This is a genomic window from Metabacillus lacus (assembly GCF_009674805.1).
GTDB lineage: Bacteria > Bacillota > Bacilli > Bacillales > Bacillaceae > Metabacillus_C > Metabacillus_C lacus.
This window is the reverse complement of sequence record NZ_WKKI01000001.1, coordinates 171,156-252,701: the sequence shown is the minus strand read 5'-3', so window position 1 is coordinate 252,701 and position 81,546 is coordinate 171,156. Positions and strand designations below refer to the sequence as shown.

At 40.2% G+C, this 81,546-nt stretch carries 77 protein-coding genes, 3 pseudogenes and 2 riboswitches (1 of these 82 cut by a window edge); of the genes and pseudogenes, 61 read left to right on the top strand and 19 right to left on the bottom strand.

The features are described from left to right. Nucleotides 1–427: 427 nt before the first annotated feature. Nucleotides 428–571, bottom strand: a complete 144-nt coding sequence (locus GJU40_RS01295) for a YjcZ family sporulation protein (RefSeq protein ID WP_154305915.1) — start codon at nt 569–571, stop codon at nt 428–430. Nucleotides 572–774: 203 nt separating this feature from the next. Here GJU40_RS01295 and GJU40_RS01290 point away from each other — a divergent pair, with 203 nt between their 5' ends. The 3 genes from GJU40_RS01290 (at nt 775) to GJU40_RS01280 (ending at nt 3,319) form a co-directional block, all read left to right on the top strand. Further along, nucleotides 775–1,680, top strand: a complete 906-nt coding sequence (locus tag GJU40_RS01290; RefSeq protein WP_154305914.1) for an ABC transporter ATP-binding protein — start codon at nt 775–777, stop codon at nt 1,678–1,680. Further along, on the top strand, nt 1,677–2,441 hold the full coding sequence (locus GJU40_RS01285; protein WP_154305913.1) for an ABC transporter permease: 765 nt from the start codon (nt 1,677–1,679) through the stop codon (nt 2,439–2,441). The genes GJU40_RS01290 and GJU40_RS01285 overlap by 4 nt, the downstream gene beginning before the upstream one ends. 92 nt (nt 2,442–2,533) lie before the next feature. Next, nucleotides 2,534–3,319: a pyrroline-5-carboxylate reductase family protein gene (locus tag GJU40_RS01280; RefSeq protein ID WP_154305937.1), complete on the top strand. Its 786-nt coding sequence runs from the start codon at nt 2,534–2,536 to the stop codon at nt 3,317–3,319. Between the two features lie 129 nt (nt 3,320–3,448). Here the strand turns inward: GJU40_RS01280 and GJU40_RS01275 are convergent, their stop codons facing one another. Continuing rightward, nucleotides 3,449–4,264 (bottom strand): LCP family protein, encoded by an 816-nt coding sequence (locus GJU40_RS01275; protein WP_425481182.1) that lies wholly within the window; start codon nt 4,262–4,264, stop codon nt 3,449–3,451. Between the two features lie 301 nt (nt 4,265–4,565). Next, entirely contained in the window at nt 4,566–5,210 is a 645-nt protein-coding gene (locus GJU40_RS01270) for an adenine nucleotide alpha hydrolase family protein (RefSeq protein ID WP_154305911.1), read from the bottom strand. A gap of 132 nt (nt 5,211–5,342) precedes the next feature. Here GJU40_RS01270 and recQ point away from each other — a divergent pair, with 132 nt between their 5' ends. After that, nucleotides 5,343–7,469: a DNA helicase RecQ gene (gene recQ, locus GJU40_RS01265; RefSeq protein ID WP_154305910.1), complete on the top strand. Its 2,127-nt coding sequence runs from the start codon at nt 5,343–5,345 to the stop codon at nt 7,467–7,469. A gap of 91 nt (nt 7,470–7,560) precedes the next feature. Here the strand turns inward: recQ and GJU40_RS01260 are convergent, their stop codons facing one another. Both GJU40_RS01260 and GJU40_RS01255 read right to left on the bottom strand, forming a co-directional pair. Next, nucleotides 7,561–7,764, bottom strand: coding sequence for a cold-inducible protein YdjO-related protein (locus tag GJU40_RS01260; RefSeq protein WP_154305909.1), 204 nt, complete (start codon nt 7,762–7,764; stop codon nt 7,561–7,563). A 105-nt stretch (nt 7,765–7,869) separates the two neighbouring features. Continuing rightward, on the bottom strand, nt 7,870–8,193 hold the full coding sequence (locus GJU40_RS01255; RefSeq protein ID WP_154305908.1) for a CHY zinc finger protein: 324 nt from the start codon (nt 8,191–8,193) through the stop codon (nt 7,870–7,872). Between the two features lie 140 nt (nt 8,194–8,333). Here GJU40_RS01255 and GJU40_RS01250 point away from each other — a divergent pair, with 140 nt between their 5' ends. The 7 genes from GJU40_RS01250 to GJU40_RS01220 all read left to right on the top strand — a co-directional run bounded on the left by GJU40_RS01250 (nt 8,334) and on the right by GJU40_RS01220 (nt 16,818). Next, nucleotides 8,334–9,746 carry a hypothetical protein gene (locus GJU40_RS01250; RefSeq protein ID WP_154305907.1) on the top strand — a complete coding sequence of 471 codons (1,413 nt, stop codon included), beginning with the start codon at nt 8,334–8,336 and terminating at the stop codon, nt 9,744–9,746. A gap of 48 nt (nt 9,747–9,794) precedes the next feature. Then, the gene (locus GJU40_RS20800; RefSeq protein ID WP_212029770.1) at nt 9,795–10,562 is read left to right on the top strand and encodes a hypothetical protein; all 768 of its coding nucleotides are present in this window, start codon (nt 9,795–9,797) and stop codon (nt 10,560–10,562) included. A 146-nt stretch (nt 10,563–10,708) separates the two neighbouring features. Continuing rightward, on the top strand, nt 10,709–11,563 hold the full coding sequence (locus GJU40_RS01240; protein WP_154305906.1) for a Cof-type HAD-IIB family hydrolase: 855 nt from the start codon (nt 10,709–10,711) through the stop codon (nt 11,561–11,563). A gap of 175 nt (nt 11,564–11,738) precedes the next feature. Further along, on the top strand, nt 11,739–12,071 hold the full coding sequence (locus GJU40_RS01235; protein ID WP_154305905.1) for a DUF3243 domain-containing protein: 333 nt from the start codon (nt 11,739–11,741) through the stop codon (nt 12,069–12,071). A 17-nt stretch (nt 12,072–12,088) separates the two neighbouring features. Continuing rightward, nucleotides 12,089–12,838, top strand: coding sequence for an SDR family NAD(P)-dependent oxidoreductase (locus tag GJU40_RS01230; RefSeq protein ID WP_170289290.1), 750 nt, complete (start codon nt 12,089–12,091; stop codon nt 12,836–12,838). 312 nt (nt 12,839–13,150) lie between these two features. Next, nucleotides 13,151–15,919 (top strand): response regulator, encoded by a 2,769-nt coding sequence (locus tag GJU40_RS01225; RefSeq protein WP_154305903.1) that lies wholly within the window; start codon nt 13,151–13,153, stop codon nt 15,917–15,919. 56 nt (nt 15,920–15,975) lie between these two features. After that, nucleotides 15,976–16,818 carry a CheR family methyltransferase gene (locus GJU40_RS01220; RefSeq protein ID WP_246188236.1) on the top strand — a complete coding sequence of 281 codons (843 nt, stop codon included), beginning with the start codon at nt 15,976–15,978 and terminating at the stop codon, nt 16,816–16,818. Between the two features lie 77 nt (nt 16,819–16,895). On the opposite strand, the gene GJU40_RS01215 is transcribed toward GJU40_RS01220, so the two are convergent. Then, complete coding sequence (locus GJU40_RS01215; RefSeq protein WP_154305902.1) at nt 16,896–18,035, bottom strand: PP2C family protein-serine/threonine phosphatase; 1,140 nt, start codon at nt 18,033–18,035, stop codon at nt 16,896–16,898. Nucleotides 18,036–18,197: 162 nt separating this feature from the next. On the opposite strand from GJU40_RS01215, the gene GJU40_RS01210 reads away from it, so the two are divergent. The 4 genes from GJU40_RS01210 to GJU40_RS01195 all read left to right on the top strand — a co-directional run bounded on the left by GJU40_RS01210 (nt 18,198) and on the right by GJU40_RS01195 (nt 21,649). Beyond that, nucleotides 18,198–19,091: a DMT family transporter gene (locus tag GJU40_RS01210; protein WP_154305901.1), complete on the top strand. Its 894-nt coding sequence runs from the start codon at nt 18,198–18,200 to the stop codon at nt 19,089–19,091. Between the two features lie 222 nt (nt 19,092–19,313). Further along, the gene (locus tag GJU40_RS01205; protein WP_154305900.1) at nt 19,314–20,228 is read left to right on the top strand and encodes a VanW family protein; all 915 of its coding nucleotides are present in this window, start codon (nt 19,314–19,316) and stop codon (nt 20,226–20,228) included. Nucleotides 20,229–20,461: 233 nt separating this feature from the next. After that, nucleotides 20,462–21,040 (top strand): class I SAM-dependent methyltransferase, encoded by a 579-nt coding sequence (locus GJU40_RS01200; RefSeq protein ID WP_154305899.1) that lies wholly within the window; start codon nt 20,462–20,464, stop codon nt 21,038–21,040. A gap of 12 nt (nt 21,041–21,052) precedes the next feature. Continuing rightward, entirely contained in the window at nt 21,053–21,649 is a 597-nt protein-coding gene (locus GJU40_RS01195) for a DedA family protein (RefSeq protein WP_154305898.1), read from the top strand. A 150-nt stretch (nt 21,650–21,799) separates the two neighbouring features. Here the strand turns inward: GJU40_RS01195 and GJU40_RS01190 are convergent, their stop codons facing one another. Next, nucleotides 21,800–22,096, bottom strand: a complete 297-nt coding sequence (locus GJU40_RS01190) for a DUF3817 domain-containing protein (RefSeq protein WP_154305897.1) — start codon at nt 22,094–22,096, stop codon at nt 21,800–21,802. A gap of 309 nt (nt 22,097–22,405) precedes the next feature. Between GJU40_RS01190 and GJU40_RS01185 the strand changes: the two genes are divergently transcribed. Next, nucleotides 22,406–22,747, top strand: a complete 342-nt coding sequence (locus GJU40_RS01185) for a hypothetical protein (RefSeq protein WP_154305896.1) — start codon at nt 22,406–22,408, stop codon at nt 22,745–22,747. Between the two features lie 117 nt (nt 22,748–22,864). On the opposite strand, the gene GJU40_RS01180 is transcribed toward GJU40_RS01185, so the two are convergent. The 5 genes from GJU40_RS01180 to GJU40_RS01160 form a co-directional block, all read right to left on the bottom strand. Next, complete coding sequence (locus tag GJU40_RS01180) at nt 22,865–23,155, bottom strand: hypothetical protein (RefSeq protein ID WP_154305895.1); 291 nt, start codon at nt 23,153–23,155, stop codon at nt 22,865–22,867. 142 nt (nt 23,156–23,297) lie between these two features. Continuing rightward, nucleotides 23,298–24,107, bottom strand: coding sequence for a carbohydrate ABC transporter permease (locus GJU40_RS01175; RefSeq protein ID WP_154305894.1), 810 nt, complete (start codon nt 24,105–24,107; stop codon nt 23,298–23,300). Between the two features lie 11 nt (nt 24,108–24,118). After that, nucleotides 24,119–25,000: a carbohydrate ABC transporter permease gene (locus GJU40_RS01170; RefSeq protein ID WP_212029768.1), complete on the bottom strand. Its 882-nt coding sequence runs from the start codon at nt 24,998–25,000 to the stop codon at nt 24,119–24,121. A 92-nt stretch (nt 25,001–25,092) separates the two neighbouring features. After that, entirely contained in the window at nt 25,093–26,331 is a 1,239-nt protein-coding gene (locus tag GJU40_RS01165) for an ABC transporter substrate-binding protein (RefSeq protein ID WP_154305893.1), read from the bottom strand. Nucleotides 26,332–26,844: 513 nt separating this feature from the next. Then, complete coding sequence (locus tag GJU40_RS01160; RefSeq protein ID WP_154305892.1) at nt 26,845–27,690, bottom strand: dimethylarginine dimethylaminohydrolase family protein; 846 nt, start codon at nt 27,688–27,690, stop codon at nt 26,845–26,847. A 140-nt stretch (nt 27,691–27,830) separates the two neighbouring features. On the opposite strand from GJU40_RS01160, the gene GJU40_RS01155 reads away from it, so the two are divergent. The 7 genes from GJU40_RS01155 to GJU40_RS01125 all read left to right on the top strand — a co-directional run bounded on the left by GJU40_RS01155 (nt 27,831) and on the right by GJU40_RS01125 (nt 35,250). Next, nucleotides 27,831–28,118, top strand: coding sequence for a hypothetical protein (locus tag GJU40_RS01155; protein WP_154305891.1), 288 nt, complete (start codon nt 27,831–27,833; stop codon nt 28,116–28,118). A 72-nt stretch (nt 28,119–28,190) separates the two neighbouring features. Further along, complete coding sequence (locus GJU40_RS01150) at nt 28,191–29,471, top strand: glycosyl hydrolase family 18 protein (RefSeq protein WP_154305890.1); 1,281 nt, start codon at nt 28,191–28,193, stop codon at nt 29,469–29,471. Nucleotides 29,472–29,645: 174 nt separating this feature from the next. Continuing rightward, nucleotides 29,646–30,227, top strand: coding sequence for a TetR/AcrR family transcriptional regulator (locus GJU40_RS01145; RefSeq protein ID WP_154305889.1), 582 nt, complete (start codon nt 29,646–29,648; stop codon nt 30,225–30,227). A 34-nt stretch (nt 30,228–30,261) separates the two neighbouring features. Continuing rightward, nucleotides 30,262–33,435, top strand: a complete 3,174-nt coding sequence (locus GJU40_RS01140; RefSeq protein ID WP_154305888.1) for a bifunctional cytochrome P450/NADPH--P450 reductase — start codon at nt 30,262–30,264, stop codon at nt 33,433–33,435. 82 nt (nt 33,436–33,517) lie between these two features. Then, nucleotides 33,518–34,189: an SOS response-associated peptidase gene (locus GJU40_RS01135; protein ID WP_343031325.1), complete on the top strand. Its 672-nt coding sequence runs from the start codon at nt 33,518–33,520 to the stop codon at nt 34,187–34,189. A 64-nt stretch (nt 34,190–34,253) separates the two neighbouring features. Then, entirely contained in the window at nt 34,254–34,778 is a 525-nt protein-coding gene (locus GJU40_RS01130; protein WP_154305886.1) for a type 1 glutamine amidotransferase domain-containing protein, read from the top strand. 124 nt (nt 34,779–34,902) lie between these two features. Then, a complete protein-coding gene (locus GJU40_RS01125) occupies nt 34,903–35,250 on the top strand; it encodes a general stress protein (protein ID WP_170289289.1) in 348 nt (115 codons plus the stop codon). A 507-nt stretch (nt 35,251–35,757) separates the two neighbouring features. Here GJU40_RS01125 and GJU40_RS01120 read toward each other — a convergent pair. Next, nucleotides 35,758–36,990, bottom strand: coding sequence for an MFS transporter (locus GJU40_RS01120; protein WP_154305884.1), 1,233 nt, complete (start codon nt 36,988–36,990; stop codon nt 35,758–35,760). 734 nt (nt 36,991–37,724) lie between these two features. Between GJU40_RS01120 and GJU40_RS01115 the strand changes: the two genes are divergently transcribed. The 19 genes and pseudogenes from GJU40_RS01115 to thiE all read left to right on the top strand — a co-directional run bounded on the left by GJU40_RS01115 (nt 37,725) and on the right by thiE (nt 57,889). Further along, on the top strand, nt 37,725–39,467 hold the full coding sequence (locus GJU40_RS01115; protein ID WP_154305883.1) for an ABC transporter ATP-binding protein: 1,743 nt from the start codon (nt 37,725–37,727) through the stop codon (nt 39,465–39,467). A gap of 114 nt (nt 39,468–39,581) precedes the next feature. Next, the gene (locus tag GJU40_RS01110) at nt 39,582–41,777 is read left to right on the top strand and encodes a DEAD/DEAH box helicase (protein WP_154305882.1); all 2,196 of its coding nucleotides are present in this window, start codon (nt 39,582–39,584) and stop codon (nt 41,775–41,777) included. Between the two features lie 256 nt (nt 41,778–42,033). Then, a complete protein-coding gene (locus tag GJU40_RS01105; protein ID WP_170289288.1) occupies nt 42,034–42,900 on the top strand; it encodes a deoxyribonuclease IV in 867 nt (288 codons plus the stop codon). A gap of 12 nt (nt 42,901–42,912) precedes the next feature. Continuing rightward, a complete protein-coding gene (locus tag GJU40_RS01100) occupies nt 42,913–43,722 on the top strand; it encodes an Fpg/Nei family DNA glycosylase (protein ID WP_154305881.1) in 810 nt (269 codons plus the stop codon). 213 nt (nt 43,723–43,935) lie between these two features. Next, nucleotides 43,936–45,411 carry an aldehyde dehydrogenase family protein gene (locus tag GJU40_RS01095; protein WP_170289291.1) on the top strand — a complete coding sequence of 492 codons (1,476 nt, stop codon included), beginning with the start codon at nt 43,936–43,938 and terminating at the stop codon, nt 45,409–45,411. Between the two features lie 229 nt (nt 45,412–45,640). Continuing rightward, nucleotides 45,641–46,453: an adenosylmethionine decarboxylase gene (gene speD, locus GJU40_RS01090; RefSeq protein WP_154305879.1), complete on the top strand. Its 813-nt coding sequence runs from the start codon at nt 45,641–45,643 to the stop codon at nt 46,451–46,453. Nucleotides 46,454–47,164: 711 nt separating this feature from the next. Continuing rightward, nucleotides 47,165–47,263 (top strand): annotated as a pseudogene (locus tag GJU40_RS01085) (transposase); the annotation flags it as partial. A gap of 9 nt (nt 47,264–47,272) precedes the next feature. Continuing rightward, nucleotides 47,273–48,361, top strand: a complete 1,089-nt coding sequence (gene tnpB, locus GJU40_RS01080) for an IS200/IS605 family element RNA-guided endonuclease TnpB (protein WP_154305878.1) — start codon at nt 47,273–47,275, stop codon at nt 48,359–48,361. Nucleotides 48,362–48,670: 309 nt separating this feature from the next. Further along, the gene (locus GJU40_RS01075) at nt 48,671–49,633 is read left to right on the top strand and encodes a helix-turn-helix transcriptional regulator (protein WP_154305877.1); all 963 of its coding nucleotides are present in this window, start codon (nt 48,671–48,673) and stop codon (nt 49,631–49,633) included. 75 nt (nt 49,634–49,708) lie between these two features. Then, nucleotides 49,709–50,341: a type 1 glutamine amidotransferase family protein gene (locus GJU40_RS01070; RefSeq protein WP_154305876.1), complete on the top strand. Its 633-nt coding sequence runs from the start codon at nt 49,709–49,711 to the stop codon at nt 50,339–50,341. Nucleotides 50,342–50,598: 257 nt separating this feature from the next. Continuing rightward, nucleotides 50,599–51,582: an LLM class flavin-dependent oxidoreductase gene (locus GJU40_RS01065; RefSeq protein WP_154305934.1), complete on the top strand. Its 984-nt coding sequence runs from the start codon at nt 50,599–50,601 to the stop codon at nt 51,580–51,582. A gap of 76 nt (nt 51,583–51,658) precedes the next feature. Continuing rightward, nucleotides 51,659–52,660 carry an LLM class flavin-dependent oxidoreductase gene (locus GJU40_RS01060; protein WP_154305875.1) on the top strand — a complete coding sequence of 334 codons (1,002 nt, stop codon included), beginning with the start codon at nt 51,659–51,661 and terminating at the stop codon, nt 52,658–52,660. A 132-nt stretch (nt 52,661–52,792) separates the two neighbouring features. After that, nucleotides 52,793–53,365 (top strand): branched-chain amino acid aminotransferase, encoded by a 573-nt coding sequence (locus tag GJU40_RS01055; RefSeq protein WP_154305874.1) that lies wholly within the window; start codon nt 52,793–52,795, stop codon nt 53,363–53,365. A gap of 384 nt (nt 53,366–53,749) precedes the next feature. Further along, nucleotides 53,750–54,049, top strand: coding sequence for a hypothetical protein (locus tag GJU40_RS01050; protein WP_154305873.1), 300 nt, complete (start codon nt 53,750–53,752; stop codon nt 54,047–54,049). 91 nt (nt 54,050–54,140) lie between these two features. Next, a complete protein-coding gene (locus GJU40_RS01045) occupies nt 54,141–54,401 on the top strand; it encodes a DUF2188 domain-containing protein (protein WP_154305872.1) in 261 nt (86 codons plus the stop codon). 158 nt (nt 54,402–54,559) lie between these two features. Beyond that, nucleotides 54,560–54,668, top strand: a riboswitch (TPP riboswitch). Nucleotides 54,669–54,851: 183 nt separating this feature from the next. Then, a complete protein-coding gene (locus GJU40_RS01040; protein ID WP_154305871.1) occupies nt 54,852–55,613 on the top strand; it encodes a 3-oxoacyl-ACP reductase in 762 nt (253 codons plus the stop codon). A gap of 18 nt (nt 55,614–55,631) precedes the next feature. Beyond that, complete coding sequence (gene thiM, locus GJU40_RS01035) at nt 55,632–56,447, top strand: hydroxyethylthiazole kinase (protein ID WP_154305870.1); 816 nt, start codon at nt 55,632–55,634, stop codon at nt 56,445–56,447. Then, nucleotides 56,437–57,252 carry a bifunctional hydroxymethylpyrimidine kinase/phosphomethylpyrimidine kinase gene (thiD, locus tag GJU40_RS01030; RefSeq protein WP_154305869.1) on the top strand — a complete coding sequence of 272 codons (816 nt, stop codon included), beginning with the start codon at nt 56,437–56,439 and terminating at the stop codon, nt 57,250–57,252. Before thiM ends, thiD begins: the two co-directional genes overlap by 11 nt. Next, nucleotides 57,194–57,889 carry a thiamine phosphate synthase gene (gene thiE / locus GJU40_RS01025; RefSeq protein WP_154305868.1) on the top strand — a complete coding sequence of 232 codons (696 nt, stop codon included), beginning with the start codon at nt 57,194–57,196 and terminating at the stop codon, nt 57,887–57,889. The genes thiD and thiE overlap by 59 nt, the downstream gene beginning before the upstream one ends. A gap of 275 nt (nt 57,890–58,164) precedes the next feature. Here the strand turns inward: thiE and GJU40_RS01020 are convergent, their stop codons facing one another. Next, nucleotides 58,165–58,470, bottom strand: coding sequence for a hypothetical protein (locus tag GJU40_RS01020; RefSeq protein ID WP_154305867.1), 306 nt, complete (start codon nt 58,468–58,470; stop codon nt 58,165–58,167). A gap of 327 nt (nt 58,471–58,797) precedes the next feature. Here GJU40_RS01020 and GJU40_RS20910 point away from each other — a divergent pair, with 327 nt between their 5' ends. The 3 genes from GJU40_RS20910 to GJU40_RS01010 all read left to right on the top strand — a co-directional run bounded on the left by GJU40_RS20910 (nt 58,798) and on the right by GJU40_RS01010 (nt 61,779). Beyond that, entirely contained in the window at nt 58,798–59,208 is a 411-nt protein-coding gene (locus GJU40_RS20910) for an alpha/beta hydrolase family protein (protein WP_246188235.1), read from the top strand. A gap of 44 nt (nt 59,209–59,252) precedes the next feature. After that, on the top strand, nt 59,253–60,815 hold the full coding sequence (locus GJU40_RS01015) for a hypothetical protein (protein WP_246188234.1): 1,563 nt from the start codon (nt 59,253–59,255) through the stop codon (nt 60,813–60,815). 202 nt (nt 60,816–61,017) lie between these two features. After that, nucleotides 61,018–61,779: an exodeoxyribonuclease III gene (locus GJU40_RS01010; protein ID WP_343031324.1), complete on the top strand. Its 762-nt coding sequence runs from the start codon at nt 61,018–61,020 to the stop codon at nt 61,777–61,779. Between the two features lie 56 nt (nt 61,780–61,835). Here the strand turns inward: GJU40_RS01010 and GJU40_RS01005 are convergent, their stop codons facing one another. After that, nucleotides 61,836–64,208 (bottom strand): M14 family zinc carboxypeptidase, encoded by a 2,373-nt coding sequence (locus tag GJU40_RS01005; protein ID WP_246188233.1) that lies wholly within the window; start codon nt 64,206–64,208, stop codon nt 61,836–61,838. A gap of 117 nt (nt 64,209–64,325) precedes the next feature. Next, a riboswitch (SAM riboswitch) is annotated at nt 64,326–64,428 on the bottom strand. Between the two features lie 229 nt (nt 64,429–64,657). Here GJU40_RS01005 and GJU40_RS01000 point away from each other — a divergent pair. The 13 genes and pseudogenes from GJU40_RS01000 to GJU40_RS00940 all read left to right on the top strand — a co-directional run bounded on the left by GJU40_RS01000 (nt 64,658) and on the right by GJU40_RS00940 (nt 72,166). Continuing rightward, nucleotides 64,658–65,002 carry an ArsR/SmtB family transcription factor gene (locus GJU40_RS01000; RefSeq protein WP_154305865.1) on the top strand — a complete coding sequence of 115 codons (345 nt, stop codon included), beginning with the start codon at nt 64,658–64,660 and terminating at the stop codon, nt 65,000–65,002. A 14-nt stretch (nt 65,003–65,016) separates the two neighbouring features. After that, nucleotides 65,017–66,318 carry an arsenic transporter gene (locus tag GJU40_RS00995; RefSeq protein ID WP_154305864.1) on the top strand — a complete coding sequence of 434 codons (1,302 nt, stop codon included), beginning with the start codon at nt 65,017–65,019 and terminating at the stop codon, nt 66,316–66,318. Between the two features lie 30 nt (nt 66,319–66,348). Next, nucleotides 66,349–66,768 (top strand): arsenate reductase (thioredoxin), encoded by a 420-nt coding sequence (gene arsC, locus GJU40_RS00990; RefSeq protein WP_154305863.1) that lies wholly within the window; start codon nt 66,349–66,351, stop codon nt 66,766–66,768. 115 nt (nt 66,769–66,883) lie between these two features. Next, on the top strand, nt 66,884–67,834 hold the full coding sequence (gene trxB / locus GJU40_RS00985; protein ID WP_154305862.1) for a thioredoxin-disulfide reductase: 951 nt from the start codon (nt 66,884–66,886) through the stop codon (nt 67,832–67,834). 336 nt (nt 67,835–68,170) lie between these two features. Next, a pseudogene (locus GJU40_RS00980) lies at nt 68,171–68,329 on the top strand (Tn3 family transposase); the annotation flags it as partial. A 184-nt stretch (nt 68,330–68,513) separates the two neighbouring features. Continuing rightward, the gene (locus tag GJU40_RS00975) at nt 68,514–68,717 is read left to right on the top strand and encodes a hypothetical protein (RefSeq protein WP_154305861.1); all 204 of its coding nucleotides are present in this window, start codon (nt 68,514–68,516) and stop codon (nt 68,715–68,717) included. 17 nt (nt 68,718–68,734) lie between these two features. Further along, the gene (locus tag GJU40_RS00970; protein WP_154305860.1) at nt 68,735–69,037 is read left to right on the top strand and encodes a spore coat protein; all 303 of its coding nucleotides are present in this window, start codon (nt 68,735–68,737) and stop codon (nt 69,035–69,037) included. Nucleotides 69,038–69,122: 85 nt separating this feature from the next. Beyond that, nucleotides 69,123–69,548 carry an OsmC family protein gene (locus GJU40_RS00965; protein WP_154305859.1) on the top strand — a complete coding sequence of 142 codons (426 nt, stop codon included), beginning with the start codon at nt 69,123–69,125 and terminating at the stop codon, nt 69,546–69,548. 54 nt (nt 69,549–69,602) lie between these two features. Beyond that, on the top strand, nt 69,603–69,866 hold the full coding sequence (locus GJU40_RS00960) for a hypothetical protein (protein ID WP_154305858.1): 264 nt from the start codon (nt 69,603–69,605) through the stop codon (nt 69,864–69,866). A gap of 415 nt (nt 69,867–70,281) precedes the next feature. Then, nucleotides 70,282–70,724, top strand: a pseudogene (locus tag GJU40_RS00955) (YaiI/YqxD family protein). Nucleotides 70,725–70,760: 36 nt separating this feature from the next. Then, entirely contained in the window at nt 70,761–70,952 is a 192-nt protein-coding gene (locus GJU40_RS00950; protein ID WP_154305857.1) for a hypothetical protein, read from the top strand. A gap of 99 nt (nt 70,953–71,051) precedes the next feature. Beyond that, nucleotides 71,052–71,375 (top strand): hypothetical protein, encoded by a 324-nt coding sequence (locus GJU40_RS00945; RefSeq protein ID WP_154305856.1) that lies wholly within the window; start codon nt 71,052–71,054, stop codon nt 71,373–71,375. Nucleotides 71,376–71,626: 251 nt separating this feature from the next. Further along, nucleotides 71,627–72,166, top strand: coding sequence for a hypothetical protein (locus GJU40_RS00940; protein ID WP_170289287.1), 540 nt, complete (start codon nt 71,627–71,629; stop codon nt 72,164–72,166). Nucleotides 72,167–72,991: 825 nt separating this feature from the next. On the opposite strand, the gene GJU40_RS00935 is transcribed toward GJU40_RS00940, so the two are convergent. Further along, nucleotides 72,992–74,404 (bottom strand): alanine/glycine:cation symporter family protein, encoded by a 1,413-nt coding sequence (locus tag GJU40_RS00935; RefSeq protein ID WP_154305854.1) that lies wholly within the window; start codon nt 74,402–74,404, stop codon nt 72,992–72,994. Nucleotides 74,405–74,567: 163 nt separating this feature from the next. Between GJU40_RS00935 and GJU40_RS00930 the strand changes: the two genes are divergently transcribed. Further along, a complete protein-coding gene (locus GJU40_RS00930) occupies nt 74,568–74,897 on the top strand; it encodes a hypothetical protein (RefSeq protein WP_154305853.1) in 330 nt (109 codons plus the stop codon). A gap of 211 nt (nt 74,898–75,108) precedes the next feature. Here GJU40_RS00930 and parC read toward each other — a convergent pair whose 3' ends face one another. The 3 genes from parC to GJU40_RS00915 all read right to left on the bottom strand — a co-directional run bounded on the left by parC (nt 75,109) and on the right by GJU40_RS00915 (nt 80,390). Then, the gene (gene parC / locus GJU40_RS00925) at nt 75,109–77,544 is read right to left on the bottom strand and encodes a DNA topoisomerase IV subunit A (protein ID WP_154305852.1); all 2,436 of its coding nucleotides are present in this window, start codon (nt 77,542–77,544) and stop codon (nt 75,109–75,111) included. Then, entirely contained in the window at nt 77,544–79,514 is a 1,971-nt protein-coding gene (parE, locus tag GJU40_RS00920) for a DNA topoisomerase IV subunit B (protein ID WP_246188232.1), read from the bottom strand. Before parE ends, parC begins: the two co-directional genes overlap by 1 nt. Before the next feature lie 462 nt (nt 79,515–79,976). Beyond that, the gene (locus GJU40_RS00915; RefSeq protein WP_154305850.1) at nt 79,977–80,390 is read right to left on the bottom strand and encodes a CoA-binding protein; all 414 of its coding nucleotides are present in this window, start codon (nt 80,388–80,390) and stop codon (nt 79,977–79,979) included. 188 nt (nt 80,391–80,578) lie between these two features. On the opposite strand from GJU40_RS00915, the gene plsY reads away from it, so the two are divergent. Both plsY and GJU40_RS00905 read left to right on the top strand, forming a co-directional pair. Next, nucleotides 80,579–81,160 (top strand): glycerol-3-phosphate 1-O-acyltransferase PlsY, encoded by a 582-nt coding sequence (gene plsY / locus GJU40_RS00910; RefSeq protein WP_154305849.1) that lies wholly within the window; start codon nt 80,579–80,581, stop codon nt 81,158–81,160. A 98-nt stretch (nt 81,161–81,258) separates the two neighbouring features. Continuing rightward, a protein-coding gene (locus tag GJU40_RS00905) for a CapA family protein (protein ID WP_170289286.1) crosses the window boundary here: on the top strand, nt 81,259–81,546 show its 5' end (the start). 825 nt of this gene lie beyond the right edge of the window; the window shows 288 of its 1,113 coding nt (coding positions 1–288); it begins with the start codon at nt 81,259–81,261; its stop codon lies off the right edge, out of view.

Genomic DNA, 81,546 nt, shown 5'->3' with positions numbered 1-81,546 from the left:
ATGAAGGACAAAACTAGGTGGAATAACATGAGAAATGTCCTTCATAAGGCCGATGAAGGACAAAACTCAGTAAAAAAGCATGGGAAATGTCCTTCATAAGGGGTATGAAGGACAAAACTCGGTAAAAAGCATGAGAAATGTCCTTCATTGTCATAGTAGTGGAAGGATTTCTTGTTTTTATGGCTTGGACAAGTTGTCCCTCTTAGTTTCATAAAACGTATACGTCTAAATTGACATGTCTTTTCAATACTGCTGCTGATCATTCCTGCCTCATCTAAATGTATATGAAAAAAGCAGGCATCTGCATGATTTGAATGCTGTGAGACACGTAGAAGCTTCATTCAAATAACTAAAAAGTTATGTAACAGAATCAATCTAAAAAATAAGAAAAACAGGCTTAGAAAAGCCTGCTTCCTTCTTTTAAGAATTAATAACCGTAACCGCCGTAGCCGCCTCCAACATAAGCTGCACCGATAATTACCAAAAGGATAAATAGTACAACTAGAAGCGCAAAGCCTGAACCGTAGCCAAATCCTGTTCCGCCACAACCTGCTCCACCTGGATTGCTCATTATCTTCACTCCTTTAATTAAGAGATAATGTATACTATGGCACTCTGCCCTAAAAAGTTATCATCTAAGGTAAACTTTTTAAAAACGGGCTTATCCTATCATTTAAGCAGAGCATGATACCCCTGCCGCAGAGCAATTATCATGATTCAAGAGCTTTCTGTGTTAGAATAAACATGGTGAAATAACGAAAACGGGGTTGAAAAATGGATCAGCAGATATTGCTTAAAATTAGCGGCCTTTCTAAGAAAATAAATACGTCCAGCGTTCTGAATGACATCTTCCTCACTGTTAAAGAAGGAGAAATATTTGGGCTTCTTGGACCTAACGGGTCTGGTAAAACCACTTTAATCAAATGTATCGTAGGCTTAATCAGACCAGATTCCGGCAGTATCCAATTGAATGGATTGCATATCAGCACATCTTTTGAAAAAGCAATTTCTTCAATAGGTGCCATTGTGGAAAATCCTGAGTTTTATGAATATATGACAGGAAGAGATCATTTAAAGATGGCAGCTGCTTTTTATCCTGCTGCAGACTCTGATAGGATGAAAGAAGTCATTGAGCTTGTGAATCTTGGGAAAGCCATTGACGACAGGGTATCTACCTATTCGCTCGGTATGAAGCAGAGGCTGGGAATTGCTGGGGCTGTTCTTCATAAACCCAAGCTGTTGATTCTGGATGAACCCCAAAATGGGCTGGATCCGGCAGGGATGATTGAGCTGAGGACTTATATTAAATTGCTGCAGAAAAATGAAGGAACAACGATCATCTGTACAAGTCATTTACTGAATGAAATGGAAGACTTGTGCGACAGGGTAGCAATCCTTAAGAGCGGCTCTGTTATTCATATACATCAATTAAAACAGGAAGGCAGCAGCCGCATTTTTATAAAAGCCGAGCCTTTCAATAAAGCAAGAAAGCTTCTTTCAACCCACTTTTCAACCATTCAAAAAGAAAACGGACTTTACATTGCAGCAAATGCCGAAAGAATACCAGAGATAACAAGGCTGCTGGTTGCGAATTCACTCGAAGTTTACAGTATTTACCCCGTGAAAAAATCCCTCGAAGAAGCTTTTCTTGAAGTAACAGAGGGGAGAGTCGGGGAATGATCTCGTTGATAATAAATGAGCATCGAAAGATACTGGCTCATTTTAGCACAAAGTGGATTTTTATATCATTGATTTTATTAAACTTACTTAATGCCATATTGCTGAAACGGCTTCTAACAGGTGCTGGAATCGGGGATAATGCGATCGGTTTCACTGCTTTCAGCGGGCAGGTTTTGCTGGCTGTCCAGCTTTTTGCCATTGTGATTGCAGGTTCAATGGTTTCAAAGGAATATGGCTGGGATACAATGAAGTCACTGCTGCTTTTGCCAAAAAGCAGGAGCAAAATTCTGTCAGCGAAATTTTTAACAACGATGCTTTTCACCCTGTATCTTTATTTGTTTTACTTTATTTCTTCAATAGTAACTGGTGTTCTTTTTTTTGGAATAAAGTATACTGCAGTATCATCAAGAAGCATGAATTACATAGGAGCAGATTACCTCACAAGCATGGCCGAAGCCTTTTTACTTGGAGCGTTCGCCTTTGCTCTTTCTTCACTTTCGAAAAACAGTTCTATGGCAATAGGCCTTGCTTTCATCTTAGCTCTAACAGGAAGGACGACTGCTGATATACTCAGTCACTTTGAGGTGCTGTATGGAAAATACTTTTTATTTTCCATCACGAATGTCCGGCAGTATACAGAGGGAGGGCAGATCATGTTTGAAGGTATGACACCGCTGTTTTCTGCTGCCATGGGAATATCATATCTGATCTTATTTTTGCTGCCAGCCTGGTGGTTTTTCGTTAAAAGAGATGTAACATAATATTGCGGAGGCTCATCGAAGTATGCTCATGGAACCATAAAAAATAACAAATTGAAAGCGGGGGATACACCTTGAATAAGCCGAGGATATTAATGATTGGTGCTGGAAGAATGGCAGAGGCCGTTATTTCGGGCTTACTTGTAAATAATAACGAAAGCATTGAAGAAATCATTGTTTCAAATTCAACAGATCATCAGAAACTTCTTCGTTTGCAGAATAAATATGGCATTACACCACAGCCAAACTGGCTTGATGATGTCAGCAGGTCAGACATGATTGTGCTTGCCATGCCTCCAGACGCTCACCCTGACATTTTAAACATTCTTTCCAAACAGGGTCCGCTTCCTTTTATCGTTACAATTGCAGCGGGGATTGACCCGGAATACCTGGAAAACCGTTTGCCTGAAGGGACACCTGCTGCCTGGATTATGCCAAACACCGCCGCAGAAGTGTCCCGATCCGTGTCATTATTCTCCTGCGGACAATATGTTGAACGAACGCACCGCAGCCTGCTGACAATATTACTTTCCTCAATCGGCACCTATGAAGAATGTACCCCTGAAGATATTCATAACCTGACGGCAGTTACAGGAAGTGCACCAGCCTTTTTATATCTTTTTGCCGAGGGACTGATAGAAGCAGCACTGCCTCATACAGGAGATAGAAAAACAGCTGAAAAGCTTGTAATAGAAATGATTGCCGGTTCTGCTGCCATGCTCAGCAAGCACGGCAGCCCAGCACAGTTGAGAGAGCAGGTAGCCACTCCAGGCGGCGCAACAGAAGCAGGTTTGCTGGAGCTGAGATCTGCTAAGTTTGAAGAGCTTATACTATCAGCTGTTACTGCTGTGAACGAAAAAGCTAAAGCAAACGCTAACTGAAATCAGGTGATTTTAAAAGTGCCAGTCATATCTTTGCTCCACAGATATAAACACAGCAACAGTAAGTGAAAAAAGGGCTCCCTTCGTCATACCAATGACATTGGGAAGCCCTTTTTCAATTCAACAGTATTAATTTTCATTTAAAAATTCTTTCAGCGCCTGTTTATTTTTCTCTGTATTTATGTCGAGTACAGCTCCCGCACCGCTGTATCTCTTATTTTCAAAGCTTCCATCAACAGGGATGCGCAGGCTGTCTATATTTCCTGCCCCTCCTGTCAATGCATCAGTACCCATAAAAACGATATCTGTTGTTTTTAGATTCGTGTTCACATAGGGGGTAATGACACCAGCCATTTTAGGGATTTTTGTAACGCCTTGAACACTGATTAACTGGTCAGCAAGAGCCTTCATCACTTCCTGCTGGCGGTCAACTCGGCCAAAATCTCCAACAGCATCTCCTCTAAATCTCACATAGCCAAGAAGATGGGCTCCATCGAGTTTTTGTTTACCAGGCTCCAATGTAACACCAATATTCTTACTCATTCTCTTTTCAACGTTCACTTCAACGCCGTCAGGGAATGCCGTATCAATTGCCTTTTGAAAGCCTACAAAATCGACAATGGTATAATATTGAAGATCAACATCAAAATTTTGCTTGATTGTTTTTCTTAACAGCTCTGGTCCTCCATAAGCATAGGCAGCGTTAATCTTGTTTTTTCCGTGACCTGGTATATCAACATAAGTATCCCTCATAATGGATACAATTTTCTGAGTATTATTTTTGGAATTAAATTGTGCAATCATGATTGTGTCTGTTCTGGCCTTTTCTTCACCCCGGGAATCGCTCCCAAGCAGCAGAATATTGGTACTGCCATTTTTGTCTTTTTTTCCATCGAATTCATAGGTTTCTGCAGGCAGCTCGGTTTCGCTGGCAGACTGCACCATTCCATCTCTAAACTGCAGCACAATAAACGTACCGATTCCAAAGATAAATAATGTAAAAAGAGATAGTAATAATCGGATACGTTTGGCGGTTTTTTTCTTTTTTTGAACCCTGCGATCTACTCTCATAATTCTCCCTTTCTTAAAAACTCTTTTTGGAGCGGTTTACATATTAGACAGAAAATAATACAAATTGTTTCAAAGTTAAACAACTTTTATCATAATTCTTATGATCGCATTTCTCAAGCGTTATTTTTGTAAAATATAAGAAAATGTAGAAAGGGAGACTGATTTTTCCAGGTTTTCAGATATTTCTATTTAGTTTTTCACTCTCCTCTTTATCTACAGTCCCTTCTTTTACCTTAAGAAATACAGGTTTCTTTTCAACCTCCACTTGTAAAAACCCTGTGTTGAAATCTGTAGAGTTTTCTTTGTAAAATATTCCTTTTTTTAAATAGGAAAGTGGTCTATCAAGCGTTAATGTAAACTCTTCTCCATCTTTTTCCAGGTAAGCAGGAATACCTCTTTGATAAGGAATCTCTTCATCTGCTTTATCCGAGGTAATTTCTACTATATGCAAATCGACTCCTTCTAAAACCGAGAAGAGATCACTCACTATTGATCCTTTTGTAAGAAAGTCCCATTTGGAAAGAATTGGCTGGCCAATCACAATCTGTTTGATACGTTCTTTTGCTGCTGTTTCGGCTATCACTGCTGCAAGCTTCCTGTGTTTGGCAGGTACACACTGCAGAGATAGATTGAATTTGGCTGCAGTATGTAATAGAATGTCCAACAGATATTCGTGCTGATAATCCTTCTCTTCTTCTTCATATAAATCAACATGCAGAAGTACGCACTTACCTTTAAAAGCAGAAGCTAGCTGCTTTCCTCTGTTAATCAACAGCTCTGCATGTTTCTGATTTTTAATGCAAACTAGAATATTTTCCATCGAAGATTTCCTCCCATCCTGTTATCACTTAAATTCTACCACTATTTAGCATTTTCAATCTCACAAACTTGTGTTTCTTAATAAAAAAGGGCAGCTGGATTCTGATATAATAGGGGAAAGAATGAAAAAAGGATGAATGCTGTGTTAAAGCAAGCAACAGAAACATTAAAACAATATTTTGGATATGAGCAATTCAGACAGGGCCAAGAATGGATCATTTCAAATGTTCTCGATGGAAAGCCTACACTTGGAGTTATGCCGACAGGCGGAGGAAAATCAATTTGCTATCAAATTCCAGCATTGCTCCTGCCAGGAATTACAATTGTTATCTCGCCATTGATTTCACTTATGAAAGATCAGGTAGATGCCTTGGAGACTGCGGGAATTCCCGCAGCCTATATCAATAGCTCCCTTACTTACAGAGAGGCTGAAAAGCGGATGGAAGCTGCTGCAAACGGTGCATATAAGCTATTGTATCTCGCACCTGAAAGGCTTGATTCACCTGAATTTTTCCATACATTAAAGAAGCTCAACATTTCTCTTTTTGCAGTAGATGAAGCCCATTGTATTTCACAGTGGGGACATGACTTTCGGCCAAGCTATCTTAGAATCGCTAGGTTAATCAATGAACTTCCTTCCAGGCCGGTCACGCTGGCCCTGACTGCAACTGCCACTCCTTCGGTTCGAGATGATATTAGACAATCGCTATCTATCTTTCAGGAAAATGAGTATGTGGCAGGGTTTCAGCGCAGCAATCTATCTTTTCAAGTGGTTAGAGGAGCTGATAAGCTTCAGTACTTGCAGCATTATATTGGAACACATAAATCAGAATCAGGAATCATTTATGCTGCAACAAGAAAAGAAGTTGATCAGCTTCACGCTTCATTGATAAAAAAAGGAGTCAGAGCAGGAAAGTATCATGGAGGGTTAAGTGATGGGGAGAGGGCTGATCAGCAGGACGGCTTTATCAAGGACAACCTTTCCGTCATGGTTGCCACTAACGCTTTTGGAATGGGTATAGATAAATCAAATGTAAGATTCGTGCTCCATTATCAGCTTCCAAAAAATATGGAAGGCTATTATCAGGAAGCAGGCAGGGCAGGCAGGGACGGGTTGGAAAGCGAGTGCATTCTTCTTTACAGCCCATATGACTTGCAGGTTCAGCGTTTTCTCATCGAGAAGTCCATATCAGATACTCAGAGAATACGGCAGGAAACAGAGAAGCTTCAAAGTATGAAAGATTATTGCTTTGTAGAAAACTGTCTACAGCAGTATATTCAGCAGTATTTTGGCGAGAGTGGTGCAGCTCCCTGCGGAAAATGCAGCAACTGCCACGACACCAGGGAAAAAGTCAATATTACCAGGGAAGCACAAATGATTCTATCCTGTATGGTGAGGATGGAAAGAAAATTTGGCAAAACAGTCATCAGCCAGGTTCTTGCCGGTTCAGCAAATAAAAAAATCAGCAGCTTTGGATTTCATAAACTGTCGACCTACGGCATTATGAAAGACAAGCCTGCAAAGCAAATAGGTCATTTAATAGATTATTTAACGTCTGAACAATTTATCGGCATTACCGGAACACAGTATCCAGTTTTATATGTTACTGAGAAAGGGAAGGACGTACTTCAAGGCAGGCAGGAAATTTATAAGAAAGCAGAAAAGCTTTCAGCTGCTAAAAAGAATGATACGAAAAATTCAGCATTATTTGAGGAACTTAGAAAACTTAGAAAAGAAATCGCAGATACCGCTAAAGTTCCGCCCTTTGTTATATTTTCAGACAGCACGCTTCTCGATATGTGTACCGCCCTTCCTTCGAATGCAGAGGAATTTTTAACTATTAAAGGTGTTGGACAAAAGAAGCAAAAAGACTACGGAGAAGCGTTTATTTCAGTGATTCAAAACTATATTCAATCAGAAGACTCTCAAGACTATCAAGATACAAATAACGGCAAGGGGTCGCATCTGAAGACCTATGAGTTGTTGAGTGACGGGTACAGTCTTGAAGAAATTGCAAAAAAGCGGCAGCTGTCTGCCGTTACAGTTGAAAATCACGTTCTCAGGTGTGCAAAAGAAGGGATGACGGTTGAATGGGAGAAGTTTGTTTCTGAGGAGAATGAATTACAGATTAAAGAATGTATTCAAAGAGAAAAAACAATTTTTCTAAAGCCATTGAAAGAACAACTGCCTGAAAGCATCAGTTATTTTATGATCAAAGCAGTGCTGACAAAAATGGAGATCCAGAGAGTTTCTGTATAAAAGATAAAAGAAGGAGTGCTCTTTGAGAGTACTCCTTTTTCAGTCACATTATACATAAGGCCAAGTTAAGGATTATTATCAGGAAGCAACGTTATTTCTTTGCACTAACAGGAAAATTTTCCAGAATGGGAAGAGTTCTTTCGCTTACCACCATGGCATGTCCGCACAAAGGACAATCAGGTTCTTCTGAGTGCTTGAAATTATCTCTCATCCAGCCATTGCATGTTTCGGATCCGCAGCTCCAGACTTTCACAACGCTTTCAGGCGGCTTTTCTTTTTGACCATTGTTCCACATAAATTTACACATCCTTAACGTATAAAAATTTCGTACATATACATTATACACTTAAACTCAGCTAATATGCCTTCCTAAGCAAAAATTGTCATGGCAAAAAGACGATCAGATATCAAAGTAAAGGTGATAATGAAGGCTGCAACCCGGATTAAAGGCAGACTGACAATTAGGGCACTCTGATTCTGAAAACAAATATTCTTCTATTGATATTTCACACTTGCAAACTCCGCACAAGACAGCCAGTTCATTAAACTGTTCCTTTGGCCATACTTTGGCTGAATGCCCTGCTTCTGCCTGATGGCATTGATAACAAGGAAAATATTCACCACAACAATAAAACTTGATGGATATGATGTCTTTTAAACTATGATAGTGTATGCATCTTGATTGAGAATCTACCAATAAACCTCTTACTCCCGAATCCTTCATGAATTTCCTCCCCAGGAAACATTGCCTTTTTTGACGTCCCTCCGCATATGGCGTGAACTTTTTTACTAATAACATAATAAACTATCTTAGCTATGAATGAAATCATAGACTTTCAAGGTAATCAGAAAGCGAGGTTCTATATGGCCAGACTAACTACAGGCCCAATTGAGAATAGTCCGGTTAATGGCAGCAGACTGACCAGAACGGTAACCATCAAGATCGATAACCAAGATGCATCTGAAGCTTCTTCCATTCTTATACAGGGATTTTACTTGAATGGAACGAGAACGCAATATGTTAGTGAATTATTACTCCTTAATCCCAATGAAGTTATAACCAGAAACTACTTTGCAGATTTTGATGCATATGAATTTGTTTTTATTACAGGAGGGCCAGCAGAAGAATTAACAGAAGTATCTGTATGGGGAAGAAACAGTGAAGGGCAGCTGAATACTGCTCACAGGCTCGTTTCCGCAGAACTAGAGGGAGAATCCCCTACAGGGCCAACGGGTCCTACTGGGCCTTCGGGCGGCACAACTGGAGCAACGGGTCCTACTGGAGCAACGGGTCCTACTGGAGCAGCAGGAGCAACTGGACCAACTGGAACCACTGGAGCAGCAGGAGCAACTGGACCAACTGGAGCTACTGGAGCGGCAGGAGCAACAGGTCCTACTGGGGCAACTGGAACCACTGGAGCGGCAGGAGCAACAGGTCCTACTGGAGCAGCAGGAGCAACTGGAGCAACAGGTCCTACTGGAGCAGCAGGAGCAACAGGTCCTACTGGTGCTGCAGGAGCAACAGGTCCTACTGGAGCAACTGGACCAACTGGAGCAGCAGGAGCAACTGGGGCAACTGGAGCAACAGGTCCTACTGGAGCAGCAGGAGAAACAGGTCCTACTGGAGCAGCAGGAGCAACCGGAGCAACAGGTCCTACTGGAGCAGCAGGAGCAACTGGAGCAACAGGTCCTACTGGTGCAGCAGGAGCAACTGGAGCAACTGGACCAACTGGAGCAGCAGGAGCAACTGGGGCAACTGGAGCTACTGGAGCAACAGGTCCTACTGGAGCAGCAGGAGCAACTGGAGCAACAGGTCCTACTGGTGCAGCAGGAATAGGTGTTACAGGGCCTACTGGACCTACTGGACCAGGGGGAGGAGCTCCATCAGTATTGGCATTTCAAAATGCTTTTGGAAGCATTCAAATATTCCCGCCGCTAGGAACAGAAGTTGTTGTAGCTCAGGTTGTAGCACCCGTCACTGCAGGACAAAGAATTAAGGTGGATTTCGCCTTAGCTGTGGAAGAAAATGCTGATGCCAACAATACTTTCACTGTGAGCTTTAATCTTTATAGAGATAACCAGTTGTTAACCACGAGAGTTTTAAACAGGACTTTGGTCAATGCAGGAATACAGCGGTTTGATATATCCAATACTTTTGTGGATGTACCGGCAACATCCAATCCTGCAGCTGTTTATCAAGTCAGAACAAATGTAACCTCTGGAATCAATGTTGTCAGTGCTTCAGCTGTAAACCGGAACTTAAATTTAACTGTTTAATTTAAGAAAGGATCTTTCATGGAATAACAAATACAGGAGGGATTAAAGATGGCCGTATTTAAAACCGGGCCAATAGATAATAACACCACTGACGGAAATCGACCTACACAGTCTGTCACTGCGGTAATTATAAATACAAGCCAGACGAATGCTGCATCTATTCTTATTCAAGGTTACTTCTTAAATGGAAATAGAACTCAATACGTCAGTGAGTTATTTAGAATAGAACCAAATCAAGTAATTAATAGAGAGTTTTTTGCGGATTTTGATGGCTTCGAATATATATTTACAACAGGAGGCAGCGGTGAAGAAGGGGTAGAATTGTCAATATGGGGCAAAAATGAAGCAGGAGAGATAGTTGCCGCGCACAGGTTAGTTTACGATGAACTAGTGAGGGACGAAACCTCACAGATTAAGCTCGTTAACAGTCAGGCTATTGCCGGAATCTTCTTGCCTCTAAACAACTCGGTAACTGTACTCACAGCTCCTGCCATTTCTACTGTAGATGGGGAAAGACTGATAATTACTGCATTTTCTCAAGTAGATATCACGACTTCTGCTTCCTCAACCACTCCATCTTACAATATTTCTTTTGAGCTATTCAGGGATCACGTGCCTATTTCATTTGTATCCATCACATCACAAGACGAATTTGTCACTCCTATCACAAGGTCCTTTACAGAAATACCATCTCTCACTTGGGTGGATAATCCGCCTCAAGGTGATCACGTATACAACGTTAGAATTACTGTGACAGGAACGGGCTTAGAATCTGCAATCGTAGAAACTCGTTCGCTGATTGTCACGCGGCCTTAAATAAATTTTTATGATAAAAGGCTTCCATGCATATCATATGGGAGCTTTTTTCTTATATAAGAATGAAACTAACAAAACCTTCCTGCTTTGTTTTCACAAAAAATTAAGTGTATAGTGGTATTGAAAATACATAAGGAGATGACACAATGAAACTCATAGCCATTGACTTGGACGGGACCCTTCTTTCTACATCCCTGACTATATCTGAACGCAACAAGGCGGCAATCCAAAAGGCACAGGAACAGGGCCATATCGTGATGATTTGTTCAGGAAGAGCACCGGAAGATATTATAGGAATTCTTAAGGAAGCAAAACTGGACTGCCATGTTGCAGGCAGCAATGGAACGGCCGTATATGCAGCCGGAAAGCTACTAAAAGTCATTTCCATTGAAAAAGAAGATATTAACACAATAGGCTCATTATTAGATGAAGAAGAAGTGCCTTACCGTATATACAGCAATCAGGGCATATTTACGCCAGACAGCTGGGTGGACTCAATATCCAAAGTGCTGGAAAGCGGAAGGGCAAACGTAGTGGATTTAACAGAAGAGCAGAGGAAAAAGATTACGGAACAGCCCAAAAAGGAGAATATTCAGCTTTTTACTCATATTAGGGATGTAGCAGACAGAGAAGATATCACTGTTCAAAAATTCTTTATCCTTACCCTTGATCTTGATCAAAAAGAAAAGCTGAGCGAAATATTTAAAAACATAGATGGAATTAATGTCACTTCATCTGGAACTTTTAACTTGGAAGTGATGAATAAGGAAGGACATAAAGGAAACGGCTTAAAAACAGCTGCTGCTCATTTCGGGGTTTCTATGAAAGATACAGTGGCAATCGGAGATAATTTCAATGACCTTCCAATGCTGAAAGCTGCAGGTATATCAATTGCGATGGACAACGGTGATCCACACATTAAAGAAATATGTGATTACATAACTGCATCAAATGATGAGGATGGTGTGGGGCAGGCGATTGAAAAACATGTGTTAACTTGATGATACAGACAGATTCCACTCCGGATTCTGTCTTTTTTCTTTTGCAGAACACACAGGCTGCATCAATAGTTAGCAAAGCCAGGCTCGGAGTTCTATAAGGAAGAGCATATTTAGCCGTTTATCCCTTTATACAGTCGGGAATGGAATGAGTAAATCTAGTGGGGAGGTGCTTTTGATGAATTATCAAGATAAAGATACGTCTATTCAAAGAGAGAAAGTAGAATCAAAACTAGATGCTCTTAGCAAGCAAGAAAAAGATGAAATTCTGGAGAATTTTCAAACGTTCAGAAACTACTTGGGAGATAAAGTAAATGCAGGAGAGAAATTAGGGCTTAGTGAGGAAGCATTAGCCAAAAGTGCGAAAATTACAGCTGAATACCTGGCGAATAATGTTGATCCGCGGAACAGGGAAGAAATGCTTTTAAAAGAACTGTGGGAAGCGGCTACAGAGGAAGAACAGAATCATTTTTCCCGCTTGCTTGTAGAATTTGCCAAACAGTCTCATTAAAGAGAGGGATGCTGATCTTGGAAAATAAAGTAGTGATTGTTACAGGTGCAACTTCAGGGATAGGGAAAGCAACTGCTAAGCTTTTTTGTGAAAAAGGATATTCAGTGATAGCACTGGGCAGGTCCGAAGAAGAGGGCAGGAAGCTTGAAGCTGTTGGAGAAGAAGGCAGCGGATCTATTACCTTTAAAAGCGTGGAGCTGACAGAAAAAGAATCTGTCGAAGCGTTTTTTCAATGGTTCAGCGAAGAATATGAAAAGCTGCATGTATTGTTCAACAATGCCGGCAGTGCTGAGCTTGGCCTCGGCTCTTTATTAAAGGTTGAAGAAGAAGATTGGGACAGGCTGTTTGAGGTGAATCTCAGATCTCAGTACCTTATGCTGAAAAACGGCGAAAAATACTTTTCAACTGACGAACCGGTCAGCATCATTAATAATGCAGCATCGGTAGGATCTGAAACATATTCACCTGCATTGCCTGCATACAGTGCGACAAAGGCGGGTGTAGTAGGTTTAACAAAATCACTTGCTTCCCGTTTTGCCAAAACCAATATTAGAGTTAACTCGGTTTCACCCGGTCCGGTAGATACTGATCTGGCCAAAAGTGTGTATCCTTCCTCTGAAATGTATGAAGAGGCAAAGTCAGAGCATCCGCGAGGCAGTTTTGGAAAACCTGAAGAAATTGCCAAAGCCGTTTACTTTTTAGCCAGCGAAGATTCAAGTTATATAAACGGGCATAATCTGGTTGTGGACGGAGGCTATTCCTTATAAACAGCAAAAAATGTAGTTGATTAAGAATATACCTCTTCTTTAGAGGTATATTCTTTTGATGTACATGTATTTACAAATAAAAAAACCTTCTATCCAAAGGAAGAAGGAAGCCGAAAGGGCTTAAAAGTATATCATAGGGGGTCTACAACCAATATTTACCCATTACAAACCTTCCCAAAACCACATTCTGAAAACTTTTCTCAAATTAATTTAATGTCTAATTTTCGTTCATCTTGAAGAATTATGATAAAATTACTTTTGGACAATTAATTTAATGCTTCATAAATAAAACTAAATAGAGGGAGAGAGCGTATGACATTTAAGAGGAAGCAGATGGTCGGTTTTGGCACCATACTGATTTTTATGCTGCTTTTGCTTTCTGTACTGTTATTCATGGTCAGTAATATTAGAAGCACAATGACTGAAATTACAGATGACCGTTATCAAAAAGTAAAGCAGTCGATCAGCATTCAGGATCTATATACATCTACAGAGCGAGATGTGCTTATACTCCTGAATGATGAACAGGAAGCAAATGTAAGTGCCGGTATTCAGGCCATACAGGAAAAGCAAAGTGAAATTGAAGGTGCGATGTCGAGGCTTGAGCCTACCCTGAACAGGGAGGAAGGCAGACAAATGATGGCGGAGATATGGGACCGCTACCGAAGCTTTGCACAAACAGAATCGGCCATCGCTGCACAAATTGCAGAGGGAAATACAAACATAAACAGTTCTTCAGCAATATTTAATGATTATCAGCAGGAAAGACAAGCTCTAGGGGAAAAGATTTCTGAGTTTCAGTTCTTTCAGGAAAACTTAATGGATGAAGCACAGGCCCATGCAGCAGAGATTTATAACCAGGCTGTTATATTTGTCGTTGTGTCACTGGCAATATGCCTGCTGATGATATTCCTCATCTCAGCCTGGGTGATAAAAAGCACCTCAGCCAGTATTAAAAGCATTACCGGTGTGATGAATAATGTGGATTACACGAACCTGACTTCCCTGCCAAGAGTTCCAGTCAAGACTAAGGATGAAATTGGACAAATAGCCGTGTCTTTTAATGAAATGGCAGCTTCTCTTGAGGAGTATGGAAGAAAAGAAAAGGATTTTACAGCTAAAATTACTGAACAAAACTGGCTGCAGACAAATGTCGCAGAAATTGCCACAATGTATCAGGGAATTACCGAAGTAGAAGACTTAGCGAAACAGTTTATGAATAGTATTGCGGAAAAATTGGATGCATCACTTGGCGCTCTTTATATTCGAAAAGGGGAAGGCGAGGAAACAGCATTTCATAAAATTTCGTCTTTTGCTGACTCCCATGATGCAGGGAGAAATTCCTTCCGTCTTGGCGAAGGACTGATCGGACAGGCTGCATTAGAACAAAAAACGATTATTATGCAGGACATTCCTGAAGATTTCCGGTATATTACTACCGGCCTTGGTGAGGTTAAGCCCAAAACCCTTGCTGTAATGCCGGTTCTTTTTGAGAAAAAAATTGTAGCCATGCTGGAATTTGCCAGTTTGCATGAAATTTCTCCATTACAATTTAACCTGCTCACAAATGTTCTAGATACATTGGGAATTACGATAAACAGTGTATTAGGCAGGGCAGAAATAGAAAGACTTCTGAAAGAATCACAGGAAATGACAGAAGAGCTTCAAACACAGTCAGAAGAGCTTCAGGCGCAATCTGAGGAAATGCAGGCGCAATCTGAAGAGCTTCAGGCTCAGTCTGAAGAACTTCGAATGACAAATGAACAGCTTGAAGAACGGTCGAAGGATGCAGAAACAAAATCTTCTGAACTTGAAAGGGCTAAAAAATCACTGGAAGAAAAAGCTCGGGAACTAATGGTGAGCTCACGCTACAAATCTGAATTTCTTGCAAATATGTCCCATGAACTGAGAACACCTTTAAACAGTATTTTGATTCTTTCAGAAATGCTTTCAGAGGACAGCAGCGGGGAATTAACAGACGAGCATAAAGAATTTGCCGGTGTGATTCATTCATCAGGACAGGAGCTTCTATCTTTAATTAATGACATTTTGGATCTTTCTAAGATTGAAGCTGGAAAGGCTGAAGTCCATTTTTCTGAAATGAACATCAGCGAGCTGCCTGATCATATTGAAAGAAACTTCAGCCACATTGCCCAAAACCGAGGATTGCAGCTTGAGGTTAAAAAGGGAGAACGTGTTCCTGCTATACTGTGGACAGATGAGCAAAGGCTGCAGCAGGTATTAAAGAATTTGCTGTCAAATGCTCTGAAGTTTACGGAACAGGGAGCTGTCACAGTTTCAATTGATCTAGCACCCAAAGCTTCAGTAAGCCATATAGATTCTTTAGAGAATGCAGAGTACTGGCTTCAAATTGCTGTAAGAGATACAGGAATCGGAATACCGGCAGATAAACAAAAGCTGATATTTGAAGCCTTTCAGCAGGCCGATGGTGCTGCAATGCGCAAATTCGGGGGAACAGGTCTTGGTTTGTCTATCAGCAGGGAATTCACAAGGTTACTTGGAGGATTTATTGAGCTGGAAAGTATAGAAGGGGAAGGAAGCACTTTTTCAATCTATATTCCAAGCCTGCCCCTTACTGGGAAGGCAGAAGGGACTATGAGTGCCGAAGAAGAAGTACAGGAAGCAACAAAACAAGTGGCTGCAGCCGTTACAGTGAAGAAGCCTGAAATAGCTGATGCAAAAGCCGTCTTTAAGAATAAACGCGTTTTAATTGTGGATGATGATAATAGAAACATTTATTCTTTGAAAAGTGCTCTTCAGCAGGAAGGCATGGACGTCATGACTGCACAAAACGGAATTGAATGCCTGAATATGCTGGAGGGAAGAGGCGATATTGATATTATTTTAATGGATATTATGATGCCGTACATGGACGGATATGAAACAATGAGAAATATACGTTCCAACGGGCTTCACCCTGATATTCCGATTATTGCCCTGACTGCCAAGGCAATGAAGGGAGACCGGGAAAAATGCCTGGAAGCAGGCGCATCTGATTATGTCAGCAAGCCATTAAAATTGGATCAGCTGCTTTCAGTTATGAGGGTATGGCTGTCATAGAGAGAAGACTGTTTCATTAAACAACTTAATTGCAAGAGAAAGCGGAGGAAACATTTTTGGGTAAGATTCTAAATGATGATGAGCGCCAGCAGCTGGAAATAGATCTGCTGCTGCAGGGCGTTTACCTTTCTACTGGTTATGATTTTCGGAAATATATGAGATCTTCCATTGAAAGAAGGCTTGAAAACAGGATGCGGCTGGAACAAATCTCAAGCATAACTGGAGTGTTGGAGAAAGTTCTTCATGAACCTGGATTTGTTGATAAGCTTCTTAGCGACTTTTCTATAAACGTAACAGAAATGTTCAGAGACCCTTCTTTTTTCTATGCATTTCGAAGAGATGTTATCCCAATGCTTCGCCAGCATTCAGAAATCAGGATCTGGCATGCAGGATGTGCAACAGGAGAAGAAGCCTATTCGATGGCAATTATGCTCCATGAAGAAGGTTTGCTTGGCCGCACCAGAATTTATGCAACAGATATGAATGAGCAAGTCGTGAAACTGGCTGAACGGGGAGCTTTTTCCCTGAACAGGATGCAAACTTATACAAAAAATTATTTGCAATCTGGAGGAAGCAGTGCTTTTTCTGAGTATTACAGTACTGATGAACAGAACGCCAGCTTTCACAGATATTTAGCAGATTCTATCATTTTTGCACAGCATAATCTGGTAACAGATGGTTCGTTTAATGAATTTCATGCGATTATATGCCGTAATGTATTAATCTATTTTTCCGGGGGATTACAAACTGACGTGACTAAGCTTTTTTACGACAGCCTGGCGAGCAACGGTTTCCTGTGTCTTGGAAGCAAGGAAGCTCTGCGTCCAGATGCCCGTTACAATTACAGAACCTTTAATAGCAAAGAAAAAATCTACCGCAAAGAAAATTATATTACATGAAAAAAGAAGCTTGGAAATTAGATTTCCAAGCTTCTTTTTTTATGCTCTTATATTATTTTAGCTTTCTGTGCTCAATCCTAAGAAGCTTTAATTACCACTACACACATATCATCAGGATGATTTTTCTGCAGTTCTTCTGTCAAAATGAAATCCAGCGGGTTTGTCATTAATTGCGGATCATCAATGTGTTCACTTGCCGCTTTCAAAAAATGCAGTCCATCAATCCCTTCATTTTCTATCGCCTCCAAAACTCCGTCTGTATACATCAGAATTTGAATGGATTCACGATAAGAGAGGGAATGCTTTTTCATATCAATTTCTTCAAAAAAGCCAACTGCACAGCAGCTTCTCTTTAAAAGTTCGGTTTGTGAACCATCTATCAGTGCAAAACCTGGCGGATGGCCTGCATTTATGTAATCGACTGTTTTCTTTTTTGTATCGATAACCAAATAAATCGCAGTGAAATAATAATTCATTTCGTTTTCTTCATTGTAGAGCTGATGCATCCAGTTGTTTAGTTCCCTAATTACCTCTTCAGGTTCTGTGTAATGCTTCATCGCATCTCTGAGTACAGAAGAGATGTACATGCATACCAAGGAAGAAGAAATACCGTGCCCCATCATGTCCAGGATCATGACGCCGTATCTTTCGTTATCCAGTTTTTGCCAGTAATACATATCTCCTGCCAGCTGAAAAGCAGGAAGGTAAGAGGATGCGATTTGAAGATTCGGTGTAGAGATGGGGCTGCTTAATAAATTTCTTTGAACTTCTGTTGCAAGGCGGAGCTCATCTCTTATTTTTTTCTCTTGCTGCGTATGCCAGTCTTTTTCATATTTTAGCCGAAGTGCCACTCTTAAACGTGCAAGCAGTTCAACTTTTTTTATAGGTTTTGTTATATAATCAATGGCTCCCACATCCAAAGCCTCTGCTACTTTTTCGGAATCTTCCAGTGCCGTAACAAATATGACAGGAATATCTCTTAAATGAGGTGTCTCTTGAAGTATCTTGCAGGCCTGTATTCCGTCTATTCCGGGCATCATGATATCCATAAGAATAACATCCGCATCAATCTGTGAGGAAGGGGAATCCAGTTTTAAATACTGAAAAAGTTCCGTTGCTGATGTAAATGAAATAAAATCTGTGTACCCTTCGTTTTTTAAGATCTTTTCAATAACGAAAAGATTTACCTTATTGTCGTCAACAATCAATATGGACATCTTGTTTCTCCTTTGAACTGTGTTTAACGGATCTAATTATAAATAACCTCTATTCTTTTCCCTTTTTTAATTAATAGTAAACCTGTTTGTCCAGTATTCATATCTTCTATGTTTTCAGCATAATGTGATAGAAACAAGCTATTTTAACTGGGCGGGGAAAAATTGAAAAATCAACTAAAATTAATGAGTTCCCTATATGCTTTTCTTGCAGTGGCTTTTTGGGGCATTTCCTTTGTTTCGGCAAAATCGGTCCTAGATGAATTGGATTTGTTCTCTTTGATTACAGCCAGATTTGCAATAGGAGCAGTATTTCTGTTAGTTTTGCTAGTCATCACCAGGAAAAAAATATTCGTTTCGCCTCAATATTGGCCGCACCTGTTTATCCTTTCAATTATAGGTGTGTTTGTTCATCAACTGCTGCAGGCGGCTGCGCTTACATCTATTGATGCCTCAGAAGCAGGATGGCTGATTGCATTTTCACCAGTTTTCACCGTAATCCTGGCAGTCATCTTTTTGCGGGAATCGTTTTCCTTTTATATGCTTCTGGGGATGCTGACTGCCATCCTGGGTGTTTTATTTATTACTGCCTTTGGTTCCGGGAACTTTGTGTTTCCAAGGGAAGCAGGGTATTTTTTTATGCTGGCCAGCACATTGAACTGGGCTGTTTATTCTATATTACTTAAGAAACTTGATATTCCATACCCAAGCTTAACTATTACTTTTTATATTAGCTGTATTGGCTGTGCAGTTACTATGCCGATCTTTTTGAGTAATGGGGGGCTCATGCAGCTGCAGCTGTTAAGCTCCTCAAATGTATGGCATTTGCTGTTTCTGGGTGTATTTGTTACAGCTATAGCCTATTGGTTTTGGGGTAAAGCACTTGAAATCATGGAGGCCAGCATTGTTTCAAACTTTATGTACCTGGAGCCTCCAGTTGCATGTTTAGCTGCAATGCTGCTTTTAAAAGAAGAATTTTATATGTCATCTGCATTGGGCGGAATCTTGATTATTGCGGGTGTAATGGCTATACAAGCTTCTAAAAATAATAGCGGTTAATTTTATTGTCATCATTATCATTTTACTTTAGGATAAGAGTTTCTTCAGTACAAACCAGCAGAAAGCCACTTGAACTGTTACCACCAAACATGTAAAATATGTTGAGGTAAATTTGATAATTTTTCTATTTCATGAAACATTTGCAGGGTATCATTCGTCTTATATACAGAACGATCTTAGAAATAAAAGGGGTCTAACAAAAAGTTAAATGGGAGAGAATACATGAAAAAATTGATTTATGTCGCTTTATTCAGCTTAGTTTTAACTGGTTGCAGCAGTTTAAGCGGTGGACAGGAAACTGAGGAAAAAGTACTAAAGAGAAATGAACAAAAACTCAGCAGCCTTGTTACGAAAGATTACGAGCTTGAAGTAAAGCTCATTGATAACAGAAACAGTAATGTTCTTCATACCTATATGCCCTCTAAAGAGAACAGAGAAGATGTACAAAAGGTTGTGAAAGAGCTGGCAAGGAATATCGACCGGCCAATGATTCCTGTTAAACTGAATTCAAACGGCGAGTTGACAGGCGGACAAAGCAGGGTAATACTTGACGAAAAAAAGGCTTTGGAACTTTTAAATAATATGACTGCTTTTGATAAAGAAATTGAGCTGCCTATCGAAGAGACTCCGCCAAATGTTTCAAAAGATACTTTCTCACCGGAGCAAACAATCCTGCTTGGGAGTTACAAAACTTCTTTCAATCCAACGATAGCCGGGAGAACACAAAACATTTCAATATCCTCTAACGTAATTAACCAAACTGTTCTTGGTCCCGGAGACCGCTTTTACTTCAATTTAGTTGTAGGCGACAGAACTATAGAAAATGGCTACCAAAAGGCACTTGAAATTGTAAACAAGGAATTTGTGGAAGGTATCGGCGGTGGAGTCTGCCAAACCTCCAGTACTTTATATAATGCAGTTGAAAAGGCAGGTTTGGAAATTTTAGAACTTCATCATCACTCCAAGTCAGTTGGATACGTACCAGAAGGCAAGGATGCTACTGTGGCATACGGATACAAGGATTTCAAATTCATGAATAACAAAGATTATCCAGTCATGATCAGGTCGATTGTTGATAGTAAAAGCGGAACACTTGAAGTACAGGTTGTTGCTTCTTCTGATGCTGTCAGTCAGTAACTTTAAAGAAATCCCTTTGAATTGGGCAGCCTCGGGAAAGCCTCCTTTAAGGCGAAACGGTGCCAGTCCCCTTAATACTGGACTGTGCCGTTTTTGCTTCTCAGCCCGGCAGCATAACAAAAGGGTGAAAAAGGGGAAATTACCATTGTTGTTTTCAAAGTGGTATTATAAAATAAGAAAAGCCAGTTAAAGGTCCTATTGGTAAAACCAAGCAGCTAGAGAAGAGGTTTAACATGCCATATAAACTAAAACGTAACAATAGAGCATTATTTTTCTATAAATTTTGGACTGATCCAAAGCAAATTGGAAGCATTACACCCAGCTCCCGTTTTTTGGCAAAAAAGATTGTGGATCAAGTGAATTGGGAACAAGCAGAAACAATTGTTGAATTAGGTGCCGGAACAGGCGTTTTTACCAAATATATTTCTCAGAATGCCAAAAATGGCTCTTCTGTCCTTATTATAGAACAGGATTTCTACATGAGAGAAAAGCTGAAGAAGGAGTATCCATCTTTTTATTTTGCATCTAATGCTGAAGAGCTTACAGTCATAATGGACAAAATGAATTTAAAAAAGGCTGATGCGGTTATTTCCGGTCTCCCTTTTGCTAATTTTTCAGATGAAAGCAGAACTAGTATCATGAATGAAGTTAAAAACTCTCTTCAAGAGGACGGAGCTTTTGTCGGCTTTCAGTACTCTTTTCAAATGAAAGAGATGCTAAAGGCGTATTATAATTCTGTTTCTTTTAAATTTGTACCTCTAAATATTCCGCCTGCTTTTGTGTATACTTGTAAACATGCAAAAATGATATAAGGGAGACCTGGCATGGAGCTGGAGCATTTTATTGATTTGATTGGCAGCTATGGATATGTGGCCTTGTTTTTCAGTTTATGGCTGGGTATCTTTGGGCTTCCAATTCCTGATGAAGCCATTGTCATGTGCGGGGGTTTTGCATCTTCCCTGGGTATATTGCAGCCTTATGGCGCCTTTTTTGTTACTTATTTTGGCGTCATTTCAGGCCTTTCCATTGGCTACGCTGGCGGCAGACTGCTTGGAGCACCAGTGCTCGCATATTTTGGCAGGAAGAATAAATGGAAAAAGCATATTGAAAGGGCAGAACTGCTCACTGCAAGGTATGGAGCATTTTCAATTATTCTCAGCTATTTTTTACCTGTCATCCGTCATCTTGTGCCATATATTGTGGGAGCTAATCAAATGGCCTATAGAAAGTATGCACTATACTCTTACTCCATAGGCTTTATATGGACAGCAGTCTTTTTTGCGGCCGGTCATTACCTGGGTTTTAATATTGAAGCTTTCAGCCAAGTCATTCATAAGGCAGCTTTGCTACTGTTTGTCATCATTGTCCTGGCAATTTGCTCCAGAATCCTTTATAAACGAAAGATTATCTTTTCAAGATAAACTACCCATGTACTGATGAAAAATTAAAGCATCTGTGGGAAGACAGTAGTATTGACTAAAAGATAGTGAGAAACTTAACCTTCTCAATATCTTTTTTTTTATAAAAAAAAGCTGCAGGAGTAACCCGGCAGCTGGATTGTATATAGTAGCTTACATATATGAAGACTGTTTTAGTTTAGCATCTAACACAATGTTTCCAAAAGGAATAAAGGCGACTGCAATTGCACTCACTACCCACTTTAGAGACCAGCGTATTTTAAACGTTGTATATGCAAGGATAAAAAGGTAGAGGATAAACAGAAAACCATGCAAAGAGCCGACCACTGTAACAGCCAATGGGATGTCAGCGAGATATTTTAAAGGCATTGCGATAAATAGAAGTATGAGGAGTGACCCTCCTTCTAAAAATCCCATTAAGCGAAACGTTCCAACTGTTGTATTTGTCATTGTAACCTCCGTTTAAGTTTCTCTTATTATACTTGTATTATAACTCACCTGTATTTAGAAGTGTTAAATACCCTTATTAGTTCAGAAAGTCTTCATTTTTATTAACTTTTGCCCCAGCGTCTTTACTTCCCATTATAAGCTTTGTTTATACGTGAAATTATCACAGTTTTTTTTCAGAAAAAAGCATTGGATTGTCATTGGTTTCATATAGATTATAATAATCTCTCAACAATGTGATGCAGATTACATGACCTCTGATTGTGGTACAAGTATAATATAGAGAGATGATTATATTACAGGAGGGGACCAATGAAAGCAAAATCCATTATCCTATCTTCACTCATTGTCGTTTTGGTTACCTTATTGGCGGTTAACTTCTTTCCGGAAGAAAAACCTGAAGCTTTAAACAAACAGATAGAAGACCAGCAGTACAGGGTTTATAAATATAAAATCACCGAGGTTACCGGCGATGATTATCACGGCGTTTCCATTGAAGGATCTGGAGGTATACACTTTACTTCCAGTAAAATTCCTGACACTTCCAATATAAAAATTCAGGAGGGCGACCTGATAAGGGCCTATTTTGATTTGGACAATACCATTCAAGGGCTTGTTAAAGTAGAAAAAATGGCTAAGGGTGAAGAGAGTTAGAGGGACGCAGGGACAGGTCCCTCGTCCCAAGGAGAAGTAAATTTGCTTCTCCTTTTTTTAGTACCTTTTTTTACCGCCTGTTCTTAGTATTTCTGTGGGAAGTTATCTCCGATTATCCTATAAAGGATCATTATCGGTTGATTCATAGGAGTGCATGGCCTGGTCAACTGCTCTGTGTGCTTCTGCAAAAGCATTGGTGGCAGAAGCATCTCCTGTTCTGATCAGCTGCTGTTTTGCATGTTTGGCATGCTGAACTGCATGGATGATACCTTGAAACATTTCCTGTTTGTCCCCGGCACTTTTCTTTGCCTCTTGCAATTCTGATATGCAATGGTCTAAATCATGCCCCTCAGGATTGTCAAATGATTGTTCTAATTCAAGCTTCACATGCTGTAGAATTTCTTTCATAGAAATCTGCCTTCCTTCCTGCTTATACTGTTTTACCCAAATTTAGTATAAGCAAATATAGAGGGAATATCCCTGTAGCCGCAGCACTTGCTGGACTAATTCATAAAAAAATCCACCTCTGAAAACTCAGAGGTGGATTTCTTCAGCCTTTTACAGAACCGGCTGTCATGCCTGCTATAAAGTAACGCTGAAGAAACAGATAAGCAATAACCATTGGTGCAGATGCTAAAATGACCCCGGTAAACAGCATAGGATAATTGGTCATATATTCTCCCTGAAAATCCAGGAGAGCGAGCGGAAGCGTTTTGTATTGATCGTCTGTAATCAGCAAAAGAGGGTACAGTAAATCATTCCAATGCATAACAAACAGGAAAATTGCAGTTGCTGCCAAGGATGGCAGTGATAAAGGAATCGCAATTTTAGTGTACATCTTCCAGTTAGAAGCGCCATCTATACTGCTGGCTTCAAAAAGGGAAGAGGGGAGCGATTTCATAAACCCTGTTAAAATAAAAACACCAACGGGCATTGTTACAGCAGTATTAACAATGATCAGTCCTGCAAGACTGTTCGTGAGCCCTAATTCAACCATCAGCTGATAAAGAGGGATCATATTCACCTGTGCAGGAACCATCATACCCAGCAAAAATAGAATAAAAAAACCATTTCCAATTGTTTTCCCTAATCTTGTGATGCTGAACGCAATGAGACTTGAAAGGAAAAGAGTGAGAATAACGGAACAGATCGTCACAGTCACACTGTTTGTAAAATATGTACCCATTGATTCATTAGCTACAAGGGAAGTATAATTTTCCGGACTAATATTTTCAGGTATACCAAGAACATTTTTGTACATTTCTGCAGGTGTTTTAAAGGTTGTAAAAAAGATAGACAGCACTGGTATGATGATCAGCAGTGCGTATAATATGAGCAATCCGCCTTTAGTAGATTTCATTCTGTCCCTCCTTACGTATTTACTCTATTTGCTCTTAAAATTCTGAATTGCACAATGGTGATCACTGCAATGACAATCATAAAAATAACAGATTGTGCAGAAGCGTAGCCAAACTTAAAGTTTCTAAAAGCAGATGAATAGATTAATGTTGCCAGGATTTCTGTAGCATAGTTTGGACCCCCGCGAGTCATCGCATATATTAAATCGAAGGCCTTAAAGGACTGAAGAGTTGTATAAGCAATTACAATTGTTGCTGCCGGAGCCAAAAGAGGCCATGTAACAAACCGGAATCTCTGCCATCTTGAAGCGCCTTCAATTGTTGCCACTTCATATAAGTCTTCAGGTATGCTCTGCAGTCCGGTGACAAAAATAATCAGCATTTGTCCAGTATGAAACCATACTTGCACAACTGCGATGGAGAAAATAGCCAGCCCTTCGTTTCCAAGCCAGTTTTGTGCTAAAAAGTCCAAATTTATACTTCTTAGGACTGTGTTCAATACACCCATTTCAGGATCGTAAATAAAAGACCAGATAAAAGCTACTGATACTGAAGAAAGTATCGTTGGAAAGAAGTAAAGTGCTCTTAGAAACGTATTAGTTTTAGTATTTTTCACAACAAAAATTGCAAAAATTAATGACAATAGTGTTTGAAAAACAACCACAAACAGCATAAATTTCAGGTTATTTCCAAATGCCTTCATAAAAATTGAATCATTTGTCAGGATATTAGTATAGTTATTCAGACCGACAAAATCATAGTCTGGAGTAAGGCCATCCCAGTTTGTAAAAGAGTAGAAGAGGGCACTGAAAGTGGGATATACAAAGAAAACGGAATAAATAAGCAGCCCTGGCAAAATAAACAGATACAAAGCTTTATTTCTTTTAAGTTTCATAGAACCCCCGCCTGACAAAGTTATAGTGTAAAAAAGGGAACTCCGGAAAGTTCCCCTTCTAGATGTATGGTATTTTTGGAGCTGAACTATATTTATTGTGAGATATTTTGGTTTACAATTTTCTGAGCTTCCTCAGCAGCTTTTTCAGGGCTTTCTCCCCCAATTACGGATTGAATAGAACCTAGAACAGCTTTTTCTACATCAAGATTCGGAATCATGTAGCGCGGCTGAAATCTTGTTTTCTTTTCCATCCAATCAATTGAGTTTTTAAGCTCATCTGACTCATACTCTATATCGCTGATAGTAAGGAACTGACCAGTTTCGTTAGCGTATATTTCAGCATTCTCTTTTTGAGCAAGGAATTCAATAAACTTTTTCCCTTCCTCTTTTCTTTCTGAATTCGTGTTCAGGCCAAGCATAAAGGTTGTTGTGTGAACGCCTTCATACGCTGCCTCACTTTCTGATACGGTGATAGGAGCAAGCATTTTAAGGTTAATATCTGGATTTAAGTTTTTAATGTTTGCCATTGCATAAGAGCCTGTAGCCAGCATGGCTGCGCGTTCCTGAGCAACTTGAGCAATTGCTCCATCATGTTTTGTGCCAAGGGCATCTTTAGAAATATAGCCATTTTTGTAGAGCTCTTGGAATTGAGACAGCGTTTTAATCCACCATTCTTCAGTGAGTTGAGCTTCGCCGTTCATCAACTTTGTGAAAATCTCTTCATCTTGAGCATTGTTCATTACCATACTATTCATAAACTGGCCTGGACCAATATCGGCACCAGGGAAAGCAATTGGTATGTATCCGTTTTCTTTTAAGGTCTCACATAGCGCTAGAAAACCTTCCCAATCCTTAGCAGGCTCTAGTCCCAATTCTTCAAAAATATCAGCATTGTAAACAGGCTGGTTATATACAAGCTGATAAGGAAGGGCTAGCTGCTGATTCTCCACATTGCCAACCTCTATCAGTTTTTCATTAAAAAGGTCTACAAAGGATTCCCCAGTAAGATCTTCATAAAAACCTGCTTTTTTCAACATTTCAAATTGTGAGCCTGGAGTAGAAGCAAAAACATCAGTGCTGCTTTCTCTTAAAAGTGTCTGAACAGGATATTGCTCAGAAGGATAGATATTCATCTTTACTTTTAAACCCGGATTCTCTTCTTCAAACTTAGAAATCAGCTGCTTAAAAACTTCTGCATCCTCTCCGCGCCAGTGAATAAATGTAATCGTCTTTTCTTCTCCGCCTTCACCGGCATTGGTGTTTTGAGATGAGCATGCACCAAGCATAGTTCCTACTAACAGAATAAGTGCGAATAATAACCCTTTTTTCATATGTTTTCCCCCTTGTTTTTTGCTCTGCCTCTGATGTGGTAAAGCAACTTATCAAAACATATATACCCTTTTTGAATACCTATAAACTTATTTTTGCAAAAATTAATACTATATTCTACTTTTTATGAGAATTTTATCGAAATATTTGGAAAACCCGGAGAATGACCTAGGACTTTATAATGGAATGCAGGGAAGTATAGGTACATTAGAGGAGAACTTTAGTAAAGGAGATTTCATGCGGCTTCCTTTTTACTGGCTCTGCTGCATCACTCTGTCGATTGGAGTATAGGTGTCATACCGTCATGTGCTATACAATAAGATGCTGCGCTTATCTTCTTTCGCTGATTATCCAATTCATGCTGATATCATACTAAAAAATCAACACAATCAGTTATCATCTCCTCTTAAAAATGAGCAGCGTAAAAAAAACCATTATCCTCGAGAGAAGATAATGGCTTTTTGCTCTGTTGCGACTTCTTTCATTCAGAAGTTAAGTCCCTTACATTATGATTTTCAAGAGTTCTTTCTAAGCACAGGCATTGAACAACAGCGGAAAGAACCTCCGGATTTGATAATTTCAGTAATATCAACTTCAATGACTTCATATCCTCTGGTTCTCAGCTTTTCGTTTACATTTTTATTAACAGGAAGACTTAGAATTTTCTTGTTCCCGAGAGACAGCATATTTGTTCCAAGGGTAAATTGCTCTTCTTCACTGACTTCAATGAGGTCAAATCGTTCATGAAGAACCCTCGAAGCTGAATCTTCAATAACTCCGGGAAATATAAGTGCTTCACTTGGTGATATAATATTAAAGACACAATCAAGATGCAGATATTTTTCTGTAAAGGGTACAGTGACTACCTCATATTCAGGCAGCAGGCTTTGCAGGTGATGAATGGCTTCTCTGTTAGTCCTGTTACTGACTCCTACATAAACGGAATTTCTGTCAACAATGACATCTCCACCTTCAATGATATCTTTCTTTAAGTCAAAGTGTGAAATCCCATGTTCATCAAGCCATTTTTTTAAATATCCTTCTTCACCCTGCCGGAGCTCATTTGCCATTTCTGCCACAAATACGGTACTGCCGATTGTAAAGCCAATGTCTCTGGTAAATACCTGTTCAGGAAACTGTCTGTGGGAAGGAAGCAGAACCACCTCAACTTGATGTTCCCTGAGAACCTTCACAAACTGCTCATGCTGCTCCAGAGCTTTTTCTATATGAATTCCTTCATCTTTAAACTTTTTCTGAGTTTCGTTGATGACCTCGCGTATTGTCATATGATCAGGCTGGCATAATATAACAGTTTTCAGCACATCATACTCTGTATCGCACCTTGCTTCATGCTGCTGCATAAATATCCTCCTTTAACTGCTTATAAAAATACTATCTCCTCTCAATAGAATGTTTATGACAATTTCTTTTTGTGTTCGTGTGAACTTAAAAACAATTTATGTTAGGATGGTTTTAAATCAAATTTACAGGAGGTAATGTGATGATTGCCTCGCAGTCATATATTAAAGTAATCAGAAAAATGGAATGGAACAGGCAGCTGTTTGAAGAGGTGGAGCTCAGGATAGAACTTTATGAAGATAAAATAGTGACTGGCGCCAACAGTTTCCGGCTTCAAGATGTGTTTGATGTGTCTTTCAAATATTCTGATGCAAGCTATGGATTTCTATATCTTCATACAAATCAGGGCGTGTTTCCATACACAGTAAAAAATGTTCCGCATGACTTTATTTTTCATTATCAGGAAACCCGAAAGCTTTGGAAATGTTAAAAAGGGAAGTATTGGGCTGCTTCTCCTCATAGAATATCGTATCAATGTTTTTATGAGGCGGTGATATGCAGCATGTTCATTCATGTAGTGCAAAAAGGAGATACATTATGGCAGCTTTCATCTATGTATGGAGCGGATGTTTCTGAAATTGCAGCCCTAAACGGGTTAACCTCCGACAGGCTGGTGCCTGGTCTTTCGCTTATATTTCCTGCTGCATCACTTCCTATCAGGCTGCACAAAGTCAGCTCCGGTGATACTCTATGGCAGCTTTCCATGTTGTATCAAACATCAGTGGAATCAATCACAGCAGCCAACCCGGGAGTTGAGCCATTTCAATTGCTGATTGGCAGTGTCCTTAGAATTCCGTCACCGATAAAACGGCTGACGAGACTGCTTGGTTTTACATTCCCTTATAATCAGGAAATGGTGATCAATGTATTGGAGAATTTGGGGAGGTACCTTACCTACCTTGCTGTTGTTGGCTATTCTTTTACAGAAGAAGGATATGCTTATGAAGAGTCACCAGTTACCGGAATAATCGAAAGAAGCAGGCAGTTGAACGTCATTCCATTGCTAATGATACGCAATATAGGCAGAGACGGAGATTTCAGTGCTGAATTAGCCGGCAGTGTTTTGAGAGATCCTGTTTACAGGCGCAATTTGGTAAGGAGTATATCCAACCTCATGGTTTCAAGGGGATATGGAGGAGTCAGTATTGACTTTGAATTTATTCCTCCTCCCCAAAGAGAGGCGTTCAGTGAATTTTTGAGAGAACTGAAAGCAGAGATTGGAAATTCAATTCTTCACGTAAATGTTCATGCGAAAACAGAAGATATACCAACAAACAGAATTATTGGAGCATATGATTATAAAGCAATAGCAGAAGCAAGTGACATTGTCGCAGTGATGACGATTGATTACGGTTATCCGACCGGTCCACCAAATCCTGTTTCGCCTTATAACTGGATGGAGGAGGTCATACAGTACTCGCTCACAGAAATTCCTGCAGGAAAGCTGCAAATTGCTCTTCCTTTATACGGATACGATTGGGAATTACCATCATACTCAACGACAGCGAGATCTTCGTTGGACAGCCAGAATCTTGCAATTGCCAACTGGTCTCCCATTTTTTATGTTCCTGCTGCAAGAACGCCCGGCTATGGTTATATAAACAATGGGATGCGGCATCTTGTATGGTTTGACGATGGAAGAAGCTATCAGGAAAAATACGGTTTGATAGATTTATACAAGCTGCATGGTGCAACAGTTTGGCAGCTAAGTCTTCAGGCTCCACAGCACTGGATCATAGTCGACAGAAACTTAACAATTATCAAAGACTCTTTCCCTGATTAAATCAGCGCTCATTGGGCGTTTTTTTTTATGAATTTTTGTGGATCTTGCTGAGAACATCCGCTTTCAGTTTTGTATCTTACATAAAAATCCTTTTGAAAATCGTCAAAAAGTTTCAGTTTTACTATAGTGCAGAGTGGAATAAAGGTTAATAGAAGCTTGGAGGTGATTCAGAACATGCCGGGTGATAAACGTAAACAAATCTTAACTGCTGCTCTTACGCTGTTTTCAGAAAGAGGATATAATGCAACGACGATTCCAGTAATATCTGAGTATGCAGAAGTAGGAATAGGAACAATATACCGCTATTTTAAAAATAAAGAAGCATTGCTGAATGATTTGTTCCAAGAAAGCATCCAGAATTTCCAGGAGGCTGTTGGAGCAGAACAAAGTGTTTGTGATGAAAAAACAGTTTACGAAGAGTTTCAAGAATTGTTTCAGGGCCTGCTTTTCTTTTCACGCAGAAACATAACAGCAATTTACTTTATTGATGCTCATAAAAATTCACCTCTTTTAACGCAAGTAAGCAGGGATGCTTATCAAGAGCTTCTTGCAATCTTTGAAGTGTTTCTAAAAAAAGGACAAAAACAGGGACTTATAAAAAAACTTCCCATTTATGGTCAGATTGTGCTGCTGTACGGTGCTTTTACGAGTTTTTACAGCTATATTCAACAGGGCAAGTTAGAAGAGACAGATGAACTGCTGAATGGTCTGCGGCAAAGCTGCTGGGATGCAATTGCTTTGCAACAAACGGAATGAATATTCATTCCGGACTTAAAAAGGAGGAGAAGCAATGCTAAAACAACCTATAGATTCTATTCCTCAGCCTAAAACTTACGGACCCTTGAAAAACCTTCCTGTGATAGATAAGGAAGCTCCTACTCAGTCATTTACTAAGCTTGCAAATGAGCATGGTCCAATTTTCAGAATGGAGCTTCCCGGGAGAGATACACTTTATGTATCAGGTCATAAACTTGTTGAAGAAGTATGCGATGAAAAAAGATTTGCAAAAAATGTGTGGCTGCCGCTTCAAAATGTAAGAGAGTTTGCCGGTGACGGGTTATTTACAAGCTGGACCCATGAAGACAACTGGAAGAAAGCCCACCAGATTCTCCTGCCAAGTTTTAGTCAGAGGGCTATGCAGGATTATCACGAGAAAATGGTGGATATCGCTTTGCAGCTGATTCAAAAATGGAGCAGATTAAATGAAGATGAAGAGATTGAAGTGCCTGATGATATGACGCGGCTTACTCTTGATACAATCGGGCTATGCGGCTTCAATTACCGGTTTAACAGCTTTTATTCCAAAGAACACCATCCTTTTGTCGGAAGCATGGTGTCTGCATTGGATGAAGCCATGAACCGGCTTCAAAGGCTTGAAATACACAACAAACTAAGCCTTGGAAAGCAAAAACAATATCAACAAGATATAAAAGTGATGTACGAACTCGTTGATACCTTGATACAACAGAGGAAACGTTCAGATGAACAAAATCAAGGAGATCTTCTTTCCAGAATGCTAGAGGGAGAGGACCCCAAAACAGGCGATAAATTAAGTGATGAAAATATTAGGTATCAGATGATTACTTTTTTAATTGCAGGCCATGAAACAACTAGCGGACTTTTGTCTTTTGCACTTTATTACTTGTTGAAGCATCCAGAAAAACTAAAAAAAGCACAGGATGAATCAGATGCAGTCCTTAGGGATGAACTTCCTTCCTATGAACAGGTGAAACAGCTGAAATATGTCAGAATGGTTTTGAATGAAGCACTTCGCTTGTGGCCTACAGCGCCGGCTTTTTCACTATATGCTCTTGAGGATACAAAGCTTGCCGGAAAGTATGATATGAAGAAAGGAGACAGCGTAAATGTCCTAATTCCTGTTCTGCACCGGGATAAGGAAGCATGGGGAGAAGATGCAGAAGACTTCAGACCCGAGCGATTTGAGGATCCTGCCAAAGTTCCCCAATCAGCATACAAGCCGTTTGGTAACGGTCAGCGTGCATGCATAGGTCAGCAGTTTGCACTTCATGAAGCAACCCTGGTGCTTGGAATGATACTTAGGGAGTTTGATCTTATAGATCATAGTGATTACCAACTTGAAGTAAAGGAAACACTTACGCTGAAGCCCCACGAGTTTAAAATGAAAGCAAAAGTCAGAGAAAAACGAAATGTACTGCTTTCGGGCAGTTTCCTGACAAAGAGGCCGCCATCTAAAGAAGAGGATAAGTCAGAAGCTGAAACGGCGGCGAAGCATGGTACTCCGCTGATGGTTTTATATGGCTCATCAATGGGGACGGCAGAAGGTGTTGCCCGTGAACTAGCTGAAACGGGAAAAAAACAAGGATATCAAGCGCAGGTTTTCCCGCTGGATGAAATGAAAGGAAATCTGCCAGAAAAAGGTCTGCTGCTTCTCATCAGTTCCTCCTATAACGGCCAGCCTCCTGAAAATGCGGCTGATTTTCTCAGCTGGCTTCAGTCTCTGGATCAGTCGTTGAGCGATGTTACTTATGCAGTATTCGGCTGCGGTGATAGTAACTGGTCTAACACTTATCAAAAAGTACCGGCTGATATTGATGGTTTGCTGCAGGAAAGGGGAGCCCAAAGATTAATAGAAAGAGGAGAAGGCGATGCAAGCGGCGATTTTGAAATGGACTATCATGAGTGGACAGAAAAACTGTGGCAGGAAGCTTCAAAGGAATTTGGCGTTGAACTAAAAGGGGGAACAAGTGGAAACAAAGGAAACATCACACTCTCGTATGTCAGCGGAATTGCTGAGAAATCAGTCGCACGCAATCATTTGGCAATTGAGAGCACAGTAACGCTAAACAAGGAACTTCAAAGCGAAAATAGCAGACGGAGTACAAGGCACATTGAGATTGCAGTGCCAAAAGGAATTTCTTACAGTGAAGGAGATCACCTCGGCATTATTCCGAAAAATAACGAAAAACTGGTAAAACGGGTTTTGAACAGGTTTCAACTAAGCGGAAATGAAAAAGTAATCATTGAAGCTTCAGGAAGAAGCTCCGCTCATCTTCCAGCAGGCAAAAGTGTCAGCCTGCATGATATCTTATCATATCATGTTGAACTTCAGGAGCCTGCTTCACGGGCACAAATTCAAGAGCTTGCTAAAACAACTGTGTGTCCTCCTCACAGAATAGAACTGGAAGAAATGCTGAAGGACGACAACTACTCTACCCAAATAGCTGCTAAAAGAATATCAATGCTGGACCTTCTTGAGCAATATGAAGCCTGCATGCTTCCTTTTGAAGACTTTTTAGGCTTGCTGCCTGCTTTGAAACCGCGTTACTATTCCATTTCAAGCTCACCTTCACTGAACAAAGAACATGTTAGCATTACGGTCAGTGTGGTGAAAGGCTCTGCATGGAGCGGCAAGGGTGATTATGAAGGCACAGCATCCAATTATCTGAAGAATGTAAAAGAAGGTGATGACATATCTATATTTTTCAGAACTCAAAGAGCTTTCCGGCTGCCTGAAAATCATGCAGCACCGATCGTCATGGTTGGACCGGGTACAGGTATTGCTCCTTTCAGAGGCTTTCTTCAAGCAAGGGAAGCATTAAAAAGGAAAGGAGCACAAATAGGGGAAGCGCATCTTTATTTCGGCTGCAGAAACGAAGAGCATGATTACCTCTATCGGGAAGAATTGGAGAAATACCGTGCTCAAAATCTTGTCAAGCTGCACACAGCCTTCAGCAGAGCTGAAGGATCACCCAAAACCTATGTACAGCATTTGATGGAAGCCGATAAAGGATCCATAATTGACCTGCTAACAAAACATCAGGGCCATTTATATATTTGCGGAGACGGAAAGAAGATGGCGCCTGATGTTGAAAATATGCTGTTAAACAGCTACAGCGAGATTAAAAAAACAACGGTAAAAGAAGCAGAAAACTGGCTGATAGGCCTTCAAACAGAAGGCAGGTATGCTAAAGATGTATGGTAAACAGCAGCAGGGAAAGGTATTCAAATCATCCTATTAAGAATTTTTGAGACGGGGTTATTTAATCATAAAGGAGAGATTACAGGTGTGCGGACGATATTCACTATTTGATAATCTGGAGACGCTGCAAAATGAATTTCATTTTCAAATGAATGAGAACTCTTCCTTGGAACCGAAGTACAATATTGCCCCGTCTCAGCATGTTCTTGCCATTGCATCGAGAAACGGGGCAAGAATAGGGAATTTTCTAAAGTGGGGGCTGATTCCATCCTGGAGCAAGGATAGTAAAATAGGCTACAAGCTTATCAATGCCAGAGCAGAAACAGCTCACCAGAAACCCAGCTTTATGAATTCATTTCATTCAAAAAGGTGTATCATTCCTTGTTCCGGTTATTTTGAATGGGCAAGGAGTGAAAGTGGAAAACAGCCTTACCGGTTTCATATGAGAAATAATAAACCTTTTGCTCTTGCCGGGCTTTATGAAACTTGGAGCAGCAGCAGCGATGTTATTCATTCCTGCACAATTCTGACTACAGAAGCCAATGATCTTCAGGCTGAAATTCATGAAAGAATGCCAGTCATTTTAAACAGTGAAGCTGTATCTGTCTGGCTGAGGGAGGAGAGCACGTTACCTGATCTGCAGTCCTTACTGGTTCTCTATTCCTCGTCTGAAATGACGATGACTGCCCTGTCAGACCTGGTAAACTCACCTTCCAACCAAACAGCGGAGGTATTGACACCCTTAAATTCGCTTTAGTTGCAAGTATCAGCAAGTTACGTCAAAATGTAGATAAATATTTAGTATTAAAGGAGGAACTCTGTTGAGATTAGAGGGAAAAACAATTATTCAAATAGTCAGTGATGATTTTGAAGACCTGGAATTATGGTATCCTGTTCACCGTCTTAGAGAAGAAGGTGCTAAAGTAATTATCGCAGCTGAAGAGGCAGGTAAAAAATATATAGGGAAATATGGTGTTCCTGTTGAATCGGAGCTTTCTTTTCGAGACATGGACGCAGAACAGTATCATGCCTTGTTAGTGCCTGGCGGCTGGTCTCCTGATAAGCTGAGGCGATATGAAGAAGTACTTTCGCTTGTTAAGAAAATGAATGAAGATAAAAAAGTGATCGGACAGATTTGCCATGCAGGATGGGTATTAATATCAGCCAACATTCTTCATGGTGTGAAAGTTACAAGCACACCCGGCATAAAGGACGACATGATAAATGCGGGAGCAGAATGGGTGAATGAAGCTGTTGTTGTGGATGGACATATTGTCTCAAGCCGGCGTCCGCCTGATCTCCCGGATTATATGAGAGAGTTCATAAAAGTACTGGAAAATAAGTAAACCAAAGGACCCGTCTACACGGGTCCTTTTTTTGTATATAGAAAACCTGATGATCCCATGTGTTAACTGGATGTAAAACAGGGTAAATAAACAACAGAACACTATGGAAGGGGAAAATAGGTTAATGGCTAAAAAAATAGTAGGTGTTTACCAATCTCAAGTAGATGTAGAAAAAAAGTTTGAAGAGCTCCTAGCTAACGGGGCCAGCGAGGAAGATATCTATATTATTATAGACGGCCAAGAAAACAATGCGCCGGAATCGGATCTTCCAATCATGGATCTTTCGACCAAAAATAAAGATAAATCTTTATGGGGAGGAATACGAAAGCTGTTCATTCTCTATCCCGACAAAGATCTGCTTGAAGAAAAAATGATTGGACATGGATTGTCTGCAAATGATGCTTCCAGCTATGCAAATGATGTTTTGAACGGCAGCTATTTGCTTACAGTAGAAGAGCACGCTGTTCAATGATGTCTAAAGTAATTTATACAGAAAAAACAGGGTATGCTGAAAGATATCAGTATGCCCTGTTTTGTTATGTTGTCTTGAAACTCTAAAGGAAGAACTTTTTTTAAATGGTTGCTATAAGGGTATGAACTCCGGTTACATTCAATTTGAACTCTTTTTTGGAGAAAATTAGAGGAGACATTCCGGTTAAGCTGCTTAAAATCATCCAAATTGAAGCTTTTTAGTGAATTAGCCGGAAATCCTCCGTCTATTCCTTCCTAATTTTGCTGCATTTCTCGAATAGGCGGAAACCCTCCGTTTATAAAGGAACCAGGTGGTCTAAAGAATGATTAAAGCGAAGCGCCAGTAACCGGAAATCAACAGCCCTTATTTTTTCACTAAATAAAAATAGACTGTAGACACGCTGAATTTCCAATCCATTTTGTCTACAGTCCTAATATTTGTTTATTTTTCTGTTAAAAGTGCTTATCTCTCAGATAGACGAAATCACCATTTGCAGCAAGCAAAGTCTCACTCTGCGTTCCACTTCTCCAAAAGTGAATCTGAAGGCAGCAGTGCAGCCAGAATGCCCAGTATGGGAAGAAAAGCTGCAGCAATCATTGTCTCAGAAAGGCCGAATACATCAATAAAAAACCCGAGCGCTACTGATCCTATCGCTCCCATTCCAAATGCGAGGCCCACAGTCAGTCCTGACATCGTACCAATTTTGCCTGGAACCAGCTCTTGCGCATATACAACGGTAACAGAAAAGCTGGACATCAAGATGAGGCCGATTAAGCTAAGTATGATGTAAGAGAAGAAAGCATTCACAAACGGCAAGAGCAGTGACAGTGGAGCCGAAAGCAATAGTGAGTATAGAATGACATTTTTTTTACCGAACTTGTCGGCAAGAGGCCCCCCGCCAAATGTACCCACAGCTCCCATTACAAGAAAAACAAAGATGTAGACCTGTGCCTGAGAGATGGATAAACCGTATTTTTCCATTGCATAAAAGGTATAAAAGTTACCTATGGCGCTTCCATACCATGATCTTGCAAAGACAAGAAATACGATAATCAGCAAAGCATTCCGAACAGGCTTTGAAATTCCTTTTTTTACAGCTGCCTTGGCATTTTTGGCTGCGCTCTCCTTCATAAATGCTAGCCTTGTAGAATACCAGCCTGCGATATAAATTAAAAATGCGACTGCGATGGCTGCAATAATCGTAAACCAGATTGCTCCGAATTGGCCGAGCGGGACGAGGATAAAAGCTGTAATCAAGGGAGCAGAAGCAGAGCCTGTGTTTCCGCCTACCTGATAAATGGATTGAGCCAGCCCCCTTTTTGAACCGGCAGCCAGATAAGCTACCCTTGAGCCCTCCGGATGGAAAATAGCTGAGCCCAGTCCAATAAAAATGACGCTTAGTAGTATCGTTGTAAACGAAGGAGAGAGAGCAAGTCCTATAATGCCCAGCAGGCTGCTGGTTAGACCGATTGGGAGAGCATACGGCATTGGTTTTTTGTCAGTGTACAACCCTACAACAGGCTGCATAACGGAAGAAACCATGTTAAGAGCAAAAGCAATCAAGCCCAGCTGTGTAAATGAAAGACCCATGGATGCCTCTAAAATAGGGAACATCGCAGGTATGATTGATTGAATGCTATCATTGAGCAAATGGCACAAACCAATGATAAATAAAATATTATAAACCGGCTTGTTTTCGTCCTTACTTTCTTTCAACTCCATCTTTTTGGCAACAGCCATGTTACTGCATCCCTTCTTCTTGCATTTTTGATTTGGCAGCTGAATATCTCCCGAACTACCAGAAGTAGGGGAGAAGTTCGGCAAAAATAGATCCACTGCCATAAAGATATAAAGCATTAAGCCTGTTTCTACTCCTTCAAAGCCGGCAGTCACTGATTATAAGTCATTTCCCAGGTCAAAAGACAGTATGGCAGGTTTCAACAGCTTTCCTGCCTGACGGTGCCTGATTAACAGTAATTGTCTGAAAGCTTGGAAAGAGAGCTTCCCGGCTCAGTCCCAACAATTCAGCAGAAATGAAACACATCATGGCACTGTTTCTCATACTTAACGTCAGCATTCCTGCTAAAAAAATGTTAATGGGAGAGAACGCGCATACAGTGGCGGCTTAGGTATACAACCATTTTTCAAAAGGACCTTGTTAGCAATCTTTTAACAGCATATACCAGAAAGAAAAGCGTTGCAGGAGAACAAAGATAACCGACCATTGAGCGCTGAAAAGACCATATAATTTCAATACTTTGTAAGCTTTCTTGAAAGCTGGTAAATGTGATGGTACAAACGAAGAGTACTCAAGAATTACTATGAAAGATAGTAACCTAGGCAACTATAGCACTGTTGACAAAAAATCGTCAATTTTACTTTGAAAAAAATGGATGTAATAGCACAGAAGTTTGCTGATCACCTTCATCAAGGTTAGTATATAGTTAGAAGTTTAGACAGAAAGAGGTATTTTCATGGAAACAAATCAACAGGGACAGTGGCGCCAGTTTCTTCAACTTTTAAGAATTGGAAAACCTGCCAAAGCGCTAATCATCCTTGCGCTTCTTTTGAGTTTGTTTGAGACTGCAGCAAGCCTTGCCATTCCTTTGTTTACTGGGGATATTGTCGATCAGCTTGCTAATCAGGGAATTGAGCCCCGTATTGCTGTCTTCCTGCTGGCTGTTTTTGTTATTCAAATTATTTCCGGAGGTTTTTCCTATTACTTAATGACAAAAATAGGTGAAACGTTTGTGGCAAGAATACGCGAAAAACTTTGGGGTGTTGTTCTTGCTCTTCCGATACCTTACTTTGATAAACATCAGTCAGGAGAGACGATGAGCAGGATCACTCAGGATACCAACACTGTTAAGACGCTTGTAACAAATCATCTGGTTACATTTGTATCAGGAATAATCACGATTCTTGGAAGTATCATCATCCTGATAATTATTGATTGGCGGATGACTATGATCATGCTGCTTGCCATTCCAGTTTCCATGCTGATTATTATGCCGCTTGGTAAAAAGATCCATAAAATTTCCAAGCAGACACAGGACGAGATGGCGAGATTCAGCGGAGAGCTGGGAAGGGTGTTAAGTGACATCAGGCTGGTTAAATCTTATAACGGCCAGCCAATTGAATTTGCAAAGGGAAGAGAAGGCATTAGAAAATTATTTTACTTTGGATTAAAGGAAGCAAAAATCCAGGCTATTGTCTCGCCTTTAATGACAACGGTGATGATGCTGATACTGGTAGTCATCATCGGGTATGGAGGGGCAAGGGTTGCTTCAGGACTGCTGTCGGCAGGTTCATTGGTGGCAATTATCATTTATATGTTTCAAATTATCGTTCCTTTCAGCCAGTTGGCCATGTTTTTTACTGCTTTTCAAAAAGCGATGGGTGCTACTGAAAGAATTCAGACGCTGCTTAACACACAACAGGAAAAAAGCAATGATGTTTTGCCCGTAAAGTCACACCGGACTTTTTCATTTCAAGACATTTTCTTCTCATATGGAGAAAAGCAAATTCTGAAGGGAATTACCTTTGAGGCACACGAAGGTGAGACCGTGGCGTTTGTCGGGCCAAGCGGTGGAGGTAAAACAACCATCTTCTCTTTAATAGAAAGGTTTTATTCTCCAACCTCTGGAACCATTACACTAGATAATACGAACATCCAAGACTTTTCCCTGAGTGACTGGAGAGGCCAGATTGGCTACGTTTCGCAAGAAAGCCCGATCATGTCAGGAAGTATTAAGGATAATATCAGCTATGGCATTCAGCGGGAAGTCAGTGATGATGAAATACAGAATGCTGCAAAACTCGCTAATGCAGCAGAATTTATTCAGCAGCTTCCAGATGGCTATGATACGGAGGTAGGGGAACGCGGAATCAAACTGTCCGGCGGGCAAAGACAGAGAATTGCAGTTGCAAGAGCATTGATTCGAAATCCTAAAATACTGCTGCTGGATGAGGCAACTTCCAACTTAGACAGCGAGTCAGAGGTGCTTGTCCAGGAGGCACTAAAGTTTTTAATGGAAGGAAGGACGACTTTTATTATTGCCCACCGTCTTTCAACTGTTATACATTCTGACCAGATTCTGGTAGTAGAAGCTGGTGAAATTACTGGAAGAGGGACGCATTCAGAACTACTGAACAACCATTCCTTATACACAAAGCTTGTCAAACAGCAGCTAAAAGGAGGAACAAGAATTTCCTGATATTTTATCTTGTCAGGCTGACTGACAAAAGGTATTGTTTTAAATATGGCTAAAAGGCTCAATCAGTTGATTGGGTTTTTTTTGCCTCTACTACATCCCTTAAGGAAGAAAAGTATGTTAACAACCAAAATGTATATAAAAGAATGGCAGGAAGCATTGCAGGCAGAAATTCAGCATCTCAAAAAATACGGCGGTAAAAGCTTTTCCTTAAAAAACGGCAGGCTTCTATCTTCGGACAAGCTTTTTGTCTATTACTTTGAAAGTTCATCTTCTCTTCATCTTCCCCCGGGATCAGCAGGGAAAATTACCTGGAATACCCAGCACATTCCGGTCAGAATATTATCTTCCGGAGGCAAAAGTGCCATCTTGGAAACAGAACGCTCTCTTGGAAATGCTGTTGGCGAAGTCCTTCTTCATCAAGATCCTTGGGAGTTGCTTGATCAATTAATACAACGCCTTGAAGAAATGAAAAATAGCAAAAAAAAGCGTGGAAGATTAAAAGCTTTATTGCATCCTGACATGCCTGCCAAGCATCCTGATACATCAAAGAATTCGCTACACGAGGTGATTCTCAGAAGTAAATACAATCCAGTTACATATATCTGGGGACCGCCCGGCACAGGTAAAACGTACACTCTTGCACGGGTGGCGGCCAACAAACATTTAAAAGGAAAAAGGGTACTGATCCTCTCACACAGTAATCATGCCGTAAATGTTTTAATGGATGAAACAGCAGCTTTTCTAATAAAAAGAAACAAATTTTCAGAAGGAAAAATAATCCGGTACGGATCAGAGCACAGCGGCAGCAGCCTGCAGCATACCCAATTGATGGGCAGCAGTCTCCTGGCGGTAGAAGAACCAACGTTATCAAAGGAACTTCAACAATATCAGGAGGAAAAAAAGGGGTTAAAAGTTGACCTCTCGTCCTCTTTCAGCAGCAGAGACACCCAAAAGCTGCTTCATTTAGAAAAAAGGGCTGCCCAAGTAATAGAGAAACTCAGAAAAAAAGAGATTCAGCTGCTGCAGGAAGCTTCTATTATAGGAACAACTCTTGCTAAGTCAGCATCTGATCCGGCCATTTATGAGGGGGAATACGATCTGGTCATTCTGGATGAAGCGAGCATGGCTTATGTTCCTCAAGCAGGGTTTGCTGCCAGTTTGGCTAAAAGAACTATCATCTGCGGTGATTTTAAGCAGCTGCCTCCCATTGCGGTTTCCCGAAGCCAGCTCTCATACAAATGGCTTCAGGAGGATATTTTTCATGCAAGCGGCGTTTCTCAGCTGGTAGAGAAGGGAAGCATACATCCTCATCTGTTTCTTCTAAAGGAGCAAAGAAGGATGCATCCTGACATTTCTTCCTTTACGAACCGCCACATTTATCATTCCCTTGTAGGAGATCATGACTCAGTTGCAAGCAGCAGGAAGCCCCTGGCACAGAGCAGCCCTTTCCCTGGATATGCTTCCATTTTGCTGGATACAAACGATACCGGACAGTACTGCTTGACAGAGATCAGTTCTGGTTCCAGGTACAATATATGGCATCTTCTGTTATCTCTGCAATTAATCATGGAAGCTCTCAGACATGGAAGAGAGTCAATAGGCTACCTGTCACCATACCGTATTCAGGCTGAATTGATGAATCTTCTTCTGGATGAATTTTTTTCTCAGAATACGATAAGAGAAAAAGTACTTGCGGCAACTGTTCATAAATTTCAGGGAAGTGAAAGGGACATCATTTTGTTTGATTCAGTTGACGGAGATCCTCAGCAAAGAGCAGGGATGCTGCTGACAGGGAAAAACAGCGAGAGGCTTGTAAATGTTGCGGTGACAAGATCGAGAGGGAAGTTCATCCATCTGGCAAACTCCGGTTTCTTTCACAAAACTGCAAGGAATCATACAGCTATTCGTAAGCTAGTAGAACATCAAATGCAGCACGGCCATCAAGCAGGTCATGATAAAATTGGAAGCTGGATTCAGCATCAGCATCCTAAACTGAAATGGTTTCATGCAAAGAATATTGAACCAGTTTTACAGGATTTACGCGGATCTTCATCTTCTGCAGTTATTCATCTTCCATCCGGTGAGGATCTTCATAGCACATGGAAAAATTGCTGCCCGCATTTATCCATCATGAAAGAAACAAAGGTACCCTTTCCATTCATTATAATTGATGAGTCTATTTTATGGCTTGGTGTACCATTTCAGGAGGTAAAAGGCAGCCGTCCTCCATATGCAGCGCTCAGGGTGAACTCGCCTGGTTTAGCAGAGTTTCTTTTAAAACAAGCTTCTGACAGCAATGAAGATGTGTGATCCTGCTGAGGAGATGACGATCATCAGTATACGCTGTTAATTCTTTAAAAGCATGAAATAGAGTGATTCATTCACCAAGGATACTTACAAGGGGTTTTCGACCAGCGGAAATCCCTTTTTCTTATTCTATCAATTTGTAGAAATCTACAAATTTATAAATGGAGCTACTGCACTACAGGGAGAGCAGCAGAAAAATTAAAATTGAAAAATGTTGTTACACGAGTATTTAAAATGAATAAAACAGCAGATAATTCTCATGCTAAAACAAAAAGAGAACGGTGGTTCTAACATGATCTTTGGATGTCATGTCAGCATTCGCAATGGATATCTTGGTGCTGCAAAATATGCTCAAAGTATCAAAGCTAAAGCTTTTCAATACTTTCCTAAAAATCCGCGCAGCTTGATTGTAAAGGACTTTGATAAGCTGGATGCCGGGCATTGTAAAGAGCTCTGCAGAGAGCACAATCTGCTATCTATCGCACATACTCCGTATCCTACCAGCTTAACGCCGGCAGATGATAAACGTGAAGCTGTTATCGACTCACTAATAAATGATCTTCAAATTGCTGAAGCATGTGGTTCTGTTGGAGTTGTAGTTCATTACGGAAGTCATACTATCGGGCAGGACCCTCTTTCCGGCTATCGAGTCATGATTGAGATGCTCGATGAAGTATTGAAAGACTGGGATGGAAGCTCGCTGCTGCTTCTTGAAAACAATGCAGGTAAGCCTGGTTCAATGGGAACTACACTTGAAGAGCTTGTATCAGTGAGAAGCTTATCAAATTATAGTGAAAAAATAGGCTTTTGCCTGGATACCTGTCATGCTTACGCGAGCGGCTTGTGGAATGGAGATAACTGGCATGAGGTTGTAGAAACAGGAGAAAAACTAGATTATTTCTCACATCTAAAGGCTATACATTTTAACAATTCCATATATCCATCGGGAGAAGGAAAGGACAGACATGCAAATATCTTTAAAGGCGGATGCATTAGTGAGACTTCGTTCCAATCTTTAATGGATACGGAATTTCTTAAGCAAGTACCGTTTATCTTGGAAACTCCTTCTGAGTACGGCATATCGCATGAAGAAGAACTACAGCAGCTTTATGACAAATGGAACTAGGAGGAAAATTTCATGCCAGAGTTGCCAGAAATGGAAAATTACAGAATTTTGCTGGAGCAGCGCCTTGCAGGACAACAAATACTTTCTGCTAACATAAACCGCGAAAAATCTCTAAATACAGCTGCACATACGTTCCTAGAACAAGTTGTAAATCAAAGAATTGTTGTTATTGAACGAAAAGCGAAACACCTGCTGTTTCATTTGGACAACAATCAGTTTCTTCTTCTTCATTTAATGCTTGGAGGCTGGCTCTATTTCGGTAATGACGAAGATAAGCCGGAAAGAACGATTCAGATAGAAATTTCATTCGGCCATTTCTCTCTGTACTTTATTGGTCTCAGGCTTGGCTATCTACACTTGCATTCAATCAATTCTGCTTCCGAAGTACTGAGAAAACTTGGTCCTGAACCACTGAATCCGTCTTTTACAGAAAGTATATTTCTAAAATCCATACATGGGAGCAAAAGTCAGTTGAAAACAAAGTTGGTCAATCAGGAGTTTATTTCAGGAATTGGCAATTGCTATTCAGATGAAATCTGCTTTCATGCCAGGCTGAAGCCCTCAAGGAGGTTAAACGAACTAACTGTTGAAGAAGCAAAGCAGCTTTACACTTCAATAAAATATGTCCTGAAAGATGCTCTAAACCACGGCGGATATATGGAGCATCCTTTGTATAAAGGTGATCAGCTGACAGGCGGCTATGATTCTATATGCAAGGTGTATGATAGGGAAGGAGAGCCTTGCTTCAGGTGCAATACGACTATTACAAAAGAAATTCTTTCATCTAAAAAAACTTTTTACTGCAGTTTTTGCCAAAAATAAAGTGCTTAGCAGAGTTACATGCTGTTTATACAGACTTATTGCCTAATGCTCTTCCTCGAAACTTGTCCTAATTTAGCAAGAACAGAGAGCATGTTTAAGTCTTTTATATTATTGTAAGCGCTACCATTTCGATATATAATGTACTTGTTCAGAAAATTCAGCAATTGAAACCTACATAAACTATTTTATGGGGAGGGTATCACGTTGAGTCAAATGATAGCACAGCAAAATGAAAAAGTAGCCAAGTTTTTGGAAGGCACTAAAAAACTTTATATTAATGGAGATTTCGTTGAAAGCAGCTCCGGAAAAACATTTGAAACACCTAATCCAGCTACAGGAGAGACGCTCGCCCATGTGTTTGAGGGTGGAAAAGAAGATATAGCAAAAGCAGTTGATGCTGCACGGAAGGCATTTGATGAAGGTCCATGGCAAAAAATGAGCGCAGCCAGCAGAAGCAGGCTGATGTATAAACTTGCTGATGTAATGGAGGAGCATAAAGAAGAGCTTGCACAGCTGGAAACTATGGATAATGGGAAACCAATTCGGGAAACAAGGAATGCAGATATTCCCCTCGCGATTGAGCACTTTAGATATTATGCAGGATGGGCGACGAAAATAACCGGTCAGACGATTCCTGTCAGCGGCAAATACTTCAATTATACAAAGCATGAGGCAGTGGGCGTGGTAGGCCAAATTATACCATGGAACTTTCCGCTCCTTATGGCAGCATGGAAGCTTGGTGCTGCATTGGCAACGGGGTGTACGGTGGTGCTCAAGCCAGCTGAACAGACACCTCTTTCCGTATTGTACCTTGCTGAACTGATTGAAGAAGCAGGATTTCCAAAAGGGGTCATCAATATTGTGCCTGGATTTGGAGAAACTGCCGGCCAGGCGCTGGTAGAGCATCCTAAAGTTGATAAAATTGCGTTTACAGGTTCTACTGAAGTCGGAAAATTAATTATGCGCCAGTCAGCTGATACTCTTAAAAGAATTACCTTAGAACTTGGTGGAAAATCACCAAACATTCTTCTGCCGGATGCTGATCTTTCCATGGCTATCCCCGGCGCTCTTAACGGCGTCATGTTTAATCAGGGGCAGGTGTGCTGTGCGGGTTCAAGAGTGTTCATCCAAAAAAAGCAATATGACCGGGTTCTCTCAGATATGGCTGATCATGCGAAATCGATCCGCCAGGGTGCAGGCCTCCATCCTGAAACAGAAATTGGGCCGCTCATTTCTCAAGAACAGCAGAGCCGTGTGTTGAACTATATCGAAAAAGGAAAAGAAGAAGGCGCAGAAATCGTGGCAGGCGGATCCAATCCTTATGAAGAAGGGTATTTTGTTGCACCGACAATTTTTGCAGCTGTTGAAGACTCTATGGCTATTGCGAAGGAAGAAATATTCGGCCCTGTTATCGCTGCAATGCCATATGAAGATCTGGATGAAGTCATTGGGCGTGCAAATGACTCAGAATACGGGCTGGCAGCAGGCCTATGGACAAGGGACATCGCTAATGCTCATTATGTTGCAGGAAAACTGCGTGCAGGAACAGTCTGGGTGAATTGTTATAATGTTTTTGATGCTGCTTCTCCGTTTGGAGGCTATAAACAATCCGGGATTGGCAGGGAAATGGGTTCTTATGCACTTGATAATTATACAGAGGTGAAAAGCGTCTGGGTCAGCCTCAGCTGATAAAGGAGATTCATACACTGCCAACAGCAGCCAAGCCGGCTGCTGTTTTTTTACTTTTCATACAGTAATACAGCTTTCTCATACTTCACGGGCAAAAGGGAAAGCATATGAATGCCGGCTCTAAGAAAGCATTCGTTTATGATTGTGTGCAATGGGTAATTTAACACTATATATTTTGATATATTTTGCATAAATTCATCCTGGACATACTGTAAAGGGGGACAAATTCATGGAAATCAGGCCTGACCGCCGTATTACACTTCATGGTTTTAATAATCTAACGAAATCGCTCAGCTTTAATATGTACGATGTTTGTTATACCAAAACGAAAGAAGAGCGCGAAGCTTATATTGACTATATTGATGAACAATATAATGCAGATCGATTAACTAAAATACTTTCTAATGTAGCAGAGCTGATTGGTGCACATGTGTTGAATGTTGCTAAGCAGGATTATGTGCCGCAGGGAGCGAGTGTTACAATTCTTGTCTCAGAAGGACCTGTAGTTGAAGTGCCTGATGAAGCATATGAAGAAACTCCGGGTCCGCTGCCTGACTCAGTGGTTTGCCAGCTGGACAAAAGCCATATTACTGTCCATACATACCCGGAATATCACCCTGTTGAAGGGATCAGCACGTTCAGGGCTGATATTGATGTATCAACCTGCGGAGAAATTTCTCCTTTAAAAGCACTTCATTATCTGATTCACTCTTTTGAAACAGATATCATGACAATGGATTACAGAGTCCGCGGTTTTACCCGTGATATAGAAGGAAAGAAACTGTTCATCGATCATGATATCAATTCCATACAAAATTATATACCGGAAGAAATTAAAAACACCTATGATATGATTGATGTAAACATTTATCAGGAAAATATATTTCATACAAAATGTAAATTGAAAGAATTTGATTTAAACAACTATTTGTTTGGCTATACAATGGATAAGCTTCCTGCAGGGGAAGCGGAGGAAATTGCAGACAAACTGACTACAGAAATGGATGAAATTTTTTATGGTAAAAATATTCATTTAAGCTAAATGTAGTTATCCCAGCGGCTTAAGCGGTTCTCTTTAGGAGTATCCATAACTAATACACAGGTAAAAAAGCAATGCATTTCGCATAAGAAATCGCATTGCTTTTTTTGGTAAGAGCATGAATACTTTAAAAGGCTAAGAATCCTCAATCGTTCAAGAGAAGGATTTAGATGTTTATGCTACAATAAAAGGGAATAATATACAGTTCCTCGTGAAGTTATCTACATAAAAAAACGGAGATAGTTCAGCCAGCCCTAGAGCTCCTCATTAAAAAAACCTTTTTTCTGCATCCTTATTCTATTCAGGAAAGATCCATAAAGCAGCTCTTGCCCATGAAGCGTCTATAAACGGAGGAATTCCGCCTATTTAGAAAAAACATTAAAAATGGACCGAAATAGACGGAGGGTTTCCGCCTATGCACCTAAAAAACCTTTTAATGAAGCATTTTGATCAGCTTAAGGGGAGTTGATTCCCTTATAATCACTAAAAAACGGCTTAATTTGGATTTAACCGGAATACTTACGCTTATTTTTCTTTTGTCAGGTTGGAAGGCACCTAGTGCCTGCTGTTCCACTCATTTTTATCCATACTTCCCGCGAATAAAGGAGTGATTTTAACAGGTTTCCGAAAAGAATTCTCCCACCTCAAGGAGCGTGAAGAGCGAATCTCAGCGAGCAGGTGGTGAGATGAATTTTCGGTTGGCGTTATCCAAAGAAGGAAATGTTTTGGTCAAGGAGTTTCTGCTTGATTACAACAGGTGGCGCTCCAATAGAGATCATAAAGCAATACATTGAAAAACAAGGAAAAAAGTAGGTGTAAGCAATGTTGAAAGCATATAAATATCGCATTTATCCAAATGAAGAACAACGTATATTTTTCGCAAAAACATTCGGATGTGTGCGCTTTGTGTACAATAAAATTCTTGCAGATAGAATACGCTTTTACAAAGAATCTCAACAAAGCGTTGATAAGTCTATCAAATATCCTACCCCTGCACAATATAAAGCTGAGTTTCCTTTTTTGAAAGAAGTCGATAGTCTTGCCTTAGCTAACGCTCAAATGAATTTAGACAAGGCTTACGCTAATTTCTTTCGTGATAAATCAGTAGGATTCCCAAAATTCAAATCCAAAAAGGACAATCACCGCAGCTACAAAACGAATAACCAAAAAGGAACTGTATACATTGAGAATGGTTATATCAAACTACCAAAACTAAAGACATTAGTGCGAATCAAACAACATAGACAATTTTCGGGCTTGATTAAGTCCGTTACAATTTCTCAAGCACCAACAGGCAAATATTTTGCTTCAGTTTTGGTGGAAGAAAATGAACAGCTATTCCCTAAAATTGATACTAAGGTCGGTATTGATGTTGGCTTGAAAGACTTTGCGATATTATCCAACGGCAAGAAATATGAAAATCCTAAGTGGTTGCGTAAGGCGGAAAAAAGATTAGCTTTTTTGCAGCGTTCTTTGTCACGTAAAAAGAAAGGTTCAAGCAATCGAAACAAAGCTAGAATACAAGTAGCTAAACTTCACGAAAAGATCGCTAATCAGCGAAATGACTTTCTTCACAAAATAAGTAATGAGATCACAAACGAAAACCAAGTCATTGTGATTGAGGACTTAAAAGTGAAGAATATGCAAAAGAACCGTAAGCTAGCAAAAGCCATTAGTGAAGTCTCTTGGTCTAAATTCAGAGAATATCTTGACTATAAAGCAGTTTGGAAAGGTCGTGATTTGATAATCGCACCTAAGAATTATGCTTCTAGTCAGCTGTGTTCTTGTTGCGGGTATAAGAACAAAGAAGTAAAAAACCTAAACCTTCGTGAATGGGATTGTCCAGAGTGCACCAGCCATCATGACAGGGACATAAATGCAAGTATCAATTTGCTAAAACTAGCCATGTAAATGGTATCTTCCATAGGGGTAGGGACTACCCTCATAGCTTGGTAAATATAGATAGCTAACAAAAGTATCTAGTTCCCAAGAAGCTCCCACTTCAATCAGCTCGTGAGAGCGATAAGTGGTGAGTAGTTCACTATGGGAATTATAGCTGGGGGACCATCAGGGAGAGGTTAGAGTTAGGAATGAGAAAAGTCAGAATCATTTGTGATTAAATGAAAGCGAGACTAGAAAGCTCTCAGGAACGATTAAAAAATTATACCAAAATTCGGAAACAAGTAATAGCAATTAACTTTTATATAGAGGTGGAATCACATGCCTAAAATTGATAATATGTTAGCGATTCTATGGATGCTTCGTTCAGGTGAAAAAATTACTGCTAAACAAATTTCTGAAAAGTTAGAGATGAATATTAGGACTGTATATCGTTATATTGATACAATTTCAACAAGTGGTGTACCTATCATTTCAGAACCAGGCCATAACGGTGGATATACTTTAATGAGCAATTTTATTAAGGCTCCGCTTTTTATTGATTTTGAGGAGCAAACATCTCTTTATCATGCTGCAGTATTTGCAGAAGAAGCTGGATATTATGGTGGTGAAGCACTTGATAGGGCTCTTTCAAAGCTAAGCAAATATTCAAATTCAGAGCAGGAAACAATGATAAACCAACATGTGACCAGCCTTGAAGTAATTAGGAGAATCAGTTCACTCTCTATAATACCTTTCTTAAAGGAGCTGGGGCAGGCCGTAGTCGACAAATACTCAGTAAAAATTCTTTACCATAAAAGCGGGGGAGATCAATCAGAGTATAGATTGTTCAATCCGTACAGAACTATTTATTGGAATAATAAGTGGTATATAATTGGATTTTGTCATCTTAGGAATGATATTCGTAGTTTTAAAGTAGATTCCATTCTAAGTATAGAGCTAACAGAAAATAGGTTTAACAGGCCGGAAAATTTTTCAGCACGTGACTACTTTATGAAAAACCTCCTTCCAACTTTAGAAGATAAAAAAGGAATGATATCTTTCATTATAAATGCAAATACAAGAACGTTGAATGATATTTCTCATCATTGGTTTTTAGGACATTATCTACAAGAGCGGACTTCAAATTCAGCAGTTTTTCTTCTTGAAAAAGATATGTTACATACATATGTACCATTTTTACTTTTACCCTACAATAAATCTATTACAGTGATTGAGCCAATAAGTCTCAAAAATAGACTGGTTGAAGTTCTGTCGGAATTAATAAAATTTCATCAAGTATGATAACATCCCTGACGTTAACTGTCAGGGATGTTATTTTATAATTGGCTATATCAAGTGTGATTGGGGTGTTATTGGATGCAGACGGAAAAAGTTTATCTTTATGTTTTAAATACGATGTCAGACTGGGAATATGGATATGTAATTGCTGAACTGAACACAGGAAGATATTTCAAAAATAATATACCAGCTTTAAAAGTAATTACAGTAGGCGCTAATAAGGAAAGTATTATGACGATGGGAGGTCTGAGCATAAAACCGGATATCTCCGCTGATGAATGTACACTTGAAAATAACGATCTTTTAATTTTACCTGGAGGGACTACATGGAGAGAAGATATGCATCAACCTATCTTGAAAAAAATAGGAGAAGCTTTAAATCTTGGTACTAAGATTGCTGCCATTTGTGGTGCAGCTGATGCCCTCGCGAATATGGGATACTTAGATAACAGAAGGCATACAAGTAATAACTTAGAATACACTAAAATGGTATGTCCTAACTATAATGGAGAAAAGTTCTATAAAGTGGGATCTGCTGTATCCCATGAAAATTTAGTTACTGCATCAGGAATAGCTCCTCTGGAATTTGCGCTGGAAGTAGTGAGAATGTTAGATGTATTTGCACCCGACACTTTAGATGCATGGTATCACCTAAATAAGACTCATAAACCCCAATACTTCCTTCAGTTAATGAATTCAATAAACAGCTAAGCACTTAGCAGTTTTATACATGTTCAAAAAAATATGAAGTAACTAAAAAGCTCACTTTTTTAAGAGAAGTTGGGCTCTTTTAGTTTGGAATTTCCTACTCGTCATGTAAAACCTTTTTCATATTAACATGTAGAGCAAATATCCATTCTAAATGGTTTGCTTAAAGAACAATTCATTTCAATCAGAATGCATAACTTTAGAAATTAAAAAACCATTGGGATAGACTAAGATTATAAACCAAACGCCAAGGAGGGATGATGGTGCGGCTCAGTATATTGGAACAATCCGCGATTTCGGCAGGGGAGACTGCTGAAATGGCCCTTCAACATACGTTATCACTTGTAATGGAAGCTGAGCAGCTCGGCTTTCATAGATTTTGGGTGGCAGAGCATCATAACACTGCAGGGCTTGCTGGCTCCTCCCCGGAAGTGATAATGTCTCATCTTGCAGCTGTTACGAAGACGATTAAGGTAGGGTCGGGCGCGTTGCTGCTGCCTCAATACAGCCCTTTAAAAATAGCTGAAAACTTTTTAACGCTCGAGGCCATGTTTCCAGGCAGAGTAGACCTAGGAATTGGACGTTCTCCTGGCGGAGACGCTGCAACAAGACTTGCATTGACAGACGGACTAAGGAAAAGCCTCTCTGAGTTTCCAAGGCAGGTTGACGAGCTCAAACGCTATTTGGGAAATGATCCTGTTCATAAAGTTACTGCATTTCCGTCTATTGACAGACAGCCTCAGGTTTGGCTGCTGGGTACGTCTGTAAAAGGCGCGAAACTGGCAGCTGAAAAAGGACTTGCATTTACTTTCGGCCATTTTCTCTACCCCGCGGCCGGGAAGCAGGCAATCTCGACATACAAAGCAGAGTTTAGAGCAACCCCTTATCAGAAGAAGCCTCAGCATATGGTTTGTGTTTTTGTGGTTTGTGCGAAAACAGAGGAGCAAGCTGAAAAGCTTGCATTAAGTCAGGATATTTGGCTGCTGAGGGTGGAAAAAGGAGAGAATTCCCGTATACCATCTTACTCAGAAGCTGTACAGTACCCTCTTTCTGTTCGTGACAGGGAGAAAATCAGCCACAACCGAAGCAGGATGATTATTGGAACGCCGAAAAAGGTGAAGGCGGAACTAAACGCGCTTTCTCAAAGATATGAATGTAATGAATTCCTTATCCTTACAAATCTGCATAGATTTGAAGATAAACTGCAGTCTTTTCAGCTTTTGGCAAAGGAATTGATTTCTTAAAAACTGTGAGCCTTTTTATTTGTTTCGGCAATCGAAATGTATATAATGTAGTTGTGTTAAGAAGGAGGCGCAAAAAATGAATTTAAAGGATATCAAATATTCTGTGCTAGATTTGGCACCTGTCATAGAAGGCAGTACGCCCGCAGAATCTTTTAAACATACAATGGATCTTGCTCAGCATGCTGAAAAATGGGGCTATCACCGTTATTGGGTTGCCGAGCATCATAACATGGAAGGAGTAGCAAGCTCAGCAACGTCGGTACTGATCGGCTATATTGCAGGGGGAACTTCCACAATACGTGTCGGTTCGGGAGGCATTATGCTGCCAAACCATGCACCGCTTGTCATCGCTGAACAATTTGGCACGCTGGAATCTATGTACCCAGAAAGAATCGATTTAGGTTTGGGTCGTGCACCTGGCACAGACCATATGACCGCTCGGGCACTCCGCCGGGAAAACCGCAGTACAGGTGATGATTTTCCCGATCAGGTGGAAGAGCTTCGGTCCTACCTCAAACCTTCTCTGTCAAGAAGACCGGTGCGCGCAATTCCGGGTGAAGGACTGAACATTCCAATCTGGCTGCTGGGGTCTAGCACTTTAAGTGCCCGCCTTGCTGGATCACTCGGTTTGCCTTTTGCGTTCGCAAGCCACTTTTCACCAGACAATACCTTGCCTGCCATGCAGGCGTACAGAAGATATTTTCAGCCTTCTGAGGTGCTTCAGGAGCCTTATGCAATGGTAGGTGCCAATGTGATTGCAGCTGATACAGATGAAAAAGCGGCATACCTTGCCACCTCCATGCAGCAGCAGTTTTTGAATTTGGTAAGAAATGTGCCGGGCAAGCTAAGCCCACCTGTAGAAAGCATGGACGGACTATGGAATCCTTACGAAAAAGCCGCTTTGGAACAGCAGCTCGGTTCATCTATTGCAGGAAATCCTGATACAGTCAGAGAAAAGATTGCAAGCTTTATGGAGGAAACCGGTGCAAATGAGATTATGATTAATGGTTCTGTCTATTCACACGAAGATCGCTTGCGTTCCTTTGAACTGATTGCTGATCTTTTTCAAAATTCGTGATAGCTGAGACTGTATCTTGCTGATACAGTCTTTTTTTATTATTTTGAAAGGAAAGTAATCAAGTTGATCTGATAGAAAATTTTCTTTAGCTAATGCTATAATGAAGAGTAAGAAAAGGACTGGAGGAAGACAATGCTCGCCGATAAATTGAAAACGATGACAGAAGGTAGAAACAGCTTTTATGAAGAAGAAATCACTTATTTAAAATCAGCTGATTATAATCAGGATGCTATGCAAGTGGAGCTGGGCTATGACAGGTTTAAAGGCTGCTATATAGAACGGGTTAATAAAGAAACAGAAGAACTTCAGGAAGAGGCAAACAGCACTCTTTTAGATGCAAGCATTCATGAAATAGCTCTACATAAACAAGATTTCTATTATTTAGAATCAGACTGGTTTCAACTGCTCGGTGTGAACGGCTTTTCTCTGGAAGTGGATGACGTTTTCGGGCATTACAGCGCGCTTTTGGGTTTGCAGCTTCCGAAGAAGGCCGGCAGTTACCTCAAAGAATTCCTAACCGGTTCACTTGGTGAAGATCAGCTTGCATACTCTGCAATGTTCAATGATCGAGAAGGTTTATGGGAAATTAATCTGCAATATAATGTAATGGACGGCTTTCAGAGTGAGCAAAGCATTGGTGAGCTTGTAAAAATGCTTTACCTGCTTTTGTTCAATCTTGTTGCCGGCTGGGAGAGAGCGAAATAAAATCTGCGTGTTTTAATTTGGATTGAGGGCACAACGGAATTAATCCCTTGCAAAGGCTCCGCTAAATACATGTCTGAAAAAACCATAAATCATAGTAACTTGGAAGAAAAGCGGGAGCAGTTAGACTAACCCTGAAAAAAGAAAGAAATCTCATTAACATTTTGTCATCAGAATGTAACAGAGATAGAGTTGAATTCCTTTTCTGCAGGTGCTAGAATACAAGCGGACATCACGAAAAGAAATTACATAGTATAAAATAGATGCACTGACAGCAAGGGATGGATTTAAAATGCTTATAAGTCAGAAAAGGCAGTCTAGATAGACAAGTCTTTTCTGACTTTTTTAGTTCGACTTTCTAACGAGTAAGGGGTGAGCAGATTTCATATGACCAAAGGTAATTTTTTAAGCACTGAAGAAAGATTTTTCGAGGTGATTAATCAGTATACAGATGAAAAACATAAACTGCAAAAGAGGTTTTCAAAGCCAAAACTTCTATTAAAGGAAGAATTTGAAGCTTTTGTTGAATCTGCTGCAAATTCTTTTGGGATACAATATGAAAAAGATTTTAGTAAAACAACAACAGTGTATTGGTTAAGCCTGAGCAAGCATAAAGCCAAAATTGAAGTAAACTACCGATTCGGCAGGTATTATACAAGGCACCACATTCAAATACTCCAGCCTTGACCTGCCGTTCACTCAAAGGTTTTTGTTTCCTGCAGCCCGGGTAAATATCCTCTATCACCATATTATTATTGAGGACAGGGAGGCTGTAAGAATGGCAAACAAAAACAATGATGAACGAAACGAGTATTTCAAAGAAAGAGCAGGAACTGATGAAGCCAGATTCCATGTAGTGCCTCATGATGATGAAGGATGGGCTGTAAAAAAAGAAGGGGAAGATAACCCGGCTTATACTGCAGGCTCAAAATCAGATGCTGTTGAAGAAGCAAAAAGACTCGCTAAAGACGCTGGCACAATGGCTTACATTCACAGTGAGCACGGACAGATTGAAGAGCAGCATAATTACGAATCATAATGAATTTTTTAAGCGGCTAAAACAGCTGCTTTTTTTATTAGCCGAACATTTCGATGAAAAGACGCACGTATTATCAAAGCTGTTTAACTCAGTCAAAGGTTCCTGCTTTACGAAAACCGTGATAAAGGATATGATAGGGATGAAAATATTACATATATCTTTGCTACTAGGGGTGCCCAGGCGCGGGCTGAGAGAAAAACGTTCCTTTTTTAACCCTTTTGACCTGATCTGGATTATGCCAGCGTAGGAAAGTAGTGAAAAGCAGGAAAGAATTCTTGTTTCTTACTTATACTTTCTAAGCCAGGTCTTTATGACCTGGCTTTTTTGCATGTCGAACAGTACAGAGTTTCGTATATTATTCAGCCATGATGCTTATTAGGCTTATCATTGTCTTTCCTGGCGGCAGGCATGTTTCGCAGATTACTGCAAAGAAAGAAATGGAGAGAGAGAATGAGATTACAAAATCAGCTGGTGCTCGTTACAGGCGCAGGCCGCGGTCTGGGAAAAGAAATTGTAAAATCTTTTGCAAGAGAAGGAGCCCAGGTAGTGATAAACTATCGCAGCAGCAGGGATCAGGCGCTGCAGCTTGCAAGTGAAATCGGTGAACAGGCGCTTCCTTTGCAAGCGGATATACTGAATCAACAAGAGGTAATTAGAATGTTCCAAAAAGCTGAGGAGCATTTTGCAAAACCAGTCTCATGCATTGTGAATAATGCGCTCCTTGACTTTCAGTTCGACCCTGTTACACGACCCCAAGCAGAGCACATCACTTGGGATCATTACCTCAGCCAGTTTCAAGGTGCGATACAAGGTGCCCTGCATACAATTCAAGCTGGATTGCCGGGGATGAAAGAGAAGGGATTTGGAAGAATTATCAACATAGGTACAAACCTTTTTCAGCATCCGGTGGTTCCATACCATGATTACACGACCAGTAAAGCAGCATTGCTTGGTTTTACAAGGAATATGGCTGCTGAGCTTGGGCCCTATGGAATTACTGTCAACATGGTTTCTGCCGGACTGTTAAGAACTACTGACGCAAGTTCAGCTACTTCTGAGGAAGTATTTCAGCTCATTGAGTCATCAACACCATTAAGAAAAGTAACAGAACCTGCCGATGCAGCAGATGCAGTTGTCTTTTTTGCCTCGCCAGGAGCCAGAGCAATTACAGGGCAGAACCTGGTGGTTGACGGCGGACTTGTCATGGATTAATGAAGGAGGAAAAATATTATGATCCCATTAGCAGTTTTTGAAAGATTGGAAAAAGTTAAGCAAGCATCACCGCTTGTTCATAATATCACCAATACTGTGGTGACAAATTTTACAGCGAACGGACTGCTGTCCCTGGGAGCGTCCCCTGTTATGGCCTACGCAAAGGAAGAAGTTGCCGATATGGCTAAAATTGCAGGAGCACTTGTTCTGAATATCGGTACGCTTGACGAAGCAGTTGTGCAATCCATGATGATTGCAGGGAAATCAGCCAATCAGCATGATGTGCCAGTCATTTTGGACCCAGTAGGAGCAGGCGCAACACCTTATCGGACAGATTCTGTAAAAAGAATTCTCGATGAAGTAAAGGTGTCAGCAGTCAGAGGAAATGCAGCTGAGATCGCAAATATTTCCGGTCAGAACTGGAGCATTAAAGGAGTAGATGCAGGGGAAGCTCAAGGAAATTTAGAAGAGCTTGCTTTGTCAGCTTCGGCCATACTGCATACGACTGTCATCATTACAGGCAAAGTAGACTTTGTTTCAGACGGAAAACAAGTGATAAAAGTATTTAATGGCAATCAGCTGTTAACAAAGGTAACCGGTGCAGGCTGCCTGCTCACATCCATCATCGGGGCGTTTCTTGCCGTAGAAAATCATCCTGTAACTGCAGCAGCAGCAGCTCTTTCTGTTAACGGAATTGCTGCCGAGCTTGCCGCAGAGAAGGCAGATGGCCCAGGCAGTTTTCAAGCTCATTTTCTCGACTCCCTCCACAATCTTACAGAGGAAGAGATCATGAATTTCAGCAAAGTGAAAAGAGGCAGCGGACATGATTTATAAAGCCTTGACGATTGCCGGTTCAGACAGCGGCGGCGGAGCAGGCATTCAGGCAGATATTAAAACATTTCAGGAGCTGGATGTTTTTGGAATGAGCGCGCTGACAGCTGTTACTGCTCAAAATACCAAGGGAGTGCAAAATGTTTTCCCAATGACAGTTCAAGCTGTAAAAGAACAGATTTCCTCTATTGGGGATGATATGGGAACGGATGCCTTAAAAACAGGCATGCTCTTTAATGCAGATATTATAAAGACTGTAGCTGAAGCCGTTCACAATTATGGTTGGGAAAAGTTGATCATTGATCCTGTGATGATTGCAAAAGGAGGAGCACCACTTCTCCAGAACGAGGCAGTTTCAGCAATGATTCAGTATCTTTTGCCTCTCTCATATGTGATAACCCCTAATATACCTGAGGCTGAGGCATTAACTGGCATCTCTATTTCTTCTGAGGAGGATAAAAGAAAAGCTGCCGAAAAGTTGGTTAAAATGGGTACTACATTTGCAGTCATTAAGGGCGGACATGATCAGGATACGTTTGAGGCGTCAGATCTCCTGTTTGACGGAGAAAGCTTTACCGTTTACAGCAGTGAACGGCTTCCTACTGCAAACACACATGGAACAGGGTGCACTTTTTCAGCTGCTATGACCGCACAATTAGCTAAAGGACATAGCATACATGAAGCAGTGAGTGAAGCAAAGAAATTCATTCAGGCAGCGATTGAAGATGATTTAAAAATAGGAAGCGGACATGGTCCTACAAATCATTGGGCATACCGACGAAAAAGGGGGATGTCCCTTGAAAACTGAAGATCTTCGTGAAAAGCTGAAGGTATATTTTATTATGGGAAGCACTAATTGTCTGAGTGATCCGGAGGAAACTTTGAAACAGGCGTGTGAAGGGGGTATCACCCTCTTTCAGTTCAGGGAAAAAGGAACACAAGCATTAAAGGAGCAGCAAAAGTTGAATTTGGGCGGCAAACTGAAAGAAATTTGTCATCAATATTCTGTGCCATTTATCGTAAATGACGATATAGATCTTGCTGTGAGACTGGGAGCAGACGGCGTGCATATTGGCCAGGAGGACGAGCCTGCAGAAAAAGTAAGGAAGAAAATCGGCAGCGGAATTCTTGGTGTTTCTGTTCATACTCTGGAAGAGGCAAGGGCAGCGATTGAACAAGGGGCAGATTATCTTGGAATTGGACCCATTTATAAAACCACTACTAAAGAAGATGCAAAGGAAGTTCAGGGAGTTCAGCTACTTACAAGGCTTAGGGAGGAAGGCATTACCATTCCCATAGTAGGAATCGGAGGAATAACAGCTTCCAACGCTGAAGCCGTCATAAAAGCGGGTGCTGATGGTGTGTCAGTTATCACAGCTATCAGCCAAGCAGATTCTGCGAAGAATGCTGCAAAACAGTTGAGGGAGAGTGTTCAGCCTTTATAGGCCTTAAGAAGTTACGCTGCGCTTTTATCATTTTTAGAGGCTGTGCAAACAGTATTGTGCATTATATCACCGAAACAGATTAAGCAAGAAGAATAGTGGTTGCGTTAGAAATGGTGGAATATATAAGAATTGGGTGCGACAATTGTTAACAATTGCGCATAAGTAAACAATATAATTCAACCCTTACTAGCTTTATAATAGCGGTACATTTATAAAAAAAGAGACTATCGGCTTCTTCTCTAAAGATATTTCAGAGTTGCAAAGCCGTACAGTCTCTATTTTTTCTTTTTTCCTTCCTGGATTTCCTTAGTGACGGCAAAGGCGAGGTCATCATTTCCGAATGCTGAAAGAACACCTAACAGAACGTTGTTATCTATTTCTCCTGCTTCTTCTTTGGACACCGTTAACTCCATTACATCCTTCAGTACTGAATTTTCTCCCTGCTGAGGATAGGCCTTGCTGTATACCTTTTGGGGATCAAGATCTTGGTTGATACACCACTGTGCAAAAATCAATATCATCATTTTTTCATCTTTCTCGTACTGCTGAATAATATGATCTGAGAGATTTCCAGAGTTCATTAGGCGGCACTCCTTTTCCTTTAGATTACTTAAGAAGTTTTAGCTTAATAGTAACATAAAGTAAGAACTATGGGACAAGGGACCTGTCCCTGCGTCCCTGGCCTTGTGCCTTTACAGGAAGAACCTGAAAGTAAGGAATTGTCGAAATTTGTTGACAACGTTTTCATTTCTGTTTAGACTAGTGGTAAGTTAATATTCTGTGATGAGAAAAGGAGACACATTAAATACCTTGAAGCAGTATTCAAGGATATTTAATGTGTCTTTTTCGTACTCTGAACTGTTTAGTTAGCAAAATACAAAAACCAAGGTATAAAGGGGGAAAATGAATTGAATAGAGTAAAAAAACCTGTCGTCTTATTAGCGATATCATTACTATTGATACTGATTGGAAGTTTTGGGGCTTCCATGTTCAATAGTTCAAACGGTAATGTGGATGTGTCCCGTGTTTATTTTGAGACACCAAGGGGAGAGCTTTCGGGACTATTGTATATGCCTGATGGGGCGGACCAAGAAGCAAGGCCCACCATTGTGGCGACGCACGGCTATTTAAATTCTGGAGAAATGCAGGCAGCTCAGGCCATTGAGATGTCTAAAAGAGGATATGTCGTGTTGGCGCTGGATCAGTATGATCATGGGCACTCAACAGGAACCATGGAAAACCAGTCCCGTTTTTCTCATTCTGGCCGCATGCCATTTATGATGCTGTACAATATCTGTATGAACAGGATTATGTACTGAAAGATGAAAGCGGTAACGGAATCATTGCGGTATCTGGACACTCCATGGGAGGTTTTTCCTCCACTCATGCAGTGATGCTGGATGAAGCAGATTTTCAGGAAAGCGGCATTAGAAAAATTTTCAGCTCTCTGACAATGGGATCTGACTATCAATGGTTGAAGACTCTCGGCTTAAGCTTGGAAGATATCAATGATTCATACGGTCCGAGAGCATCAGGCAAAATTGCAGGACAATATGATGAGTTTTTCTTTGATGCAGATGCTTCAGCAGCGGGCATGCCTGTTGTTAAGAAAAACTATATTGGAACAGAAGAAGGCCTAAGCTTCCTGGGCAATCCGGAGAATCCTCAAGCTGGTACGGTCTATGATGTGAATGGCGGAGCAAGAGTCATTTATCAACCAAATGAAACACATCCTTGGAATCACTTCTCTAAAACTTCAACTGCACAGGCTATCAGCTTTTACGACATGGCATTTTCAGACTATTATGAAGTGCTTACAGTGGGTGAGGAAGGACAGACATGGATGTTTAAAGAGTGGCTCTCTTTTGTAGCTCTAATCGGGTTCTTCCTGCTTTTCATACCTGTTATTACGCTGTTATCAAAGCTTCCTTTCTTTAACAGCATATACACTGCAAGACCAGATCCTCTGCCATCTCCAAAGACGAATGGAGCTAAGCTTTCAGGATTAATTTTAATCATAATTGGAGGTCTTTTCCCTGCACTATTCTTCTCAGCGTTATATGGGGGAGACTTTTACGGAATGAGATTATTGAGGCAAGTTAGTATGATATTTATCGCTTCCTCTGCTATTGTACTGATATTTTCGTGGGTGAGAAAATCAGAACGCAGTGTTAAAATAGTCTCATCAGTTTTGCTTCTTCTCAGTGTTGTTCAATATATTTATTTAAGGCTTCAGGACAGAATGCTTGCGACAACAGAGCTTTTTGGCGCTCCAACTGTTAACCCAGTCCTTTATTGGGCCATTAATGTGGCAATTATCACCTTGATGATGATGGTTGGCTACCATTATATTTCAAAAAAACGTGAAGGGGCAACCTTAAATAATTATGGCGTGAAAGCAAGCATGAAAACTATTTTTGCATCGCTCGTCACAGCTATTGCTGCTGTGGGCATCGGCTACGGAGTACTATATCTAGCGGATGCAATTTTCAAAGTTGATTTCCGGATTTGGACAGTTGCTGTAAAAACATTTGAAGCTCAGCATCTGATCGCATTATTGAAATATGCACCGTTGTTCTTAATTTATTACTTTGTTGTCGGCCTGTCAGTTAATATGAATACAGCTACGGTAAAGTATAATGGAGTAAAAGGATATCTGATTTCTATCTTTCATTTCATCGGCGGGCTCGTTCTCTACCTGGTTTATCAATATGGCCTATTGTTTACTACAGGCACTGCCGGCTATCCGACAGAATCGCTTTCTTCCATCATTGTGATTGGTCTAGTACCAATCCTATTAGTAGCCGCATTGTTCAACCGCTACTTCTATAGACTAACTGGCAATGTATATGTAGGCGCATTCCTCAATACTTTGCTGATGACAATGATCACGCTGGCAAATACTGCGCTTTACACAATTTTTTAACAGAGTGCAAAGATAATAGAGGGCATGGGACTACAACTGTTCCATGCTCTTTTTTTACTGTATTTGGCTGGAACAGGGAACATGTCCCTGTGTCCCGGATACGGTATAATAGTGATATAGAAAAAAAGCAGGGAGATTAAGATATTTGGCTGGGACAAGGGACCTGTCCCTGCGTCCCATACAGCAAGGAGATTGAGATAGAGTGAAGTTGGTTTCTTGGAATGTAAATGGCATTAGAGCTTGCACAAAAAAAGGGTTTTTAACGTTTTTTGATTCAGTTGATGCAGATGTTTTCTGCCTGCAGGAAACGAAGGTTCAGGCTGGACAAATAGATTTAAAGCTGAATGGCTATCATCAGTATTGGAATTACGCAGAGAAAAAAGGCTATTCAGGCACTGCAGTTTTTACGAAGGCAGAGCCAATTACTGTGTCTTATGGATTGAATGGTGAAAATTCCGAACCGGAAGGCAGAATTTTAACACTGGAGTTTCCGGAATTCTATCTGGTTAATGTATATACACCAAACTCGAAAAGAGATTTGTCAAGATTGCCTTATCGTTTGGAATGGGAAGATAGACTGAGAGAACACCTGCTGCATTTAAATCAGCACAAACCGGTTATTTACTGCGGTGATTTAAATGTAGCACATCAGGAGATCGACCTTAAAAATCCGAAGCCGAACAGGGGAAATTCCGGTTTTACAGAAGAAGAAAGAGGAAAAATGACAGCATTATTGTCAGCTGGCTTTACGGATACTTTCAGATATTGTTATCCTGAAAAGACCGGCAGCTATACCTGGTGGTCTTATATGAGCAAAGTCAGAGAAAGAAACATCGGCTGGCGAATTGACTACTTTCTTATTTGTGATTGTTTAAAAAGCATGTTAACTACTGCTCAAATACATGGGGACATTCTTGGAAGTGATCATTGTCCTGTTTCCATTACACTAGCCATGGATGCATAATACCGATTCTGTATCATTAGCAGAAATAAAAGCCGGAGCTCAGCCCCGGCTTTTATTTATTGTGTAAAAATGGCGTTTGAGAGGTATCGGAACAAATGTTCTGTGTGATTCCTGAATCCTGCTTCCAAGCCAATCAGTGTTACATTTCTATCGTTATCCTTTACTATTACAGGCTTTCCTTTCGCTTGACTATGTTCAGCCCAATAGCCTGCGGTAAAGAAATGGTCGCTATTTTCAAAGTATGCAGCAACTTCCTTGCCATCCGTATTGCTGTACCAGACTGGCTGAAAAACAAAACCTGCATCCGACGTTTTATAGCCTGAGGACAGAAGGCTGTTTGTATTGGTGACAGTGACAATGCCATTGCTGTTACTTTTTCCTGCTGTTACTTTTATGTCAGTCAAACCAAGCTGTTCAGCAGCTTGAGAGCCTCCTGAGCCGATAGCAATAAATTGTCCGTCAGCTGCTGTAAATTTCTTCAACTGTTCCTTAAAAGCTTCATATTCAGCTCCATTTTGCAATCCAAATTCTTTATTGGCTTCTGAAAGCTGATAAGAGAGAAGGCTGCGGCTGCCGCTATAGATGAATATATCATATCCGTTCAGCCCCTTTTGAGCTACGTCCCTTGGATGAAGCTCAGTCACTTCAAAGCCCAGCTGCAAAAGTGCAAGCCTTGTTCCGGCATGTGACTGTACTTTACCTAAACCGCCATCTCTTAATATAGCAATCTTTTGATTTTTTACTGAAACTGCGTCTTCAGGAATAGCAGAGGTTACAATATCCAAAGATACATTTTTGCTCAGCTTTTTCAGCTGCTCTCTAAATTCTGAGCCCACATAGAAGTTTCCTTTAGAATCACGGCTGACTTTTGCACCAGCTTTTATAGCTTTGTTTACCAGTGCAACAGAACCGACAGAAGTGTTCGGAATCAGGTAAGGCCCTTTGCCTGAAACGTTACCGTTCTCTTTCACTTTCTTCACAGGAGAGAGAGGAGTATGAATGTTTTCATAAACAGCTGTTCGTTCAAAACCCCATAATTCAGGAAGATTCCATGCTGATATGTCATACATAGCAGGTGCCTTGACTGAAATATCTTCACCTTCCCACAGCATTGAGTTGGCTAATCCTGCTTTTGCCTGCCGAAGCGACACATGATAAGTGCCTTTGGGATACTCTTTTCCTTGAATACTGACACTTCTCTTTAATTCACTAACTTCTATATCATTCTTCAACAAATGCTGAACAGCTTTATGGGCAGCATAAGGATCTCTTTCATCAACAGGGATGAGATAGGATTCCGGGAAAAAGTCCTTTTCATGCGTGGGATGAACACCTGACAAACCGCGATTGTAAATCTCCAATTGATCGAACTGCATCTTCTGCTTATTTTGAAGGGCAAATGCCAGGGCTCCGTTCACAGCATCAATCTGCCAGCGGACACCATCCCAATCATTTGTAGGGGCCTCTAGAGTATAGCTGTATCCGCCATGAAGCATGTTATACATTGGCGTATAAATGGGAGGATAATCATCCCAGCCTGCCTCTGAATCTCTTAAAGGAATATGAGTTCCTTCCATTGTTGTATACAGTTCTGACTCATAATTGTTTCTTTGTGCAACAAGTTCTTTTTCCATCGCCTCAGCCTGCTGAATCATCCATTTATGAAGAAGATCGTATTCATAGTTTGGATTGTGAGGAGGGGTTCCCGGTAAAATCAGCCCCGGATGAGCACTTTTTCCACGCTGTTTTACATATCCATGGAGATCTAAAAGCACAAGCGGGTTCCATTCAACAATCTGGTCAACTACCGCTTTTGTTTCACTCTCTGACTGAGTAAGAAAATCTCTGTTCAAATCAATTCCGTTTTTGTTAAAGCGGGTAGCCTCTTTACGGCCGTCAGGATTGGCGTTCACGTTAAAAATCAGCGTAAAATTTTTAAGTATGGCCGAGGTTTCAGCATCTTTTTCGTATGCAAAACGCTCAATAAGTGACAGGGCTGCATCGGCTCCCACGAATTCCGTGCCATGAATAGAGGCATGAATCAAGATAGGCGCTTTCACGTTATTTTTCTTTAAGTATTCTTGAGCTTTTTTCGGATCTTTGGTACTAAGCTTTCTAAATTCGCTGTAGGCTTTTTCAGGATTTTTATCAGTTGAAATGGTAACAGTGTATAATTCCTTGCCAGTAGAAGTTTTTCCAGTAGTTTTCAGCTGCACTCTATCGCTGCTACTGGCAATCTTTTTGATCTTTTCATGTATCTGTTCATTCGTTGCATACTCATAATGTTCCGTATTAAACAGGCTTTGTGCTCTCTCGACTTTTTGCTGAAGCTGTGCTGCAGAAACAGTTAGCAGAGGCTGTGGTGCATAAGCTGAGATAGACAAAAGCAGAGAAGCAGATAAGGCAATGGCAGCAGTTTTCTTAAACAAATAGGGTTCCTCCTCAAGTTTTATATTGAAATAGGACCACTCATAACCTCCTTCCTTAAACAGCGAAAGACCTCTTTCATAAGAAAGAGGTCTCAGCATACATACACCGATGACTCTCTCTTATCCTTCAGCATTGCAGCTGCAAGATTTAGCACCGTGCTATATGATAGCCGGTTGCCGGGTTTCAAAGGGCTCGTCCCTCCACCGCTCTTTATAAGAGTAGTCCTATTCAATTGCTTTTCATTATAGATCATTCCGTTAATACGTCAATACTTTAACAGTAAAATGAATCCATTTTCTTACTATTGGTGAAGGCGAATAGAGAATTTGTCACGTAAAATTCTAAAAAAAAACCAAATTCGAGACTTGCATCTTATATATAAGTACATTATTATATAAGCGAGTGCTAATATATAACGTACAAGGGAGAAAGAGAAGGGGGATACTATATGACTCAACAAACATTGGAAATTGAGAAAGCGGCAGGAGTGTTAAAGCTGCTTGGTGATAAAACCAGATTAACGATGATAAAGATGCTAAGCTCACATGATTGCTGTGTTTGTGAATTTACAGCCATTTTTCAGGCAAGTCAGCCGGCTATCAGCCAGCATATACGAAAACTGAAAGATGCCGGGATCGTCAGCGAAACGCGCCGGGGGCAATGGATTATGTATTCCTTGAACAAAAACTGTGAATATACCTCCCTTATCGATCATTTACTGAAGCATATTCCGGATCAGGATGACAAAATTAAAGAATTAGAAGAAAAAGGACTTAGAATTACTTGCAGCTGATGGAGGTTTAGGGAATGGTTACCGTGAGTTTAGCTATCATTATTTTTCTTGTCACGCTGATTTTTGTCATCTGGCAGCCCAAGGGACTGTCTATTGGCTGGTCAGCCTGTGGAGGAGCTGTTCTGGCACTCCTCGCAGGAGTAGTAAACTTTCAAGATGTGATTGATGTTACATCTATTGTCTGGAATGCTACATTAGCCTTCATTGCCATTATCATCATCTCGTTAATACTTGATGAAATAGGATTTTTTGAATGGTCAGCGCTTCATATGGCGAAAGCAGCAAGAGGCAGCGGCGTACGTATGTTTGTGTATGTAACGATATTAGGTGCGCTTGTTGCAGCATTTTTTGCCAATGACGGAGCTGCGCTTATCCTGACACCCATTGTACTTGCAATGGTGCGCAATCTGAACTTTAGTGAAAAAATGATATTCCCATTCATTATTGCAAGCGGCTTTATTGCTGATACAACCTCATTGCCGCTTGTGGTCAGTAATCTTGTCAACATTGTGTCAGCCGACTTTTTTAACATAGGATTTACCGAGTATGCTTCACGGATGATTGTGCCTAACTTCTTTGCACTGGGTGCAAGCATACTGGTTCTTTATCTGTTCTTTAGAAAAAGCATCCCTAAAAATTATGATACTTCGCAGCTGAAGGATCCTAAAGATGCCATTAAGGATCAGAGCATGTTTAAGCTTTCCTGGATCGTCCTGGGAATACTGCTGGCAGGATATTTCTCCAGTGAATTTATTGGTGTGCCAGTATCAATTATAGCTGGATTTATTGCAGTCTTTTTCCTGCTTATGGCCAGAAAAAGCCCTGCTGTTCATACACGGTCAGTCATCAAAGGTGCGCCATGGGCAATCGTCTTTTTCTCTGTTGGTATGTATGTCGTTGTATATGGGCTGAGAAATGCAGGGCTTACCAGCCTGCTATCCGATTTCATTCAGATCACCGCAGAGCAGGGACTGTTTGCAGCAACTCTTGGAATGGGTTTTCTAGCAGCCCTTTTGTCCTCAGTAATGAACAACATGCCTACGGTGATGATCAATGCCCTTGCCATCGCTGATACACAAACTGAAGGCACGATGAGAGAAGCTTTGATTTACGCAAATGTAATTGGTTCAGATCTTGGACCGAAAATCACACCAATTGGTTCACTCGCAACATTATTATGGCTGCATGTATTGTCACTCAAAGGAGTAAAAATATCCTGGGGAACGTATTTCAAGACAGGTATAATCTTAACGATACCAACACTCTTCATTACTCTTATTGGTTTATATGTGTGGCTGCTTTTCTTACATTACTAAAAGATAATCTATATTAAAGGAGATAAAAACATGACTAAGAAAACAATTTACTTTTTATGTACAGGCAACTCTTGCAGAAGCCAAATGGCAGAGGGGTGGGCAAAACTGCATCTCGGTGAAAACTGGAATGTAAAAAGTGCTGGACTGGAAGCTCATGGTTTGAATCCTCTTGCAGTCAAAGCTATGAAAGAAGCTGGAGTAGATATTTCCGATCAAACGTCAGATGTGATAGATCCCGAAATTCTTCATTCTGCTGATTTGATTGTCACACTCTGCGGTCATGCAGCCGACAACTGCCCTGTCACTCCCTCGCACATCCATCGTGTTCACTGGGGATTTGATGATCCTGCCAAAGCGGAAGGCACTGAGGAAGAAAAGTGGGCATTCTTTCAGCACGTTCGTGATGAAATCAGTGCAAGAATTGAAACATTCGCTAAAACTGGAGAATAAATTAATGCAGCCGGAACTTCCGGCTTTTTTCATGCAGAAAATCCATAAGGATATCATTACTTCCTATAGGGTATGTGTAATTGTAGACTGCAAGGATTGAAGGAGGCGTTTTGCAATGGAAAAAGTAGTCATTCTTGGAACAGGGCCGGCAGGGCTGACAGCTGCCATTTATCTTGCCCGGGCAAACATGAACCCAGTTGTGATTGAAGGAGACCAGCCTGGGGGACAGCTCACTTTAACGACAGAAGTAGAAAATTTCCCCGGCTTTGCTGACGGCATTCTGGGACCAGAGTTAATGGACTCCATGCGTAAGCAGGCAGAGCGGTTCGGAGCAACTTTTAAAAGAGGATGGGTAACAGGGGTAGATTTAACAAATCCTCCATTTTCCCTGGAAGTAAGCGGCATCGGAAAGGTGGAAACAGAGGCGCTGATTATCTCAACAGGTGCAGCTGCAAAACTGCTGAATATACCAGGTGAAAAAGAAAATATTGGAACTGGAGTCAGCACCTGTGCTACGTGTGACGGGTTCTTTTTCAGAGGTAAGAAAGTAATCATTGTAGGAGGGGGAGACTCCGCAATGGAAGAAGCAAATTTTTTGACGAAATTTGCTAAGGAAGTTGTAATTGTTCATAGAAGAAATGACCTTCGCGCCTCCAAAATTATGCAGGAGAGAACAAGGGAAAACAGCAAGATCTCCTGGATGCTGAATCGTACTCCGCTGGAGGTCCTGTCAGCAGAAGGCGTTGTAACAGGGCTTAAGGTAGTAAACAACGAAACCGGCAATGAAGAAATCATAGAAACAAACGGCATTTTTGTTGCAATAGGTCATACGCCGAACACCGGCTTTCTGCAAAATGCAATAAGCACAGATGCACAGGGCTATATACTGGTGGAACCCGGCACGACGAAAACCAATATTCCCGGCGTTTTTGCCTGCGGTGATGTACAAGATCGAATGTACAGGCAGGCAATTACAGCAGCAGGGACAGGCTGTATGGCTGCTCTTGATGCAGAAAAATACCTGGAGGGAGAATTTGTCCTTGATTGGGGTCAAACACTTTCTTAACATGCCTGAGAGGAAGACGACCCTTTTAGAGAGAGAAAGACCCATCATAGTAAAAACAGCGTACAAAATAAACTTTTGTACGCTGTTTTTATGCATGACTCTGTTGAAATTTAGGAGTGTAGAACGTTTGTTCGTTACTGGAGTTATTCGATAAGATTATGTAAAAAAGCAGATTGTATTTAATAATACTTAAAATTTAGGTTAAGCGTCTCATCGATAATGATAGAGGTAATATTTTCTCTTATTTCAAAATATCACTAAAAAGGCGATCAAAAGCCGTAAAAATATTCTTTAATGAACACAAACTTTATGAGCATAACCAGAAAAGTTCCCTGTGAAGTGACAAAGGAATTTAAGAAAAATAATGTCCTAAAAGAAGAATTACTTCCAAATATCTCACCTTTAGGATGGGAACATATTAATTTTCTTGGAGAATATAAATTTGATTCAAATAGATTACCAGCTAATTCACTAAGACCCTTAAATAAAAACTAACAATAACAAAAGCCAAATTCCTTAACGTACAGATATTTGGCTTTTTTGTGTCGAATTTTGCTTAGCGTACAAAATTTCCGAAATGTTGGCGATACCCCTACAGTGATAATAAATGATCTATTATGGATAAATCCAATCAACAGTTAAATACTATTGATAACATGCTGATAGTGGAGGTGAGTATATGGCAGAGCTAACTTTAAAGGAACTTTCATATATAGAAGATGAAATACGTGCAGAAGAAATTACGGCAAAAACGATGAATTGGTGCGCATCCCTTTGCGATGATAAAAACATTCAACATGCACTTGAAAGAATGGCAGAGCAGCATCAACTGAAAGTTGCCGATCTTTCACAATACTTTAACCAAGCAAGAATGACTCATTAAGAGGGAGGAGGATAAACATGCCAAATAATATAAACGGACGCGGATTAACTGATCGGGAAATGCTGCAGTTGTGTCTTGAACTTGAAAAAAGCAGATGCCGAAGTATCTCACAAACGATACTGGAAGCGGTTCATTCTGATTTGCGTCATATTTATCAACAGTGCTTTGAGCTTGCCAGCAGCAATCAGCATGAGCTCTACAAGATAATGGATGAGAAGGGCTGGTATGAGACTCAGCTGGCATCACAGAATTCAATACAGCAGGTTCAGGAATATATGAAAAACAATCTTCATCCTGATGCTCATTACGAAGGGAAATAAGAGGTTGTAATCTGCAACGTCCACTATAGGGAATCGTACATTCCAGTTTCTGTTATACTTTCTTTATTGAGAGGAGGAAGACTTTATGAAAACTACTGTTTCCTGGACAGGCAACCTTTCCTTTAAGGGTCAATCACCATCAGGCCATGAAGTCATCATGGATGCAAATGAAACTGCAGGAGGGAACAACAAAGGTTCAAGGCCAACCGAACTCCTGCTGCATGCCGTTGCAGGCTGTACAGCCATTGATATTATCTTAATATTAAAAAAAATGCGCCTACAGCCAGAAAGCTTTGAAATAGAAACAACAGGGGACAGAGCTGAAGATCATCCAAAAAGATTTACGGATCTAGGGCTGAAATATGTGTTAAAAGGGGAACTGCCCCAGGAAAAAGTCATCAAAGCGATTAAGCTGTCGACGGAAAAATACTGTTCTGTGTCGCATTCTCTTAACGCAAGATTTACATACAGCTATAGTATAAACGGAATTGAAGGCACAGTAGAGAACTAAAGGGATATTTTCTTATCTGAAAGTCAGTCGACAATTATTCAAGGAGTGTTATGAATGTTTATTCAGGGTGATATACTAGCTGGAGAATTGGATTCACAGATTAATGAATTTTCGCTGCAAAAAGTAAAACATTTAGAAACACAATCTGTATTGAATGAAAAACAGTTAAGCAATATTCTGCATTACCTGAAAAAACATCAACATGAAGAAGGCGGACAAATTATTACACTATATGATCAAATGCCTGTTCATTTATCACAGCAAGAATTAAACAGCTTTATCAGTGATTTAGAAAGCGTACTATCAAAATACAATTAAACTGAATATATATTCCCTATACTCTAAATTAGCATGTGCTGTTCGTGAAAGGTAATCCAGTACATATACAAACGGAAACGAGAGTTGAACATCAAACAATATTGTTATTGTGGTAAATGAGGTCTTTTGGTGTATAAAAAGGATAGATGTATACAGGTGATCATCCTGTACATTTATCCTTTTCTTTTACACCTATAAATGTTTGACATTCTAATCAAGTATTTAGTTCTAAGGTATCTTTTGTTGGCATTTGTACGACCATTTGCCAACACAATTCTATAAAGTATAATATGAGGATAGAAAAATACAGCAAAAGGAAGAATTCTTTATTATTTTTAAACAAAAGTCACCAGTCCCTTTTATAGTTGAAAAAGATCAAGTTAAAGAGTAAGTCGAATTTCTTAGGAGGGGATAGATGAAAATTTATGTGGCAGATGCTTGTCCGGTGAACGATATTATTATTTCTGAAGCAAGCTATCTTGAAATTCAGGTTATCCTTGTTACAAGCTTGTCTCATTTTTCTAATGCAGAACAGCCATCAGGAGTGAAAACAATTTAAGTTGATTGTGGAGCAGATGCTGCAGATTATCGGATTGTGATGTAAGTGGAAAAAGGGGATATTATCGTTACGCATGATTATGGTCTTGCATCACTAGGTTTAGCAAAAGGAATTATCGTCCTCACCATAAAGGATTTAGATATACAAATAAAAACATCGATCAATTATTATAAACACGTTATTTAAGTGCAATGGCTAAAAAAGGCGGACAGCAAACAAAGGGACCAAAGCCTTTTACAGCTGAAGATCGGGAGCAATTTAGGGATCTTTTTAAACAGGTTATTTCCGTTAAAAATTAGGCTAAAACTCAGAGATTTAAAAAGGAGATACATATTTTGAAGTATTTAAAATCGCAAATGCAACAACTAATAAAGGAAAATAAAGAACTGCATACACGCTTTAAAGAACTAAAGGTTGAGCATGGTCTTGAAAAAAACAATGCCCTCAAGGCCTTGTACCATTCAGAAGTTGCGGATGGAGGAAAGTATCAAGCAGCTTACCAAGCACTTGATCAGCCCAAAAAGTAGACTTTTATATCTTATTTACACTTACTAAAAATTTGGTTATAAATGCTGGATGATATAAGTTGATTAAATTATCGAACGTTCACATAAATTATCATAGAAATGTTGATTATTTGTGCAAATAATAATGATTATCGTTTACTTAATATTTTTAACCATGTCGATTATGCAACAGATGAAGAATTAATCGCAACTTTTATTGATACAGAAACTGGAGAAACATATAATGTTAACTCAAATGAATTTAAAGCATCACTTGTATGGTTTATCCCTCTCGGCGTAGTATTGGGGGAAGCGATAATTGCTCACCTAATTTCTGCTGGGTTGGCTGTTGTAATCGCTGGTATTACATATACTGATGTTAAAGAGGTATCAGAAAAGCTTAAAAAGGAAAAACATGATCTCTATATGGCCATTTTGACATAAGGGGATTTATACATCGGAAACTCTTTAACCAAAGCACAAGCAGTAGCTCGGTTAAAATCATCAGACAGCAAAAATAACAATGTTTGGTCTAAATCGTATTCCCTTGCTGCTGCAATAGCACGGGAGGCTGGCGGAAACAGGACACCGATAGGACCTGAAAGAGATAAAGGTAAATCTTTTGCTGAAGGTTATTATTTCCACTTCCATTTGTATAATCGCACTGGTTGTCATTCATTCTATTACTAAGGGGGATGATAGAAAATATGGATTTAAAAATTGAAGAATTATACAAAAAGTATCTTAAACTTTCAATGCCAAATAAATACTTATTATCAGATGTCGAAGATATTCTAATTAATGAATATTTGGCTAAATCACTAGATGAAAAAGAAATGGATTTTTTAGTTGATTTACAAGAAATTAATAAGTATGATAAGTGTTTTATTATTGATAAAGACGAAATACTGAACAATTTATTTACAGAGCAAGAAAAAAGGGAATTTGTAAGTTTAAAGGAATTAAATAAACAATTTCCCTTAGATCCCGATAAATCTACAAAAAGTGAAGTCAAATATACCCGCATTCAAGAGGGGGAATATTTGGTGATTTTTTTAGGAGTTGATAGTGAGGATTACCTTAAAGATATCAAACTTATTGGAAATAGTGAAAAATTGTTTGATAGATTAATTGTATTAATGGGAATAGATAGAGAAGATTGTAACCTAGAAAATAGAGAATTCCATGATTATTTGAGATCTCTTTCAAATTTAGGTTACTTAAAAGCCGACTAAATATTTATGCAATGCTAAGAGGTATTAAAAACATGAAATTTAATAAAATTCACACAATGAAAAAAGCTTAAATACCTTAAAAAAGTCGATTCTTTCAGTAAGAATCGACTTTTTTAAATCCTAAATTTGCTTAACGTACAAAATTTCCGAAATGTTTGCTGTACCCCAGGATGGATTGCTGAGCGGACAGCAGCTATCCTATTTATCTTGAACTTATGACCATTGTACATTCATATTGAATATAAGTATTGATTCAGTAGAAGGGATAATGAGTTAAGGGGCAAACTTACAGGAGAACAGGATGCGAGTGAATGAAGCAATGGGAATTTATACACTTCTTGTATTTTCATTTTCTAGTTAACATAATATATATTCTCGGAAGTTATATAGGAGATGAGATTTCTTGTCTCACTGGCTAAGTATACTTGAGATAATGAGACAAAAGAAAAAAATAACGTTTACATAAGTAAGTTTTATCGTCAAATTTATATAATTTATCTACAGCAGTTTTTAAATGCTGGCTTGCAATCAAAATGAACTTTATTACATTCCATGCAATTCTGCAAACGCAAATAGCATAAATGAAATATCGGTTTTAAACCTTTGTCTTCCTAAGCAATATTCTTCCCATTTATGAAATTAGTTAACATAATCTTATTATGGAAACTTCTAAGTCTTTTTGACTCCCTATACTCATTAATATTCATTACTGTGACTTATCATTTTATTCTCAACCCTCTTACTACTCAACTTCTCTCATAACCTGTAAAATCACAAAAAAAGAAGCCTAAATTCAGTTGAATTTAAGCTCCCCATGACAAGGTTTTAACCCTTTTCCTTCCTCTTTTCCCATACTTCAGCATGCTTAAGCCCTGGTATGGAGCTTGCTGTGAATTCAGGATCCTTTCCTTCTTTACGTTGTTTCACATAATCCTTTAACACAGCAAAAGCAATTCCAGAAAGTAATGCGATTGCTATCAAGTTTGTTACAGCCATTGCGCCCATGAACAAATCTGCAAGATCCCATACAATCTGGAAGCCTGATACAGAACCGAAAACAACCATACCTATTACTGCCAGACGGTAAATGAAGAGCCAGGCTTTATTTGTGTTTAAAAATTCGATGTTTGTTTCACCATAATAATAGTTGCCGATGATTGAACTGAATGCGAACAGCAGAATAGCCACTGCCACAAAAATTTGCGCCCAGTCACCTATATGCGAAGACAATGCTGCCTGCGTAATTTGAATTCCGCTGAGCTCTCCATTTGGAGACACATCGAACAATAGAATGATAAAGGCTGTAGAGCTGCAGATGATGATTGTATCAAAAAATACGCCAAGTGACTGAATAAAGCCCTGTTTTGCCGGATGTGAAACATTAGCTGTTGCAGCGGCATTAGGAGCACTACCCATACCTGCTTCATTGGAGAACAATCCCCTTCTGATACCATTTTCCAAGGCTGCACCTATTCCTCCGCCTACAACTTCCTGCAATCCGAATGCGTTTGCAAAAATCAAGCCGATCACAGAAGGAATTTCTGTAATATTAAGAATGACTACAAATAATGCAACAGCAAGGTAAATGACAGCCATTACCGGGACGATAATCTGTGTTGCTGCAGCAACCCTTTTCAATCCTCCAAAGATAATAATTGCTGTAAATACTGCAAGAACTAATCCAATCACTGTTTTATTTGTACTGAATGCACTCTCAAAAGCCAATGAAATGGTGTTTGCCTGAACAGCATTAAAGATTAATCCAAAGCAAAGTGTTATTAGTATCGCAAACAATACTCCCATCCACTTTTGTCCTAAAGCTTTTTGCATATAATATGCCGGACCGCCTCGGAATTGATCTCCATCTCTTACTTTATAAACCTGTGCAAGGGTGCTTTCTATAAAGCTTGAGGCCATACCTACAAAAGCGATGACCCACATCCAAAATATAGCTCCCGGCCCTCCCAGTGCAATCGCAACTGCTACGCCTGCGAGATTTCCTGTTCCAATACGGGAAGCTGCACTGATAAAGAACGCCTGCAGAGATGAAATTCCTCTACCTTCTTTAGAAAGAGTGTCTTTTTGCCCGAGCAATTTGAACATTTCACCAAAGTACCTTACCTGTACGAACTTGGTTCTTATAGTAAAATAAAGACCAAGACCAATTAAAAGGTAAATCAGCAAGTATGACCATAAAACAGTGTTGCCGGCAGAAACTACATTATTAATAAAATCCATAAAAGTCCTCCTCTAGCAATCTTTTTACTTATGTATGTAAGATATATTTACATAGCTTGATATATTATATCACAATATGGAAAAAACTCTGACAATTTTTTTCTTTTCTTTTCGTAAAATATCGTATATGATTATGATATTTTAAGGAAGGAGTTAATATGAGATGAAACATAAACAATTTTATAATTTCATGTTGCTCCTTTTTGTTTTAGCAACAAGTTCCGAACTGCTTTTTGATCCTAAAGAAACTGTTGCGATCGCATTAGAAGAACATTTATCTTCCTACAATGAGAAAGAACAGGCAGAAAGTCTTCCAATGAATCTAGATTTTCCTGGCATTACTCTAAAGCTGTTTGCACTGGACTTGATTTTTTACTGCTGCTTAGCGATAAATACATACAGCAGAAAACAGCATTCCTTGAAAGTATTCCTACTTAGTGTGTTTTATCAATCCTCCTATTTTCGAAACTTATTTGTTTGTCTTCCTAAATAATATCCAAACAAGGAGGTTTTGAAACTATGATGTTCTGGATGAGAATGTTGATGATTGGCGGATTTTCCGTCACTGCGGCCACTCTGTTTTTGTATCAGGGTATTGAAATTCTTCATGCTTTTACAGATTACTTTCATGAAAAATAAATAAATATGCAAAAACATCCTCTTTCTTTTAAAAAGAGGATGTTTTTTTGCTTGATGAGCAATATTTATACGTCAGTATCATGTTCAAGCCAGGCATTTTTCACTTTTCCGGATTCTGTCTCGTCAATATAAAAGGAGCCGTTGCTGTATCTGTCATTGTTTTTCAACGTAATAATTTTCAATTTTTCTACATGGCCCTTTTCTGTTTCAAGCAGTAGTGTGGCTTTAGGGTCTGAAAGTAGTGCTTTAACAAGACGATGCGGATTTTTTTTCAGCTCCCTGAACATAATTAATCCGCGTTTTGCACGGCTGGTGCGTTCAAATTCCTTCAGCAGCATTTTTTTCACAGCCCCTCTCTGAGTCACTGTAATTAATGCAGGCGGGGTAGCAGCATCAAATGTGTAGCCGCTGACAACAAAGTCTTCAGGCTTAAGATTGATTCCTTTCACACCTGCTGCGCGAAGGCCTACCGAGCCTATTTCTTCTTCAGAAAACCATAATCCAAATCCTAGTTCAGTAGCTATAAATACATCCTGCTTTCCATCAGTTATGTAAATATCGACAACTTCGTCATCTCCTTTTACATTAACCGCGACTAGAGGCTTCGTATATCTTTGAGCCTTATAAAAAGATAGATCAGTTTTCTTCACCATGCCGTTTTTAGTAAAGAACAACAGGTAGCTGCCAGCAGAAAAATCAGTCAGCTTCATTGGCATGGTTTTGATGATTTGCTCATCTCTGTCTATAGGTATGATATTGGCAATATGCTGACCGAGATCTTTCCAGCGAATATCAGGCAGTTCATGAACAGGACAGTACAGAAAGCTGCCCTTGTTGGTAAACAGCAGCAAAACATCCGTTGTATTGATTTCGTGCTGTGCAAGAAGCCGGTCTGATTCCTTCATGCCAAAATCCTGTCCGTTAGATGCAGCAAAGGAACGCTGACTTGTTCTTTTCACATATCCATCCTTTGTTACCGTGACAATTACATCTTCTGAAGCAACAAGTACTTCAAGATTGATTTTGATTTCTTCAATCTCCGCCTCAATTACTGAACGGCGCTCGTCTGCATAAGTTTTCTTCACCTTTTTTAAATCATTCTTAATGACTAGAAAAAGCTTCTTTTCATTTCCTAATATATTCTCAAGCTCAAGTATTTTCTTTTCAAGTTCTTCAGATTCCCGCTGAAGAGCCGTGATATCCGTATTTGTCAGCCTGTAAAGCTGTAAAGATACGATTGCTTCCGCCTGAGGCTCAGTAAACTGATATTTGCTGATCAGATTATCCTTCGCATCACGCTTATCTTTGGAAGCACGAATGGTTGCAATCACTTGATCCAGAATTGACAGTGCTTTCATTAAACCTTCCACAATGTGCTGGCGCTCTTTAGCCCGCCGCAAATCATAACGGGAACGGTTAGTGATTACTTCCTTCTGGTGAGTAATATAAGCCTCCAGAATAGCCGGCAGGGTCATTAATTTCGGGTGGCGGTTATAAATGGCTACCATATTGAAATTATAAGGAATCTGCAGATCGCTGTTTTTATAAAGGTACTTTAAAACTCCTTCTGCATTGGCATCCTTTTTTAATTCAATAACAATGCGCAGTCCGGTTCTGTCTGTTTCATCGCGGACTTCTGATATGCCTTCCACTTTTCTTTCAAGCCGAAACTCATCAATTCTTTTTACAAGATTCGCTTTGTTGACTTCAAAAGGAATTTCCGTGATGACAATCTGCTGTTTACTGCCTTTAATGTCTTCAATAACTGCCTTGCCCCTGATGATAATTTTCCCTTTTCCGGTTTCATAGGCTTTTTTGATTCCTTCCACGCCCTGAATGATACCGCCCGTCGGGAAATCCGGCCCTTTCAGCACTGTCATTAGTTCATCAACACTTACCTCTGGGTTGTCAATTTTTTTGATAACAGCATCAATAACTTCTCCCAGATGATGTGGAGGAATTTCTGTAGCATAGCCGGCTGAAATTCCGGTTGATCCATTTACCAGCAGGTTTGGAAACATGGCAGGCAAAACAACAGGTTCGCTGCTTGTATCATCAAAGTTCGGAACAAACTCGACCGTTTCCTTATCGATATCTCTCAACAATTCAGAAGCAATCGCAGACAGCCTTGCTTCTGTATAACGCATGGCTGCTGGCGGGTCACCGTCAATGCTTCCGTTGTTTCCGTGCATTTGAACAAGCAGATTGCGGACTTTCCAATCCTGGCTCATCCTTACCATTGCCTCATACACTGAGGAGTCTCCATGAGGATGATAGTTGCCAATGACATTTCCAACAGTCTTGGCAGATTTCCGGAAGCCTTTTTCCTGTGTGTTTCCTTCTGCAAACATCGCATAAAGAATTCTTCGCTGAACCGGTTTCAGTCCATCCCTCGCATCAGGAAGTGCCCGGTCCTGGATAATGTATTTGCTGTACCTGCCAAATCTGTCGCCTAATACTTCTTCAAGAGGAAGATCGCGGTATGTTTCTGGAGTTGCCATTACTCTTCACCCTCCTCAGTTACTGATAAATTCTCATTTTCAAGGATGTTGCTTTCTTCGTTCAGGCCAAATGCCACGTTCTTTTCAATCCATTTTCTGCGGGGTTCAACTTTATCGCCCATCAGCGTAGTTACACGTCTCTCTGCTCTCGCCGCATCATCAATTTTCACTCGAATCAGCGTTCTGGTTTCAGGATTCATGGTTGTTTCCCAGAGCTGATCCGCATTCATCTCTCCAAGCCCTTTATAGCGCTGAATAATATAGCCTTTTCCGAATTTTTTCAGAACAGTCTTCAGTTCTTCATCGGACCAGGCATACTCAAGAACTTCTTTCTTTCCCGTTCCCTTGCTGACTTTATAAAGCGGGGGCAGCGCTATGAAGACTTTTCCCGCTTCCAATAGAGGCTTCATATAACGGTAGAAAAAAGTAAGCAGTAAAACCTGAATGTGTGCACCGTCGGTATCGGCATCTGTCATAATGACAATTTTATCGTAATTGATGTCTTCAACAAGAAAATCCGCACCAACGCCGCCTCCGATTGCATGAATAATCGTATTAATCTCTTCATTTTTGAAAATGTCAGCAAGCTTTGCTTTTTCGGTGTTAATAACCTTACCGCGCAAAGGAAGCACTGCCTGAAAGCGTCTGTCTCTTCCCTGTTTTGCAGAGCCGCCTGCGGAGTCTCCTTCCACAAGATACAATTCGTTTCTTAGCGGATTTCTGGATTGTGCCGGAGTCAGTTTTCCGCTGAGTGTGGCTTCTGATTTTCTGCGTTTTTTCCCGGTTCTTGCTTCTTCCCTCGCTTTGCGAGCTGCTTCCCTTGCTTGATAAGCTTTAATCGCTTTTCTAACAAGCAGTGTGCTTGTGTCAGGATTTTCTTCAAAAAAATAGGAAAGATTTTCTGACACCACTGAATCTACTGACGATCGTGCTTCACTTGTGCCAAGCTTGCCTTTCGTCTGACCCTCAAATTGCAGAAGTTCTTCAGGGATGCGCACCGAAACAATAGCTGATAATCCTTCTCTAATATCTGAACCATCTAGGTTTTTATCTTTTTCTTTTAAGAGATTTACTTTTCTTGCGTATTCATTAAACGCTCTGGTCATAGCTGTTTTTGCGCCTGACTCATGTGTACCGCCGTCTTTGGTTCTTACATTGTTTACAAATGAGAGGATATTGTCTGAATATCCATCATTAAACTGAAAAGCGAAGTCTACTTCTATCCCGTTTTGAATTCCTTCAAAGGACACTACCGGATGCAAAGCATCTTTTTCTTCATTCAAATAGGTTACAAAAGCTTCAATGCCTGTTTCATAAAGGAATACTTCATGCTGCTGCTCACGCTCATCAATCAGTTCTATTTTCAGGCCTTTCAGCAAAAATGCAGATTCCCTGAGCCGCTCGCTTAGGGTATCAAAATTATAGACAATAGAGCTGAAAATAGTTGAATCAGGTTTAAAATGGATGGTCGTACCTGTTTTATTCGTTTTCCCTGTTTTCTCGAGAGTCGTCACGGGCTTACCGCCATTTTCAAATCTCTGTCTATATGTGAATCCATCTCTGTTAATTGTTACAACAAGCCACTCAGAAAGTGCATTTACAACCGAAGCGCCGACTCCATGCAGTCCCCCGCTTGTTTTATAGCCTCCCTGACCAAACTTTCCACCTGCGTGCAGGACAGTCAATATAACTTCCGGCGTCGGTTTGCCGAGCTTATGCATGCCTGTGGGCATTCCTCGTCCGGTATCTTTTACAGATACACTGTTATCTTTATGTATTTTTACGATAATGGTATCACCATGTCCTGCCAACGCTTCGTCAACAGAGTTATCTACGATTTCATAAACAAGATGATGCAGGCCTCTGATATCAGTGCTGCCTATATACATACCAGGGCGCTTTCTGACTGCTTCTAAACCTTCAAGTACCTGTATTGCATCATCATTGTATTCAAATTGCTGCTTAACCAAGAAATTAACTCCTTTCAAAATCACAAACAAGCTTTTGCCGCCAGCTCTCCGTAAGAACATTTGTTCTCGTATTTTAACTTATATGCTTCTTTATGGCAAGGCCTGAGTAATAGAATTCCCGCTCTTTGATTTATTTCCTTTTACTTTAATGATTTTCTTTTTAGCTACATGCTTTATTTTAGCGGTTCCTGTGCATTTGGCAAACTATATTTATGCAGAACTAATCGTTAATCCCACTTTTGGAAAGATGCTGTGCCGGCAGAAATGCTTCTTTTTCAACATCTGCTTTTCATAAACTTCGCCTTTTTCAAAGGGTTTTTGCACATTTTGCAGTATATATACAATGGGGATAATCTCTTGCTATCTCCCCCTGGCCCCCTTAGTTCTCAGACCCCTGCATCTTCTAATTATGATTATGGTAAATAGATAACAAAAAATCACAGGCAGCCTGTGATTTAGAAGTTATTTTGTGATAGCATGCTCCACTTTAATGCATCTGTCCATAATAATTGTCCTTCCGCTGCTTTTCAACAGCGAATAGGCTTCATCACTGTAAAGGCCAAGCTGTGCCCAGTATACATCTGCGTCCGTTAATAGGAAATCCCGTGCAGCGTCTGCCAGATATTCTGATCTCCGAAACACATTCACGATATCTATATGTCCTTGAATTTCACTGAGAGATGCGTACACCTTCTCTCCAAGAATTCTTCCCTGAACGGTCGGATTCACTGGAAGAATGATATACCCTGCTTTCTGCATAGCCCGGCTGACCATATAAGATGTTTTATATTCGTCTTTAGAAAGGCCCACAACCGCAATTCGTTTACTTACTTTTAAAATTTTTCCGATCTCGTCTCTGGAGGGATTTTGAAACATACTTTCCACTCTCCTTCTCTCACATTGTATCTGTCTTTTACTGAACATACAAATAAAATCTTAACCAGTTGTTACAAGTTATTCCCTAAATCAATCTTTTGGAATCAAGATTTTATATAGAGCATAGTTTTTAAATAGCCTAACGTGATAAAATATCAATACGTACGTTATGTAAAGGAGACTTATTTATGTTCATTGCACTTATTCTCATACTGGCTTATTTGCTTGGCAGCATTCCAAGCGGGCTGATTGTAGGAAAGATCTTCTATGGAATTGATATTCGCGAACATGGGAGCGGAAATCTTGGAGGGACAAATACCTTTCGTACACTTGGTGTAAAGGCGGGACTTGTCGTTACAATCGCTGACATATTAAAAGGGACTATTGCTGTTCTTCTGGCAATATGGCTGGTTCCTGATTTAAACCCTCTTTTAGCAGGACTTGCTGCTGTTCTCGGACATACATACCCTGTGTTTGCTAAATTTAAAGGAGGTAAAGCAGTAGCAACTTCCGGCGGTATTCTGCTTGCCATTCAACCTGTGCTGTTCCTGACAATGCTTGCGGTTTTTTTCATCTTTTTATACGCAACTAAATACGTCTCTCTCTCCTCCATGTTGACAGGAGTTTACGCGGTTATTTACAGCTTATTGACGGGAGATAGAATTCTGCTGATTTTTGTCGCGCTTTTGACCTTATTTGTCATTTACAGACACCGGACCAATATATCACGCATTAAAAACAAAACAGAACCTAAAATATCTTGGTTGTAGCAGCAGTATCCGTTTTTTGGATACTGTTTTTCTTTTCCCATGGATAGTTTGCTGAGTTAACGTCTACAATGGCTATTATTCCGGAGGTGGATTGTGTTATGAAAAAGACACTGATTGTTTTGATCTTTTGTTTGGGTATTCCGCTGTTAACAGGAGTAAAATTTGTTCCGATCATTTCCTCCCCCCTCTTTTCAGATGATCATGACAGCAGAACAACAATGGTCACACAAAAACAGTTTGTTTCTACCGCTACCTTTTCTGCAATAGGAGACATATTGCTGCACAGCCAAGTATATCAGGATGCCGAAAAAGAAGATGGCAGCTACAGCTTTACAAGCATGCTTGAACATGTTGCTCCTTATCTCGGGGAATCTGATATTACTTTC

Coding starts and splice junctions, on each gene's coding strand:
- GJU40_RS01295 (WP_154305915.1), bottom strand. CDS start 571: ATGAGCAATCCAGGTGGAGCAGGTTGTGGCGGAACAGGATTTGGCTAC.
- GJU40_RS01290 (WP_154305914.1), top strand. CDS start 775: ATGGATCAGCAGATATTGCTTAAAATTAGCGGCCTTTCTAAGAAAATA.
- GJU40_RS01285 (WP_154305913.1), top strand. CDS start 1,677: ATGATCTCGTTGATAATAAATGAGCATCGAAAGATACTGGCTCATTTT.
- GJU40_RS01280 (WP_154305937.1), top strand. CDS start 2,534: ATGATTGGTGCTGGAAGAATGGCAGAGGCCGTTATTTCGGGCTTACTT.
- GJU40_RS01275 (WP_425481182.1), bottom strand. CDS start 4,264: ATGGTGCAGTCTGCCAGCGAAACCGAGCTGCCTGCAGAAACCTATGAA.
- GJU40_RS01270 (WP_154305911.1), bottom strand. CDS start 5,210: ATGGAAAATATTCTAGTTTGCATTAAAAATCAGAAACATGCAGAGCTG.
- recQ (WP_154305910.1), top strand. CDS start 5,343: ATGAATGCTGTGTTAAAGCAAGCAACAGAAACATTAAAACAATATTTT.
- GJU40_RS01260 (WP_154305909.1), bottom strand. CDS start 7,764: ATGTGGAACAATGGTCAAAAAGAAAAGCCGCCTGAAAGCGTTGTGAAA.
- GJU40_RS01255 (WP_154305908.1), bottom strand. CDS start 8,193: ATGAAGGATTCGGGAGTAAGAGGTTTATTGGTAGATTCTCAATCAAGA.
- GJU40_RS01250 (WP_154305907.1), top strand. CDS start 8,334: ATGGCCAGACTAACTACAGGCCCAATTGAGAATAGTCCGGTTAATGGC.
- GJU40_RS20800 (WP_212029770.1), top strand. CDS start 9,795: ATGGCCGTATTTAAAACCGGGCCAATAGATAATAACACCACTGACGGA.
- GJU40_RS01240 (WP_154305906.1), top strand. CDS start 10,709: ATGAAACTCATAGCCATTGACTTGGACGGGACCCTTCTTTCTACATCC.
- GJU40_RS01235 (WP_154305905.1), top strand. CDS start 11,739: ATGAATTATCAAGATAAAGATACGTCTATTCAAAGAGAGAAAGTAGAA.
- GJU40_RS01225 (WP_154305903.1), top strand. CDS start 13,151: ATGACATTTAAGAGGAAGCAGATGGTCGGTTTTGGCACCATACTGATT.
- GJU40_RS01215 (WP_154305902.1), bottom strand. CDS start 18,035: ATGTCCATATTGATTGTTGACGACAATAAGGTAAATCTTTTCGTTATT.
- GJU40_RS01205 (WP_154305900.1), top strand. CDS start 19,314: ATGAAAAAATTGATTTATGTCGCTTTATTCAGCTTAGTTTTAACTGGT.
- GJU40_RS01200 (WP_154305899.1), top strand. CDS start 20,462: ATGCCATATAAACTAAAACGTAACAATAGAGCATTATTTTTCTATAAA.
- GJU40_RS01195 (WP_154305898.1), top strand. CDS start 21,053: ATGGAGCTGGAGCATTTTATTGATTTGATTGGCAGCTATGGATATGTG.
- GJU40_RS01190 (WP_154305897.1), bottom strand. CDS start 22,096: ATGACAAATACAACAGTTGGAACGTTTCGCTTAATGGGATTTTTAGAA.
- GJU40_RS01185 (WP_154305896.1), top strand. CDS start 22,406: ATGAAAGCAAAATCCATTATCCTATCTTCACTCATTGTCGTTTTGGTT.
- GJU40_RS01180 (WP_154305895.1), bottom strand. CDS start 23,155: ATGAAAGAAATTCTACAGCATGTGAAGCTTGAATTAGAACAATCATTT.
- GJU40_RS01175 (WP_154305894.1), bottom strand. CDS start 24,107: ATGAAATCTACTAAAGGCGGATTGCTCATATTATACGCACTGCTGATC.
- GJU40_RS01170 (WP_212029768.1), bottom strand. CDS start 25,000: ATGAAACTTAAAAGAAATAAAGCTTTGTATCTGTTTATTTTGCCAGGG.
- GJU40_RS01165 (WP_154305893.1), bottom strand. CDS start 26,331: ATGAAAAAAGGGTTATTATTCGCACTTATTCTGTTAGTAGGAACTATG.
- GJU40_RS01160 (WP_154305892.1), bottom strand. CDS start 27,690: ATGCAGCAGCATGAAGCAAGGTGCGATACAGAGTATGATGTGCTGAAA.
- GJU40_RS01155 (WP_154305891.1), top strand. CDS start 27,831: ATGATTGCCTCGCAGTCATATATTAAAGTAATCAGAAAAATGGAATGG.
- GJU40_RS01150 (WP_154305890.1), top strand. CDS start 28,191: ATGTTCATTCATGTAGTGCAAAAAGGAGATACATTATGGCAGCTTTCA.
- GJU40_RS01145 (WP_154305889.1), top strand. CDS start 29,646: ATGCCGGGTGATAAACGTAAACAAATCTTAACTGCTGCTCTTACGCTG.
- GJU40_RS01140 (WP_154305888.1), top strand. CDS start 30,262: ATGCTAAAACAACCTATAGATTCTATTCCTCAGCCTAAAACTTACGGA.
- GJU40_RS01125 (WP_170289289.1), top strand. CDS start 34,903: ATGGCTAAAAAAATAGTAGGTGTTTACCAATCTCAAGTAGATGTAGAA.
- GJU40_RS01120 (WP_154305884.1), bottom strand. CDS start 36,990: ATGGCTGTTGCCAAAAAGATGGAGTTGAAAGAAAGTAAGGACGAAAAC.
- GJU40_RS01115 (WP_154305883.1), top strand. CDS start 37,725: ATGGAAACAAATCAACAGGGACAGTGGCGCCAGTTTCTTCAACTTTTA.
- GJU40_RS01110 (WP_154305882.1), top strand. CDS start 39,582: ATGTTAACAACCAAAATGTATATAAAAGAATGGCAGGAAGCATTGCAG.
- GJU40_RS01105 (WP_170289288.1), top strand. CDS start 42,034: ATGCTAAAACAAAAAGAGAACGGTGGTTCTAACATGATCTTTGGATGT.
- GJU40_RS01100 (WP_154305881.1), top strand. CDS start 42,913: ATGCCAGAGTTGCCAGAAATGGAAAATTACAGAATTTTGCTGGAGCAG.
- GJU40_RS01095 (WP_170289291.1), top strand. CDS start 43,936: ATGATAGCACAGCAAAATGAAAAAGTAGCCAAGTTTTTGGAAGGCACT.
- speD (WP_154305879.1), top strand. CDS start 45,641: ATGGAAATCAGGCCTGACCGCCGTATTACACTTCATGGTTTTAATAAT.
- tnpB (WP_154305878.1), top strand. CDS start 47,273: ATGTTGAAAGCATATAAATATCGCATTTATCCAAATGAAGAACAACGT.
- GJU40_RS01075 (WP_154305877.1), top strand. CDS start 48,671: ATGCCTAAAATTGATAATATGTTAGCGATTCTATGGATGCTTCGTTCA.
- GJU40_RS01070 (WP_154305876.1), top strand. CDS start 49,709: ATGCAGACGGAAAAAGTTTATCTTTATGTTTTAAATACGATGTCAGAC.
- GJU40_RS01065 (WP_154305934.1), top strand. CDS start 50,599: ATGGTGCGGCTCAGTATATTGGAACAATCCGCGATTTCGGCAGGGGAG.
- GJU40_RS01060 (WP_154305875.1), top strand. CDS start 51,659: ATGAATTTAAAGGATATCAAATATTCTGTGCTAGATTTGGCACCTGTC.
- GJU40_RS01055 (WP_154305874.1), top strand. CDS start 52,793: ATGCTCGCCGATAAATTGAAAACGATGACAGAAGGTAGAAACAGCTTT.
- GJU40_RS01050 (WP_154305873.1), top strand. CDS start 53,750: ATGACCAAAGGTAATTTTTTAAGCACTGAAGAAAGATTTTTCGAGGTG.
- GJU40_RS01045 (WP_154305872.1), top strand. CDS start 54,141: ATGGCAAACAAAAACAATGATGAACGAAACGAGTATTTCAAAGAAAGA.
- GJU40_RS01040 (WP_154305871.1), top strand. CDS start 54,852: ATGAGATTACAAAATCAGCTGGTGCTCGTTACAGGCGCAGGCCGCGGT.
- thiM (WP_154305870.1), top strand. CDS start 55,632: ATGATCCCATTAGCAGTTTTTGAAAGATTGGAAAAAGTTAAGCAAGCA.
- thiD (WP_154305869.1), top strand. CDS start 56,437: ATGATTTATAAAGCCTTGACGATTGCCGGTTCAGACAGCGGCGGCGGA.
- thiE (WP_154305868.1), top strand. CDS start 57,194: ATGGTCCTACAAATCATTGGGCATACCGACGAAAAAGGGGGATGTCCC.
- GJU40_RS01020 (WP_154305867.1), bottom strand. CDS start 58,470: ATGAACTCTGGAAATCTCTCAGATCATATTATTCAGCAGTACGAGAAA.
- GJU40_RS01015 (WP_246188234.1), top strand. CDS start 59,253: ATGGGAGGTTTTTCCTCCACTCATGCAGTGATGCTGGATGAAGCAGAT.
- GJU40_RS01000 (WP_154305865.1), top strand. CDS start 64,658: ATGACTCAACAAACATTGGAAATTGAGAAAGCGGCAGGAGTGTTAAAG.
- GJU40_RS00995 (WP_154305864.1), top strand. CDS start 65,017: ATGGTTACCGTGAGTTTAGCTATCATTATTTTTCTTGTCACGCTGATT.
- arsC (WP_154305863.1), top strand. CDS start 66,349: ATGACTAAGAAAACAATTTACTTTTTATGTACAGGCAACTCTTGCAGA.
- trxB (WP_154305862.1), top strand. CDS start 66,884: ATGGAAAAAGTAGTCATTCTTGGAACAGGGCCGGCAGGGCTGACAGCT.
- GJU40_RS00975 (WP_154305861.1), top strand. CDS start 68,514: ATGGCAGAGCTAACTTTAAAGGAACTTTCATATATAGAAGATGAAATA.
- GJU40_RS00970 (WP_154305860.1), top strand. CDS start 68,735: ATGCCAAATAATATAAACGGACGCGGATTAACTGATCGGGAAATGCTG.
- GJU40_RS00965 (WP_154305859.1), top strand. CDS start 69,123: ATGAAAACTACTGTTTCCTGGACAGGCAACCTTTCCTTTAAGGGTCAA.
- GJU40_RS00960 (WP_154305858.1), top strand. CDS start 69,603: ATGTTTATTCAGGGTGATATACTAGCTGGAGAATTGGATTCACAGATT.
- GJU40_RS00945 (WP_154305856.1), top strand. CDS start 71,052: ATGTTGATTATTTGTGCAAATAATAATGATTATCGTTTACTTAATATT.
- GJU40_RS00940 (WP_170289287.1), top strand. CDS start 71,627: ATGATAGAAAATATGGATTTAAAAATTGAAGAATTATACAAAAAGTAT.
- GJU40_RS00935 (WP_154305854.1), bottom strand. CDS start 74,404: ATGGATTTTATTAATAATGTAGTTTCTGCCGGCAACACTGTTTTATGG.
- GJU40_RS00930 (WP_154305853.1), top strand. CDS start 74,568: ATGAAACATAAACAATTTTATAATTTCATGTTGCTCCTTTTTGTTTTA.
- parC (WP_154305852.1), bottom strand. CDS start 77,544: ATGGCAACTCCAGAAACATACCGCGATCTTCCTCTTGAAGAAGTATTA.
- GJU40_RS00915 (WP_154305850.1), bottom strand. CDS start 80,390: ATGTTTCAAAATCCCTCCAGAGACGAGATCGGAAAAATTTTAAAAGTA.
- plsY (WP_154305849.1), top strand. CDS start 80,579: ATGTTCATTGCACTTATTCTCATACTGGCTTATTTGCTTGGCAGCATT.